109 protein-coding genes and 1 riboswitch (2 of these 110 running past the window's edge) are annotated in these 115343 nt (G+C 30.9%); of the genes, 86 read left to right on the top strand and 23 right to left on the bottom strand.

The window, feature by feature from the left end; translation table 11 throughout:
• Together BN1865_RS14710 and BN1865_RS14715 are read right to left on the bottom strand one after the other, a co-directional pair.
• Positions 1–437 carry the start of an MATE family efflux transporter gene (locus tag BN1865_RS14710; RefSeq protein WP_050638017.1) on the bottom strand. The gene continues 904 nt to the left of window position 1, outside the view, so the window shows 437 of its 1341 coding nt (coding positions 1–437); the start codon lies at positions 435–437; the stop codon falls past the left edge of the window.
• Positions 437–1021 carry a cytidylate kinase-like family protein gene (locus BN1865_RS14715; RefSeq protein ID WP_050638018.1) on the bottom strand — a complete coding sequence of 195 codons (585 nt, stop codon included), beginning with the start codon at positions 1019–1021 and terminating at the stop codon, positions 437–439. Before BN1865_RS14715 ends, BN1865_RS14710 begins: the two co-directional genes overlap by 1 nt.
• Positions 1022–1147: 126 nt before the next feature.
• Between BN1865_RS14715 and BN1865_RS14720 the strand changes: the two genes are divergently transcribed.
• The 5 genes from BN1865_RS14720 (at position 1148) to BN1865_RS14745 (ending at position 5185) form a co-directional block, all read left to right on the top strand.
• Positions 1148–1894, top strand: coding sequence for an MBL fold metallo-hydrolase (locus BN1865_RS14720; protein ID WP_050638019.1), 747 nt, complete (start codon positions 1148–1150; stop codon positions 1892–1894).
• Positions 1884–2363, top strand: coding sequence for a 23S rRNA (pseudouridine(1915)-N(3))-methyltransferase RlmH (gene rlmH, locus BN1865_RS14725; RefSeq protein WP_050638020.1), 480 nt, complete (start codon positions 1884–1886; stop codon positions 2361–2363). The genes BN1865_RS14720 and rlmH overlap by 11 nt, the downstream gene beginning before the upstream one ends.
• Before the next feature lie 148 nt (positions 2364–2511).
• Complete coding sequence (locus BN1865_RS14735) at positions 2512–3546, top strand: helix-turn-helix domain-containing protein (protein ID WP_082190004.1); 1035 nt, start codon at positions 2512–2514, stop codon at positions 3544–3546.
• A gap of 65 nt (positions 3547–3611) precedes the next feature.
• Positions 3612–4358, top strand: coding sequence for an AAA family ATPase (locus BN1865_RS14740; protein WP_050638021.1), 747 nt, complete (start codon positions 3612–3614; stop codon positions 4356–4358).
• Positions 4355–5185 carry a formamidopyrimidine-DNA glycosylase gene (locus BN1865_RS14745; RefSeq protein WP_050638022.1) on the top strand — a complete coding sequence of 277 codons (831 nt, stop codon included), beginning with the start codon at positions 4355–4357 and terminating at the stop codon, positions 5183–5185. Before BN1865_RS14740 ends, BN1865_RS14745 begins: the two co-directional genes overlap by 4 nt.
• A 52-nt stretch (positions 5186–5237) precedes the next feature.
• Here the strand turns inward: BN1865_RS14745 and BN1865_RS14750 are convergent, their stop codons facing one another.
• On the bottom strand, positions 5238–5729 hold the full coding sequence (locus tag BN1865_RS14750) for an MGMT family protein (protein ID WP_050638023.1): 492 nt from the start codon (positions 5727–5729) through the stop codon (positions 5238–5240).
• Between the two features lie 274 nt (positions 5730–6003).
• Here BN1865_RS14750 and BN1865_RS14755 point away from each other — a divergent pair, with 274 nt between their 5' ends.
• A complete protein-coding gene (locus BN1865_RS14755) occupies positions 6004–6918 on the top strand; it encodes a DHH family phosphoesterase (protein ID WP_050638024.1) in 915 nt (304 codons plus the stop codon).
• A gap of 480 nt (positions 6919–7398) precedes the next feature.
• Here BN1865_RS14755 and BN1865_RS14760 read toward each other — a convergent pair whose 3' ends face one another.
• A complete protein-coding gene (locus BN1865_RS14760; protein ID WP_232780411.1) occupies positions 7399–8763 on the bottom strand; it encodes a C40 family peptidase in 1365 nt (454 codons plus the stop codon).
• Positions 8764–8881: 118 nt separating this feature from the next.
• Entirely contained in the window at positions 8882–10951 is a 2070-nt protein-coding gene (locus BN1865_RS14765) for an elongation factor G (RefSeq protein WP_050638026.1), read from the bottom strand.
• 133 nt (positions 10952–11084) lie between these two features.
• On the opposite strand from BN1865_RS14765, the gene BN1865_RS14770 reads away from it, so the two are divergent.
• The 13 genes from BN1865_RS14770 to BN1865_RS14830 all read left to right on the top strand — a co-directional run bounded on the left by BN1865_RS14770 (position 11085) and on the right by BN1865_RS14830 (position 21607).
• Positions 11085–11375, top strand: a complete 291-nt coding sequence (locus tag BN1865_RS14770) for a hypothetical protein (protein WP_050638027.1) — start codon at positions 11085–11087, stop codon at positions 11373–11375.
• On the top strand, positions 11375–11857 hold the full coding sequence (locus BN1865_RS14775; RefSeq protein ID WP_050638028.1) for a peptidylprolyl isomerase: 483 nt from the start codon (positions 11375–11377) through the stop codon (positions 11855–11857). The genes BN1865_RS14770 and BN1865_RS14775 overlap by 1 nt, the downstream gene beginning before the upstream one ends.
• A 1-nt stretch (position 11858) precedes the next feature.
• Positions 11859–12122: a glutaredoxin family protein gene (locus tag BN1865_RS14780; RefSeq protein WP_050638029.1), complete on the top strand. Its 264-nt coding sequence runs from the start codon at positions 11859–11861 to the stop codon at positions 12120–12122.
• Positions 12119–13117 (top strand): UDP-glucose 4-epimerase GalE, encoded by a 999-nt coding sequence (gene galE / locus BN1865_RS14785; RefSeq protein WP_050638030.1) that lies wholly within the window; start codon positions 12119–12121, stop codon positions 13115–13117. The genes BN1865_RS14780 and galE overlap by 4 nt, the downstream gene beginning before the upstream one ends.
• Positions 13118–13196: 79 nt before the next feature.
• On the top strand, positions 13197–13469 hold the full coding sequence (locus tag BN1865_RS14790) for an acylphosphatase (RefSeq protein WP_050638031.1): 273 nt from the start codon (positions 13197–13199) through the stop codon (positions 13467–13469).
• Positions 13470–13725: 256 nt separating this feature from the next.
• Positions 13726–15906, top strand: coding sequence for an anaerobic ribonucleoside-triphosphate reductase (gene nrdD / locus BN1865_RS14795; protein ID WP_050638032.1), 2181 nt, complete (start codon positions 13726–13728; stop codon positions 15904–15906).
• Between the two features lie 2 nt (positions 15907–15908).
• Positions 15909–16430: an anaerobic ribonucleoside-triphosphate reductase activating protein gene (gene nrdG / locus BN1865_RS14800; RefSeq protein WP_050638033.1), complete on the top strand. Its 522-nt coding sequence runs from the start codon at positions 15909–15911 to the stop codon at positions 16428–16430.
• 159 nt (positions 16431–16589) lie between these two features.
• Positions 16590–17204, top strand: a complete 615-nt coding sequence (locus BN1865_RS14805) for a GyrI-like domain-containing protein (RefSeq protein ID WP_050638034.1) — start codon at positions 16590–16592, stop codon at positions 17202–17204.
• Positions 17205–17236: 32 nt separating this feature from the next.
• Positions 17237–17995, top strand: coding sequence for an exodeoxyribonuclease III (locus tag BN1865_RS14810; RefSeq protein ID WP_050638035.1), 759 nt, complete (start codon positions 17237–17239; stop codon positions 17993–17995).
• The gene (yfcE, locus tag BN1865_RS14815) at positions 17992–18540 is read left to right on the top strand and encodes a phosphodiesterase (RefSeq protein ID WP_050638036.1); all 549 of its coding nucleotides are present in this window, start codon (positions 17992–17994) and stop codon (positions 18538–18540) included. Before BN1865_RS14810 ends, yfcE begins: the two co-directional genes overlap by 4 nt.
• A gap of 68 nt (positions 18541–18608) precedes the next feature.
• A complete protein-coding gene (locus BN1865_RS14820) occupies positions 18609–19319 on the top strand; it encodes a GntR family transcriptional regulator (RefSeq protein ID WP_050638037.1) in 711 nt (236 codons plus the stop codon).
• Positions 19320–19504: 185 nt separating this feature from the next.
• Positions 19505–20938, top strand: a complete 1434-nt coding sequence (locus BN1865_RS14825; protein WP_050638038.1) for a PTS sugar transporter subunit IIC — start codon at positions 19505–19507, stop codon at positions 20936–20938.
• Between the two features lie 150 nt (positions 20939–21088).
• On the top strand, positions 21089–21607 hold the full coding sequence (locus tag BN1865_RS14830) for a hypothetical protein (RefSeq protein WP_232780412.1): 519 nt from the start codon (positions 21089–21091) through the stop codon (positions 21605–21607).
• A 40-nt stretch (positions 21608–21647) separates the two neighbouring features.
• On the opposite strand, the gene BN1865_RS14835 is transcribed toward BN1865_RS14830, so the two are convergent.
• Positions 21648–22328, bottom strand: coding sequence for a response regulator transcription factor (locus BN1865_RS14835; protein WP_050638039.1), 681 nt, complete (start codon positions 22326–22328; stop codon positions 21648–21650).
• A gap of 224 nt (positions 22329–22552) precedes the next feature.
• On the opposite strand from BN1865_RS14835, the gene BN1865_RS14840 reads away from it, so the two are divergent.
• The 3 genes from BN1865_RS14840 to BN1865_RS14850 all read left to right on the top strand — a co-directional run bounded on the left by BN1865_RS14840 (position 22553) and on the right by BN1865_RS14850 (position 25913).
• Positions 22553–24631, top strand: a complete 2079-nt coding sequence (locus BN1865_RS14840) for a glutamine synthetase III family protein (protein ID WP_050638040.1) — start codon at positions 22553–22555, stop codon at positions 24629–24631.
• Positions 24632–24703: 72 nt separating this feature from the next.
• Complete coding sequence (locus BN1865_RS14845; protein WP_050638041.1) at positions 24704–25165, top strand: GNAT family N-acetyltransferase; 462 nt, start codon at positions 24704–24706, stop codon at positions 25163–25165.
• 100 nt (positions 25166–25265) lie between these two features.
• Positions 25266–25913: a YczE/YyaS/YitT family protein gene (locus BN1865_RS14850; RefSeq protein ID WP_050638042.1), complete on the top strand. Its 648-nt coding sequence runs from the start codon at positions 25266–25268 to the stop codon at positions 25911–25913.
• Positions 25914–25921: 8 nt separating this feature from the next.
• On the opposite strand, the gene BN1865_RS14855 is transcribed toward BN1865_RS14850, so the two are convergent.
• Both BN1865_RS14855 and BN1865_RS14860 read right to left on the bottom strand, forming a co-directional pair.
• Positions 25922–26359, bottom strand: coding sequence for a VanZ family protein (locus BN1865_RS14855; RefSeq protein WP_050638043.1), 438 nt, complete (start codon positions 26357–26359; stop codon positions 25922–25924).
• A gap of 56 nt (positions 26360–26415) precedes the next feature.
• The gene (locus BN1865_RS14860; protein ID WP_050638044.1) at positions 26416–27831 is read right to left on the bottom strand and encodes a glycoside hydrolase family 1 protein; all 1416 of its coding nucleotides are present in this window, start codon (positions 27829–27831) and stop codon (positions 26416–26418) included.
• Between the two features lie 171 nt (positions 27832–28002).
• Between BN1865_RS14860 and BN1865_RS14865 the strand changes: the two genes are divergently transcribed.
• Positions 28003–28518 (top strand): HD domain-containing protein, encoded by a 516-nt coding sequence (locus tag BN1865_RS14865; protein ID WP_050638045.1) that lies wholly within the window; start codon positions 28003–28005, stop codon positions 28516–28518.
• Positions 28519–28522: 4 nt separating this feature from the next.
• On the opposite strand, the gene abc-f is transcribed toward BN1865_RS14865, so the two are convergent.
• On the bottom strand, positions 28523–30385 hold the full coding sequence (gene abc-f, locus BN1865_RS14870; RefSeq protein ID WP_050638046.1) for a ribosomal protection-like ABC-F family protein: 1863 nt from the start codon (positions 30383–30385) through the stop codon (positions 28523–28525).
• 231 nt (positions 30386–30616) lie between these two features.
• Positions 30617–30708, top strand: a riboswitch (NiCo riboswitch).
• Between the two features lie 109 nt (positions 30709–30817).
• On the opposite strand from abc-f, the gene BN1865_RS14875 reads away from it, so the two are divergent.
• From BN1865_RS14875 to BN1865_RS14890, 4 genes are all read left to right on the top strand, one after another.
• Entirely contained in the window at positions 30818–31735 is a 918-nt protein-coding gene (locus BN1865_RS14875) for a cation diffusion facilitator family transporter (RefSeq protein WP_050638047.1), read from the top strand.
• A 174-nt stretch (positions 31736–31909) separates the two neighbouring features.
• Complete coding sequence (locus tag BN1865_RS14880) at positions 31910–33829, top strand: aconitate hydratase (RefSeq protein WP_050638048.1); 1920 nt, start codon at positions 31910–31912, stop codon at positions 33827–33829.
• Positions 33829–34821 (top strand): isocitrate/isopropylmalate dehydrogenase family protein, encoded by a 993-nt coding sequence (locus BN1865_RS14885; protein ID WP_050638049.1) that lies wholly within the window; start codon positions 33829–33831, stop codon positions 34819–34821. The genes BN1865_RS14880 and BN1865_RS14885 overlap by 1 nt, the downstream gene beginning before the upstream one ends.
• A gap of 12 nt (positions 34822–34833) precedes the next feature.
• The gene (locus tag BN1865_RS14890) at positions 34834–35514 is read left to right on the top strand and encodes a GntR family transcriptional regulator (RefSeq protein WP_050638050.1); all 681 of its coding nucleotides are present in this window, start codon (positions 34834–34836) and stop codon (positions 35512–35514) included.
• A gap of 80 nt (positions 35515–35594) precedes the next feature.
• Here the strand turns inward: BN1865_RS14890 and BN1865_RS14895 are convergent, their stop codons facing one another.
• Positions 35595–36296: a GntR family transcriptional regulator gene (locus BN1865_RS14895; RefSeq protein ID WP_050638051.1), complete on the bottom strand. Its 702-nt coding sequence runs from the start codon at positions 36294–36296 to the stop codon at positions 35595–35597.
• Between the two features lie 153 nt (positions 36297–36449).
• Here BN1865_RS14895 and BN1865_RS14900 point away from each other — a divergent pair, with 153 nt between their 5' ends.
• The 16 genes from BN1865_RS14900 (at position 36450) to BN1865_RS14965 (ending at position 55162) form a co-directional block, all read left to right on the top strand.
• The gene (locus BN1865_RS14900) at positions 36450–37748 is read left to right on the top strand and encodes a PTS sugar transporter subunit IIC (protein ID WP_050638052.1); all 1299 of its coding nucleotides are present in this window, start codon (positions 36450–36452) and stop codon (positions 37746–37748) included.
• Between the two features lie 32 nt (positions 37749–37780).
• Entirely contained in the window at positions 37781–38047 is a 267-nt protein-coding gene (locus tag BN1865_RS14905) for a hypothetical protein (RefSeq protein ID WP_050638053.1), read from the top strand.
• Entirely contained in the window at positions 38044–39132 is a 1089-nt protein-coding gene (locus tag BN1865_RS14910) for a DUF871 domain-containing protein (RefSeq protein ID WP_050638054.1), read from the top strand. The genes BN1865_RS14905 and BN1865_RS14910 overlap by 4 nt, the downstream gene beginning before the upstream one ends.
• A 5-nt stretch (positions 39133–39137) precedes the next feature.
• Positions 39138–40241 carry an amidohydrolase/deacetylase family metallohydrolase gene (locus BN1865_RS14915; protein WP_102134080.1) on the top strand — a complete coding sequence of 368 codons (1104 nt, stop codon included), beginning with the start codon at positions 39138–39140 and terminating at the stop codon, positions 40239–40241.
• On the top strand, positions 40241–41332 hold the full coding sequence (locus BN1865_RS14920) for a DgaE family pyridoxal phosphate-dependent ammonia lyase (RefSeq protein ID WP_050638056.1): 1092 nt from the start codon (positions 40241–40243) through the stop codon (positions 41330–41332). Before BN1865_RS14915 ends, BN1865_RS14920 begins: the two co-directional genes overlap by 1 nt.
• 1 nt (position 41333) lies before the next feature.
• Positions 41334–42074, top strand: a complete 741-nt coding sequence (dagF, locus tag BN1865_RS14925) for a 2-dehydro-3-deoxy-phosphogluconate aldolase (RefSeq protein ID WP_050638057.1) — start codon at positions 41334–41336, stop codon at positions 42072–42074.
• Between the two features lie 8 nt (positions 42075–42082).
• Positions 42083–43078, top strand: coding sequence for a sugar kinase (locus BN1865_RS14930; RefSeq protein WP_050638058.1), 996 nt, complete (start codon positions 42083–42085; stop codon positions 43076–43078).
• A gap of 291 nt (positions 43079–43369) precedes the next feature.
• Complete coding sequence (locus BN1865_RS14935) at positions 43370–44770, top strand: 6-phospho-beta-glucosidase (protein ID WP_050638059.1); 1401 nt, start codon at positions 43370–43372, stop codon at positions 44768–44770.
• 167 nt (positions 44771–44937) lie between these two features.
• Positions 44938–45705, top strand: a complete 768-nt coding sequence (locus tag BN1865_RS14940) for a MurR/RpiR family transcriptional regulator (protein ID WP_050638060.1) — start codon at positions 44938–44940, stop codon at positions 45703–45705.
• 256 nt (positions 45706–45961) lie between these two features.
• Positions 45962–50755, top strand: coding sequence for a fibronectin type III domain-containing protein (locus tag BN1865_RS14945; RefSeq protein ID WP_050638061.1), 4794 nt, complete (start codon positions 45962–45964; stop codon positions 50753–50755).
• Positions 50756–50761: 6 nt separating this feature from the next.
• Positions 50762–52564 carry a glycosyl hydrolase gene (locus BN1865_RS14950; RefSeq protein ID WP_157844138.1) on the top strand — a complete coding sequence of 601 codons (1803 nt, stop codon included), beginning with the start codon at positions 50762–50764 and terminating at the stop codon, positions 52562–52564.
• Between the two features lie 264 nt (positions 52565–52828).
• A complete protein-coding gene (locus BN1865_RS14955; protein WP_050638063.1) occupies positions 52829–53449 on the top strand; it encodes a hypothetical protein in 621 nt (206 codons plus the stop codon).
• Between the two features lie 33 nt (positions 53450–53482).
• Positions 53483–53629, top strand: coding sequence for a hypothetical protein (locus BN1865_RS18465; protein ID WP_157844139.1), 147 nt, complete (start codon positions 53483–53485; stop codon positions 53627–53629).
• Positions 53630–53896: 267 nt separating this feature from the next.
• Positions 53897–54496 (top strand): helix-turn-helix domain-containing protein, encoded by a 600-nt coding sequence (locus BN1865_RS14960; RefSeq protein WP_157844140.1) that lies wholly within the window; start codon positions 53897–53899, stop codon positions 54494–54496.
• Positions 54453–54656, top strand: a complete 204-nt coding sequence (locus BN1865_RS19115) for a zinc ribbon domain-containing protein (RefSeq protein WP_082190008.1) — start codon at positions 54453–54455, stop codon at positions 54654–54656. The genes BN1865_RS14960 and BN1865_RS19115 overlap by 44 nt, the downstream gene beginning before the upstream one ends.
• A 107-nt stretch (positions 54657–54763) precedes the next feature.
• Positions 54764–55162: a hypothetical protein gene (locus BN1865_RS14965; RefSeq protein ID WP_050638065.1), complete on the top strand. Its 399-nt coding sequence runs from the start codon at positions 54764–54766 to the stop codon at positions 55160–55162.
• A gap of 6 nt (positions 55163–55168) precedes the next feature.
• Here the strand turns inward: BN1865_RS14965 and BN1865_RS14970 are convergent, their stop codons facing one another.
• The gene (locus tag BN1865_RS14970) at positions 55169–55753 is read right to left on the bottom strand and encodes a TetR/AcrR family transcriptional regulator (RefSeq protein ID WP_050638066.1); all 585 of its coding nucleotides are present in this window, start codon (positions 55751–55753) and stop codon (positions 55169–55171) included.
• Between the two features lie 176 nt (positions 55754–55929).
• On the opposite strand from BN1865_RS14970, the gene BN1865_RS14975 reads away from it, so the two are divergent.
• The 6 genes from BN1865_RS14975 (at position 55930) to BN1865_RS15000 (ending at position 61305) form a co-directional block, all read left to right on the top strand.
• Positions 55930–57279, top strand: coding sequence for a radical SAM/SPASM domain-containing protein (locus tag BN1865_RS14975; protein WP_050638067.1), 1350 nt, complete (start codon positions 55930–55932; stop codon positions 57277–57279).
• Between the two features lie 62 nt (positions 57280–57341).
• Positions 57342–58448: a metallophosphoesterase gene (locus BN1865_RS14980; protein WP_050638068.1), complete on the top strand. Its 1107-nt coding sequence runs from the start codon at positions 57342–57344 to the stop codon at positions 58446–58448.
• Between the two features lie 23 nt (positions 58449–58471).
• On the top strand, positions 58472–58879 hold the full coding sequence (locus BN1865_RS14985; protein ID WP_232780414.1) for a hypothetical protein: 408 nt from the start codon (positions 58472–58474) through the stop codon (positions 58877–58879).
• 130 nt (positions 58880–59009) lie between these two features.
• Positions 59010–59630: a TetR/AcrR family transcriptional regulator gene (locus BN1865_RS14990; protein WP_050638070.1), complete on the top strand. Its 621-nt coding sequence runs from the start codon at positions 59010–59012 to the stop codon at positions 59628–59630.
• Complete coding sequence (locus tag BN1865_RS14995) at positions 59627–60508, top strand: ABC transporter ATP-binding protein (protein WP_050638071.1); 882 nt, start codon at positions 59627–59629, stop codon at positions 60506–60508. Before BN1865_RS14990 ends, BN1865_RS14995 begins: the two co-directional genes overlap by 4 nt.
• Positions 60508–61305 (top strand): ABC transporter permease subunit, encoded by a 798-nt coding sequence (locus tag BN1865_RS15000; RefSeq protein WP_050638072.1) that lies wholly within the window; start codon positions 60508–60510, stop codon positions 61303–61305. Before BN1865_RS14995 ends, BN1865_RS15000 begins: the two co-directional genes overlap by 1 nt.
• A 28-nt stretch (positions 61306–61333) precedes the next feature.
• On the opposite strand, the gene BN1865_RS15005 is transcribed toward BN1865_RS15000, so the two are convergent.
• Positions 61334–62746 carry a GntR family transcriptional regulator gene (locus tag BN1865_RS15005; RefSeq protein WP_050638073.1) on the bottom strand — a complete coding sequence of 471 codons (1413 nt, stop codon included), beginning with the start codon at positions 62744–62746 and terminating at the stop codon, positions 61334–61336.
• A 177-nt stretch (positions 62747–62923) separates the two neighbouring features.
• Between BN1865_RS15005 and BN1865_RS15010 the strand changes: the two genes are divergently transcribed.
• Positions 62924–65638 carry a PAS domain-containing hybrid sensor histidine kinase/response regulator gene (locus BN1865_RS15010; RefSeq protein ID WP_050638074.1) on the top strand — a complete coding sequence of 905 codons (2715 nt, stop codon included), beginning with the start codon at positions 62924–62926 and terminating at the stop codon, positions 65636–65638.
• A 64-nt stretch (positions 65639–65702) separates the two neighbouring features.
• Here BN1865_RS15010 and BN1865_RS15015 read toward each other — a convergent pair whose 3' ends face one another.
• Complete coding sequence (locus BN1865_RS15015) at positions 65703–66515, bottom strand: purine-nucleoside phosphorylase (protein ID WP_050638075.1); 813 nt, start codon at positions 66513–66515, stop codon at positions 65703–65705.
• A 62-nt stretch (positions 66516–66577) separates the two neighbouring features.
• Positions 66578–67096, bottom strand: coding sequence for a ferritin (locus BN1865_RS15020; RefSeq protein ID WP_050638076.1), 519 nt, complete (start codon positions 67094–67096; stop codon positions 66578–66580).
• Positions 67097–67245: 149 nt separating this feature from the next.
• Here BN1865_RS15020 and BN1865_RS15025 point away from each other — a divergent pair, with 149 nt between their 5' ends.
• The 4 genes from BN1865_RS15025 (at position 67246) to BN1865_RS15040 (ending at position 71005) form a co-directional block, all read left to right on the top strand.
• Positions 67246–68502 (top strand): HD domain-containing protein, encoded by a 1257-nt coding sequence (locus BN1865_RS15025; protein WP_050638077.1) that lies wholly within the window; start codon positions 67246–67248, stop codon positions 68500–68502.
• On the top strand, positions 68492–68902 hold the full coding sequence (locus tag BN1865_RS15030) for a GNAT family N-acetyltransferase (RefSeq protein ID WP_050638078.1): 411 nt from the start codon (positions 68492–68494) through the stop codon (positions 68900–68902). The genes BN1865_RS15025 and BN1865_RS15030 overlap by 11 nt, the downstream gene beginning before the upstream one ends.
• A 551-nt stretch (positions 68903–69453) precedes the next feature.
• Entirely contained in the window at positions 69454–69657 is a 204-nt protein-coding gene (locus BN1865_RS18810) for a DUF2461 domain-containing protein (protein ID WP_050638079.1), read from the top strand.
• A 253-nt stretch (positions 69658–69910) separates the two neighbouring features.
• Positions 69911–71005 carry a putative glycoside hydrolase gene (locus BN1865_RS15040; RefSeq protein ID WP_050638080.1) on the top strand — a complete coding sequence of 365 codons (1095 nt, stop codon included), beginning with the start codon at positions 69911–69913 and terminating at the stop codon, positions 71003–71005.
• A 52-nt stretch (positions 71006–71057) separates the two neighbouring features.
• Here the strand turns inward: BN1865_RS15040 and BN1865_RS15045 are convergent, their stop codons facing one another.
• The gene (locus BN1865_RS15045; RefSeq protein WP_050638081.1) at positions 71058–73631 is read right to left on the bottom strand and encodes a cation-translocating P-type ATPase; all 2574 of its coding nucleotides are present in this window, start codon (positions 73629–73631) and stop codon (positions 71058–71060) included.
• A 272-nt stretch (positions 73632–73903) separates the two neighbouring features.
• Between BN1865_RS15045 and BN1865_RS15050 the strand changes: the two genes are divergently transcribed.
• The 3 genes from BN1865_RS15050 (at position 73904) to BN1865_RS15060 (ending at position 75759) form a co-directional block, all read left to right on the top strand.
• Positions 73904–74515, top strand: coding sequence for a DedA family protein (locus tag BN1865_RS15050; RefSeq protein WP_050638082.1), 612 nt, complete (start codon positions 73904–73906; stop codon positions 74513–74515).
• A 63-nt stretch (positions 74516–74578) separates the two neighbouring features.
• Entirely contained in the window at positions 74579–74929 is a 351-nt protein-coding gene (locus BN1865_RS15055; RefSeq protein WP_050638083.1) for a hypothetical protein, read from the top strand.
• A 155-nt stretch (positions 74930–75084) separates the two neighbouring features.
• The gene (locus BN1865_RS15060; RefSeq protein ID WP_050638084.1) at positions 75085–75759 is read left to right on the top strand and encodes a hypothetical protein; all 675 of its coding nucleotides are present in this window, start codon (positions 75085–75087) and stop codon (positions 75757–75759) included.
• A 208-nt stretch (positions 75760–75967) separates the two neighbouring features.
• Here BN1865_RS15060 and BN1865_RS15065 read toward each other — a convergent pair whose 3' ends face one another.
• Positions 75968–77836, bottom strand: coding sequence for a transglycosylase domain-containing protein (locus BN1865_RS15065; protein WP_050638607.1), 1869 nt, complete (start codon positions 77834–77836; stop codon positions 75968–75970).
• A 61-nt stretch (positions 77837–77897) separates the two neighbouring features.
• On the opposite strand from BN1865_RS15065, the gene BN1865_RS15070 reads away from it, so the two are divergent.
• The 9 genes from BN1865_RS15070 to BN1865_RS15110 all read left to right on the top strand — a co-directional run bounded on the left by BN1865_RS15070 (position 77898) and on the right by BN1865_RS15110 (position 86060).
• A complete protein-coding gene (locus tag BN1865_RS15070) occupies positions 77898–78293 on the top strand; it encodes a DUF1934 family protein (protein ID WP_050638085.1) in 396 nt (131 codons plus the stop codon).
• Positions 78290–79792 (top strand): cardiolipin synthase, encoded by a 1503-nt coding sequence (gene cls, locus BN1865_RS15075; protein ID WP_050638086.1) that lies wholly within the window; start codon positions 78290–78292, stop codon positions 79790–79792. The genes BN1865_RS15070 and cls overlap by 4 nt, the downstream gene beginning before the upstream one ends.
• A 71-nt stretch (positions 79793–79863) precedes the next feature.
• Entirely contained in the window at positions 79864–81525 is a 1662-nt protein-coding gene (argS, locus tag BN1865_RS15080; RefSeq protein ID WP_050638087.1) for an arginine--tRNA ligase, read from the top strand.
• A 9-nt stretch (positions 81526–81534) separates the two neighbouring features.
• Complete coding sequence (gene rpoE / locus BN1865_RS15085; RefSeq protein WP_050638088.1) at positions 81535–81867, top strand: DNA-directed RNA polymerase subunit delta; 333 nt, start codon at positions 81535–81537, stop codon at positions 81865–81867.
• 89 nt (positions 81868–81956) lie between these two features.
• On the top strand, positions 81957–83291 hold the full coding sequence (locus BN1865_RS15090) for an APC family permease (protein ID WP_050638608.1): 1335 nt from the start codon (positions 81957–81959) through the stop codon (positions 83289–83291).
• Between the two features lie 53 nt (positions 83292–83344).
• On the top strand, positions 83345–84052 hold the full coding sequence (locus BN1865_RS15095; protein WP_050638089.1) for an alpha/beta fold hydrolase: 708 nt from the start codon (positions 83345–83347) through the stop codon (positions 84050–84052).
• Complete coding sequence (gene aroD, locus BN1865_RS15100) at positions 84033–84785, top strand: type I 3-dehydroquinate dehydratase (protein WP_050638090.1); 753 nt, start codon at positions 84033–84035, stop codon at positions 84783–84785. The genes BN1865_RS15095 and aroD overlap by 20 nt, the downstream gene beginning before the upstream one ends.
• A complete protein-coding gene (locus BN1865_RS15105) occupies positions 84778–85539 on the top strand; it encodes an HD domain-containing protein (RefSeq protein ID WP_050638091.1) in 762 nt (253 codons plus the stop codon). The genes aroD and BN1865_RS15105 overlap by 8 nt, the downstream gene beginning before the upstream one ends.
• An 11-nt stretch (positions 85540–85550) precedes the next feature.
• Positions 85551–86060 carry a Gx transporter family protein gene (locus BN1865_RS15110; RefSeq protein WP_050638092.1) on the top strand — a complete coding sequence of 170 codons (510 nt, stop codon included), beginning with the start codon at positions 85551–85553 and terminating at the stop codon, positions 86058–86060.
• 243 nt (positions 86061–86303) lie between these two features.
• On the opposite strand, the gene BN1865_RS15115 is transcribed toward BN1865_RS15110, so the two are convergent.
• On the bottom strand, positions 86304–86630 hold the full coding sequence (locus BN1865_RS15115) for a hypothetical protein (RefSeq protein WP_050638093.1): 327 nt from the start codon (positions 86628–86630) through the stop codon (positions 86304–86306).
• A gap of 233 nt (positions 86631–86863) precedes the next feature.
• On the opposite strand from BN1865_RS15115, the gene BN1865_RS18995 reads away from it, so the two are divergent.
• From BN1865_RS18995 to BN1865_RS15145, 7 genes are all read left to right on the top strand, one after another.
• Positions 86864–86989: a hypothetical protein gene (locus BN1865_RS18995; RefSeq protein WP_255351771.1), complete on the top strand. Its 126-nt coding sequence runs from the start codon at positions 86864–86866 to the stop codon at positions 86987–86989.
• A gap of 218 nt (positions 86990–87207) precedes the next feature.
• A complete protein-coding gene (locus tag BN1865_RS15120) occupies positions 87208–87873 on the top strand; it encodes a response regulator transcription factor (RefSeq protein WP_050638094.1) in 666 nt (221 codons plus the stop codon).
• A complete protein-coding gene (locus BN1865_RS15125) occupies positions 87860–89278 on the top strand; it encodes a sensor histidine kinase (RefSeq protein WP_050638095.1) in 1419 nt (472 codons plus the stop codon). The genes BN1865_RS15120 and BN1865_RS15125 overlap by 14 nt, the downstream gene beginning before the upstream one ends.
• A complete protein-coding gene (locus tag BN1865_RS15130) occupies positions 89271–90014 on the top strand; it encodes a hypothetical protein (protein WP_050638096.1) in 744 nt (247 codons plus the stop codon). Before BN1865_RS15125 ends, BN1865_RS15130 begins: the two co-directional genes overlap by 8 nt.
• Before the next feature lie 58 nt (positions 90015–90072).
• Positions 90073–91353, top strand: a complete 1281-nt coding sequence (locus BN1865_RS15135) for a hypothetical protein (protein ID WP_050638097.1) — start codon at positions 90073–90075, stop codon at positions 91351–91353.
• Positions 91353–92075 (top strand): ABC transporter ATP-binding protein, encoded by a 723-nt coding sequence (locus BN1865_RS15140; RefSeq protein WP_050638098.1) that lies wholly within the window; start codon positions 91353–91355, stop codon positions 92073–92075. The genes BN1865_RS15135 and BN1865_RS15140 overlap by 1 nt, the downstream gene beginning before the upstream one ends.
• Positions 92068–94506, top strand: coding sequence for an ABC transporter permease (locus tag BN1865_RS15145; protein ID WP_157844141.1), 2439 nt, complete (start codon positions 92068–92070; stop codon positions 94504–94506). Before BN1865_RS15140 ends, BN1865_RS15145 begins: the two co-directional genes overlap by 8 nt.
• A gap of 29 nt (positions 94507–94535) precedes the next feature.
• On the opposite strand, the gene BN1865_RS15150 is transcribed toward BN1865_RS15145, so the two are convergent.
• Entirely contained in the window at positions 94536–95621 is a 1086-nt protein-coding gene (locus BN1865_RS15150; protein ID WP_050638099.1) for an Rpn family recombination-promoting nuclease/putative transposase, read from the bottom strand.
• A gap of 346 nt (positions 95622–95967) precedes the next feature.
• Here BN1865_RS15150 and BN1865_RS15155 point away from each other — a divergent pair, with 346 nt between their 5' ends.
• The 10 genes from BN1865_RS15155 (at position 95968) to BN1865_RS15200 (ending at position 107675) form a co-directional block, all read left to right on the top strand.
• Positions 95968–97401 (top strand): 6-phospho-beta-glucosidase, encoded by a 1434-nt coding sequence (locus BN1865_RS15155; protein WP_050638100.1) that lies wholly within the window; start codon positions 95968–95970, stop codon positions 97399–97401.
• 202 nt (positions 97402–97603) lie between these two features.
• The gene (locus tag BN1865_RS15160; RefSeq protein WP_050638101.1) at positions 97604–99676 is read left to right on the top strand and encodes a BglG family transcription antiterminator; all 2073 of its coding nucleotides are present in this window, start codon (positions 97604–97606) and stop codon (positions 99674–99676) included.
• Positions 99677–99847: 171 nt separating this feature from the next.
• Complete coding sequence (locus tag BN1865_RS15165) at positions 99848–100315, top strand: PTS sugar transporter subunit IIA (RefSeq protein ID WP_050638102.1); 468 nt, start codon at positions 99848–99850, stop codon at positions 100313–100315.
• Complete coding sequence (gene gatB, locus BN1865_RS15170; protein WP_050638103.1) at positions 100312–100593, top strand: PTS galactitol transporter subunit IIB; 282 nt, start codon at positions 100312–100314, stop codon at positions 100591–100593. The genes BN1865_RS15165 and gatB overlap by 4 nt, the downstream gene beginning before the upstream one ends.
• 16 nt (positions 100594–100609) lie before the next feature.
• Positions 100610–101965, top strand: coding sequence for a PTS galactitol transporter subunit IIC (locus BN1865_RS15175; RefSeq protein WP_050638104.1), 1356 nt, complete (start codon positions 100610–100612; stop codon positions 101963–101965).
• Positions 101966–101977: 12 nt separating this feature from the next.
• Positions 101978–103027: a galactitol-1-phosphate 5-dehydrogenase gene (locus BN1865_RS15180; protein ID WP_050638105.1), complete on the top strand. Its 1050-nt coding sequence runs from the start codon at positions 101978–101980 to the stop codon at positions 103025–103027.
• 9 nt (positions 103028–103036) lie between these two features.
• On the top strand, positions 103037–103990 hold the full coding sequence (pfkB, locus tag BN1865_RS15185) for a 1-phosphofructokinase (RefSeq protein ID WP_050638106.1): 954 nt from the start codon (positions 103037–103039) through the stop codon (positions 103988–103990).
• Entirely contained in the window at positions 103981–104832 is an 852-nt protein-coding gene (gene fba, locus BN1865_RS15190; protein ID WP_050638107.1) for a class II fructose-1,6-bisphosphate aldolase, read from the top strand. Before pfkB ends, fba begins: the two co-directional genes overlap by 10 nt.
• Positions 104833–104843: 11 nt before the next feature.
• Entirely contained in the window at positions 104844–105725 is an 882-nt protein-coding gene (locus BN1865_RS15195; RefSeq protein ID WP_050638108.1) for an aldose 1-epimerase family protein, read from the top strand.
• Positions 105726–105788: 63 nt separating this feature from the next.
• On the top strand, positions 105789–107675 hold the full coding sequence (locus BN1865_RS15200; RefSeq protein WP_050638109.1) for a fructose-bisphosphatase class III: 1887 nt from the start codon (positions 105789–105791) through the stop codon (positions 107673–107675).
• A gap of 55 nt (positions 107676–107730) precedes the next feature.
• Here the strand turns inward: BN1865_RS15200 and BN1865_RS15205 are convergent, their stop codons facing one another.
• The 5 genes from BN1865_RS15205 to BN1865_RS15225 all read right to left on the bottom strand — a co-directional run bounded on the left by BN1865_RS15205 (position 107731) and on the right by BN1865_RS15225 (position 113640).
• On the bottom strand, positions 107731–108759 hold the full coding sequence (locus BN1865_RS15205; RefSeq protein ID WP_255351772.1) for a Gfo/Idh/MocA family oxidoreductase: 1029 nt from the start codon (positions 108757–108759) through the stop codon (positions 107731–107733).
• A complete protein-coding gene (locus BN1865_RS15210) occupies positions 108749–109729 on the bottom strand; it encodes a Gfo/Idh/MocA family protein (protein WP_050638110.1) in 981 nt (326 codons plus the stop codon). Before BN1865_RS15210 ends, BN1865_RS15205 begins: the two co-directional genes overlap by 11 nt.
• Before the next feature lie 141 nt (positions 109730–109870).
• Complete coding sequence (locus BN1865_RS15215; RefSeq protein WP_050638111.1) at positions 109871–110710, bottom strand: MurR/RpiR family transcriptional regulator; 840 nt, start codon at positions 110708–110710, stop codon at positions 109871–109873.
• A gap of 75 nt (positions 110711–110785) precedes the next feature.
• A complete protein-coding gene (locus tag BN1865_RS15220) occupies positions 110786–112273 on the bottom strand; it encodes a carboxypeptidase M32 (RefSeq protein ID WP_050638112.1) in 1488 nt (495 codons plus the stop codon).
• Positions 112270–113640, bottom strand: coding sequence for an MATE family efflux transporter (locus BN1865_RS15225; protein WP_050638113.1), 1371 nt, complete (start codon positions 113638–113640; stop codon positions 112270–112272). Before BN1865_RS15225 ends, BN1865_RS15220 begins: the two co-directional genes overlap by 4 nt.
• A 162-nt stretch (positions 113641–113802) precedes the next feature.
• Here BN1865_RS15225 and BN1865_RS15230 point away from each other — a divergent pair, with 162 nt between their 5' ends.
• The 3 genes from BN1865_RS15230 to BN1865_RS19030 all read left to right on the top strand — a co-directional run.
• Entirely contained in the window at positions 113803–114402 is a 600-nt protein-coding gene (locus BN1865_RS15230) for a TetR/AcrR family transcriptional regulator (protein ID WP_050638114.1), read from the top strand.
• A 15-nt stretch (positions 114403–114417) separates the two neighbouring features.
• On the top strand, positions 114418–115200 hold the full coding sequence (locus BN1865_RS15235) for an SDR family NAD(P)-dependent oxidoreductase (protein WP_050638115.1): 783 nt from the start codon (positions 114418–114420) through the stop codon (positions 115198–115200).
• Between the two features lie 79 nt (positions 115201–115279).
• Positions 115280–115343 carry the start of a GNAT family N-acetyltransferase gene (locus BN1865_RS19030; RefSeq protein ID WP_050638116.1) on the top strand. 773 nt of this gene lie beyond the right edge of the window, so 64 of the gene's 837 nt are visible here — the first part of the coding sequence; its start codon is at positions 115280–115282; its stop codon lies beyond the right edge, outside the window.

Here is a 115343-nt window from a genome sequence, read left to right on the forward strand (position 1 = left end):
AAACCAATTGAACATCCTACGACAATCATAGAATACTGTGTACCAGCCGTTACAATTTCAGTGTTACTTGTCTGGACAGTGAAGAAGAGATGAGAAAGAGTCAGTCCACCAATCATAAAAATCAAAGCAGTCACGAGAAAAATAAAGACTGAATTGGTTGCTGTATGATTGACATGATCTTGATTTTTTTCACCTAAGCTTCTCGATAATAATGCATTAACGCCGACTGCAGTTCCACCTGCAAAAGCAATCATTAGATTTTGCAGTGGAAAGGCCAAAGAGACGGCAGTTAATGCATTCTCACTAATTTGTGCAACAAAGATACTATCAACAACGTTGTACATTGCCTGTACTAACATTGAGATAATCATTGGTAATGACATGGATATAAGAAGTTTGTTAACGGGCATAGTGCCCATTTTATTTTCTTGCGCCATTACTTATCTCCCTGTTGAAACAACTCAACAATAATATCAGCAACTTTTTCAATTCCTAAATCACTATTGATTGTTAAATCAAAATTCTTTAATTGACCCCATTTTTTTGTTGTATAGTAATTGTAATAATTACTTCTTCTTTTATCTTTTTTCATAACATACTTTTTAAAATCATCTTGTTCTTCTTTATAGTCTTCTCGAACACGTCTGATTCGTGATTCTAAAGGTGCGTGAACAAAAATTGTGAAGACATCATCATAATCTTCTAAAATATAATCTGCACATCCATTGACAATAATACAAGAATCATGTTGGGCTAAATGACGAATAATCTTTGATTGCATTGCAAAGACTTGATCGTTTAATGGTAAAGTAAAAGCTGAAGATGACATTGTATACATAAAACTTGATGTTTTTTCTTCAGATGCCTTACGTATTGTATCTACATCTATTCCAAGTTCCTTAGCAGCAATATCAATAACTTCATTATCATAATAAACGAGTCCTAATTTCTCAGCAACTCTTTGAGCGATTAAACGTCCTCCAGATCCATATTCTCTGGCAATCGTCATAATTCTAGGCATAAAACATTCCCCCTTTACAATTCTATTCTAACATAAATCAAAAAATGATGACATTATTTTCACAAGATAAAATTATTGTTTTTATTTAGACAAATTTGTATAATAGAAGAACAAAGGAGAAAAGCAATGGAATTTCATGTTTTAGCAAGTGGATCAAAAGGTAATGCAACGTTTGTTTACGAAGATGGCTGTGGCATCTTAATAGACTGTGGTATTACACGTAAACAGTTATTATTTAAACTTCAAAATTTAGGATTTAAAGAGGAAGATATTACTTATGTTTTTTTAACACATGATCATTATGATCATAACAAGAATATTCATATATTTGATCAAGATAAGTTGTATACAGCCAAAAAAAATGTTGAAAGTATTGATGAATATCATACGCTTATTCCTTATCAACATAGACAGTTTGGGAAATTTGATGTATTGACTTTAAAAACATCGCATGATGCAAGTGATCCTATTGGATTTGTCATTTCAACAAATGAGACTTTGCTTTATATGACAGATACTGGATATGTATCACAAAAGAATCGAAAATATATGAATAATTTAAATTACTATATTATAGAAAGTAATCATGATATTGAAATGTTAATGGCTACAAAACGTCCTATGTTTTTAAAAAATCGTATTTTAAATGATGTAGGTCATCTTAATAATGAATATAGTGCAAGATTAATGAGTGAGATGATTGGTGAAAATACTAAAGAAATTGTATTAGCGCATTTATCTCAAGAAGCCAATACACCTGAAAAAGCATTAGAAACATATCAGTTTATTTTTCAAGAACAAAATATAAAATTTAATCATATTAAAGTCGCAAGCCAAGTTGATGTTGTGTCAGGAGGAAAGTATGAAAATTAAGTTCATAACTGTTGGGAAGTTGAAAGAAAAATATTTAAGTGATGGAATTAAGGAGTATTCAAAAAGAATTTCTGCTTATGCTGATATAGAAATTATTGAGGTTGCTGATGAAAGAATTCCGGATAAAGCATCATTGGCAGAGGAAACGTTAGTCAAGGTGAAAGAAGGACGAAAGATTCTAGATAAGGTCAAGCAAGATGATTATATGATTTTATTAGATGTGAGTGGAAAAGAAATGGATTCTGTTTCTTTTTCTAAACATATTGAAAAATGTATGATTGATGGTAAAAGTACAATTGTTTTTGTAATTGGAGGATCTTTAGGACATGGGGAAGAAGTTTTATCTCGTGCCAATATGAGATTAAGCTTTTCACCAATGACTTTCCCACATCAATTAATGAGACTTATTTTGATTGAGCAAGTCTATCGTGCATTTAAGATTATGAAAAATGAAACTTATCATAAATAAATGGAGTATATAGTCATACTTCATTTTTTTGTTTGAAAAACCTTATAAAATAAGGACTGGCTTAAGAGTCGAGTTGATATTTTGGCTATTTTGTTGACAAAGATAATCATAAACTATATAACTGGAGTAAGATGTTAGGGGGAGTATTATGGAAGAGAAAACGACATTTGGAAAATTTATTGTGAAGAAGCGAAAAGAAAAAAATCTAACACAAAAAGAATTGGCTGAACAATTATATGTTACAGAATCAGCTGTTTCAAAATGGGAAAGAGGTGTTTCTTATCCAGATATATCATTAGTATCATCATTATGTGAAGTTTTAGGTGTAAGTGAACATGAATTGATTACATGTAGTGAAGATTTTAAGCAAAGAGAAACAGAACGACAGGCTAGGTATTTTCGTGGGATTATGAAAACATATTCAGTTTTTTTCTATATTTGTTATGCTGTTTCATTATTTGTTTGTTTAATTGTTAATATTATTCTTGAACAACAGTTATCATGGTTTTTTATTGTATTGACAGGGGAAATGGTAGCATTTACGATAACATCATTACCAAATCTAATTAAGGGTGAAAATAAGCAGTGGATTATTTTAGGGAGTTTTTATATTTCATTGAATTTACTATTGTTGACAAGTTGTCTTTATACAGGTGGAGATTGGTTCTTCGTAACAGCAGTATGTCTATTCTTTGGATTTGCTTTTGTTGTTTTTCCATTTTTACTTAGAGATTTGCCACTACCAAGCCCATTTTATCAGCACAAAACAGTGATTTATTTTACAATTATGACAATTGTCTTATGTATTTTAGTTATGACAACAATGTCTTATAGTGGTTATGGTGATGTGATGATATCAAAAGGTCTACCAGTTACACTGGTATGTGTATTGCCATTATGGTTAATGATGTTGGTTATTCGTTATTTACATATAAATAGTTTGTGGAAAACAGCAATATGTTTATTGATTTCAGGAATTTTTAGTTTTTGTGTGAATAGCATATTGATGATGATTATTCATCATCAGTCATTTGTTTTAGCACCCATAAATTTAAGTGTATGGAATGATTATTATTTAGATGGCAATATAAAAATCATAGTTTTTATTGTCTTATTAAGTCTTGCAATTGCATTTACAATAGGTGGAATTTCATTAGAAACAAAAAAGAAATCTAAAATATAATTTCATAAAATGATTAACCTTTTTCTATTGTTTGATATAATGAGTTTATAGGATAGGTGATAGTTATGAATGATTTATTTGTGAAACAAGTCACGCTTGTGAAAGATGATAATATGAATGATCAATATCCTTTTCATATTGATTTGATTCAGCATTTTGATTCTCTGATTTTTGAAAAGCCTGTTTCTTTTTTTATAGGGGAAAACGGAGTTGGGAAAAGTACGTTTATTGAAGCACTGGCAGTTGCATTGGGATTGAATGCTGAGGGAGGTACTGAAAATTTTTATTTTCATACCGCTCAAACTCATTCGCAACTTTATCGGTATTTAAAGATTTCTAAAGGAGTCTATAAACCACAGACAAAGTTCTTTTTAAGAGCGGAAAGTTTTTATAATGTTGCAACTGAGATAGATCAAATCGCAGATGAAGATTCAAGAATGTATAATGGTTATGGTGGGAAAAGTTTACATGCATGTTCACATGGAGAATCATTTATGCAATTGATGATGAATCGTTTTTCTAAAAAGGGGCTTTATATTTTAGATGAACCAGAAGCAGCTTTGTCACCATCACGCCAATTGGCATTGTTAGTCTTAATAGATGATTTGGTTAAAGAAGGTTCACAGTTTATTATAAGTACCCATTCACCTATTTTATTATCTTATCAAGATGGTATTATTTATGATTTGAATTCTTATTTTCAGAAAGTTAAATTTAAAGAAACTGATATTTACCAAACTTATAAATTAGTATTAGATAACCCAGAAGGAATGCAGCATCATCTTTTTGGTAACCAAGGAGAAAACATATGATAGAATTACCAGAAGCATTATCACGCGCTAAAGAGTTAGATCACTATTTAAAAGGCAAGAAAATTACTAAGGTTTTATTGCCAACCTCACCACATAAGTTTTGTTGGTTTCAAGGAGATGTCGCTCATTATCCTGTTCAATTAGAAGGACATACTATAAATGGGGCAAGAGGATTTGGTATCTTTGTTGAAATAGAATGTGATCAAGGCGTTTATCTATGTGTGAATGATGGCGTAAATATCACTTTACTTACATCGTGTGATGATATTCCTCAAAAATATCAATTGGCTATATTTTTTGAAGACCAAACAAGTTTAATCTTCCAAGTTGCAATGTATGGAAGTATTATCTGTCATCATGGAGATTATGAAAATGAATATTACTTAAAAAGTCTAGAGAAAATATCATCAATTTCAAATCAGTTTACCTATTCTTATTTTATGAGTGTATTAGAAAATGTGAAACCAACTATAAGTGTAAAAGCCTTTTTAGCAACTGAACAACGTTTTCCAGGGATTGGGAATGGTGTGTTGCAAGATATTTTGTGGCAGGCCTTTATCCATCCTAAACGTAAAGTGAATTCATTAACTGAAAAAGAATGTTTATGTCTTTTTGAAACAATAAAATCTGTTTTATGTGAAATGATTGAAAAAGGTGGCCGAGATACAGAAAAGAATATTTTTGGTAACTATGGTGGATATCAAACAAGATTGAGCAAAAAAACACTTCATCAACCTTGTCCAAGATGCCAAACACTTATAGAAAAAACAAATTATTTAGGTGGTGCTATTTATTATTGCACACATTGTCAAAAAGAAAATATATAAATGTAAAAAGCAGTTCTTTTGATAGTGGGAACTGCTTTTGATATATACATATTTAAGTCATATTTTCATTGAGTTCAAAAAGAACATCCTGATAATCTTTGACATAATATTTAATATTCTTTCGACCTTTTTGAATAATCACATGTCCTTCTGCTTCTAGTTTTTCTTTTTGAGCAACTATACCTCCAGGATATTTAGGGTTCAATTCTCCATTTGCCTTTAAAGTTCTCCAATAAGGTGTTTCATCATCAGTGCGTTGATAACTAGCCCATGCAGCAATAGATACAAAAATACCAGCAGTAATTGGTTCAGTAAAATCTGCTCCACTTAATTTCGCAAAATATTCACGTATTTCCCCAACTGTTATGACTTTGCCTTTAGGAATTTGTTTCATGACTCTATCATAATCAATGGGTGGAGCAAAATACATCCTGTTGCCACCATATTTTTCAATACTCTTTTGATCTGTGATGATTTGAAATTTTGGCATATCCTTATTATTATGTAACATAGCATTAAAATCTTTTTCATTTTCATTAGCCATATTATCCACCTCCTACCTCAAGCATAGTACAATTATGTTATATATGCAATGAGACTGTTTACAAAACTTTATCTTTTTTATCAAATATTTTTTTATTAAAATTGTATTCAATTTTGGTGAAAAGTTGAATATTTCCTCTTTTATTGTTTCTCTTTTCTTTTTTTATGATTGAATTGAAAAATGAATGATTTAAATGAGGAATATGTTATAATAAAAAAAGATAATCTTTTTAAAAAAGAATTGGGACAATTAAGAATAAGGAGCGAATATTATTATGAGATTAGTAACACGTTCAGATTTTGATGGTTTGGTTTGTGGGGCATTATTGAAAGAAGCAGGAGTCATTGATTGTTGGAAATTTGCCCATCCTAAGGATTTGCAGGATGGATTAGTAGAAGTTACAGAAAATGACTGTTTGGCTAATGTTCCTTATGTTGAAGGATGTGGATTATGGTTTGATCATCATTCAAGTGAATTTGAAAGAAATCAATTAGCAGGAAAGTATAAAGGGGAAAGTCGTTTGACACCTTCTTGTGCTAGAATTATTTATGATTATTATGGTGGGCATGATCGTTTTGCTCATTTTGATGAAATGATGGATGCTGTTGATAAGGTTGATTCTGGTCAATTGACAATTGATGAAATTCAAAATCCTGAGGGTTGGATTTTGATTGGTTTTTTAATGGATCCTAGAACTGGATTAGGAAGATGGCGTAATTTTACTATTTCTAATTATCAGTTAATGGAAAAATTGATTGATGCATGTCGAACAATGAATACTGAAGAAATTTTAAATCTTCCTGATGTTCAAGAAAGAATAGAAGTTTATTTTGAACAGACAGAAAAATTTAAAAAGATGATAACTGAATATACTCATACTGAAAAAGATGTCATTATTACTGATTTAAGAGGAGTTGATCCTATTTATACAGGTAATCGTTTCATGATTTATAGTATGTATCCAAAACAAAATATTTCTGCATGGATTGTTAGTGGAAAAGGTGGAAAAGGTTGTTCAGTTGCTGTGGGATACAGTATATTGAATCGAACTTCAAATGTGAATGTTGGCAGTTTAATGCTTAAATATGGCGGTGGAGGTCATAAGGCGGTCGGGACTTGTCAATTTAGTGATGAGGATATGGAAGTCAAAATACCTCAATTGCTCAATGAACTGATTCATGCCAAATAGTTAAAGACAGTTTCATAGACTGTTTTTTATAATTATGTAAGAAAAGTGGGAATGAAATGCTTTCTATTCGTTTTGCGTCTTACAGACACAGAAACCTTGTTTTTCCATTTAAATTGTATATATCATTGTTTTGCATAATTTAATGAGATAGATGAGTTATCTGTAAACTATTTCACAAGAGAATATCAGATTCCTCTCTATCCTAATGTGATGCAGAAGGTTCTTCTAAAAAAACGTTTGGCTGTACACGTCTTGTTTGTAATCACTTTTTTGTGATTCAAAAAGAAAACCTGATGAATCAGGAACGCATCTATACAAAAACACAGGTATCTCATATGCTTACATTTATGAAAAAGGATATTCCTTGAGGAAGTGGATGCGATCATTATGTTAATTATTTATAGAAAAAACAGACATAATAAAATGCACCTCCATAATTTGTTTGTCCAAATTATGGGATGCACTTCAAATATGTCTGTTTTAATATAAGCGACGGCAAGTATACCATTCCTTTTGCCAATAATTTGTATTTAAATTAGCTACCTGCACAGGTTGACCAGTTGTTGGAGCATGAACCATTTTATTTCCACCTATATAGATACCAACATGGTGAACACCACTAGATGAACCATTACTACTAAAAAGAATAATATCTCCAGCTTGTAATTGGCTTTTTGATACACTTTTACCAGCACTGATTAATGAACCTGTATAGTGAATTCTTCCTAAATCAACACCACATTGATAATGTGCCCAGTTGACTAAACCAGAACAATCAAATTGTGTCCAATTTGGATCTTTTATACTACTCCATGAATGGGCACCACCCCAAACATACATATAACCTTGACGTGTTAATGCTTTATTAGCAATTTTTAATCCTAATTCTTCATTTGATGTTAAATCATTTGTATTATCATTTGAACTTGAGTTAGATTGATTTGTATTGTCTTCATTAGGTTTGGTTGTTTGACTATTACCTGAAGTATTGTTGTTTGAGTTAGAATTGTTATTGTTTGTATTTGGTTTTGGCTTTGGTTTTTTATCAGTAGTAGCTTGAGTGACATTGGAAACTTTTGATTCATTTGAAGCCTTTTGTAAAGCTGCTAAATTGGCTTGAATCTTTTCCATTGATTCTTGGTTTTTAGAAACTTCAGAAGAATTATTAGCAATTGTTTTATTTTGTTCTAATAATTTTGCCTGATATGTTTTTTGCAGGCTCGCTTGCTTTGATTTATCTTCTTCTAATGATGTTTTGAGAATTTTAAGTGTTGATTCTTGTTTTTGAACTTCTTTCATAGTGTCATTTAATTGTTCAATTAATTCGTTATCATAATTCGTTATTTCTCTAAAATTAATAATACGACTAAAGAAATCACTAAAACTATTTGCACCAAAAATATATGAAGTTAAAATATTTGAATTCATTGTTGTTTGCATACTATACAAACGTTCTTCTAATTGTGTACTTTTATTAGAAATCTGTGTTTCTAACTGACCAATACTTTTTTGAATATATGTTAATTCACTTTGAGCAGAAGATATTTTGGTATCAATTGCTGTAATTTGTTGAGCAATATTTTCAATTGAATCTTTTGTTTCTTCAGCATCTTTTTTAGTGTTTTTTGCTTCAGTAGTTAATTTTTTATTCTTATTATTAAGATATGTATTAAATTCTTTACATGTTTTTTGCTGACTTGATGTTAATTTTGGTGAAGAACATAATTGAATGTATTTATTTTCTTGACCATCGAAATCAACAGCATTAACTGTTGTTAAAGAGGCAGCAAGACCTACACTAAGACATACTGTCATGAGACTTAAGAGTATTGTTTTTTTAGACAAGGTGACATCCCTCCTTAAATATGAGTCTACACCTTTCATTGTAGTATATTTTCAAAAAGTGTCAAATAAAATATACTTTTTTTGAAATATAGTATCGGATTTTTAGAAAAAAAGCTCATTAAGAACTTTTTTCTTTATGAGCTTCAATAACTTTTTTCATCACTAATTCACTAGCAAATTCATAACCTAAGAATGCCATATCAAAGAATCCCTGACCCTGAGTCATTGCTCTTAAATCAACTGCATAATTCATGACTTCTGATTGAGGAGCCTCCGCTGTAATCTTTATCATACCATCTTCTAAAATATCACTACCTATGACACGGGCACGTTTTTTATTAAAATGACCCATAATATCACCAGTATATTCTTCATCAATATAAACATGTAATGTTACAAATGGTTCTAGTAAAACTGGTTTTGCTTTAGGAATTGCTTCTTTAAAACACATTATTGTCGCAGTCTTAAAAGCCATTTCAGAAGAATCTACACTATGATAAGAACCATCAATTAATGTTGCTTTAATACCTAAGGTTGGATAACCGGCTAAAACACCTGTTTTGGTTGCTTCAATTAAGCCTTTTTCAACAGCTGGGAAATAGGCTCTAGGCACAGCTCCACCAAATATTTTCTCTTCAAAAACAAAAGGAACACTATAATCATTTAATGGTTCAAAAGTCATTTCAACATCTCCATATTGACCATGACCACCAGATTGTTTTTTGTATTTATAACGATGTGTAATTTGACCACGAATTGTTTCACGATAAGGAATAATAATATCTTCTAAAGTGACATCGATTTTAAATCTTTCTTTTAACTTAGCAACAACAGTTTCAATATGAATATCACCAATACCATATAAACATTGTTGTTTTGTTTCAGGATTATTTTCAAAAATTAAAGTTTGATCTTCTTCTAATAATTTATGAATTGCATTTGCAATTTTTTCTTCATTAGCTTTACCAACTGGTTTAATTGCCTTACCAAAATAAGGATGAGAAAAAACAATTGGATCATAAAGGATACGATAATCTAAAGTACATAATGTATCATTTGTCTGGCTATGAGATAATTTAGATAAAGCACCAATATCTCCAGCGTTTAATACATCTGTTTCAATAAGATCTTTCCCTTTCATGATATAAAGCTTATTGACTTTTTCAACTTCTTTTTTACGAACATTATATAAAGACATACCTGTTTGAATTGTTCCCGTACAGACTTTAAATAAAGAAATTCTACCTACAAATGGATCAGCAATAGTTTTGAATATAAATAATGAAGCAGGTAATGATTCATCAAAACCAATAAGATCTTCTTCATTTGTTTCTTCATTTTTGACAACCATTGAATTAATCATATCACCAGCAGCACTAAAGAAAGCAACCATTGAATTTAAAACAATTTGAATTCCTATTTGATTTGTCCCACATAAAACAGGAATCAGAGTATGATTCATAACACCTTGACGAAGAGCCCATGATATTTCTTCTTTTGTAAATGGTTCCTCATTAATATATTTTTCTAAAAGTTCATCATTTGTATTTGCAACTGCTTCATCAATCATATTCTTGATTGGTGTGATTTGATCCCACATATCATCTGGAATTGGACATGGATGTGTTTGTTCACCTTCAAAATAGCGTCCTTCCATTTTAGCAACATTGACATAACCCACCATTCGATTTCCTTCCATGATTGGAACCTGAATAGGAGCAATAGCTTTTCCATATGTCAATTTGAGTTCTTCTAACTTTTCCTGATAAGCAGCATTTGGATAATCTAAACCACTTATATAAATGATTTTTGCTTTATCATGTGCTTGATGCATGGCTTGTTTTGTTCCAACACTAATACCTTCTGTAGCTGGAACAACGATTAAGGCACTTTCACAGACTTTTAAGGCTGCTTCAACTTCACCAACAAAATCAAAAGAACCTGGAGTATCAAGAATATTAATTTTGCAATCATTCCATTCTAATGGAATAATAGATAGTCCAATTGAGGTTTGTCTTTTGATTTCTTCAGGAGAATAATCGCTTAATGTGTTACCATCCTGTACTGTTCCAATCCGATTTGTCATACCAGCTCGATAGGCCATAGCTTCTATCACGCTGGTTTTACCACTCCCTGAGTGACCTAACACAATCACGTTTCCAATTTCGTTTGAGTGATAAGTTCTCATAATATCACGCTCCTTTTTTAAGTTTTCTTTCTTTTATTTTAACACACTTTATTTTTGATGAAAACGGTTACAGTATAATTATAGTGAAATTTATTTGAAAAAATGATATGATATTTACACAGGAGGGCAAAATATGGAAGTTGGATTAATTATTATATTATTTTTATCGAATGCTTTAGCATTAGATTGCCTTTATAACCATAGAATAAAGACAACAGGTGCATTGATTATCCTGAATTTGTGCTTAACTGTAGCATTAGCTTATCAGTTTAAACAAATGGAAAAGATATTCTATTTATTATTAGGGTGTGCAGGATTAGTTGCTTTGTTTTTTGGGGTTAAATTATATTTGAAAAAGAAAAAAGAAGCACCAATTATTATTGATGCGGCTGATCGTATTATTGAAGAAAAAGAGGATAAATAATGAAAACAGTGAAATTTGAAATTGAAATGGAAAATGGAAAAGTGATGTCAGGAGAGTTATATCCTGAAATTGCTCCAATAACAGTGAAAAACTTTATAAGTTTAATTGAACAAAACTTTTATGATGGATTGATTTTTCATAGAGTTATTCCTGGCTTTATGATTCAAGGTGGTGGATTTGATGTTAAAATGAATCATAAAGAATGTTCATCAATTAAAGGTGAATTTAGTAGCAATGGCATTCAAAATGATTTATTACACACACGTGGTGTTTTATCAATGGCACGTACAATGGTCAAGGATTCAGCAAGTTCACAATTCTTTATTATGCATAAAGATGCTCCTCATTTAGATGGAGAATATGCAGCATTTGGAAAAATTACAGATGGTTTAGATATCGTAGATGAAATTGCCAATGCAGCAACCAATCGACAAGATTGCCCATTGACACCAATCGTGATGAAAACAATGAGGTTGATATAAAATGAAACTCTTTTATTTAGAAAATTGTCCACATTGCAAAAGAGCAAGAGCATGGATGGAAGAACTTTATCAGGAAAATTCAGCATATCGTCAAATTCCTATAGAAATGATTGAAGAAAGTCAGCAAGCTGAGTTGGCTGATTCATACGATTATTATTATGTCCCATGTTTTTTTGATGGTGATCAAAAACTTCATGAGGGTGTTGCTAGTAAGGAAATTATTCGCAGTCTATTTGATAATTATTTAAGGGGGAATTCAAAATGAGAATTTTAGTCGCAGGTGGAGCAGGTTATATTGGTAGTCATATTTGTGTAGAATTATTAGAAGCTGGACATGAAGTTGTAGTGATTGATGATTTTTCTAATTCACGTCCAGAAGTGCTTGATTATATTAAGGAGATTACAGGGAAAAGTGTTAAATTCTATGAATTTAATATTTTAGATGAAAAAAAGACAGAAACTGTTTTTCAGGAAAATCAGTTAGATGCAATTATTCATTGTGCAGCTTTTAAAGCAGTTGGTGAATCTGTTGTTAAACCTATTGAATATTATACAAATAACTTAACAACAACACTAATTATGACAAAAATGATGAGAGAATATCATGTCAATAGTATTGTCTTTAGCTCAAGTGCTACTGTTTATGGTGATCCTAAGGTTGTTCCATTGACAGAAGATTGTCCATTAGGTGAAACAACAAATCCTTATGGAACAAGTAAAGCAATGATGGAAAGAATTTTAACAGATGTACAACATGCATATCCTGAAATGTCAGTTACATTGTTACGTTATTTTAATCCAATTGGAGCACATGCTTCTGGACTGATAGGTGAAAATCCAAAAGGAATTCCTAATAACTTAATGCCATATATTATGAAAGTAGCAACTGGAGAATTACCTTGCTTAGGTGTTTTCGGTGACGATTATGATACACCAGATGGAACTGGAGTAAGAGATTATATTCATGTTGTTGATTTAGCAAAAGGACATGTTTTAGCTATTGAAAAATATAAGGAACCAGGTGTGCATATTTGTAATTTAGGAACTGGAACAGGATATAGTGTTTTAGACATTGTTCATGCTTTTGAAAGAGTTAACCATATTAAAGTTCCTTATGAAATTAAGGAAAGACGTCCAGGTGATATTGCAACTTGTTATGCGGATCCAACACGTGCTAAAAAAGAATTAGGTTGGGTTGCTGAAAAGACTTTAGATGATATGTGTCGTGACACTTGGAACTTTGCTAAAAAACATTCATAGAAATGAGAAGTCATGGAGTTTTATTCATGGCTTTTTCTTTACTGTTTGTGATAAAATAAGGGAAAGAGGAGATGATTCGATGATAAGAAAACATTATATTTTTCATGGACGTGTTCAAGGCGTTGGGTTTCGTTATACAGTCTATCAAAAAGCAGTTCAATTAGGATTGACAGGATGGGTAAAAAATCTGAATGATGGAAATGTTGAGGCTTGTTTACAAGGTGAAAAAGAATGCATTGATCATTTGATTGATAGTTTACATAATCAGCGTTTTATTCATGTTGAATATATGGATGTTGAAGAAAAGGAAGTCTTAAATAGTGAACATTCTTTTGATATTAAGTATTATTAAAAAAAGACAAGTTCTATTTGGTACATGGTAATTGATTGGGAATAAAAAATTTTTTAACTAGAAAAGTATTGATATATTCAATGCTTTTTAATTTTCTTTGCCAAAAGTAAAAAAATTAAGGATGACCTATGAATCATATTGCTTTATAATAGAGAAAGCGTGTGATATGATGGCATAGCCAAATCATTCATAACATAGAAATATGTTTATATAAAAAATTGCTGTCAATTTTTGAATGTGAACGGGAGGAAAAGACATGAAAATTATTAAACGTAATGGGGCAGAAGTTAAATTTGATGAATTGAAGATTACAGCTGCTATTGAAAAGGCTAACAATGAAGCTGTTGAAACAGAAAGATTATCAACTGAGGATATTGATAATATTACCAACAATGTTAAATATCAATGTGAAAAAATGAAACGTGCTTTAAGTGTGGAAGAAATTCAGAATTTAGTTGAAAATGAAATTATGAAGTTAAATGCTTTTGCAGTTGCAAGAAAGTATATTACATATCGTTATAAAAGAGCATTAGTTCGTAAAGCAAATACAACAGATGAACAAATCTTAAGTTTGATTGAATGCGATAATGAAGAAGTGAAGCAAGAAAATTCTAATAAAAATCCAACTGTGAATAGTGTTCAAAGAGATTATATGGCTGGAGAAGTGAGTAAAGATATTACGAAACGTTTATTATTGCCTGAACATATTGTGAAAGCTCATGAAGAAGGAATTATTCATTTTCATGATTCAGATTATTTTGCTCAACATATGCATAATTGCTGTTTAGTTAATTTAGAGGATATGTTACAAAATGGAACTGTTATTAGTGAAACAATGATTGAAAGACCTAAGAGTTTTTCAACTGCATGTAATATTGCAACACAAATTATTGCACAAGTGGCAAGTTCTCAATATGGTGGGCAAAGTATTAGTTTGTCTCATTTGGCACCTTTTGTTGATGTAAGTCGCCAAAAATTTAGAAAAGAAGTTCGTGAAGAGTTTGCTGAAGAAGAGATTGAAGTTACTGAAAAGCAAATTGAAGAGCTTGCTGAAAAGCGTGTTCGTAATGAAATTAAACGTGGTGTGCAAATGATTCAGTATCAGGTCATTACGTTGATGACAACCAATGGACAAGCACCTTTTGTGACTGTTTTTATGTATTTGAATGAAGTTGAAGAAGGACAGTTAAGAGATGATTTGGCAATGATTATTGAAGAAACATTGAATCAAAGAATTCTTGGTGTTAAAAATGAGCAAGGGATTTATGTTACACCTGCTTTCCCTAAATTAATATATGTTTTAGAAGAAAATAATATTCATGAAGATAGTGAATATTGGTATTTAACAAAGTTAGCTGCAAGATGTACAGCAAAACGTATGGTTCCTGATTATATTTCTGAAAAGAAAATGTTAGAATTAAAAGTTGATACAAATGGTGAAGGACATTGTTATACATGTATGGGATGTCGTAGTTTCTTAACACCATATGTTGATCCTAAGACACAACGTGCTAAATATTATGGTCGTTTCAATCAAGGTGTTGTGACTATTAATTTAGTTGATGTTGCTTGTTCTTCTAAAGGGGATATGAAGGCTTTTTGGCGTATTATGGATGAAAGATTAGACTTATGTAAAGAGGCTTTAATGTGCCGTCATAACCGTTTGAAAGGGACACCAAGTGATGTAGCACCGATTTTATGGCAATATGGTGCACTTGCAAGACTTGAAAAAGGTGAAACTTTGGATAAATTATTATATGGTGGTTATTCAACTATTTCGCTTGGGTATGCTGGGCTTTGTGAATGTGTGAAGTATATGACAGGGAAATCACATACAGATCCAGAAATCACTCCTTTTGCGTTAGAAATTATGCAACATTTAAATGATAGATGTAACGAATGGAAACAGCAAGAAAATATGGACTTTAGTTTATATGGAACACCTATTGAGTCAACAACTTATAAATTTGCAAAATGTTTACAAAAACGTTTTGGTAAGATTCCAGGTGTTACTGATAAGAGTTATATTACAAATAGTTATCATGTTAATGTCACTGAAGAGATTGATGCCTTTACAAAATTAACATTTGAATCACAATTCCAGAAATTATCTCCAGGTGGAGCAATTAGTTATGTAGAAGTACCAAATATGCAAGATAATTTAGATGCTGTTTTGGCAGTTATGAAACATATTTATGAAAATATTATGTATGCTGAATTGAACACAAAGAGTGATTATTGTATGGAATGTGGTTATGATGGTGAAATTCAGATTAAAGAGGACGATGATGGGAAATTGATTTGGGTATGTCCACATTGTGGCAATACAAATCAAGATAAGATGAGTGTAGCAAGACGTACTTGTGGTTATATTGGTACACAATTCTGGAACCAGGGAAGAACACAGGAAATTAAAGAACGTGTTCTCCACTTATAGTTATGTATTACGCATCGATTAAAGAAGTAGATATTGCTAATGGAACAGGAGTGAGAGTCTCACTCTTTGTTTCAGGATGTACACATCATTGTCGAGATTGTTTTAATGAAATAGCCTGGGATTTTCATTATGGTGAAGAGTTTACTAAGCAAACGATTGATTATATTATGGATGCTTTAAAACCTTCTCATATTAAAGGTTTGAGCCTTTTAGGTGGTGAACCAATGGAACCAAGTAATCAGGTGGGACTTTTAGAGTTGCTGAGAACTTTTCATGAAAATTATCCTCAAAAAGATGTTTGGTGTTATACTGGGTATCTTTTGGAAGATTTATTAGAAGGTGGAAAAGTTCATATTAATATTACTGATGAATTATTAAGTTATATTGATATTTTGGTTGATGGACCATTTTTATTGGAACAAAAGGATATTCGTTTGAAATTTAGAGGTTCTACAAATCAAAGAATTATTGATATGAATAAGACAAGAAAATCAAAAAAAGTCGTTTTATGGGATGAAAAATAATCTTTTAGAGAAATCTGAAAGATTTTTTTTGTAATGTTTAATGGTTTTGTGTGAAAAATAAAAATTATTGCAACAAAAAATAAAAAAATCCTAAAATTAGGTGGAAATTTAATCTTAAATTATATATAATGGTATGGCAGTGAAAGGAGGAATTCCTCGATGAAAGAAGGCATTAGAAAAGAATATAAGAAACAATACGACGCTTCCACCAAAAGAATAGATGTTGTAGATGTGCCAGAATTCAATTTCATCATGATTGATGGAATCGGAAATCCGAATGTAGAAGAATTTAAACTTAAGTCTGAAGCTTTGCATATATTATCAAAAGCGATTAAAGATTACTTTAAACAGGAAATGGATCTTTTATATTTGATTTCACCTTTAGAAGGATTATGGGATACATATGATAATAGTCAATTTGATGTCACAAGAAAAAAGATGATTAAGTTTACATTGATGATTGCTCAACCAAAAGTATTAGATGAAAAAACTTTTGAAAGTATTAAAGAAGAAATTGCCATTAGAAAAGACAATCCTTATATTGTAGATGCTTATTTAAAGAAAATGGAAGAAGGACGTTGTGTGCAGATGTTACACAAAGGAGCCTATAATACTGAAATTGATACAACTAAGCAAATCATGGAATATATTACGATTCAAGGAATGAAACTTATTGGCTTACATCATGAAATCTATTTAAATGATCCTGAAAAGGTAACTGAAGATAAATTAAAAACAATTGTAAGATACGCAATTGAAGAGGAAGGGGTATAATCCCCTTTTCTTATACAAAGGAGGAATAAAGAATGTTATGTGTCTCATGGAATGTCAATGGATTACGTGCTTGTTTAACGAAAGGGTTTGCTGATTTTTTTAATCATATTGATGCAGATATTTTTGCAATTCAGGAAACCAAATTACAGCAACATCAAATTGATCTACAATTTGATGGCTATTATTCTTATTATAATGATGCTGTTAAAAAAGGTTATAGTGGAACAGCTATTTATACAAAGAAAAAACCATTACAAGTTAGTTATGGATTAGGGATAAAGGAACATGATCAAGAAGGACGTGTTATTACATTAGAATTTGAAAAATATTATTTTGTAACTGTTTATACACCCAATTCAAAAAGAGGTTTAGAAAGATTGGATTATCGTCAGGTATGGGAAGATGCATTTAGAGAATATCTTCTTAATTTAAAAAAGATAAAACCAGTTATGATTTGTGGTGATTTAAATGTGGCTCATCAGGAAATTGATTTAAAAAATGATAAAACTAATCATAAAAATGCGGGATTTACAGATGAAGAAAGAGCAAAATTTACAGAATTATTAGAAAGTGGATTTGTTGATACTTTTAGATATATGTATCCAGATAAAGAAACGTATTCTTGGTGGTCATATATGTTTAAAGCAAGAGAAAAAAATGCAGGCTGGCGTATTGATTATTTTGTTGTATCAGATGATTTGAAAAAGCAGATTAAAGATGCATATATTTATACGGATGTATTGGGGTCAGATCATTGTCCAGTTGGTGTAGAATTGGAGGGATTAGAATGAAATGTATGATTGTTTCAGATATTCATGGGTCTTTGAATGATTTGAAACGAGTATTAGATATTTATGAAGAAGAAAATATGGATAAGTTAATATTATTAGGGGACTTGTTATATCATGGTCCTAGAAATCCATTGCCAGAAGGATATAATCCTAAAGAAGTTGCGATTTTATTGAATCAGTATAAAGATAAAATTGTGGCAGTTAGAGGTAACTGTGATGCAGAGGTTGATCAAATGGTTTTAGATTTTCCGATGCGAGCAGATTATGCTGAACTTTATATAGATGATCATCGTTTTTTTGTAACTCATGGACATTTATATAATGAGGATTATATGCCTTTATTAAATCAAAGTGATGTTTTGATGTATGGTCATTTTCATAAACCAATTGCTAAGTTAAAAGATGGCATCATTATTTTTAATCCTTCTTCTATTTCTTTGCCAAAAGCAGGTGTGAAGAGTTATGGTGTCTATGAGAATAATGAGTTAAAGATTTTTTCATTAGAAAAAAGCCTCATTGAAAGTATAAAAATTGAAAATTATTAAAAAAAGTATAAAAAAACCGTGAAATTAAAGTAAAAGTATGGTATTTTTAATATGGTGAGGTGAGTAGAATGTCAAAGTATAAAGATATCGCTGATGATATAAGGGCGAAAATTAAAAATAATGAATATACTTTTGGTCAAAAGCTCCCTTATGAGTACGTTCTATGCATGAGTTATCATTGTAATAAAGAAACAATGAAAAAGGCTTTAGAAATTCTTGTTAAAGAAGGGTTGATTATTCGTAGACGTGGAGCCGGAACATTTGTTAAGGATTATGATCCAACAATGGAGAGTGCTACAAATAAATTTGCAAGAGGATTAACAGGAAAATATGCTGGTATTAAAGAAGTAACAAGTGAAGTCCTTGAATTTGAAGTGGTTCCAGCTGATGAAGTTTTATCTAAAAAATTACAGATTGATATTGGAGATTTTGTTTATCATATTATTAGATTACGTTTTTTAGATAAAAAACCACATTTAATTGATATTAGTTATATGCCAATTAGTTTAATACCGAATTTAAAACTTGAACACCTAAAAGGGTCAATTTATGAATATATTGAAAATGTTTTGAAGTTGAAAATCCAAAGTTGTCATTTAACAATTAATGCGGCTTTATCAACGCCTTTAGAACAGCAATATCTAGGTTTAAAAGAATATGAACCATACATTCAAGAAGAACAAATTTCATATTTGAGTAATGGAGCAATATTTGAATATACATTAGCAAGACATCATTTTGCAGATTTTGAGTTCCAAACAATTGTTGTTCAACAGTAAAAAGTCATGATTTTATCATGATTTTTTTCATATTATGAAAAATGTCGAAAAAAATTATAAAAAAAAATCAGCCTAGTATGGTACTTTTTTAAAAAAGTACCATACTTTTAATTTAAAAGCATTGACTTTTTAATAAATAAATCTTATACTATTAGTGTCAAAAATATTTTAAGGGAGGAAAAAATATGGACGCTTTTGCTGATAAGCTGGGACGCGTTGGTGCTTGGTGTGGTCAAAATAAATATTTAGGATCAATCAAGAACGCATTCCAAAACTTCATGCCAGCAACTATCGCTGGTGCAATTGGTGTACTATGGACAAACGTATTAGTTAATGATAACGTTGTCAATGGTAACGCTCAAGGTCTTGGTGGTATCTTTAAGCCTATTATGGCTTTGGCACCAATCAATGACGTATTCGCTGCAATTCAATTTTGTACTATCTCATGTATTTCTATTGGTATCGTAATGCTAGTAGCTCAAGAAATCGGTGAAGCTAATGGTGAAACAGGTGCTTTCCCTGCAGTTTTAGGATTCATGTCTTGGGCAGTTGTTACTCCTACAGCTCATGCTGTAACAGGATTAGCAAGTGGTTTAGTTGATGCTAAAGACGCTGCTATCTCAATTGGTGACATCTTAACTAAAGGTGGAGTAACTGATTTATCTGGTGTTGCTACATTCACTGGTTTTGGTGGAGATTATATGGGTGCAACAGGATTGTTCACTGCATTAATCGTAGGTATCTTAGCTCTTGAAATTTATGGTCTATTCAGAAAAATGGATGCATTAAAAATCAAGATGCCTGAACAAGTACCTCCAGGTGTATCTCGTGCATTCGAAGTTTTAATTCCTACTTTCTTAACATTAGTAGTTGTTGGAACAGTTGGATGGTTAGTACACATGGTAAGTGGACAATACTTCAATGACTTAATTAAAACGACAATTCAACAACCATTGGTAGATATCATTGGTGATAATATCGTAGCAGTTATGTTCATGTATGTATTAATCTCATTATTCTGGTTAGTTGGTATTCATGGTAACAACATGTTATCTGCAGTTAAAGAACCAATCTTCCGTCCAATGTTATATGCAAATACTGCAATTTTCACTGAAGGAAAAACAATCGCTTTAACTCCAGAAATTAAAAATCATGGTTACTACACAATGAACTTAACAATGATGCAAATGTTTGCTGAATGGGGAGGTTCTGGGGTAACTTTAGGTTTAGTTATTGCAATCTTCATCTTCTCTAAACGTGAAGATAACCGTGCAATCGCTACATTATCTATCGTTCCAGGTTTATTCAACATTAATGAAACTGTAACATTCGGTATTCCATTAGTATTAAACCCAATCTTAGGTATTCCATTTATCTTAGCTCCAGTAGCTTGTATCTTCGTTGGATGGTTATTAATTACTATTAACTTCTGTCCACCAGTTGTAATTGAAGTACCTTGGACAATGCCACCATTATTGTTAGGATTCCTAGCAACAGGTGGAAGTATCATGGGAGCTATCTCTCAGATCATTGTAATTGCTTTATCTACAGTAATTTACATTCCATTCTTATTAGCTTACGAAAGATATCAAAACAAACAAGCTGCTGCTGCAGAATAAGATTCTTAAGTATAATTTGAATGATAAAAGGGGACGGTATAACCGTCCTTTTTTTAAAGAAAAAAATGAAAATAATTCCTATCTATTATATATATCAAGATTGTCAAATGTATGAAAATCATGTATAATAGAAAAGAAAGTGAGGCATTTATGGAAAAAGAATTTAAGGTTAAAATGAATACAGCAACTGCTATATTTCTCATTGCTTATGCTATATATATAGTTATTACACTTTTTACACAGAGTGTAACTACAATTGTGACAATTATTATTTTTGGAGTTATTTGCTATGCTTTCTTTTTAGGATGCAGACCATATAAATATACTGTTGACAAAAAAACTTTAACAATACATTATCGTTTATGGAAAAATAGAAAAGTTGAATTAATGGATTGTGATACGATTTGTGATCCAGTTCCTAGAATGGCAGATTTGGTGACAAGACCCCATGCTATTGAAATTTATACAAATACAAAAAAACGTTATTGTTTATTTCCTGTAAAACGTGTTGAATTTGTTGATGCGATTGCAAAAGCAAATAAGAGAATTCATTGTACAGTTAAAGATTATACTGATATACATAGACAATTAGAAAGAAAACAGCGTAAAGAAAGAAGAAAAGCTGAAAAGAGAGAAGCAAGAGAAAAAGCACAAAAGGAATCAGATTAGTTCACTTCTGATTCCTTTTATGCTTTATTTATTTCATATTTTAAAATGCCATTTTATAACTATCTTTTCCAAAACGTTTAATATATTCATCTTCATTATTAGCAATTCTTAATTTCATAATAAGATTACTTAAAAGTGCAGGGATGGAAGTACCATCTTCATATATTGATGACCCCCATACTTGTTCGAATAAATATGAAATTGTAAATGGCTGATATGGATGTGATATAAGTATTGTTAGTAATTTAAATTCGTTTTTAGTAAGATTCAATGGTTTTGCATGACATGAACATGTCCTTGCAGTTGTATCTAAAACAATATCTTTGAATCGATAGATTTGTCTTGGTCTAAGAATACCATTTTTATAGACAGATTGTATTTTAGCATCCAAATCTTTAAGAGTATAAGGAACTGTTAAATAATCATCAGCTCCAGCATTTAATAAAGATTCGAGATAATCTGATGACAAAGTATCACTTAATGCAATAATAATAGGTTGTGATTTTAATTTTGTTTGAACGATAAAATCTTTTGTTTTGATTCTTGGAAAGTTATCTTCGATAATAACACAATCATAATTGTGATTATCATAATAGTTTTGTAGATCAATGTATTGAATAACTTGATTGCAAATATAATCTTTTTGATCAAGATATTCTTTGATTTGATTGTTTATTTGTTTATCACTATGGATAATAAGTGCCTGAAATTGACTAAACATAAAATTCACCTCTTTATAAGTATAGTCTTTCTTACAAAAATTACAATAGAAGAGATATAAAAAAGATGTGATAAAATAATAACACAATAATAAAAAAATATCATTTTGTATTGACAATATGAAAATATGTTTATATAATAGCCTCAGAACCATTGATTAATTTATGTGGACAGATGGAATATAAATTGATACAATGAGTGAAAAGACAAGGGGGAACTGATTCAATGGATATGAATGAATTACTTGAAGATTATGGTTGTTTGACATTTAGTGATGATGTTATGAGAGAACGTATTCCTAAATCTACTTATAAAGCGTTTCATGAGGCTTTAGATAAAGGTGAGCCATTACCTAAAGAAACAGCAACAGCAATTGCTAATGCAATGAAAATTTGGGCTGTTGAACATGGAGCAACACATTTTACACACTGGTTTACACCTATGACTGGATTGACAGCAGAAAAGCATGATGCTTTTTTAGAACCTGATGGAAATAAAGCTGTTTTAGAATTTAGTGGTAAGACTTTAAGAAAAGGTGAACCTGATGCATCGTCTTTTCCTTCTGGGGGATTACGTGCGACTTTTGAAGCAAGAGGTTATACTGCTTGGGATTGTACATCTCCAGCATTTGTAAAGGATGGAAGTTTATATATTCCAACGTTATTTTGTTCATATACTGGTGAAGCATTAGATAAAAAGACACCATTATTGAAATCTGTTGATGCTTTAACAAAAGCATCATGTCATTTATTACCTTTACTTGGAATGGAAGGTATTACACGTGTGACTGCATCAGTGGGGAGTGAACAGGAGTATTTCTTAGTTGCAGATGAGTTTTATCAAAAACGTATGGATTTAAAATTAACTGGTAGAACTTTATTTGGTGCTATGGCTCCAAAAGGGCAAGAATTAGAAGATCATTATTTTGGAAGTTTAAAACGTAAGGTCTCTGCTTTTATGAAAGACTTAGATAAGGAATTATGGAAATATGGAATTCCTTCTAAAACAAAACATAATGAAGTTGCACCAGCTCAGCACGAAGTTGCTTGTGTATATCGCAGAGTTAATATTACAACAGATAATAATCATCTCTTAATGCAATTAATGCAAGACATTGCTAAAAAACATGGATTAAGATGTTTATTACATGAAAAGCCATTTGAAGGTGTGAATGGTTCTGGTAAACATAATAACTGGTCAGTGGTGACAAATACGGGTATTAATCTATTTAATCCTGGAGAAAATCCTGCTAAAAATTTACCTTTCTTAGCAGCATTAGCATGTACTGTTAAAGCAGTTGATGAATATGCAGACTTGTTACGTATGTCTATTGCATCAGCGGGTAATGATCATAGATTAGGTGCAAATGAAGCACCACCAGCAATTATTTCAATGTTCTTGGGGGAAGAACTTGATAAAATTATTGAAGCAATTGTAGAAGGAAAAGAATTAGAAGATATTGGTACAGGAAGATTCCAAACAGGAGTTTCTGTTGTTCCAGATTTTTCTAAAGACAATACAGATCGTAATAGAACATCACCATTTGCGTTTACTGGTAATAAATTTGAATTTAGAGCAGTTGGTTCTGCACAATCAATTGCTGGACCGAATACGATTTTAAATTCTATTTTAGCAGCTGAAATGGAAGAAATGGCTGATGCTATTGAAGCTGGTCAAAAACCTATAGAAGTCATTAAAACTTTCTTGTCTGAACATAAACGTATTATTTTTAATGGTGATGGATATTCTACTGAATGGGAAATAGAAGCTCAAAAAAGGGGTTTAGCTAATCATAAAAATACAGTAGATGCGATGAAATGTTTGAAAGAAGAAAAAAATCTTGAAATGCTAGATCGTCTAGGTGTTTATTCACGAGTAGAATTAGCATCTCGATATGAAATTTTGTTAGATAATTATAATAAAACAATCCAAGTTGAAGCTTTGACAGCTTCTAAAATGGCAAGAAATGAAATTTATCCTGCTGCTGTATCTTATTTGCAGAATATTACCAAAACAGCTTTAGAAGTGAAAGAAACAGGTATTGATAATTCATTTTTACTTGATGATGTTAAAGAACTATCTTGTTTATTAAAAGATATGAAATCACAAATGGATATTTTAGATGAACAAATTACAAAAGCACAATCTTTTGATGGAGAAATTATGGATCAATCTATACTATGGCGTGATGGTGTATTTGCTGCAATGAATAGATTGCGTGAAATTACAGATTTCATTGAAACAAAAGTTGCTGCTAAATATTGGCCAATGCCAACTTATGTAGATTTATTATTTGGAATCTAAATAAAGAAAGGAGACAACTCCTTTCTTATTTTTTTAACTATGATATAATATGTTTCACAGGGGGTGGTGTTGATGAAAACAAGACTTTATATGCCAACAGATTTAAATGATGTGATGCAACTTTTTTATGACAATGTTCATACTGTATGTGTTCATGATTATACAAAGGAACAATTAGATGCTTGGGCACCTGAAAATCCAGATATCTATCATTGGGAAGCTTCAATGAATAAGAATCATACACTTGTTGTAGAAAAAGATGATAAAATCATTGGTTTTGGAAATGTTGGAGAAACAGGATATTTGGATAGACTTTATGTACATGCTGATTATTTACATCAGGGAATAGCAACAATGATTGTCAATCAATTAGAAAAATATGCCAAAGCGAAAGGTATTGCTTTCATGAATACAGCTGCCTCAGTTACGTCGAAACCTTTTTTTGAAGCTAAAGGTTATACTGTTTTAGAAGAACAGACAGTTGAAAGACGAGGGGTAAGATTAAGAAGATATTTGATGGAAAAGAAACTGTAATGAGTTTCTTTTTTTCTATCAAAAATATTTTTCATTTTGTGAAATTATGCAGACAAAATAAAATATCTAGATATAATATTGACACTATGGAGGGAAAGACATGAGTAAAAATGTGAAAAGATATATATTAATTGTCATTGGGTTTATGATTGTTGGAACAGCATGTGCTTTTACTTTGAAAGCCAATATTGGTGTTGGAGCATGGGATTCATTAGCCAAATCAACATCAGAAATCACAGGTTTAGAAGTTGGAACAATGGGTATGATTTTTAATTGTTCATGTGTTGTCGGACAAATTATTATTTTAAGAAAAAAATTTAAAATCATTCAATTATTACAGATTCCTTTGAGTATTTTACTTGGAACTGTTATTAATTTTGTTTTATATGAGTTATTAATTTTCCCATTTGATACATTTGTTGGGGGAATATTCATGTATATTGCGGCAAGTACTGTTTGTGCATTTGGTGTTTCAATTGTTATGTTATTGGATGAAGTCACATTTGCTTTAGAAGGATTCTGTATGGCATTAGTGAGTGTGATTCCTGTTAAATTTCATGTTGTTAGACAGGGTGCTGATGTTTTGAGTATTATTGTTGTTGTGATTTTAACATTGATATTTCAAATCCCATGGTCAATTGGAGTCGGAACAATCATTGGTATGTTAACATTTGGACCAACTTTAGGAATTTTTATGAAATTATTTAAACCTATTTTGAAGAAATATGATTTATTAAATTATGAATAAAATGCAACTCAATCAATATGAGTTGCATTTTTTCTTTTGATTATAAACTGATAAATCAAATAAACACACACAATAGCAATGACACCACCACTTGTATCAATGAAAACATCCCTAAGCTGTCCGGCACGTCCACCAACAAAAAGTTGATGTGCTTCATCAGAGCATGCATAGAAAAATGTAGCCATTAAAGAATATAATAAAACACGTTTGTAAGCAAAACCTGATTTATAAAAAGCATATACAAAACTGAATGTTAAGACAGCATATTCACTCATATGTGCACCTTTTCTAATGATGAACTCTGGAATTGATATATGTAAGTTGTTTTGTATCCATAAAACAATTTGGCTACTTAAACTAGAAGATTCACTACCAGTTTGGCTTGAAAAACTAAATATAATGATCATAAGTAATATAGACGGTATAAAATATTTGATTTTTTTCATTAATAACACCTCTGTTGTATTATAAAAGAACTTGTCGCAAAGGACAAGTTCTTTTTTTAATCAGTTAAATCTTCACCGTTTGTTGCGATGACTTTTTTATACCAGTAGAAAGAATCTTTTTTATATCTATCTAATGTTTTTAAATCAAATTCATCTCTATCTACATAAATGAAACCATAACGTTTAACCATACCTTCATGAGTAGAAATTAAGTCAATTGCAGACCATGGGCAGTATCCCATCATTTCACAACCATCAGAAATAGCTAATTGTACTTGTTTAATATGTTTTCTTAAGTATTCAATTCTATATGGATCATGAACTTTTCCATCTTCTAATTTATCATAAGCACCTAAACCATTTTCAGTAACGATCATTGGTAAACGATATCTAGAATACATTTCACGAATTGTTGCTCTAAATCCCATAGGATCGATTTCCCAACCAAATTCAGTTGTTGGTAAATGAGGATTTTTAAATCCTTTGAACATTCCTTTTTCACCACGAGCAGTTTGTTGATCAGCAGCTGAATTACATTCAACAGTACCATCTTCCCATTCGCAAGTTGCTGTATTGTAATAGTTAAATCCAATGAAATCAGGATGTCCACTCTTTAAAGCTTCTGCGTCACCTTCAGCAAATTCAGGAGTTGCATCATGTTCTTCTAACCAAGCCCATACTAAGTTATTATAAACACCGTATACAGCCATATCTAAGTATAACCAGTTTCTAACTGCATTATAGTTTTGTGCTGCTAAGTTATCTTCTGGTTTACAGCTTGCAGGGTATACTAATGAGATATTTGGAGCTGGTCCAATTTTAGCACCTGGAATCATTTCATGACATAATGCCATTGCTTTTGCTTGAGCAACTAACATATGATGATTTTGTTGATAGATTTCTTTTAGTTCATTTGTACATCCTTCAGGGATAGTTAAAGTACCAATAACTGGTCCAACTAAAGTTAACATATTTTGTTCATTGATTGTTAACCAATATTTGACTCTATCACCAAAGTTTTCATACATAACTTTAGCAAAATTTAAGAACCAATCTACTGATTCTCTATTAGACCAAGAACCACGTTTGTCTAATGCAGCAGGCATATCAAAGTGGAACATTGTTACTAATGGTTCAATTCCATATTTTAAGCATTCATTAATAACATTGTTGTAGTATTCAATACCTTTTGGATTGACTGCACCAGTTCCTTCTGGAATAATTCTTGACCAAGAAATAGAGAAACGATAAGTTTTAAATCCCATTTCAGCCATTAAAGCAATATCTTCTTTATATCTGTGATATTGATCAGCACAAACTGTTAAATCTGATGTTCCTTCTGGAACTTCTTTGACATCTTGACAAGAAGGTCCTTTTCCGTCTTCTAAATTTGCACCTTCTACTTGATAGGCAGAAGTACTTGCTCCCCAAAGAAAGTCTTGAGGAAATGGTTTTAAATTTTTGTGTAACATTTACATTCTCCTTTGCTTTTATATTTACAATGTCATTATACATAAAAAGGTGAACTCATGTGAATTATTTCATTTTGTGAAAAAAGTTTTTATCAAATGAAAACAAATGTCATTTAGTTGCTTTCTTATGCATAAACTTGTAAAATAAATATAAACAAAGGGGTGATTATCATGCATAATAATCATGTTTACTATTTATTAAATCTTCATGGAAATGATATTTTAACTTCTAAAAACATGCAATTGGAAAAAGAATTTATGCAACATGGGCAATTAAGCTGTTATTGTCATTCACTATTCGTAGCTTATATTAGTCTAAAAATTGTCAAGGCTTTACATCTTAACGCCAATGAACGCAGTTTGATTCGGGGCGCACTTTTACATGATTATTTTTTATATGATTGGCATATTCCATCTTCTTATAATAGACGTCATGCTTTTTCACATCCCAGAAGAGCTTATGAAAATGCTATTCAGGATTTTGAACTGAATGAACTAGAAAGAGATATTATTTTAAAACATATGTTTCCATTAACTTTAAAATTACCACGCTATCGAGAAAGTTATATTGTTTTATTGGCTGATAAATATTGTGCTGTTTATGAAACACTAGCGAAAACACGAACACAGTCAAAAGTGGCATTATTAGAAGAATCATTAATAAAAAGGCATCACGTGCATTTGTGATGCCTTAATCAGTTTGTAGGTTTTCCCATATTTCTAATAATTCTTCAAGCTGTTGATTAGCTTCATCTAATTGTTTAATGATCTGATTATATTTTTGATAATCATTAAGAACCTCTTCAAGATGAAGACTTTCATTGTCTTGAGTAATCTGTTTTTCTAAATCTGAAATTTGCTGTTCAATCTTTTTGATTTGATTTTGTTGTTTACGAAGTTCAGATTGATTTTTTTTCTGTTCCAGGTAAGATATATTTTTTTCTTTTTCTACTTTAACCTCATTTTTATGATCAATATAAGTCGAATAGTTTCCTGAATAAGTATGTGCACCACGTGCACTCATTTCAACAACCTTCGTAGATAGTTTATTAATAAAATAACGATCATGGCTAATAAAAAGAATTGTTCCTTCAAAAGACATAAGGGCATCTTCTAAAACTTCTTTTGATTCAATATCTAAATGGTTTGTTGGTTCATCGAGAACAAGAAAATTACATTTTGATAACAGTAATTTCATTAAAACAACACGACCACGTTCTCCACCTGATAAAACATCAATTGTTTTAAAAGCATCATCACCTTTGAATTGAAATGATGCACATGCATTTCTAATTTCAGTATTATTCATTTGGGGATATGTATCACTAATTTCTTGAAAGATTGTTTTGTTGAACGAAAGAGAAGTATGTTCCTGATCATAATAACCAATCATGACTTTACTGCCAAGTTTAATTTTACCACTTTTAGGTAACAGACGTCCTAAAATAATTTGGAATAAAGTTGTTTTCCCAATACCATTAGGACCAATCAAAGCAACTCGTTCTTGCTTTTTGACTTCAAAGTTAATATTTTCAAATAAAGGCTGATCAAAAGCCATCGTTAAATCTTTCACTTTTAAAACATCATAACCTGATTCAACAATTGGTTGAAATTGAATTTTCATAGATTGTGGTAAAGTATCTGGTTTTTCTACTTTTTCCATTTTTTCTAAAGCTTTTTCTTTACTCTCAGCACGTTTGACTTGTTTTTCACGATTATAAGATTTTAAACGATTAATACTTTCCTGCATTCTTTTGATTTCTTTTTGATTATCAATATAATGTTTTAAATCAACTTCACGATTATGTTTTTTAATAATAGCATATTCTTGATAAGAACATTTATATAATGTTGATTTTCCATTTTCAATTTCAATAATTTGATTAGTCACCTGATCAATGAAATAACGATCATGAGACACCATAATAATGGCATGTGGATAACTTTTGAGATAACCTTCTAACCATTCAATAGACTCAACATCTAAATGATTGGTTGGTTCATCCAATAATAACAAACTTGGTTTTAACAACAATAATCTTCCTAGTGCAATTCGTGTTTTTTGTCCACCTGATAAAATATTCATAGTCATATTCCATGTGTCTTCTTCAAACCCTAATCCTTTTAAGACACCTTTAATTTGACTCTGGTATGTATACCCACCATCTCTATCAAATTCATATGAGAGTTGATCATATTCTTTCATAACAGCATCCAGTTTTTCAGATGTAGACATCAATTGTTCTAAATCACGGAGACGTTTTTCTTTTTTGATGAGTGGTTCAAAAACATTTAATAACGCATCATAGATTGTCAATTGAGGATCAATTGTATTATGTTGAGATAAATAACCTATAGTTGTTTCTTTAGACTTAAAAATATCTCCACTATCATAAGATTCTTCTTCACAAAGGATTCGTAAAAGAGTGGTTTTACCAGCCCCATTGACACCAATAATGGCTAATTTATCATGTTCTTCAATTTTAAATGTAATATCTTTTAATAAATCAATACCTTGAAATGATTTTTTTAAAGATGAGCAAGCTAATATCATTTTTATCACCGCACCTATTGTAACATAAACTTATTGTTTATCAAAATAAATTAAGAAAATGATATATAGATTTTATAATGATTTAAATAATATTGATGAATTTCATTATTGAAAAAAGCATTATTTAAAAATATTATTTAACATTTTTGAAAATTCTTGACATATACTTTATGAGATAGTAATATAAAATTACTCTTTGCACTGCATTACATTTTATCGAATGCGAGATCAACAGTACAAACTGAGCAGACAATGGCTAACAAGTCATGTAGTCGGGCTGCATCGCAGCAACAGATTGTGGGTAACACATCTGTGGGACAGTTATATGTTCCATAGGTGTGTTTTTATATTTTTTTGGAACAAACTATCTCTATGAGTGCCTATAAGAGAAATCAAAACTTCCATTTATATGGAAATCAGGAGGGTTCTTTTATGACAAACAACAAAGAAAATCAAATGAATAATGTTTATTCAGTGAGTGAAGAAACAAAAATTATTCGAAAATTATCATTAATGAGCATTTTTGGAAATGCACTTCTTTCCGCTTTTAAAATTGTAGCTGGAATATTTGGGCATTCTGGTGCCATGATTTCTGATGCAGTTCATTCATTTTCAGATGTACTCACAACTGTTATTGCTTATTTTGGAGTGAAAATTTCAAAAAAAGAAGCTGATAAATCACATCCATATGGACACGAAAGAATAGAATGTGTTGCTTCATTATTTTTAGGGTTAATGCTTCTTTTTACGGGAGTAGGTGTAGGAGCGGTTGGATTCAAAAATATTTTATCTGGAAATTATAATGACTTGGCTGTTCCAGGGGTTATTGCTTTAATAGCTGCCATTGTTTCCATTATAGGAAAAGAGGCTATGTTTTTGTATACAATGTATTATGCAAAACGTATTCATTCTACTGCTTTTATGGCAGATGCCTGGCACCATCGTTCTGATGCATTGTCTTCTATAGGATCGTTAGTTGGAATTGGTGGAGCAATGCTTGGTTTTCCAGTTTTAGATAGTGTGGCTAGTGTTGTTATTTGTATTTTTATTTTGAAAGTGTCTTATGATATATTAAAAGATGCGATATCAAAAATGTTGGATACTGCTTGTGATGAAGAGTATGAACTTCATTTAAAACAATTTATTGAAGATCAACCAGGTGTCATATGTGTTGATATACTGCATACAAGAATATTTGGGAGTAAAATATATGTTGATTTAGAAATTCAAGTAGATGGAAATAAACTGTTAAGTGAAAGTCATGCGATTTCACAACAAGTACATGATAGTGTGGAGATGCAATTTCCTAATATTAAACATATTATGATTCATGTCAATCCAGCTCTTTAAAATTGAATAGTCTATAAATAAGAACAATATTAAGATAGATAAAGATTGAAGCTGCCTAAAAGTAGCTTTTTTCTTTTTTATAGCTATGAAGATTTTTGAAAAAATGAAATATATTATTGATTGTATATACGACATAATGTATAATTGTATACAATAAAAGAAAGGTGGGGTTATATGAACTTAGCATATAAGATTTTAAATTCACATTTAAAAGAGGGGGAACTTGTTCCAGGTGAACAAATATGTATTCAGATTGATCAAACTTTAACACAGGATTCAACAGGAACAATGGCATATTTACAGTTGGAAGCGATGGAAGTTGGACATGTTGCTGTGGAAAAAGCAGTTGCTTATATAGATCATAATATGTTGCAAACAGGTTTTGAAAACATGGATGATCATGAGTTTATTAGAAGTGTTGCTAAAAAGCATGGCATTACTTTTTCTAAGCCAGGGAATGGTGTTTGTCATCAATTACAGTTAGAAAACTTTTCTAAACCAGGGCAAACATTAGTTGGAAGTGATTCACATACACCAACTTGTGGTGCTATGGGGATGATCGCTATTGGAGCTGGGGGATTAGATGTTGCAGTTGCGATGGCAACTGGAAAATATTATCTACAATGTCCATCAGTTATTCAGGTGAATTTAACAGGTAAAAAGGCACCATGGGTGAGTGCTAAAGATATTATTTTAAAAGTTTTACAAGAATTAAGCGTTAAGGGTGGCGTGAATAAGATTGTTGAATATACTGGTGAAGGAATTGCTTCATTGTCACTAACTGATCGTGCTACAATTTGTAATATGGGGGCAGAACTTGGAGCAACAACTTCTGTATTTCCTACGGATGAAAGAACGATAGAATATTTAAAACAACAGGGACGTGAAGCAGATTATGTTGAAATGAAAGCAGATATTGATGCAACATATGATCAAAGATTAGATATTGATATGTCAACTTTAGAACCAATGGTTGCAAAACCTCATAGTCCTGATGCTGTTGTTGCAGCTAAAGAATTAGAAGGAATGCATGTGAATCAGGTTGTGATTGGGTCATGTACGAATTCATCATTCGCAGATATGATGAGAGCTGCTAAAATATTAAAGGGAAGAAAAGTGGCAGAGCATGTATCACTTGTTATTGCACCAGGTTCATCAAGTATTTTGGCAATGTTATCGGCTAATGGTGCTTTAACTGATATGATTCATGCAGGAGCAAGAATTCTTGAATGTGGTTGTGGACCATGTATTGGAATGGGGCAGGCACCATTATCAAAAGGAATTTCTTTAAGAACAATTAATCGTAATTTTAAGGGACGTTCTGGAACAAATGATGCAGGTGTTTATTTAGTATCACCTGAAATTGCAGCTTTGTCAGCTATTAAAGGATATTTATCTTCTGAATTTGATGATGATATGTATTTAGCTGATGTTCCTAATACACCATTTATAAAAAATGAAAATTTCTTTATTAATGAATATGATCCAAATACTGAAGTTTATATGGGACCAAATATTAAACCTGTTCCTAGAGGAGATAAACTTTCTCAAGATATTAGTGGGAAAATGGTTTTAAAGGTAGGAGATAATATTTCTACTGATCATATTGTTCCATCTGATTCTAAATTATTACCATATCGTTCAAATGTCCCTCATTTAGCAAAATTCTCTTTCTGTAAAGTCGATGATCAGTTCTATAATAGAGCTATTGAAAATCATGGTGGATTTATTGTTGGGGGAGATAATTATGGACAAGGGTCTTCTAGAGAACATGCTGCTTTGGTTCCTAATTATTTAAAAATTAAAGCTATTTTTGCTTTATCTTTTGCAAGAATTCATCGTTCTAATTTAATTAATAATGGGATATTACCATTAGTTATTGATAAGACAGGATATGATTTTTTCAATGATCAAGATGAATATGTTTTATTAGATGTTAAAGAGGCTGTTGAAAATGGTAAAGATGTAACAGTTCAAAATACAAATACAAAAGAAACAATTGTTGCAAAATTAACATTAGCACCTAGAGAAAAAGTTATGATTTTACAAGGCGGATTATTAAATGCAATTAAAGAGTTAGGGGGAGATTTTTAATGAAGGCTGTATTAATACCAGGAGATGGCATTGGACCAGAAATTGCTAAGAGTGTTGAAGATATAACTAAGGCTATGCAATTAGATATTGAATGGGTAACATATCGTGCAGGAGCAGAATATGCGGCTGAAACAAAAGAGGTTTTTGAACCAGGGTTAGTAGATGCCATTAAAGAATACAAATGGGCATTAAAAGGGCCAACTGCTACACCTATTGGAACAGGATTTAGAAGTGTCAATGTGGCTTTAAGACAACAATTTGCAACTTATGCCAATGTGAGACCGATTCGTTCATTTAAAGGTATTGATTCTAAATATGAAGATATTGATTTGGTTATGATTCGTGAAAATACTGAAGATTTATATAAAGGTATTGAATATATGGTTAATGAGAATATGGCAAATGGAATCAAATTAATTACACGTGAAGCGAGTGAAAAGATTTGCCGTTATGCCTTTGAATATGCTAAAATAAATAACAGACACAAAGTGACAGCAATTCATAAAGCCAATATTATGAAATTAACAGATGGTTTATTTTTAGAAGCTTTTAGAGATGTTGCTAAGAATTACCCAGATATTGAAGCACAAGAAGTCATCGTTGATAATATGTGTATGCAATTGGTATTAAGACCAGAAACTTTTGATGTTTTGGTTGCTCCTAACTTGTATGGAGATATTGTTTCAGATTTATGTGCGGGATTGATTGGTGGATTAGGATTTGCACCAAGTGGGAATATTGGTGATGAATATCAAATTTATGAGGCTGTTCATGGAAGTGCACCAGATATTGCTGGGAAAAATATTGCAAATCCAAGTGCATTATTATTAGCCTTTGCACTTATGCTAGAAGCATTAGGAAAATTAGATCAAGCAAATCGTTTAAGAGATGCTTTATCAGCAGTTGTTGAAGAAGGGAAAGTCGTAACACCTGATATTGGTGGAAAGGCTTCTACAACTGAATTTACTCAAGCTATTATTGAGAAATTATAGGAGGGAAATCATATGCCATCACACAGTTTATTTGAACAAGTATCGCATGGCTCTTTAGGAAATAAAATATTTGATATTTTACGAGATCGTATTTTAAATGAAAAATATGAGAATGGTCAAAAATTAAATGAATTATCTTTGGCAAGTGAATTAAAGATTAGTCGAACACCTATTCGCGAAGCTTTAAAACAACTTGAATTAGAAGGTCTTGTTGAAAGTATTCCTAATAAAGGTGTCTATGTTAAAGGTTTTTCACCAAGAGATATTGATGATATGTTTGAAATTCGTTTAGCATTAGAAGGTTTAGCTATTCAACTTGCTATTGATAGAATGGATGAAGTTCATTTAGCCAAAATCAAAGATGTATTTGAATTAATGGAGTTTTATACTGCTAAAAAAGAACAGGAAAAAATTAATGATTTAAATATTCTTTATCATGAAACAATTTATCAGGCCACACAATCTCAATACTTTGAACAATTATTAAAAGATGTCCATTATTATGTTTCTGTGACAAGTCGTCATTCAATTACTCAACCTGAAAGATTAGAAACAGCTTTAAAAGAACATCGTGCGATTTTAGAAGCTATTATTGCTAATGATAAAGAATTAGCTAAAGAAACAATTCAAAAACATATTAGAAAGACTCAAGTCTTAGTAAGAAACTATTATGCTCATAAAAACAAAAAATAGATAGGAATTATTATCTATGCCTAATCTTCGGATTAGGTTTTTTGTTACAAAAAAACCTCACAAAATATTGTGAGGCCTCTTTATAATTTGTATTGAATTTGATAATTATGAATACGTGTATTATATCTAGCATGAGATACTTCAATCACTTTACCATAAATATCATGCGAAACTCTTTTTCGACCAAGTACAGGACCGGTTTCTAAGTTTAAAGCTTGTAGAATTTCTAATGGTGGAAATTCTACATAAAAATCATCATTAAAATCAGCTACAGAATGATTATGTTGATATAAATACATATATAAAGAAAAATCATTTAATCTTTGTTGGTCAGGAATCGCAATATCACCTGGTAAATAATGTGTAAAATGGATATAAGGCTGACCATCTAAATAATAACAACGACTGATTTTTAAGCATTGTCTACCATAATGCTGAAATAATTCATGTTGTGGGTCTATTATCATATATTCAAATTGAGTATTTTCTTTTGTGACCTGATAACCTTGCTGATTCAAGATAGAAGAAAAAGATTGACCATTTGATAATTTATTAAATATACTATTACTAATAACAGTGGTTCCTTTACCACTTTTTTTAGTTACATAACCATCATTTTCTAATAATTCAATGGCTTTACGAATAGTAATTTTACTCACTTTGAATTGTTCTTCTAATTCTGTTTCAGTAGGGAGAAATGTTCCAATAGGATAGATTCCATTAATGATAGAATCTTTAATCACTTCCATAATTGAATAATACAAAGGGACTTTTTCGTTCATAAAATGCATCTTCCTTTCAATAGATAGACTTATTATAACATAGAAAACTAAGAAAATGGTAAAAATTATAAAAAATATAACATTATAATCTTTACAAATAAACATTATAATGTTATAGTGCAAGCGTAAACAAAATAGGTGAGGAGAAAATGTATGGAAAAGTTTATGAAAATGATTGAAGAAAAGTTAATGCCAGTGGCGCTTAAAATTAGTGGTCAGCGTCATATGCAGGCGGTAAGACAAGGGGTTGTAGCAACTTTACCGTTGACGATTGTAGGGTCGTTCTTTTGTATTTTATTGAATATACCAATTGATGGGTATTCTGAGTTTATTGCACCCTATTTAAATATTATTGATGTCCCATTTCGTTTCACAGTTGGAATTTTAGCATTATATGCTGCTTATGGAATTGGATCATCACTTGCTAGATATTACAAGCTTGATGAATTAGGATGTGGGATGCTTGCAACTGTAGCATTCTTAGTTTCAACAGTTGTGCCAGTGAAAGTGACTGCTGGTATGCCTGAAGTCATTGCTGATGGAAGATATTTATCAATTGGTGCATTGAGTGCAAGTTCATTATTTGGAGCTATTGTGGCAGCATTAATTTCTGTTGAAATTTATCGTTTCTGTAAAGAAAAGAATATTGTAATCAAGATGCCTGATGGTGTACCTCCAGAAGTTGCGAATTCATTTAGTGCTTTGATTCCAGCAGCAGTTGTTATCTTGTTATTCTGGATTGTTCGTTATGTTTTCAATTTTGATATTAGTGCAACATTAAGTAATTTATTAATGCCTCTAAAAGATACTTTAGCAGGAAATAGTTTATTGGGTGGATTATTAACAGTAACATTAATTACGTTTTTCTGGGTACTTGGTATTCATGGACCAGCAATTATGTCACCAGTCATTAGACCAATTTGGGATATGACTATTGCTGAAAATATGGAAATATTTGCTGCTGGAACAGCTGCTTCACAATTACCAAATATTTTTACAGAACAATTTTTACAATGGTTTATCTGGATTGGTGGAGCAGGAGCAACACTTGCATTGGTTTGTTTGTTCTTAAGATCAAAATCACAGTATATTAAAAGTTTAGGAAAATTATGTATTATTCCAGGTATCTTTAATATTAATGAACCAGTTATCTTTGGTGCTCCTATTGTTATGAATCCAATTCTAGCTATCCCATTTGTAGTAGCACCCATTATTATGACTATTGTTTCTTATTTATTTACAATTTCTGGTTTGGTGCCAATGATGATGGCAAAATTACCATTTACTTTACCAGCTCCACTAGCAGCGGTTATGTCAACAGATTGGTCTATTATGGCAGGAGTTTTGGTTATTATTAATTTTATTATTGCTTTAGTGATTTATTATCCATTCTTCAAAATGTTTGAAAAACAACAATTAGAAAAAGAATTAGCTGCAAAAACAGAAGCATAGAAAGGAAAGACAGACGTCTTTGGTGAATAAAAATGATTCAAGTCTCAACATTTATTGGAATATTGCTTAGTTTCTTTATAACAACAGTATTGGCTGAAAAGTATTATCAAAAAAATTCTATTAAAACAAGATTGCGTACAATGATTCTTTATATTATGGCATATATGTTTGTTCTTTTAACTTTTGTGGTACTTGTTCCACAAGCTTTTCCAATTTTAATTTTTGGAAGTGTTGTCATGGCAAGTTTCTTTAATGTCTATAATCGTCATCGTAGAATTCCTGGTGAGGTAGAGGTATGAAAAGAGCATTAGGAATATCTATTTATCCTGAACATAGTACACCTGATAAAGATAAAGCATATTTAAAACTTGCTAGTGAATATGGTTTTACAAGAGTCTTCACATGCTTGTTATCAGTTAATAAACCTAAAAATGAAATCATTGCAGAATTTAAAGATATTATTCAATATGCTACAAGTTTAAACTATGAAGTCATATTGGATGTTGCTCCAGCTGTTTTTGATCAATTAGGAATTTCATATGATGATTTGAGTTTCTTTTATGAAATGGGAGCAACAGGTATTCGTCTAGATATGGGATTTGATGGAGCTAAAGAAGCAATGCTTACATTTAATCCTTATCATTTAGCAATTGAAATTAATATGTCAAATAATGTTGCTTATCTTGACAATATTATGACATATCAACCTAATGCACCATTCCTTTATGGTTGTCATAACTTCTATCCTCAAAAAGGAACGGGGTTAGACTATGATTTCTTTGTGAAATGTTCTCAACGTTTTAAACAGCAGGGAATAAGAACAGCAGCCTTTATTAATTCACATGATGCAACAATTGGACCATGGTCAATTAATGATGGATTATGTACATTAGAGATGCATCGTGATTTACCAATTGATGTTCAGGCAAAACATCTTTTTGCAACAAACTTAATTGATGATGTCATTATTGGTAATGCCTATGCAAGTTGTGAGGAATTAGCTGCTTTGTCAAAAATTAATCGTTATCAGTTAGAATTAAATGTTGAAGTATTCAATCAGACAACAGATATTGAAAAGGATATAATGTTTAATGAACAGCATTATCGTCGTGGAGATATAACGAAACAAGCAGTACGTTCTACTGAAGTCAGAAAAAAACAAGTTGATAAAGATATTTCAAGTCATGATAATTTGGCATCATTACAATTAGGGGATGTTGTTATTGGGAATAATCTTTTTGGAAAATATAAAGGTGAACTTCAAATTATCTTAGAAGAGTGTTATGATGAACGTAAGAATAAAGTTGGAAGAGTTGTTACTGAAGAATTATTTTTAATAAATTATATAGACGCATGGACAAAATTTAAATTGAAAGAGAAATGATGAGAGTGGAAAATTATGTAATCAAGCAAGCAAGACTTATAAATGAAGAGCGAGTAGATATACTTGTTGAGAATGGTATTATTCAAAAAATTGCCCCATGTATTGAGACTTCATATGAAACATTGAATTTTCAAGATTGTTATGTGAGTGCTGGATGGATTGATATTCATACACATTGTTTTGATAAATTTGAAATCTATGGTGACCAGGCTGATTTCATTGGTTATCCTCATGGTGTATGTACTGTTGTAGATGCAGGGACAGCAGGGAGTGATACAATTGATGAATTTTATCAGCAAGTCAAAAATGCAAAGACAAGAGTTTATTCTTTATTAAATATATCCAGTCCAGGAATTTTTGCTCAAGATGAATTAGCTGATTTAAAACGTTTAAATCAAGAAGCTATTGTTCAGGCATGTCAAAAATATCCTCAATTTATTGTTGGATTAAAAGCCAGAATGTCAAAGAGCGTATTAGGAGATTCAGGGAATCAGCCATTAATATTTGCTAAGGAAATGCAAAAGTTTGTTAATTTACCAATTATGGTACATATTGGAACAGCTCCAAGTGTATTAGAAAATATTGTGGATATGTTAGATGAATATGATATTATAACACATGTTTTTAATCCTAAACAAAATGGTATTCTTGATAAGGGATACATCAAGGATTGTGTTTATCAGGCAATTGAAAAAGGTATTATTTTAGATTTAGGTCATGGAACTGATAGTTTTTCATTTGAAACTGCTAAAATAGCATTTCAAAATGGAATAAAAGTGAATACTATTAGTAGTGATATTTATTTTAAAAATCGAATAAATGGACCAGTTTATGATCTTGCTACAACCATGAATAAGATGTTATATATTGGCTATTCATTAGCCGAAGTGATTCGCTGTGTAACAGTGAATGCATCTAAAGCTTTACACCTTGATCATCTAGGTAGTATAGAAGTTGGGAAAACTGCCGATTTTACAGTTTTTCATATTTGTCCACAAGACATTGAATTGACAGATTCATTACACCAAAAAGTGACGATGTGTCATTATTTAAAGCCAGATTATACAATTGTGAAAAATCATCTTTATCAAATAGAGGAGGATAAATAATGGATGTTTATGAAAAATATCATGTGAGTCGAGTTATTAATGCATCAGGGAAAATGACCATTCTTGGGGGTTCAAGAGTGAATGAGCAGATTATTGACCAATGTGCAATTGGGGCTGGAAATTTCTTTGAAGTGAAAAACTTGCTTGATAAGACGGGGGAATATATAGCTCATCTTTTAAATGTTGAGAGTGCCTATATTGTCAATAGTGCATCGGGTGGAATTGCCCAGGCAATAGGTGCGGCTATTTGCCAAGATGATTATCATAAAATCATGAATCTTTATGACCCATCACTTTTAAAAAGAGAAGTCATTATTTGTAAAGGGCATAATGTTAATTATGGTACAGCAATTGAAGTGACAATGCGTTTGGGTGGAGCAAAGGTTGTAGAGGCAGGATATGCTAATGAATGTACTTTAGAAAGCGTTAAAGCTTGTATTCATGAAAATACAGCAGCTCTACTTTATGTTAAATCACATCACTGTGTACAAAAGGGAATGCCGACACCAGAAGAATTTATTGATTTAGCACACCAGTATCATTTACCAGTTATTGTAGATGCGGCTGCTGAAAGTGATTTGATAAAATATTATCAAATGGGAGCGGAATGCGTGATTTATTCAGGAACAAAAGCATTAGGTGGACCAACTTCTGGGTTGGTTATTGGTAAGAAAAATTATATTGATCTTATTAAGATGCAATATGCTGGAATTGGACGAATTATGAAAGTCGGAAAAGAAAACATAATTGGTTTAACTTATGCAATTGAAGAATATGTGCGTAAGCCACAAATGACAATAGAACAGCAAACTGCACGTTTCAAACAATTTAATGATTTATTAAATCAATTAAATGGTATATCAGCAAAATGTATTCAAGATGGTGCTGGACGTCCAATTGTACGTAGTGAAATTACATTGAAGACACATGATGCTAAAGAAGTCAGTCGCTTGTTAAAAACTGGTGATGTGCATATTTATACTCGTGATTATAAAGCAAATTTAGGACAAATTGAAATAGATATACGTGATGTCAATGATGAAGAATTGATGATGATTTATCAACGTATTAAAGAAATAGTGGAGGAATAAGATGGAAAAGAAACCAAATTACTTAAATGATCGAATTTGTTTAAATGTCTTAACAAATTCATTAGCAAATGCCAAGGCATTATATGATATTACTAAAGGACATATTTTATTAGGATTATTATCTAAAAATTATCCAGATAATGCTTCAGCAATTGAAGATATGTTAAAATATGCAGCCATTACTGATAATTGTATATCAGTTGGTTTAGGGGCAGGAGATCCCAAACAATCTCAAATGGTCAGTGAAATTTCACAATATATTCAACCTAGACATGTTAATCAGGTTTTTACTGGTGTGGGAACAACACGCGCTTTACTTGGACAAAATGATACAGTTGTTAATGGGCTTATTTCTCCTACAGGAACAGTGGGAATGGTCAAAATTTCTACCGGTCCATTAAGTAGTCAAGGAAAAGATGCCATTGTGCCAGTTGATACAGCAATTATGATGTTAAAAGATATGGGATGTTCATCAGTCAAATTCTTTCCTATGAAAGGGTTATCTACAAAAGATGAATATGAAGAAGTTTGTCATGCTTGTGTCCGCAATGATTTTATGTTAGAACCAACAGGTGGCATTGATTTAGATAACTTTAAAGAAATATGTCAAATTGCATTAGATGCAGGAGTCAAAAAAGTGATTCCTCATGTCTATTCATCAATTATTGATCAAGAAACAAAGTTAACACGTGAAGAAGATGTTCAAAAATTATATGAAATGATGAAAGATTTAACAAAGTAGGTGAATGTATGAAAATATTAGCATTTGGAGAAGTTATGATGCGTATGATGCCATCTGACTATAAAACATTAACACAAGTCAATGAATTAGAGTTTTTATTTACAGGAACAGGTATCAATATATTATCTGGATTATATCAGATGGGAGAACAGGTTTCATTTGTGACTAAACTGCCAGATAATGCAATTGGAAAAGCGGCCAGTGCTAATATTAGAAAACTTGGTATTGATGATCGTCATATTGTTTATGGTGGATATCATATGGGGATATATTTTTTAGAAAAAGGTATAGGTAATCGTGCCAGTCAAGTGACATACTTAAACCGTAAAGATAGCTCTTTTGGACAAAGTCAGTTATCTGATTATGATTTTTCTTGTTTAGATGGCCAAGATGCTTTGCATATTTGTGGGATATCTTTAGCAATGAATGAAAATGTGAGAGAAGTTGCATTTGCTTTTGTGAAGGAAGCAAAACAAAGAGGTTTAAAAGTTATTTTTGATTGTAATTTTAGACCAAGTCTTTGGAGCGATGATGAACGACCTTATGTCAAAACAATTTATGAAGATATGTTGAATCTAGCTGACATTGTTTTTGCAGGTTATAAAGATGCAACACTTTTATTAGAAATGACTGTTGATAATACCCTCCCTTTCAAACAACAGTTAGAATATTTGCTTAAACAAATGTGTCAACAATATCATATAGAAACAATATTTGGAACAATCCGCAATGAAGATAGTATAACGGGTTATATGATGAATTGTGGTCAGCTTGTAAAGAGTAAAGAATATGTGCTGACAGTTTATGATCGTGTTGGTGGTGGAGATGGTTTTGCCGCAGGAGCTATTTATGGATATTTACACCAAATGAATCCTAATGACCTTATCAATTATGCGACAGTAAGTGGTGTTTTAGCACATACGACTTATGGAGATAGTCCAATTGTTACAAAAGAACAAATTAATGATTTTATAAAATATGGAAAAGAAGATATCAAAAGATAATTTGATTGATTCTTAGCTGTTGACGAATTTGCTTTGTCATACAGCTTTTTATTTTTATATGGTATGAAAGGAAATTGAAGAGAATTATTTTTTAATAATGTGTTACTCTTTCAAAAACACTTTGGGATAGTTAATAACAGTATTCTTCTATTAAAAACAACATGTTTTTTTAAAATGGTTTAAAAAAACGAAAGAGAATACAGATAGCAAATTTATTTTCAAGAGATGAAAATATTGTGCAAAGTTTCTAAATATGATTATACTGTAAGTATAGAACAAGGAGGATGAATAATGGAAAAGAAACCTGTTAAAATTGTTACAATCGGTGGAGGAAGTAGTTATACTCCAGAATTAATGGAAGGATTTATCAAAAGATACGATGAACTTCCTATCAGAGAAATTTGGTTAGTTGATATTGAAGATGGTAAGGAAAAAATGGAAATCGTTGGTGCTATGGCTCAACGTATGTGGGATGCATCTCCTTATGATGTCAAAGTGCACATGACTTTGGATCGTAGAGAAGCATTACCAGGTGCTGACTTTGTTACAACTCAATTTAGAGTTGGTTTATTGAATGCTCGTATCAAAGATGAAAGAATTCCTTTCTCTTATGGAATGCTAGGACAAGAAACAAATGGTGCTGGAGGAATCTTCAAAGCCTTTAGAACAATTCCAGTCATCTTAGGTATTGTAGAAGACATGAAAGAATTATGTCCTGATGCTTGGTTAATTAACTTCACAAATCCAAGTGGAATGGTGACAGAAGCAGTCATGAAATATGGTCAATGGGACAAAGTTATTGGATTATGTAATGTACCAGTAGGTGCAATGATGAAAGAACCAGAAACAATTGGAAAAACATTAGATCAATTAACTTATAAGTTCGCTGGATTAAATCATTTCCACTGGCATAAAGTTTATGATGAAAATGGAAAAGAAGTGACTCAAGATATTATTGATGCAATGTATGAAGGTAAAGATGGTGGATTACCAGCAAACATTCATGACATTCCATTCTTCAAAGAACAATTAGATACTATGAAAATGATTCCTTGTGGATATCATAGATATTACTATCGTCAACAAGAAATGTTGGCACATGGATTAGAAGAATATAGTGATCCAAAAGTAGGAACACGTGGACAACAAGTGAAACAAACAGAAGCAGAATTGTTTGAATTATACAAAGATCCTAACTTAGATCATAAACCAGAACAATTAGCGAAACGTGGAGGAGCACATTATAGTGATGCAGCATGTGAAACAATTGCATCAATCTATTCAAATGCCAATAGACACATTGTTGTGACAACAAGAAATAATGGAGCAGTGCCTGATTTACCAGCAGACTGTGCAGTAGAAGTTTCAGCATACATTGGAGCAACAGGAGCAAAAGCAATTGCGTTTGGAGAATTGCAACCAGCAGAAAAAGGATGGTTACAATGCATGAAAAACATGGAACACTGTGTAGAAGCAGCAGCAGTAACAGGAGATTATGGAATGGCATTACAGGCATTCATCTTAAATCCACAAATTCCATCAGGAGAAAAAGCAAAACAAGTATTAGATGAATTATTATTAGCACATAAGAAATACTTACCACAATTTGCAGAAAAGATTGCAGAATTAGAAGCAGCAGGAGTCACAATTAAAGATGATGTTGCTAGAGAATTAACTGAAAAAGGATTATAAAAAATCTGGAAAGATACTTCAAATGAGGTATCTTTTTTCTGATTATAAATATAAATAATTATTTAAATGTATAAAATTATATCTATATAGAAAAGCTTAAGTTATATATTTTTTTTCTTTGAAATCTTATCATGAATAAATTATAATAAAAAAAGAGGTGATAAATCATGTTATTCACATATCGACAAATAGCTGAATTAAATGAAACAGAAACATTTATTTATCAATATGTTATTAAAAATATTTCAGCAGTAGCTAAGATGAGTATTAGAAAGTTAGCTGATGAAACACATGTTTCAACAGCTACTATTGTTAGATTTTGTCAAAAACTAGACTGTTTAGGGTATGCTGAATTTAAAACAAAATTAAGATTGTTCCAAAAAGGTTTAACACTTCCTGCTGTTGATGATGAAATAGATACTATTCAGGATTTTTTCGAATATGCTAAAAGTGATAATTTCAAGAAAAAGATAAATCAGTTTGTCGATTATGTAGAACATGCAGATCAAATATTTTTTTTAGGAATTGGAACAAGTGGTTTATTAGGAAGATTTGGTGCTAGATATTTTTCTAATGTTGGATACTTTAGTCAAGGAATTGATGATCCTTATTATCCACCACCATGTAATGAAAGTCAGAATAATCTTTTGATTGTATTAAGTGAGAGTGGTGAAACAAGAGAGGTCATTGATCAATTAAAAATGTATCAAACAACCAAAATGAAGATTGTTACAATCACTAATAAAAAAGGAACAACAATAGATCGTATGGCTGATCTTAGCATACATTATTATATAGAAGATATAATTTTACCTCAAACATATAATGTATCTACACAAATTCCTGTCATGTATATCCTTGAACGTGTTACAAGGGAATTACAAAATCGTAAAGTGAAATTTCTTCCATTAAAGTCTACAAGCAGAAATTTATAATTTTTGCTTTTTATTTTAGTTTTCTTGTTACAAAAAATGTAACGGTTTACATATTTGATGTAAGCCCTTTTTCTTTTCTCTTGTTTATGATAATTTAACAGTGTGATGAAAAGGCATTCGCTATTTAAGCGTTGTTATAAAGCGCATATAATTACACTTAAATAAGTTTGTGATGGAATACTTAAAAGTTGGCCCCTTTTAAGTATTCCTCAAAATGTATTTCATGATATTGAGAGAAAGGGAGAACAAAGAAGATATGTTAAAAAAAGTAAAGTCGATAAATTACAAAGCTTTATTGCTAGTTTTTGGTATGATTGTTACGCTTATAAAACCAGTGCCAATTGCTGCTGCCAGTGCTACAGTACCTGAATTTAGCACAGATAAAACATATGCAATTGTATTAAAGTCAACAAATAAAGCTGTGCAAGTTAGAGATGTGTCATGGCAAGAAGCAGGAGCGGTACATGTTGATGGAATAGTGAGTGATGGAAAAACAAACAGTAAAAGTGGCTTTGAAATAAAAAAAGATAATGATGGGAAGTATTTTTTTAATTCAGTTGCTAATAGTGTACAGTTAAAATGTGAGGGTGTTTTAGGTGAAGGTATCTCATTTGTGTTCAATTTAGAAAAAGATTCAAATAATCATAAATTTTCAATTGAAGCAACAGATGAAGGATTAAAGCTAAAGTCTAATGCTGGAGCTTATCTTGGAGTAGATTCAGATGATATGCTCATTAAAGTATCTGATGATAAAGCAGCATTGTTTGATATTCAAGAAGTGATAGTTGCAGATGATTCAGTAACTATTGAAAATGTAGATACTAAAAAATTAGTCACTTTTAAAGATCAAACAGAACTGGAAGCAATTAAAGTGACAGGAGAAAAAAATAATGTGACAAATGATGAAAAATTTACAACTGTCTATACATCAAACGATAATCATGTTATTGAAGATATGAAAGATAAGACGATAGACACAGTAGGTTTTAAATCGAAATCTCATCCAAATATGGTTATTATTTCAGCATATTGGAATGATGGTGCTGATAGTCAAATCGTAGCTAAAGCTTCTAACCCTGGTGGTTGGGAATCTGTGGTTGTAAGTCCTAATGGTGATGGTACAGTTTCATTAAGAAGTTCATATACTTATCAGTATATCACGGTTAATGACAAAAACGAATTAGAACTATGTGATAAAAAAACTGAGGAATTAACAGATAGAGAAAAGTATATTATTCATACGGATGCTCCTGCTGAATTAAGTCTTGCAACTGATTTTAAAGTTAGGGACAAAGGAGAAACTGCAACCAGTATTGATTTATCATGGACGAATCCAACAAAATGTATCTATACAGGGTTAGAATTATTACAGGCAAATCAAGAGGGAAGATTTGAAAAAATAGCGGATGTATCAAATCGGTCTTCATATAAAGTAGAAGGATTAAATTCGTCAACAACCTATCAATTTAAATTACGTACAGTGAATGCAAATGGTGAAACTGAATCGGTTAGGTTTTTGTCTAAAGATACTGAAGCGATAAGTGCAACAACGCTTTCTGGTGTAAGACCTGGAATACCTACAAATGTCAATTGTCAAAGTCGTGATGATGGTAAAATTGATATTACTTGGAAAAAATCAGAAAATGCGACAAATTATGTAATTCAAAGAGCTGAAAGTTTATACAGTCAATATGAAGAAGTAGCAAAAGTAGATGGAGATGCTACAACTTATACATATGAATATACTAATGGAAAATATGAAAATTATTTTAGAGTTGTTGCTGATAATAACAGAGTTCAATCTAAAGAGTCAAATACTACATCATTAGAAACTCAATTATTTGGAAAGAATGTCTTAATATTTTCAGAAAAAGACGATATAGCAATGGTTAATAAATTAATTAGAGATATCTATAATGAACAAAGTGATTTTAAAGCTAATGCACAGTTTAATCAAAAAAGATATGCTATTTATTTTAAACCAGGTGATTATACTGGATTAAATACAATTCCAGTTGGGTTCTATACTCAAGTTGCTGGGTTAGGTGAAACACCAAATGATGTTTCTGTTAATAATATTACAGTACCAGCATATTTAGATGATAATAATGCAACTTGTAATTTCTGGAGATCAATTGAAAACTTAGCTGTAAAAAAAGTTGATCCAGTTGAAGGTGATGATGTATTTGGTGCTTATGGAAATGGCGATTCCCCAGATAAGGGACGTGACCGTTATTTAAACTGGTCAGTTGCCCAAGCTGCACCAATGAGAAGAATTGATTCTGAAAGAGCAGTTGCTTATGACTGGAATTTTGGATGGGCTAGTGGTGGATACAATGCTGATAGTAATATATCTGGTTTTGTAGATGATAATGGAACTGCTATTAGCGCAGGAACTTTTTCAGGACAACAGTTCTATACAAGAAATACAAATATAGCAAAAAATGTTTATGGATGTACATTAAATCATTTCTTCCAAGGGGTAAAAGGGGGTAATCTTCCTACTGATGATCCACTGTTAGGTGGAAATGGTTATAGTAATTGGAAAAAACCTAATGATAAAGGAGAACAACAAATTGTAACCAATATAGCAACTACTCCTATTATTAGAGAAAAACCATTCTTGTTTATGCAAAATGGTGAATATAAAGTATTTGTTCCATCTATTAGAAAAGATGCTACAGGTACAAGCTGGTCAGCTGGTAATATGGGTGAAGGAAAAGTTGTTTCTTTAGATGAATTCTATATTGCAAAAGAAGGCGATACTGCTGAAAAAATTAATGAACAATTAGATAATCAGAAAAATGTTTTCTTTACACCAGGAATATATCATGCTGAAGAAACTATTAATGTTAATAAAAAGGATACAGTTGTATTAGGAACAGGAATGGCTTCTATTGTTCCAGAAAACAAAGATGCAGCAATGAAAGTTGCTGATGAAGATGGTATAACAATTGCTGGATTGATTTTTGATGCTGGAACTTATAATTCTGAATATATGTTACAAGTAGGAACAAGTAGCGCATCAAAAGATCACAGTGCTAATCCAACATTATTAGCTGATTTATTCTTCCGCATTGGTGGAACAACAAATGAAGCTACATCTGCTAAAAATGCATTAGAAATAAATAGCAATAATGTTATTGGCGATCATTTCTGGATTTGGCGTGCTGATCATGGTGCTGGGGTAAGCTGGCATGGTAATGCAGCACAAAATGGTTTAATTGTAAATGGTGATAATGTAACATGCTATGCATTATTCAATGAACATTTTGAAGATTATACAACATTATGGAATGGTGAAAATGGGAGAACATATTTCTATCAAAATGAAACTGCATATGATGCAATTTCTCAGGATCCATCAAATGAAGATGCATGGTTATCTCATAATGGAACAGTAAAAGGATATGCTTCATATAAGGTATCTAATAATGTTAATAGTCATTATGCTGTAGGATTAGGAATTTATAATGTATTTATTTATACAGGTGGAGGAGAATTTGGTAAAAAGTATTATGATGGGGGAGTACAAATTGAGTTAGATAATGCCATTGAAGTACCAAATAAAGAAAATGTTATTGTAGAAAATGCTTGTTTACAAACATTTGCTAAATCTGGTGTAGAAGGTGGTTTATACCAAAGTACAAATCACATTATTAATGGAGTTGGTACTGGTGTATCTGCAGGGTATTTAAGAGAAGAAACAAGAGCTGCTGATGGGTCGCTAAATGGTAGACTTTTAGATAAAGATGGAAATCCTTTGCCGACTAAGATTTATACTATTAAATCTAAAAATGAGTTTGACGCTGATGTATTTAAGTATGTCATTAGAGAAGTAGATGATAAAGGCAATGAAATAGTTTTAAATGGTAATGATGATGAATATGATTTAGATGCATTAGTAAAGAAAGGTTTCACTTATAACATAAATAAAGATTCTGGTGCATTAGAAGTTTATAATAATGGAAATTGGATTAATCCAGGGGATTTCCAATATATTATACCTCTCCGTGATACTCCTATTTCAAAAGCTGTCAAAGGTAATGGATGGGCAAGAACATTCTTAGCAAGTTATCAAAATGGTACGGCCATCTATGGAAAGGCACCTACATCAAAATCTGAATTTAATAAATTTATTGGTTTAGAAACTAAAGAAAATGTTGCTCAACCAATGAATGAAAAGGGTGATGTTAATGTGACTGCATTGCAAAATGCATATAATGAAGCATTAAAATTAAAAGCAGAAAATTATTCTAAGACTTCATGGAATGTATTTAATAAAGCTTTAGAAATTGCTAAAAAACAAATTATAAATCCATATACTGTTGAAGGAATGAAAGATGATAAATCTTGTATTGAACTTTGGGGAAAACAAGCAGATGTACAACCTGCAGTTGATGCATTAAATGCTGCTATTAAACAATTAACAGTTGATAAAACTGAATTAAATAATCTTATAAAAACTCAAATTGAAGATAAATCTCAATATACAGAAAAATCATATAATGATTATATGAAAGCGTTAGAAGTGGCTAAGGGGATTATTGATAAGAAAGATGCAACGCAAAAAGAAATTGATGATGCATATAAGACATTACAAACATCAATAAACGGTTTAACTATAGATAAATCAAAATTAGAAGAATTAGTAAAAACTGAAGTTGATAAATCTAAGTATACAGAAGAATCATACCTTGCTTATACAAAAGCATTAGAAACAGCTAAAAAAGCTATTGATAATGAAAAAGCAACATCAAAAGAAATCAATGCTGCTTATAATGATTTAGCTCAAGCAATTAAAGAATTAAGAGTTATTGATTCTCAAACAGAAGAACCTAATAAGGATACAACTCCTGATCAATCTGGTCATAATCAATCAGATAATAAAAAAACTGATGGAACAAATCAAGCAAAACCAACAACAAAAATACATGCATCAAAAAATGCAAAAACTGAAGATGAAACACCATTAACAGTATATGCATTCTTAGGTTTATGTGCGATTTCAGGAGCATATGTGGTTTGCAAAAGAAAAAGAGAAAATTAGGTGAATATGATGATAAGCAAATATATTAAGAAAACAGGTCTGGCACTTTTAAGTGCTGGACTACTTCTTTCACCGATTTCAGTTTTTGCCGCAACTTCACAGGATTATTCAAGCTGGAAAAGCGAAGCTTTACAATATCCACAAAAAGGACAATTGGTGCCAGCTGGCCCAATTCAAATTACATGGGATGCTCTGAGTTTAAATGATACAAATGTAAAACAGTATAATGTTTATCTAGATGATGATCAGCCTATTACTGTTGCTCATAATGAAGAAAAAGAACAAAATATAGAAATTTATACAACGGAGGTGAAAAGCCACCAATTACATATTTCTGCTATATTGGATGATGGTAGTGAAATTAATACCAATCAAAGAACTTTCTATGTCTCTAAAAAGGGAGTTGCATATGAAAATGTTGACGATGTTGAAAATTTAGATGCCTCATGGTATTACAACTGGGGGACTCAACCAACTGCGAAAAAGTCAAATTTAGATTTTGTACCAATGATTTGGGGTCATTCACAAAATGAACTTAATAATCTACAAAATATAAAAACTGATGGATATACGACTGTTCTTGGTTTTAATGAACCAGAGGGAACATTGGGAGGTCAATCGAATGTTTCAGTTAATGATGCTATCACAAGTCTAGAAGATTTTCGTAACAGTGGTTTAAGAGTTGGTTCTCCTGCTGTTGAACATATCAGTGAAATAGCTGATGATGGTTCATGGATGAATCAGTATATGCAACAAGTTGCTCATGATGATATTGATTTTATTGCTGCACATGAATATTTCTATGATATATGTGGTGAAAATACGAAGAAAGAAGCTATTCAATTTTTAGATAGTTTACAGACTGTTTATGAATTATATCAAAAACCAATATGGATTACTGAAATAGGTGTTGTTAATTGGGATGAAAATTGGCCACATTATTCATATACGAATGAAGAAGGAAAAGCAGAAGTCCAGGAATTTATGGATTATATTGTGAATGGGGTAGATGGCTATAAAGGATTAGATGATCTTGAATATGTTGAAAGATACGCCTGGTTTCCATTTGATACAACCAGTACAGCTGCTGGTGCTTCCGGACTTTTCTTTACGGGAAGTGATATTAAACAAAATGCTCAGTTAAGTTTAGGAGCGTTGACGCAATTAGGTCAACAATATAAAAACTATAGCCTTGCTGATGATTATCAATCTGATATTATGCCTGATGATGTTTATATGGATGATAATATTGTGGAGATAGAAAAGAAAGTGACTGTTTATATTGATGAAAATAATTATGAGATAGAAATGGGAAGTATCTTTGCTCAACCTAAAGATCCATCTAAAGAAGGTTATAAGTTCGTTGGATGGTATAGTGATGATAAATTCATAAACTTATATGATTTCTCTCAACCCGTTTGTGATGATTTATCACTCTATGCAAAGTTTGAAAAATTAGATGAGCCAGTAGAATACTGGATTGTTAAAGTTGGTGAAACAACTTATCAAGTTGAAAAAGGAACAACACTTTCAAAAATCAGTGATCCAGTCAAAGATGGATATGTATTTAAAGGCTGGTATACTGATGCTGATTTCTTACATGCATTTGATTTTGATAAGGCTATTGATAGCGATATTGAACTCTATGCAAAGTGGGAAAAAGCAACAGAAAATATTTCTGATGAAGATAATACAGTAACTGAAAAGAAAACAACAGTAACAACAAGTGATGCAACACAAATATATGTTTTTGTTATGATGATGGTTATTTCAGGAGGAATGTTATTTATTACAAAAAGAAATTCTTAAAGAATAGTTCATAGTTATTTCACACATATAAAAAATACTATCTTAATCAAAAGATAGTATTTTTTAGTGCTTAAACAGAAATCTGTTACTTTTTTATTTTCATATTCTGAAATCGTTTGGAACCCCTTTCATTATTCCTCGCATGTGCTATACTAAAGTAAAGGATTACTTTGTGTCACAAAGTAATGAAAAATATAGTGAATTATTACTATATTGGGTCTCATTTATTTTTAATTTATTTAAATACATTAAAAAGAATGATTCATGAAAAAATATAATGTATTTAGTAAGTTCTGCTCTGTGTTTTTATCATTAGCATTTGTTTTAGCAATGATGTTGAATGTTGTTGAAGCAAAAGATTCTATACAGTATGATAATCATACTGCAGGAACTGAGGAATTCAGTATTTTAGATGGTGAGGTTAAACAAACTGTTAAAACAGATGATGGCACTTGGACTTTTACAATTGAGGATGTTGAACCTAAAAATCCAACAATCACTCCTTATTACGAACAGAATTGGGTAATAGGAAGCTTTAATAAAAAAGTATCTGCGATTTTAGAAGATATAGAAGGTATTGAAACGAGTCTTCTAGCAAAAATGAGTGCTAGATTTGCTGGGTCAATCAATCCTTCTGTCGCTAGAATAACTAAAGTTTCAGATGGAGATTTTAATGCTACAATTATTAATCCAATTCCTAATACAGAAAAATATGAAATATTACAATCTAGTGCAACTCCTAATGATTATCCAGCTCAGGCAAGATTTCGTCAGAAATATTCAATTAGTACACCTTTTGGAGTGTATGGACAGCATGATATGTGTCTATATCTTTGTGTAACAACTACTGGATACGCTAGAATTTATATGGAAGGAATATGGTAGTTAATAAGTTTTTGAAAAGAGGGTGATTAAATTATGTTAATACCAATTATGAGTTATGTTGTTCTTTTCATGTTACCATTTTTCATGTATTCTACAGGAAAAAAACTTACAGAAATTAGAGATATTTTAAAAGAATTAAACGAAAGACAAAAGAGTACAACAGAAAAGGATTCAGAGTAATTTTTATGAAAGGGAATCTATGAATCTATTTCAAGATTCCCTTTTCTCCTAATTGGATTTTAACTCATAATTATACATATTTACATTAAACTTATGGAATTTGCCTGGGACTTGACGGAACTATATTACCCATTCTGGATATTATCAAACATGCAGAACAGATATAATATTATTAATACATCTATAAGAAAAGAAATTATTGAACAAAACTCTAATCTTATAATTATTTATTGAAATAAGCATGAATACCACATCTTTGAGGTGAGTGTGTTGTCTGTAAACTATGTCACAAGAGGATATCAGGTTCCTCTTTATCCTAATGCAATGCAAAAGGTTCTTCTGAAAAAGACTTTTGGCTGTACTCGCCTTGTCATTAATCACTTTCTTGCGATTCAAAAAGAAAGCCTAATGAATCAGGGACATATCTATACAAAAATTCAGATATCCCATATGCTGACGCTTATGAAAAAGGATGAACAGTTTTCATTCCTTGGAGAAGTGGATTCTGTTGCTCTGCAGTCATCATGTGAAAATCTTGACTTGGCTTTCACTAAGTTCTTTAAGGAGCATAAGGGATTTCCGCATTTCAAGAAGAAGGGATACTACAGCAGCTATACAGCCAAGAACAATAACGAATGCATACGTACTGGTCATAACTGCATAAGACTTCCTAAGATTGGCTGGGTGAAAACCAAGCTCCACCAGTCCATAGAAGGTCATATTCAGAGAGTCAGTGTTATTGATCATGGAGATGGAAGCTATTCCCTTTCCATATGTGCCTCATGTGTTCTAGTAGAGACACTGGATATCCAATCAATGATGAATGGAATGGTATGGAAAGAAGTTCATCAGGATCGATCAGTATGAACCCAGCTCACAGAGATGTCATGTCTGTGGATACATCAATAAGAAAGTCAGGGACTTAGGCATAAGGGAATGGGAATGTCCAGAATGTCAAACAAAGCATAATCGGGACATCAATGCAGCAATCAACATCAAAAAAGCTGCCAATAGAATAGCAGCATAAAATAACAATAGGCTAGGTACAGTCTAGGAAACAAAGTGCGAGTAATACTTGGCACCGAAACGAGACCACATGTTTTACATGTGGAGTGTCATATTCTGGAGGTTATTATGAAAAATAAAAAAATAAGAAAACTCCTCATTGGAATTCTAGTCAGTATTGTATTCATTATTGGTATTAGCGTATTTGATAATATTATAAATCATGCTAGCTATGCATATATCAAAGATGTTTATACTAAAAACGATAATATTATTATTTCTGTAGATGGAGGAAACGGTGATTCTAAGTATCATCATTATGAATTTAATGAGATTGGTAATGGTATTTATGAATTTCAGCTGTATGTTTCAGCTGTAAGTGGAAAAGTTTTTCCAGTTGAAATTGAACTAAATAACAAATCTGATAAGATTAAAGAGATTAGACAAAAACCAAATAATGGGGATGAATCAGGTAAGGAATATGAGATTATATATCCTATTAAAAATACTATCTTAATCAAAAGATAGTATTTTTTAGTGCTTATCAGTGATAAATCCTTTAATCCCTAGAAGAACCAAAACACTGGTTTGTTTTGATATATCTTCTAAAGATTCTTTTTGATGATTTTGAAACCATTCCTGATATATACCAATCATTCCTGATACAGCATAATTAATCATGATATTTAATTGCTGTTCATTCATATCAGTTTTATCTTTTAAGGCTTCTTTAAGTTTAGCTTTAATGCTATTACTCATTTTTGTCATTAGATTAGAATTGTGTTCCATTGTTAAAAAATGACTATAAAAGTTAATATCATTATTAATAATCAAAGTTAATTTTTCTAAAAATAAAGAAGGAGAATCCATAAAGTTATCAAAATCAAACTCTTCAATCGCCTGTTCAAAATTATGAATTGTGTCATTTTCTATTTCATTTAATAATTCATATATATTATTGTAATAGTTATAGAATGTTTTTCTATTAATATCTGCTTTTTGGGCTATTTCTTTAATTGTAATATCATTCATATCTTTTTGTGAAAGAAGTTCTGTAAAAGCATTATGAATTGCTTTTTTTGTTTTGATAATTCTTCTATCTATTTTTTGATTAGTCATATTTATACCTCGATTTCTTTTAATAATGTGGTATATTTCCGTATTGAATAAGAAATGTAGATTATGCATCAGATATCAAAAAGGATGTCCATTGTAAAATGCCACATATGTATTATAATACACATATGTGGTATATTTCAACAAAGATGAAAATATTTCACTAAGGAGGTTACATAATGAACTTATCACAACATTTAAAAGAAAATATAATTAATAAATTATATGATTATCTTGAACATAATCCTGAAAAGCATATGCCGCAAATTATGGAACTGGTTGATAGACTTGATATTCATCAAACCCTTCAGATTCAAAGAGATTTTGTTAGAGAAATTATTCAAGATCCTCAAAATATCTGGTATCAGTATATCTGTGATATCTTAAAAAGTATTGATCGAGAAGTTGGGAAAACGATATTTAGAAATTTTATTATTAATGCTGGTGTAGAAGGATATGCTAAACAGATTCAACTCAAAAATCAATATGGATGTAATATTCCATGGACGATTTTATTAGATCCAACATCTTCATGTAATTTAAAATGTACGGGCTGCTGGGCAGCGGAATATGGTCATCAATTAAATTTATCATATGAAACAATAGATAATATTATTTGTCAAGGGAAAGAATTAGGTGTGTATTTTTATATTTATACTGGTGGGGAACCTTTGGTAAGAAAAAAAGACTTAATACGTATATGTGAAAAACATAATGATTGTATCTTTTTATCATTTACCAATGCAACATTGATTGATGAAGCTTTTGCTGAGGAAATGTTAAGAGTGAAAAACTTTATTCCTGCTATAAGTGTAGAAGGTTTTCAAAAAGCAACGGATTCAAGAAGAGGTCAAGGAACATATCAGAGTGTTATCAAAGCAATGAGTTTATTAAAAGAGAAGAAATTGCCTTTTGGTATTTCATGTTGTTATACGAGTCAAAATGTTGATGAAATTGGCAGTGCTGCTTATTTTGATCAAATGATAGAATGGGGAGCAAAATTCTGTTGGTTTTTCCACTATATGCCAGTTGGTATGGCAGCTGTAAAAGAACTGATGACAACCCCACTTCAAAGAGAATTTATGTATCATCAGATTCGTCATTTTAGATCTACAAAACCAATATTTACAATTGATTTTCAAAATGATGGAGAATATGTTGGAGGATGTGTTGCGGGTGGACGACGTTATTTACATATTAATGCTAAAGGTGATGTTGAACCATGTGTTTTCATTCATTATTCAAATGTGAATATCCATGATTGTAATTTATTAGAAGCTTTGCAGAGTCCACTATTTATTGCTTACCATGATAACCAACCATTTAATGAGAATCATTTAAGACCATGTCCAATGTTAGAAAATCCTCAACGTTTAAGAGAACTGATTAAACAAAGCAAGGCTGTAAGTACTGATTATGAAAGTTTTGAAACAGTTGATCATTTATGCGAAAAATGTGATGAATATGCTAAGGCATGGGCACCAGTTGCTGAATATCTATGGCAAAAAGAAGATTATGAAAATGAATAATCTTCTTTTTTTTACAAAATAAAGAATAATCGTGTATACTATGAATAAAGGGAAGTGATGTCATGATAACACCAAAACATTTAAAGAAAACAATTAAAGGAAATTATCGTCTCATTGCGATTAGTGATATTCATGGTCATCTTGATCGATTCATTGCATTATTGCAAAAGGTTCATTATACACCAGAAGATTATTTGGTGATTATTGGTGATTTTGTTGAAAAAGGTGATCAAGTGATTGAAACAATTCATTATATAAAAAAATTAAGTCAAAATAAACGCGTTTTTGTTTTAGCAGGAAATTGTGAATGGGCATTGGATGCATTATTGACAGTACCTGAATTAGCCCCACAAATCCCTCAATATCTCAAGCGAGTATCGACTAATGGATGTATTAGAGAGGTTTATCATCTTTTACATTTGGATGATGGACATGAAACCACATTAGGTGTTCAAAAGAAAATTTTGGAATATCTTAAAGAGGAAATTGATTTTATTTCTCATTTACCAGTGACTTTAAAAATAAACCAATTTCTTTTTGTTCATGCAGGAGTAGAGAAAAGAAAAGATTATCAAAATTCTTCCTTATCATCATTACTTGAAATGCAGCATTTCTATGATCAAGGACATATTTTAAAAGAAATGGTGGTTGTTGGGCATTTGCCTACTTCTAATTATTATTTAGACCATATATGTAATGATGTTATTATTAATGAAAAGAAAAAAATAATCAGTATTGATGGAGGAACAGGTGTTAAAGCAGTTTCACAATTAAATGCATTGATTATTGAATGTTGTGATGACAAAGTGCAATTTCATCAAGAGGCTGTTCAACCATTGCCAATCTATTGGATTATTGAGGATGTTTATGAAAAATCTCAGTTAGCGCACAAAATAGGTTATCCCTATTTTGAAGTGAAAGTTCTTCAGACAGGAGAACAATTCACAGAATGTATTCAAGAAGAAACACATCAAAGACTGATGATAAAAAATGAATTTTTGTATCAAAAAAATGGTAAAACATTTTGCTTAGATGATTATACAGATTATATGATTTCTGCTAAAGCAGGTGAATATGTGAAGCTTTTAGGAATTTATGGTGAATATGCATATGTGATTTATCAAAATCAAGTTGGTTGGATAAAATATGAATATTTAAAAGCATTATAGCCATACTATAAATGGTGATGAAAATGAATGAAGAGACATGTATAGAAGAATTATTAAATGGATTAAATATGGGTATGATTGCGATTGATCATCTTATGGATAAGATAGAAGATGTAAAATTAAGAGATATCGTTATCCATCAGAGAAAACATTATGGCGATTTAAAAGAAAAGGTTGTTGATACTTATCCCCATGCTGAAGATGAAGTTAAAAATAAATTTATGCTAGAATCAATGATTGAAATGAAAACTTTACTGACTGATGATGCAAAAATTGCCAAAATGTTAACAGAAGGAAGCAATCAAGCAATTATGACCATGACACATCTTTTAAATAAAGAAATACAAATTGATCAGACATTGAAAAGCTATTGTGATGATTTTGAAGATATTTCAAAAAAATATATTGAAGAATTGAAAGAGTTTTTATAATCAAAAAACGAGTGTCAACTCGTTTTTTTGCATTCATTAATAATATATTGTTATCGGGGGTTGTAAAAAATAGTCAATGAAGTACAATGATAATATGAATATTGACTGAGTGGGTCAGATGGGGTGGATTATGAATGAGAAATTCTTAGAATTACCTAAAGAAAAGCAATTAAAGATTATTAATGCTGGGATGGAATATTTTGGCAAGTATGGTTATAAGAATGCAAAAACTGATGATATTGCCACAAAAGCAGGAATTTCTAAAGGTTTATTGTTTTATTATTTTAAAAATAAAAAAAGTTTTTTCTTATATTTGTATCATTTTTGTGAAGATGTTTTGGTTGATTATATCAATAATCAGAAGTTACAGGAAATGACTGATTTTTTTGATATTATTGATTATGGAGCAATTCAAAAAATAGAAATGATAACAAAGTATCCTTATATGTTAAGTTATATTATGAAAGCTTTTTATTCTCAAAAAGAAGATGTCAGTGGTGATTTAAATGATTTAATACAACAAACAATGACTCAATCTTATGATCAATATTTTCAGAATATTGATATGAGTAAGTTCAAGGAAGATATTGATTTAAAAGAAATCTATCAAATGCTTGTTTGGATGATGGAAGGTTATCTTTTAGAAAAACAGCGTTATGGTGCTGAATTAGATATAGATGAAATGATGAAAGAATTTGAAAGATGGAAAATGATATTTAAGAAACTGTGTTATAGGGAGGAATATTTATGAGTGTTATAGAAATTAATCATATCACAAAAGATTATGGGAATCATAAAGGGGTTTTTGATGTTTCTTTTGAGGTGGAAAAAGGGGAAGTTCTGGGATTCTTAGGACCAAATGGAAGTGGTAAGACAACAACAATTCGACAACTTATGGGTTTTATGAAACCCGATCAAGGTGAAGTGAATATTTTAGGCATGAATTGTTTTGAAGATGCTAAGCAAGTTCAGTCTCAATTAGGATATCTTCCTGGAGAAATTGCTTTTATGGAGGATATGACAGGTCTAGAGTTTATTCGTTTTATGGGTCAAATGAAAAATATGAAGAATATGGATAAGGCAGATGAACTGATTCGTTTTTTAGAATTAGATGCACGTGGAAAAATGAAACGTATGTCTAAAGGAATGAAACAAAAAATAGGAATTGTGATTGCTTTTATGCAGGATACTCCAATTCTAATACTAGATGAACCCACTAGTGGACTAGATCCTTTGATGCAAAATAAATTCATTGATTTAATCCGAAAAGCAAAACAAGAAGGAAAAACGATTTTAATGTCTTCGCATATTTTTGAGGAAGTTGAAAACACATGTGATCGTGTTGTAATGATAAAAGAGGGACAGATTGTTGCGACTGAGACGATGGAAAACTTAAGGAAAAATCGTATGAAACATTATGAAATTCATTTTTATGATGAAATGGAAGCCCAAGATTTTATAACAAGATATCCACAAGCTCATAAAAATATGAAGGTTGTGAGTTTAATGCTGAAAGGACATACAAATCAGTTATTACAGGATTTAAGTCAATATGATATTGATGATTTTAATGCAAGACCTCAATCATTAGAAGAATTGTTTTTACATTATTATGGAGGTGCAAAATAATGTCTATTGTTTTATTTAAAAGAGAGTGGAAATCAAATTATAAAATTATTTTCATATTTATTGCTATTTTAACACTTTATGAATCATTAATAGTTGCTATGTATGATCCAAAATTAGGAGAAAGTCTTAATATGATGGCTGAAACAATGCCACAGTTATTTGCTGCATTTGGTATGACTGATCCAGGCTTAACATTATTAGATTTTATTACAAATTATCTGTATGGATTTATTTTAACAATAATTCCTTTGATTTATACAATGATTATGTGTCATCGTTTAATGGCGAGATATATTGATAAAGGGTCAATGGCATATCTTTTAGCAACGCCTCATACGCGTACACAAATTATGTTTACACAATTGTTCGTTTTACTAAGTGGAGTGTTCTTATTGCTTATTTATTCAATCATTTTAATTCTCGGTTGTAGTATGATGATGTTCACTGATTCAATTGAGATGAATAAATTTCTGATCATGAATGTTGGTTTAGTAGGTATTCATACATTATTTGCATGTATCTGCTATTTAACAGCATGTACATTTAATGAAACAAAATTATCAATTGGGATTGGTGCTGGAATAGGCATTGCTTCTATTTTGATTCAAATGTTATCACAAGTCAGTGATAAAATAGATTTTTTGAAATATATAACACCATTAACTTTATTTGATCCTAAAGGATTACAGGCTTATGACCAACAAGCTCTAATCAATACAGGAATATTATTTGTACTAGCAATACTTTGTATCTTGGCTACACAAATCATATTTAAAAAGCGCGATTTACCATTATAAAAAGTCAGGAATTTTCCTGACTTTTGACTTATATAGGAAGTACAATTCCTAACTGTTTAAGATCTAAATAAGCGGCTCTTAAATCATCGGTTAATATATTTTCTACCTTTTTGGCAAATTGTGAAAAATTTTGCTGATTTAAATATATAAGTAACTCATCCGTATCCTTAATTGATAATAAACGTTCATTATCACTTTTATGAAGTGGATATCCCCAAAGAAACTGTTGAAATAAATGTGAATAGATAGTATGAATAGATTGATAAGGAGAATAGTGCATAATATATTCAATTGTAGCATAAGCACTTAACTCGCAATGATTATTCTTTTTTAGCTGTACTAATAATGAAACAAATTGATTCATTTGTTCATCAGGTAAATGCTTGAAAGTCACTTTTATGATATTTTGACATGTTAAAGTACAAATATATAAACTTTGAACAAAATCAGAGAGTCGATGATGAATGATATGTTGTGTAAAATCACAATGATCACTAGACTCACTATGAGAGAGAATAAGCGTTCCGACACCATTGATAGATTGAACAGCTCCAAGTTTATTCAGAAGTGTAATTGTTCTACGAATAGTGCTAAGAGAAACTTTTTTTTCTTTAGATAATTCAGCCAGCGATGGTAAATAAGTTCCTTCTAAATAATATCCTTTTTGTATATCTTGAATTAATTCTAATCCTACAGAATAACATTTTTGTTCATTCTTTTTATAAATATTCCATGTAAAATAATGACTTTGATCTAATTGTATTTGAATTTTATGTTCATAAAATTCACTAATAGATAAATACATCCAATCATAGGATTGATCAATAATACTTTGTAGCTTATCCCATTGCTTTTGACGACTCAAATGAATCGTTTCAATAAGCAATAATCCTTTTTCTTCTAAAAGCGGAATATCTTTCAAGATATCTAAAAAAGGTATTTGAAAGAATAAAAAGATTTGCCAAATCAGTCTTACCATTACATCACTTTCTAATAATTGATAAAGTTCAAGAAAGAATTGAATGGCTCGATAAGATATTTTGATGTTTCTATTTTTAATCAATAATTCTAATTCATCGAGTAATTGAGGAGAGGCTTTTTTTAAACTCATCAATTGTGCGTGATTAAAGAGATATTTCATAGATTGACTTAAATCTAAAAGAGCATCTTTTCTGGCTGCAAAAAAGACTTGAATATGATGATCAACTTCTTCCTGCGTGTAATTCACAATAACATGTGAACCTACATTTTTAGAGATAGTAATATATTGTTCTTTTTTTAATTTATTATATGCTGCTCGAACAGTTTCAACAGATACATGAAGATATTGGCTCATCTCTTTGATAAATGGTAATTTATCATGATAATGATAGACACCTAGTTCTATTTGCGTTAATAACATTTGATAAATCATATTTTGTAAATCATTGTCTTTTTTCAATCTTCTTCATCCTCACTTGTTGTAGCTTTTATATTTATTTTAGCATGTTATTGGATGAACATCTAGAAAAGCTTAATAGATTTTGGAGAAAAGAAAAGTGATTGTTCTTTTTTTTATGTATGTTATAATAAATCTGTATATGAACAAGGTACTTAATTTATGATGGAGGCTTTAAGAATGAATAATGTATTACAACAAAATAATATTTCTCAATTTAATGGTGAAGATATTGGTATTGCGATGAGTCAGCACCGATTAGATGAGATGTTGACAATGATTGGAGGAAACTCACTTTTTTATCAGTTGTTTCCTTTTGCAAGCGAATCTGATAATAATCTTAAAACATTATTAGCATCTTCACCGCAAGCGTTTGAAACATTAAAAAATACTTTTCTTAAGGTATCTCAAAAAGCAACTTGTGATATTTGTCTATTGTCAGATGAAAATGTTCATCTTAGAGTGACTGGAAATATTGAAGGAGATATCCTTTATTTGACTTATTTAGATATTTCCGATTTTGTGATTGAAAATAAGAATTTATTGAGTCAAAAGAGTCAACAGATACATCATTTTGAATGGATGTTATCAGAGTATCCAAATAATGTTTATGTCAGTGATATGGACAACTATGAATTATTGTATCTTAATGAAAATTCTTGTAATACATTACAGGATCGATTCGAGAATCTGGTTGGTAGAAAATGCTATGAGGTTATTCAGGGAAGAACATCACCATGTCCTTTCTGTACAAATAAGTATTTAAAAGATAATGAAACTTATGAATGGGAATTTTATAATCCTATTTTAGAACGTACATTTATGATTAAAAACAGAATGTTGGATTGGCATGGGCATCGTGCACGAATTGAATTATCTTATGATATGTACAGTACTGAATATAAATTGGCTAAAAAAGATTTAGAAAGAAATGCAATCTTGAGTACAATACCTGGTGGATTGGCACGTGTTGATGCACGTGATTTGTCTACTGTATTATGGTATGGTGGAGAGTTTTTAACAATGATTGGATATACTAAAGAACAATTTGAAAATGAAATCCAATCGCAATGTGCTTCTTATGTTCATGCTGATGATTTAGATCATGCTATTGAAGTGATGCAGGAATCAAGAACGACAGGCCAACCAACGATTTGTGAATCGAGAATTGTAACACGAGATGGACAAATAAAAATTTTAACAATGACTTTTAGTTATGTTAGTGGTGAAGAAAGTTGGGATGGGATTGCATCTTTTTATAGTGTTGGAATTGATATAACAAAAGAACGACAGGAACAGGAAAGACAGAATCAAGCATTAAAAGATGCTTATCAGGCTGTTCAAGTGGCTAGTTCTGCTAAAACGAACTTTTTATCTTCAATGTCACATGATATTAGAACACCAATGAATGCAATTATTGGTATGACAGCTATTGCACAAGCACATATTGATTCACCAGAAAAGATTAATAACTGTTTAAATAAGATTAATGTTTCTAGTCGTCATCTTTTAAGTCTTGTTAATGAGGTTTTAGATATCTCTAAAATTGAAAGTGGGAAAATAGATTTAAATTTAGAAACGGTTGATCTCTCAAAACTTGTAGAGACAATTTATGATATGAGCAAATCACTAACAAGTCGTAAAAATCAGGAATTTAAGATTTTTATTGAAGGTGTTCAACATGAAAAGATTATTACTGATGGAGATCGTTTAAAACAAATATTTATGAATTTAATTTCCAATGCAGTCAAATATACTCCTGAAGGAGGACATATTATTTTACAAATTAAGGAATATGATTCGTTAATTCAAGGTAAAGGTTTTTTTGAATTTTCATTTAGTGATGATGGAATAGGAATAGATGAAAGTTTTATACCAAATCTTTTTAAACCGTTTGCAAGAGCAGAAGATAGTCGGATTAGTAAGATTCAGGGAACGGGACTAGGACTTGCTATTACTGATAATATTGTAAAGATGATGAATGGAACAATTGAGGTTTATACTCAAGTTGGAGAAGGAAGCCAATTTATTGTTTCACTTCCTTTGGAATATGTAGATGAAAAAGAACAAACAGATGAAGAATTAGTGGGACAATCTGTTTTGGTTGTTGATGATGATCAGATTGTATGTGAAAATGCCGCATTATTATTGAATGAATTGGGTATGAAGAGTGAATGGGTATTAAATGGATACGATGCAATTGATCGTATTAAAGAAGCTCATTATAAAAAAGATGATTATTTTGCTATTATATTAGATTGGAAAATGCCTGATTTGAATGGATTGGAGACAATTCGTATTATTAAAAATCAATTATGGAAAGAGATTCCAGTTATTGTGATATCAGCATATGATTTATCTGATATTGAAGAAGATTTTATTGAAGCAGGTGCCGATGCTTTTATTACAAAGCCATTATTCAAATCAAAAATGTTACATGTTTTAGAACTTTTTTGTTCATCGCATTGTTTAGATCATTGCCATGAACAAGTGAAAGAAGTTGATAAACAAATATGTGGTCAACGTATTTTAGTTGTTGAGGATAATGAATTAAATCGTGAAATCGCAATGGAACTATTATCAATGAGAGGATTATTGGTTGAATCTGCAGTGAATGGTGAAGAAGCAGTAGAAATGTTTCAAAGTTCCAAACCAGGATATTATTCAGCCATTTTAATGGATATTCAAATGCCAGTTATGGATGGATACCAAGCTACATCAATCATTCGTCATTTAAAGAGAAGTGATGCTCAGTCAGTACCAATACTTGCATTAAGTGCAAATGTATTTGTATCTGATATCAAAGATGCTCAATCGGTAGGGATGAATGATTATATTTCTAAACCTATTGATGCTGATGAACTTATAAAAATATTACAAAAATATATTGGTTAAGAGAGTTATATCTAAAAAAATAATGTATGATATATAAAAAACTGTAACTTTGTTGTTACAGTTTTTACATATCAGTAATAATTTGTTTAACTAATTTGACTAAATTTTCTTCAGCATGGTCAGCAGCTTCCATGACTTCTTTATGATCGAGTTCACTGTTTCCAAGACCAGCAGCTTTATTTGTTACTAAAGAGATGCCTAATGTTGTCATACCAGAATGACGTGCTACAATAGCTTCTGGCACTGTTGACATACCAACCATGTCAGCACCCATAACTTTTAAAGCTCTAATTTCAGCTGGTGTTTCAAACATAGGACCTTTAAAGAAACAATATACACCTTCTTTGATATTGACATTGACTTTATCAGCAGCCTTTTTTGCAATGGCTTGTAAATCTTTCGAATAAACTTCTGTCATATCTTTAAAACGAGGACCAAATTCATCTAGATTTGGACCACGAAGTGCACTTGGTGCCATAAATCCAATATGATCAGATATTAAAGTTATTTGTCCAGGATTTAAATCTTCTCTAATACCACCACATGCATTGGTTACAAATAAATATTGTATTCCTAGTTTTGCAAAAACACGCACAGGTAAAGTAACAACATCCATATCATGTCCTTCATAATAGTGGAAACGTCCTTTCATAGCACAAACTGTTTTTCCCGCAATTGTTCCAATATATAATTTTCCTTCATGTCCAGGAATTGTTGATTGTGGAAAAAAAGGAATGTCCTTATAATCAATAATAACAGGATTTTCAATTTCATTAGCAAGTGGTCCTAAACCGGAACCTAAGATAATTGCAATATCAATAGGTTGACTATATTGTTCATAAATATATTTATAAGCTTCATTAATTTTGTTGTACATATTCATCCTCCTTGTTATTTATTATATCAAACTCTTTTATCAAAAGAAAAGACCTTTCGGTCTTATTCTGTTACTAAAATAGATGCCTGAGTATAAACTCTTGCTAATAATTCATTATTTAATGAATATAAAGATTTTGGATCATGACCAAAAAGCTCAAACTGTGTTAATAAGTCAGTCGCATTCTTTTCTTCTTCACCTTGTTCACTCACATACCAATCTAAAAATTTCATAGTACGATAATCTTTAACTTGATGAGCAGCATCATAAATATTATGGATAAGGCTTGTCACATATCTTTCGTGTTCTAATCCATATTTTAAAGGATCATCCAACTTATCTAAGACTTTATCAGGTTTATCAATAGCAGATAATGTGACTTCATAATCATTATCTTGTAAGTAATTAAGAATTCCAATCGCATGATCCATTTCTTCTTTGGCCTGAATATTATACCAGTTTGCATAACCATTTAAACCTTTATGTGTATAAAAGTTTGCAAAATCTAAATACAAATAAGCAGAATACATTTCTTTATTGATTTGATCATTTAACAAATCAGCAACTTTTGAATCTAACATTTCTTTTACCTCCATTTATTTTATATCTTTATTATACGCTTATTATGGTCCTATCACAAATTATTTAACTCCCATATTTTACCAAAAGATAAGAAAAGATAGACTTTCTTAAGATAATTTTGGTAAAATATAATAAAAGAGGTGAGTTTATGAACTTTAAAGATACGTTTACTTTATCAAGTATTGAAATGAATGAAAAAAGAGTTTTAAGAGATGCAATTCATGATTATATTCATGTTGATCACCTTGTCATTTGGAAACTTATTAACTCTAAAGAAATGCAAAGATTACGTCGTGTCAAGCAGTTAGGAGGAACATATCAGGTTTTTCAAAGTGCTGAACATTCTCGCTTTGTCCATTCATTAGGTGTTTATCAGGTTGTCAGAAGAATGTTAGAAACAGAATGCCTGGATGATGCTTTAAGTGATTATGATAAGTTATGTGTTATGTGTGCAGGACTGTTACATGATATAGGACATGGACCTTTTTCACATTCTTTTGAAGGTGTTTTTGAAGAAAGTCATGAAGACATTACAGTGAGAATGATTTTAGAAGATAGTGAAGTTCATGATATATTACTTTCAGTAGATTCAAAGTTACCTCATGATGTAGCAAGTATAATACAGCATACTCATCCTAATCAAATTCTTATTCAAATGGTTTCAAGCCAATTAGATGCTGATCGTATGGATTATTTGTTAAGAGATTCTTATATGACAGGAACAACATATGGACAATTTGATATGTCTCGTATTTTACGAACAATGCGTATTTGTCATCATAAGATTGTTTATAAAGAATCTGGTGTTCAGGCTATTGAAAACTATATTTTGGCTCGTTATCATATGTATTGGCAGGTTTATTATCATCCTACTGCGAGAAGTTATGAACATTTATTACAAAGTATTTTTAAAAGAGTCAAAGATTTATATTATTATGGTTTTGAATTTAAAACGGACTTAAAATATCTCATTCCTTTTTTAGAACACCATATGACAGTAGCAGATTTTACGAATTTAGATGAAGCGGTTATCTTGTATTATTTTAAAGAATTTATGAATGAAGATGATTTTATTTTAAGTGATTTATCATCACGATTTTTAAATCGACGTTTGTTTAAATATAAACAACTTTCTAGTCAGATAGAATTAGAAAGAATCAGAGGTATCTGTGAACAACGTGGATATCATCCAGATTATTATATTATCAGTGATAATCAAAAACAGATTCCTTATCTTCATTATGGAGAGAGTGGTGAATTAAGTGAAATAGAAATACTTGATTTAGATGGACATCTTTCACCTTTACCAAGCAAATCAGAAATTGTTTCTGCAATCTTAAATTCAAAGAAGTTTAAATCTGATAAAAAAGTATTTTTCCCAAAGGAGATTAAAGATGATATTTAAGTTTTATAATCAGTTGCATGAAGATGCTAAAATGATTAGACAAAAAGTTTTTGTTGAAGAACAAGGTTTTGAAAATGAGTTTGATGATATTGATGAAAGAAGTTTTCATTTGGTCGTTTATCAAAATAATAAAGCGATTGGGTGTGCAAGAATGTATTCTGATGGACAAGATATGATTTTAGGAAGAATAGCAGTTTTAAAAGAATACAGAGCATTGCACATTGGAAGCCATATTTTGGATGCATTAGAAAAAAAGGCAAGAGAATTAGGGTATAATCATGTTTGTTTATCTGCTCAAGTCAGAGCAAAAGAATTTTATCATAAAAATGGATATAAAGACTTTGGCAAAGAATATCTTGATGAGTACTGTCCTCATGTTCAAATGAAAAAAGTACTTTAACAGGATAATATGAGTTCAGAAGTCTGCGAGGATAAAATGAAGATACATGTTATATGTATCTTTGTTTTGTCCTCTTTTCTTTTATGAAAGGAGGAGGGTTATACCAAAGATAACGATTTCATCTACTAGAGTCTACTATTATGAATTATCTTATGATACTTAACTCATTATTCAAAATGATATATCACTCTATCAGTCCATGTTTCATAAATCCTACAGAGAACTCTATAATAACAATGGAATTAACTCCAAATATCTATCATATCAATGACTACTTTCCTTTAAGTGCAATCAGTGAGGCTAAAGAAATACTGAAGTCACAAAAGACATGGCACCATTAGTCTGTATCATTGAAAAAGAAAAAGCGAAAGCAACTCATAAATAAGAATGACTAGAAGTTATTTGAAAATTTGAAAATTTTTTGCAGGATTTTATTTTTGGAATAGAAAAATATGATGAATGTATTTTACATAATTATCCTCAAGATATCACTTTTAAAATGATGAGAGATATACGTTTTTTTAACTAATGAATCATCATATAAACCAGTTATGAGAGCACATATATTTGTAAAAGGAAAATTACCAATATCCATTGGTTATTATACTTCTATTCAACCTCATGATGGGGCTATGCTAGGTGGTGGATTGTCTGCTGGTATGTTTAAAGTGGCAACAAGTATGATAAAGGATTATATTTTAGAAACTAGTGAAGAACTTGAAAAAATAATTAATCATCCAAATCTTTGTTCATGATTTTTACTTTACTGATGAACAATTATATAATTATCAATCTTTTGTGAAGTTAACATCAAAAAAATTTTACTAAATGAAATCATTCAGTGTTTTTTTAAATAAAACTTTTATTGATTTTCAAATGCCAAAAAGATAGAACAGCATGACTATTATTTTAATGAAATAATATTTTTTGTCACTATTATGAAAAAATAGCACTTATATTTGTTTTGTTGTATACTATCTATAGAAAGTAGAGGAGGACATTATAAATATGGGACACACTTACACACTACAACTTCATACAGGCAGTTTTGTTCATCAAATGCACACATTTGATGAAATAAAAGAAAAAGCTGAACGCATTGTCAAGAAAATAAAAATCAGTGATATTATATTAGGGTGGAATACTGATAAAAACTTGAATAAACAATTGGTTTCTTATTTTCATGAGAAAGGTATTCGTGTTTTATTGTGGCTACCTGTTTTATCTGAAACAGAACAAGTGCGAGATACAACTATGATAACAACAGTCAATGGAAAACAAGGAGAAAGGGTGAATGTGATTGAGCATGAGAGTTTTTCTTTTTCTTGTCCAGGGACTCAACAAAATATTAAGCATGTTATTGATATATACGAAGAGTATTTTTCTGATATTCCTTTTGATGGTGTTTTTATTGATAAAATTCGTTTTCCTTCTTTTGCGAATGGATATGAAGAAGGGTTTGGATGTTTTTGTAAGGCATGCCAAGAGAAACTTACTGGTATTGATTTAGATGAATTAAAGTTATTGATTCATAATCATGATCATTCATTGTTAGAGGGTGAATATGATGAATACGGAATCTATCATTTCAGTCATTTCAATGTTGATAACTTTTATAAGAAACGTGCTCATATCATTACGGATTATATAACTGCTCTTGCAAATTATTTTTCATCACATCATTTGATTGTTGGAGCAGATATCTATGCACCATTCTTAGCTTATCATGTTGGTCAAGATACAAGAAAGATAAGTGAAGTTGTTGATTTTATCAAACCAATGATGTATCGATATACAGAGGCACCAGCAGGTATGCGATATGAATATAATGCTTATATTAAAAACTTTACTGATACTTCATGTTTTGCTGAATATTGGGATCATGACCCTGCTAGTGATGAAAGTATAAAAAAACAATTAGCATTTTTATCTGATTTACCAGCTCATGTATTTCCTGGTATTGAGATGAATCCAATTGAAGGAATCTGTTCAACTGATCAATCCAAACTGAAACAAAATCTAGAACTTTTTAAAGATTATCCAATTATTTCATTATGTTGGGATCTTATGCAAATGGATGAAACATTTTTAAATATATTATAAAAGAAAGCACATCAATAAACCAGATAAGGTTATGATGTGCCTTTTATTATCATTATTTGACAAGCATTTTTCTTGCTTGAATGATGAGTGTAGGAATGAGTGCAAAACCATAAATACATAGTAATTGAATCACTGAGATTGAATGAATCATAAATAAACTATGCAAAGCAGGTATAAATAAAATCAAATGTAACAATGTAAAACCAATAATAAATGCACCAACGCTTGAACGATTTGAGAAGACTCCAATCTTTGTTAGTGGTTGGTCACTACGACAATTGAAACCATGTAATAAACGTGCTAAACAAATCGTTGCAAATGCCATTGTAGAAGCTGTTAAAGGATCTCCTTTAAGTCCCATTAAATAAGAACACATTGTACATAATGCAATGACAATTCCTTCAAAACCAATTTGTAAGAATGTTGGTTTATTTAAAATAGAATCATTAGCATTTCTTGGTTTTTCTTTTAAAACATCATTTCGACTGGCTTCCATTCCAATCGCAATAGCTGGCAAAGAATCTGTAATGAGATTCATAAAAAGTAAGTGAACAGGAAAGAAAGGTGTTGGTAATAAAAGTAATGAAGCAATAAATACACATAAAATTCCTGCAAAGTTACCAGATAATAAATAATTAATAGAATTCTTAATGTTTCGATATACATTACGACCAGTGATAACAGCTTTCACAATTGTTGAGAAATTATCATCTGTTAAAATCATACTGGCAGCATCTTTCGATACTTCTGTTCCAGTAATACCCATAGCCACACCAATATCACTTTGTTTTAAGGCTGGAGCATCATTCACACCGTCACCAGTCATTGCAACAATATCACCACGTTTTTGCCAAGCTTTAACAATACGGATTTTGTGTTCAGGAGCAACTCTGGCATATACACTAATAGAAGTTAATTTTTGATCTAATTCTTGATCACTCATTGCATTTAATTGTTGACCATCAATAGATAAATCCCCATCTTCATAAATACCAATTTTTTTAGCAATACTTCTTGCTGTGACAACATGGTCACCAGTAATCATAATTGGTTTAATACCAGCCATTTTACATTTTGCAACAGCTGATTCACTTTCTTCTCTAGGCGGATCCATTAATGAGACAAGACCAATAAAAGTTAGATTATTTTCATCTTCTAAGCGAACTTGTGAACCCTGAAAATCTTTATATGCAAAACCTAAAACACGTAATCCTTCATTGGCATATTCCTGATTTCTTTGTAAAATTATATCTTTATGTCTTGGTGATAAGATTTCTTTACGACCATTAATAAGAATGGTTTGACATCTTTGTAAGATGACATCAGGAGCACCTTTGGTATAAATATGATTCAATGATGAAATACTCATTAATTTACGATCAGAATCAAAAGGTAATTCACTTTTACGAATGGCTGTATTGTGGAATTGTGAATCATTTTGAGTATGAGCATTAACCAAATCAATAAGTGCTAATTCAGTAGGATCACCAATTCTTTGTTCACCATTAATAACAGCATTGTTACATAATAGACAAGCTTTCAATAAAACATTATGATCATGATTTTGACTATCAAGATCATCTATTTTTAAGAGTTGATTATAAAAGTAGATTGTTTGTGGTGTCATTTTATTTTGCGTTAATGTTCCCGTTTTATCACTACAAATAACAGAGACACAACCTAAACTTTCTACAGAATTTAAATTTTTAATAATGGCATTTTCTTTTACCATTTTTTGAGTACTCATAGATAAAACAATTGTGACAATTGAACTTAAAGCTTCAGGTATAGCAGCAACAGCCAAAGCCACAGCAATCATCATCGCATCTAGTAAAGATTGTTTTGCTAAAAAGATATTTAAAGCCAAAACAATGGCACAGATAAACATGATGGCAATAGATAACTTTCCACTGAATTCATCAAGACTTTTTTGAAGTGGTGTTTTTCTTTCTTGGGCTTCATTAAGCATAGAAGCAATTTTACCGATTTCTGTATGCATACCAATACTTGTGACAATGTAGCGTCCTGTTCCATTCGTTACTAAACTACCAGAAAAAGCCATGTTTTTCTGATCACCAACAACCACTTCTTCATGAATAGCATCAGTTATCTTATTGACGCTATCGACTTCACCTGTTAAGGCACTTTCATTAATTTGTAGAGAAGATGACTCAAAGATTCGTCCATCACCACTGACAATATCACCAGCTTCAATCTGAACAATATCACCAATTGTTAATTCTGTTGAATCAATTTCCTGTAATTTTCCCTCGCGTATCACTTTAACTTGAGGAATAGAAAGTTTTTTTAAACTTTCCAATGACTTCTCAGCTTTTAATGTTTGTACTGTTCCTAAAATAGCATTCACAATAATAACAACAACAATAACCAAAGCACTTTCAAATTGACCGCTTATACTAGAAATAATGGCTGCAATGATAAGAATAATCACTAGTAAATCCTGAAATTGTTTGAAAAAGATAATCAAAGGACTTTCTTTCTTTTTTTCATCAAGAACATTATAACCATATTCCTGATGACGCTTTTTCACTTCTTCTTGTGTTAAACCATTTTTTGATGTTTGACACGCCTGTAATGTTTCTTCGATTTGTTTTTGATAATACATTTTTCTCCTCCTTCTCTCTAGCAAACAAAAAAGACAAGCTCGCTAAAGATTTCATTCTTTAACGAGTCTTGTCTTTAAGATGCACCAGAATAGTTAACTATCCGCGTTTGTTGATGACATCACACATGTTGTGAGACTACTCCCTCATTGCAATTATATTAACATACTCGATTAAATATGTAAATAGCGAATATTTTATTTTGTTTTGCCTATATAGTATTAAAGCATATTTTTATAAAAAAGAATGTCATTTTATGAAGGAGGAATAAAAAATGCAGGAATGGATTATGATGTTAATTGAAAATTATGGTTATATAAGTCTTTTTGTTCTGATGATTGTAGAAAATATTTTTCCACCAATTCCCTCAGAAGTTATTTTAACTTTTGCCGGGTTCATGACATCTATGACATATTTAACTGTTTTTGGTGTGATTGTGGTTGGCTCATGTGGTTCTTTTATAGGTGGGTTGGTTCTTTATTATCTAGGTCGATTATTAACACCTCAAAGATTGGAAAAATTGTTAGAGGGTTCACTTGCCAAAAGACTACATTTTCATAAAGAAGATGTTCAAAAGACACAAGATTGGTTTTTTAAACATGGTAAAAAAGCTGTCTTTTTTGGTAGGCTTGTTCCTATGATTAGAAGTTTTATTTCTATTCCTGCAGGAATGGCTCAAATGTCACTTGTTTCTTATTCATTATATACATTATTAGGAACATTGTTATGGGATAGTATTTTGGTTTTATTAGGAACATATTTAGGAAATCAATGGGATTATATTTCGACAATTATGAGTCAATATGATTTCATTTGGAAGATACTGATTGGTTTTATTATCATTTATTGGCTTTTTAAGAAAATTTCACGTAAAGATAAGCGCTAAACACATATTTATCACATAATTACATTGTAGAATACAATTCATCATGTTTAAGGAGGAAATATCATGAAATTGAAAAGTAAGAAATTATCAAAAATGAGCATTCTTTTTTATATTATTGCAGCAATAATGATGATTGGTTTTGCATTAACAGTTTATAATGTCACAATCTATATTATGGGACTATTCATGGCGGAACAGGTTACTTTCGCAGCCAATTGGGCAGATATTATTTTATATTATGTCAATAATACATTTGTATTTTTAGGAATGAGTGTTATCATTTTTGGAATTGGATATGGTATTCAATTGTTAAAGGATATGACAGTTCAGGAAACTGTAGAAGAAGTCATTGAAGACAATGAAAAAGATGTCAATGATATCTTAGAAGAAATAAAAGTAGAAGAAAGTTTATAAATTGAAAGAGCATCCTAGTGATGCTTTTTTTGTTTGAATATCAAATTTATGTTATGATAATAAAGAAAGAGATAACCACATTATCTATTGTATATGAAGTTATATAAGGATGTATTTCAATTAAAATTTATAAAAAATAAGGATGAGAGATTAAAATGGGATATTTGAAAAAAACAAGGGATTTCTTTAAATATTCTGTTACTCCTTTTTTACAAAATTTTAAGCGTCTTCAGATTATTGTTTTAGGATATAATCTTTGTATTTGTTTTGTTTATTTTGTTTTAAGGAATTGTGAGTTTTCATTGGATGTATTCATAAGAATGTATATGTTGTTTATGGCATTCTATATTGTTTGGGGAATATCGACAGTTATCATGTATGCACAATACGTAGAACGACCAGAGAGTATTTTCAAAGGGAAACATTGGTTAAAACCAGGAAGATATATTTTTTGGGATTTTGGGGGAATAGTATTAGGTAGAGAAATGAGAACGTCTCCTGTTGATGATTATTATTATGTTGTAATGGTTATGTTATTGTTAGTGTTTCCGATGTCATTTATACAGTTACTTATACATAGACAAGTGGATACTTTATCTTTTATTCATATTATAAATGCAGGGTGTCTAGGGATATTAAGAGAGGCACAAAGACTAGAAGATGATTATGTAAAAAACATGGAGAAAGCAAAAGTTATTTATTTTAAAAATCAGGGATGTGAAGATATTCTTAAATATGATGAAGACTATCAACGATATCAGGTTTCATTAGCTTATGAAAAAGCATGGAAGAAAGAACTTGAGGAAAGTTCTTCTCAAAATGATCTTTAGTTGTTTTCTTGGTATTTAAAAACTTTATGAATATATTTATGTGAAAGACTAACTATTTTATATGTTTATAAAATGCATTGATATAGATGAGTGAACTGATGGTATAAGGCAACAAGGAAGCGTATGACAACAAAAGGATTTGTTTGCATGTGAATATATTATTAAGTAAAAAAATCATAGAAACAAAATAAATTTGTTTTATGATTTTTTAATTGCTTTTAAACCAATAAACGAGTCCATTTTCTTGGAAATCACCAGTAATTGGATTAATTGGTATTTGTTGAAGTTTATCAGTTGGCTGATACCAGACATCTTCTTCCTGTAAAAAATTAGCCATTGTCTGAAAAATGACTTTTGGGATTTTTGTATCTGATGACATGTTCATTTCACGATTATCATCATAGCCAGTCCAGCTTAATATTGTGTAATTAGGATTGTATCCAGCACACAGAGAATCATATGATGTTGATCCTGTTTTCACTGCAAATGTTGCTTTGGTTTGATAACCTGTCATAGTGGCTGAAGCGTAAGTACTAAACTGTGAATGAAAAGGAGCAGTTAATAATTGGCTTAATATGAGTGAAGATTCTTTATTTAATAATTGTTGATCTTTTGCCTTATATTCATATAAAACATCACCATCATCATTTGTGATTTTTGTGATTGTGTGAACATCGTTATATATTCCTGTATTTGCAAATGTTACATAAATAGAGGACAATTGATATATATTGGTATTAAGTGTACCTAATGCCAATGATGGATGGGGAGAGACATGTTGAAATCCAAATTGAGAAAGTGCATTAACTAATGTTTGTTCACCTAAAAACATATGTGTTTTGACTGCATATATATTATCACTCACAGCAATCGCTTGAGCGAGTGTTATATCTTTATATGCATATTTTTGATTAAAATTTGTAGGTGAATATTCTTTACCGTTATCCATTTTGAATTGGGTTGGTTCACTTTTAAATTTGGTTGTTGGGGTAAATCCATTTTCTAAAGCTGTATAATAAAGAAGTGGCTTCATTGTTGAGCCAATTTGACGTGTTGCACTCGTTGCACGGTTGAATTGAGACAATGCATAATCTTTTCCTCCAACGATTGCTAAAACTGATGATTGATGACTATCTAAGATCATACTAGAAACTTCTAGTTCTTCTCTTTCTTTCATTTGTTTTGTAACTGTTTGGTTTAAGTGATCTTGGATAGAGGAATCAAGTGTTGTCTGGATATTTAATCCCTGATTGATATAATTTTCTTGATAGAATCCTAATTCTTTTAATTCTTGAATGACAGTATCTTTATAATAAGGATAAGCACATATAAGTGTTGATGAACGATTTTGATTTAAGACAAATGGTGTTTGATTGACTTGATTTGCTTTTTGCTGGGTAATATATTTTTCTTTAACAAGTTGGTCTAAGACTAGTTTTTGTCTTGCTTTCGCACCTTTCATATCTTTAAAAGGAGAATAATATTCTGGTCCATTGACAACACCTGCTAACATTGTTGATTCATTTAAATCTAAATCTTTTGGCTCTTTATTAAAATAATAGCGTGAGGCATTCTTAATACCATAAATACCATGACCAAAATAAACTGTATTAATATATCCTTGTAAAATCGTATCTTTATCATAATGTGCTTCTAAACGAGTTGTTAAAAAAGCTTCATTAATCTTTCGAGACCATGTTTTTTCATTTGTTAAAAACATTAAGCGGGCATATTGCTGCGTAATTGTACTTGCTCCTTCAGACTTTCCACCATCTACAATATTTGCTTTAATCGCTCTTAAAATACCAATGGGATCAAATCCACGATGTTTATAAAAACGATGATCTTCAATTGCGACAATACTTTTTATAAAATCCTTTGATACATCTTTTAAAGAGACATCATTACTTTGTTGATTTGATTGATAATAAAGTTTTTGTTGCTGATCATACATTTTAATATAATGTCCCTGACCAAGATCAGGAGCTTCAATTATAAAACTCACTCCATAAATAACAATCATAAAAACAAACCCACTAATAATTATTCTTCTTAACCATTTAATAAAAGTTTTCAAGTCCATCACCTCATCTCTCATTTTTACCGAAAGTATGCTATAATATTCAAAGGTGATGAAAATGTATCAAACAAAAAAAATTCATTATAAAGCAATTTTTAAACAAAATGAAGAAACAGAAACAATTGAATACAAAGCAAAAGGAATATTATATAAAGATAAACAGACACAAGTAAGTTTTGAAACAAAAGAGGGAACCATCTGTATGACATATAGTCAAGAAGAAGTTCTTCTTAGTCATGGGCATTCACAACTACAGTTTCATTTTGATAAATCAACATGGAATGATTATCAGCTTCCTTATGGAAGTGTTCCGCTCAAAACCAATTTATTAAAATTTGAAGCAAATGATGAACGCATTAAAATGAAATATGAGTTACATGATCAAGGTGGTTTGATTTCAACTGTTTATTTGATGATGACTCTTATATCTGATAGTTTTCAGGAGGAAATATGAAACTACTCAAAATCTTTTTAAGTCGTATTTTTATATTTGGATTACTTATTTTTTTACAAATTGTCTGGATTATTTTAATAACAAGATCTGTCTTATCTAACTTTCATTGGTTAAATCCTGCTCTGAAAATATTAAGTATGCTGGTGGTTTTATGGTTAGTCAATAAAGATGAAAATTCTTCTTATAAGATTTCATGGATTATCCTCATTTTGGTTTTTCCTGTTTTTGGAGGACTTTTATATTTAATGATTGGAAATAAGCAGCCATCACATCGTATTCGTAGAAAATTACAGCCTGTATTAGATGATATTGAAAAGGTTACGTTGATGCCTCAAGTTGATATGCAAAATGATAATCAGGATGATGGTGTAACATATTTAAAAGATATAGGCTATGGGCTATATCCTTATACGACTTCCCGTTATTATTCATTGGGTGATTATTGTTATGCAGATTTATTAAGAGATATTAGAAATGCAAAGCATTATATTTTTATGGAATATTTTATTGTAGCTAGAGGATTAATGTTTGAAACAATACTAAAGCTTTTAAAACAAAAAGTAGATGAAGGTGTTGAAGTCAGATTTATTTATGATGATGTTGGTAGTTTAACAACTGTTCCTTATCATTTTGAAAAAAAACTTGCTGAATTAGGAATTAAATGTGTTGTCTTTAATCCATTTGTTCCACTTGTATCAATTGCAATGAATCACCGTGATCATCGTAAAATTTGTATTATTGATGGATATATTGGTTATAGTGGTGGTTTTAATTTGGCAGATGAATATTTAAATGCGAAAATGCGTTTTGGACATTGGAAGGATACAGGCATTCGTTTAATGGGTGATGGCGTTTGGAATTTAACAACAATGTTTTTATCAATATGGAATGCCTATTGCCCAACAGATGATGATTATACAAAGTTTTATCCTCAATTTGAAAGAATGAATGAAGTACCAGATGGATTTGTGATTGCCTATGGAGATTCACCATTAGATGAAGAGAGAACAGGTGAAAATATCTATTTAAATATGATTCATCGTGCCCAACATGAAATCTTAATTATGACACCTTATTTTATTATTGATGAAACAATGATGAAAGCTTTAATCTTAGCTCGAAAAAAAGGGGTTGTTGTGAAAATTATTACACCTGGTGTTCCTGATAAAAAGAATGTCTATCGTGTGACACGCTCCTATTACTATTCGCTGATTCAAGAAGGGATTGAATTTTATGAATATCAGCCAGGTTTCTTGCACGCTAAAATGGTACTTTGTGATCAACGTATTGCTACAGTAGGGACAATCAATTTTGATTATCGAAGTCTGTATTTACATTTTGAATGTAATGTTCTTTTAACCCAAAAAGAAACGATTTTAGCGATATCTCAGGATTTTAAGGAAACACTAGCATTAAGTCAAAAAATAGATCAAAAACATAGTCGTAGATTTAGAGGATTATATGAAGCTATTTTGCGATTATTTGCACCTTTGATGTAAGAAAAATGTTGACTATATCGCTAAATATGATATTGTATTAAAAGTATGATAAATGATAAAAGGAGGATACTATGGCTGTTAATAAAATAGAACTTTCTTTAAAGAAGGTCTTACAAAAGGCAATTATAGATTTAAAATATGTAGAAGATTATAATCTTGAACAAATAGTCATTGAAATCCCAAAAGATAAAGCTCATGGTGATTATTCAAGTAATATTGCAATGCAATTAACAAAAATTCTGAAAAGAAATCCAAGAGAAATTGCAACACAAATTATTGAAGCTATTGATAAAGAAGCGGGAAATATTGATCATGTAGAGATTGCGGGACCAGGATTTATTAATTTGTTTTTGAAAAAAGATGCAATGACATCTATTTTAAAAGAGGTTTTAGAAGAACAGGATCATTATGGTGAAAGTGATTTTGGTCAGGGAATCAAATATAACATTGAATTTGTTTCAGCAAATCCAACTGGTGATCTACACTTAGGACATGCAAAAGGGGCTGCTGTTGGTGATAGTATATGTCGTATTATGAGTGCAGCTGGTTATGATGTCACAAAAGAATATTATATTAATGATGCTGGAAATCAAATTACGAATTTAGCATTATCATTGTATGCGAGATATTTACAGGCGTTAGGACAAGATAAAGAACTTCCTGAAGATGGTTATTATGGAAAAGATATTATTGAAATTGCGCAAAATATTAAGCAGGAATTTGGTGATCGATTTGCTAATGTATCAGAAAAAGAAGCCATTGCTTATTTTAGAAAAATTGGAACAGAACATGAACTTCAAAAAATTAAAGATATTTTAAAAGAATTTAGAGTTGTTCATGATGTTTGGTTTAGTGAAACATCTTTATATGATGAAAATAAGATTGAACCAACAATTCAAAGATTAAAAGATCAAGGTTATACTTATGAGGCTGAAGGAGCTTTATGGTTTAAATCAACTGAATTTGGTGATGATAAAGATCGTGTTCTCATTAAATCTGATGGAAGTTATACATATTTAACACCTGATATTGCATATCATTTAAATAAGTTAGATCGTGGATATGAATATTTGGTTGATTTACTTGGTGCTGATCATCATGGATATATTAATCGTATGAAAGCTGCTATTCAAGCTTTAGGATATAATGCAGATCAATTAAATATTGATATTATGCAAATGGTCAGAATGGTGGAAAATGGCGAAGTTGTCAAGATGAGTAAGCGTACGGGAAATGCTGTTACGATTAAAGATTTAATTGATGATATTGGAGTAGATGCATCACGTTATTTCTTTGTTTCAAAAGCAGCAAGTTCACCATTTGATTTTGATTTAGGATTAGCAAAATCTAAGTCTAACGATAATCCTGTCTATTATGCACAATATGCGCATGCCAGAATGTGTTCAATTGAAAAACAGGCAGCCAATGCAGGTATTTCTATGGTGGATCATTTTGAATTATTGGTGCATAATAAAGAAATTGAATTGGTTAAGCATATTAATGAGTTCAGAAATGAAATTATTGAATGTGCAAAACAAAGAGCACCTCATAAAATTGCTAATTATATTCAAAGACTTGCTCAATTATTCCATTCGTTCTATAATGATTGTTATGTTATAGATGAAAACAATAAAGAATTATCTTCACAAAGATTAGCTTTAGTCAAAGCCAGTCAAATAACTTTAAAAAATGCATTAAATTTAATTGGTGTGAGTGCACCTGAAAAAATGTAGGAGGAAATTATGATTGATTATAAACAAAGTTCAATGGTAGATATTGCATTTGATTTAATGAAGAAAAAGAAAAAACCTGTTGATTTCTATAAATTATGGCAGGAAGTTTCAGAAATCAAAGGATTTACAAATGAGGAAAAAGATGATAACGAATCATTATTTTATACAAATATTACTTTAGATGGTCGTTTAATTACAGTTGGTGAAAATCGCTGGGATTTAAGAAGTCGTCATAAGTTTGATGAAGTTCATATTGATATGAATGATATTTATGCTGATGAAGAGGAAGAAGCTCCTGAAGAAGAGGAAGATGACGGATTAGTAGAAGATGATTACAATTAGAGATGGAGACATCTCTTTTTTTGCATTTATGTTGTACTGATAAGTCAGACATGTTAGAATTGGTTCACTATGATGTAAAGGAAGATTTGATGAAGAAAAATAAGCATGAAAAGTATAGTTTACTAACAGCTATAACGATGATTGTTGGAACATGTATTGGCTCGGGTATCTTTTTTAAGAGTGATAATATTTTAATGGCTACTCAAGGGAGTATTCTCTTGGGTGTTTTGTTGTTTATTTTGGCAGCTATAGCCATTATTTTTGGGAGTTTAACGATTGGTGAATTAGCCGCAAGAACACAAAAAGCTGGGGGACTTGTCACATATGCCCAAGAATTTGTGAATGATCAAACAGCTTGTGGTTTTGGTTGGTTTTTAACATTGATTTATTATCCTACCATTACGGTGGTTGTTTCTTGGGTGATAGGAATATATGTTGATATTTTATTTCATATGCAGGCGACTTTAGAAGAACAATTATTTATTGGATTGATTTTTTTGACTATTTGTTTTTTCTATAATATTTTCTTGCCTCGTTTTGGAGCTATTTTTCAAGATATATCAACATTTGTAAAAATGTTGCCATTATTAATGTTAGGTATTTTAGGGATTTTATTTGGTGATCCAGTGGCTGGACTTAATGATGTTTCACCTGTTGCTATCATGAGTTCTGGCTGGTTAATGGCTTTAGGACCAATTGCTTATTCTTATGATGGCTGGATTGTTGCGACATCGATTGCCCACGAAGTGAAAGATTCTTCTTCGACAATGCCAAAAGCACTAACGATTGCCCCATTGTTGATTTTAAGTATCTATATTCTTTATTTTGTTGGAATATCAAGTTATGTTGGTGTTGAACAGGTTATTTTGTTAGGTGATGCACATGTAGGCTACGGGGCAAGTCATCTTTTAGGAAATACGTTTGCTAAGTTGATTATTGTCTTTGTGATTATTTCAGTTATGGGAACAGTGAATGGCTTGGTTACAGGATATATGCGTATGCCATATTCTTTAGCTTTAAGAAAAGGGATGATTCCTTTTTCAGATATTTTAAAAAAGGTTCATTCCCAATTAGATATTCCTATTTATTCTGCTTTAGTTGCATTTTTGATATGTCTTTTTTGGTTAGTTGTACACTACATTTGTACAAAATTTTCATTATTAACTAATAGTGATGTTTCAGAAATTGCTATTTCTATTGCTTATGTTTTATATATTGTTTTATATTATCAGGTTTTTAAATTATATCTAAAGGGAGAAATAAAAAGCATTTTTAAGGGTGTAATTTGTCCTGCTTTTGCAACCCTTGGTTCGTTTATTATTTTATCTGGTGGATTACAGAATAAATATATTATATATTATGTTTTCTTTTGTGGAGGGATTTATGGATTATCTCAGGTGTATATGAAGAGACATCAAAAGTAATGATTTATTTCAATTCATGAAAAGTGTATAATAAAGCAAGGAGGTGTCAAAAGATGGATATTTATTATGAAAGTATTGGGGAAGGATTTCCAATCATTTGTTTACATGGCAATAGTGAAGATCATCATATTTTTGATGACGCTGTAAAAATACTGTCAAAGAAGTATCAATGTCTTTTGATTGATTCTCGTTATCATGGGCGCTCTGTTCATCAAGGAGAACTTTCTTATGAACAAATGGCAAAAGATGTCCAAAAGATTATTAGTGATTTGCATATAAATGCATATGGTGTTATAGGTTTTAGTGATGGTGCCATTGTCTCTTTAATGTTAGGTATGAATGATTTAAGAGTCAAATATATTGTGAGCATTGGAGCCAATACAAAACCTCAAATGTTAAAACCAATTTGTCGTTTAGGTATGTATTTGACTTATTTTTGTTTATTGCCTTTTTGTATTTATAATCCTAAAGCAAGAACAATGCGTAAATTATATCAATTGATGTTACATCAACCACAAATTGAATACAGTGACCTGCATAAGATTCATATCCCTGTATTGGTGATGGCTGGGGAATATGATATGATTAAACAAGAAGATACACAAAAAATTGGCGAGACTTTACCTTATAGTGCTGTTAAGATTATCAAACAAGGAAATCATTTTTTGTTAAGAGATTATTTTCAACAGACAATGAAAGAAATAGAATTATTTTTAAAAGCGTGTCATCAGGAGGAATCAAATGAAAGTATGTCAGATTAAAGATATTTGTATTGGTGAGGGAAAACCTAAAGTTTGTTTGCCGGTTGTTGGAGTTAATGAAGAGGAAATTCTTCAACAAATAGAATCTTTTAAATCATTTCAATATGATCTTATTGAATTAAGAATAGATTTTTATAAAGATATTCATGATGATCAAAAAGTTAATGATTTATTATATAAAATAAATAAAAAAACCAATAAACCTCTTTTATTCACTTATCGCTCTTTAAGAGAAGGTGGTCAAATTCAATTAACAGATGAAAACTATTTAAAATTAATACAAACAGCATGTGTTAGTCAATGTATTGATCTCGTTGATATTGAATTAATGAGTGGATCTGTATTGGTTTATCAACTTGTTGAAATAGCTCATCAAAATGGGGTTAAAGTCATTATGTCTAATCATGATTTTGAAAAAACACCAACAAGCGATGAAATGATGAATCGATTAGAAAAGATGGAAGTCTTAGGTGCTGATATTGCGAAAATGGCTGTGATGCCCTGCAATAAGAAAGATGTGATTTCATTATTAAATATAACAATGGAAACGTCACATAAACTGACAATTCCTCTTGTGACAATGTCAATGGGACAATTAGGTGTGATTTCAAGAATAACTGGAGAATTAACAGGTTCAGCAATGACTTTTGCGAGTGTTCAAAAAGCTTCAGCACCAGGACAAATCAATGTTTCTGATATGCAGATGCTTTTGGAGGCGATTCATCATGATTGATTTTCAAAAAGCACGACAGGCGTTTCAGAGATATGTTTCACAATATGATGCCAATATCCCATCTATTCGAATGAAAATCATTCATACATATGAAGTGATGAAATGTAGTGATTATCTATGTGAACAATTAGGATTAAATCAAGAAGATAAGGATTTAGCATCACTTATTGCATTATTACATGATATTGGTCGTTTTGAACAATGGATGAAATATGAAAGTTTTGCTGATTATAAAACAGTTGATCATGCTTTGTTTTCAAGTCATTTATTGTTTGATGATGGATTGATTAGAGAATTTATTGATGATAGTCAATATGATCAAATCATTAAAGTCGCTATTGAACAACACAATAAGTATCAAATTGATCAAGGTTTTGATGAGCGAACTTTATTATTTATCCATCTCATTAGAGATGCTGATAAATTAGATAATTTTAGAGTTAAAGATGAAGAAGATATTGAAACAACATTATATGTTTCATTAACACAAGTAAATCAGGAAACCATCTCACCAGCAATATATGATCAGTTTTATCATCAAAAATTAATCTATGGTCCAACGAGACAAACACATTTAGATATGTGGTTATCATATATTGCTTTTATTTTTGATTTGCATTTTTCAGTTAGCTTAAAATATATAAGAGAGCATGATTGGGTCAATCGTTCTTTTGATAGATTAAATCCTCAAGATGAAAAAACCCATCAGCAATATGAGATATTAAGACAAAAAGCAATAGATTATATTCATTAGAGAGGATTATTATGGGACATAAAAAGACAAAAAAAATGGTATATTTGGCATTATTAAGTGCCATTGCAATTGTTTTACATATGATTGAAGGTTCAATTCCATTACCTTTACCACCAGGTGTAAAATTAGGGTTAGCTAATATTATTTCAATGGTTGTGATTGAAATGTATGGAGCTAAAGAAATGTTTATTGTGAATTTTTTTAGAGTCATGATTGGCTCTTTATTGAGTGGAACGTTTTTATGGAATCCATTCTATATGAGTTGTGGAGGAGTTCTATTAAGTAGTATTGTTTTAGCACTAATTAAAAGATGGACAACCCTTCCGATTGTTTCTTGTTCAATTATTGCAGCTGTTTTTCATAATATTGGACAAATTATTGTGATTTCATTGATTATATCATCAATGGCTGTTGCACCTTATATCTTTGTTATGCTAGCTTCTTCTATTCCTACAGGAATATTTGTAGGGTTTGTAGCTATTGAAATTTTAAAACGCTTAAAGAAGGAACAGTTTCAATAAGAGACTATAAGTCATTTTAGAATTGTAAAAAAGCCTCTCTTGATTTTATATTTAGCCTAATAGATAAGTATAAAATCAAGAGAGGCAGTTTAATGAAAAAGACAAAGAGTCTATTACACACATTATATAGATGTAAATATCATATTATAACAGTTTTAAAGTATAGAAGATTAATCATATAAATAGATCAAAACATGTGAAAAGTCAGTATAGATTATATAGCATTTATTAAATAACTTTTCATTATTTTTTTGTTTTCTTATAAAATTTATATCCAAAATAACATAGTAGAAATAGTGATATAAAACTATCAAACAAATAAGCAATCCAATTTTGTGAACGATTGAACATGGCAACAATTACAGAACTAAAAATAACGATTCCAGTAAAAATTCCCCATCCATAATAAAACCAACTATCAATAAAATAAGTTAATGCTACAAACAAAATACAAAGTGATAATAATGCAGGAATTCCCATAAAAGAAAAATGGTAATAACTAAAACTTTCAAACATTGCGAGCGTACCTAAAATACATATTGCTAATCTATTCATCTTAGGACTTTTCATGATTTCCTCCTTTTTAGTAATGCTATGGTATCATCTTTTGATAATATTTTATCATGAATATAAGTATTAGTAAATTCCAAACAATGTTTGGGTAGTCATAAATATTTAAATTGAAATGTAAATTCTGTTAAGTTTGAAAGTTTTTTATTTTATGTTTTTTAGAATAATAATGGATAGATACTATATTATTTAATCTAGATGTTAAAGAAGTTGTTTAAATCATTTAGCAATAGATGGGGAGAGATATTGCTAATGAATTTTTAATACAGTTTCAAAACGATATGTTAAATATACCTATTGTTTGTCCTAATGTTAAAGAAACAACTGTTAACTTAGGTGGATTAGCAGTAGGATTTTAACAGGATAAAGAGAAGATTCAATAATGCATTCGATTATCAAAACCTATCAACTCACTTTGTCTGATGACAAAAGACAACTTTACTATGAGGGTTGGAAAAAGCAATCGAAGCAACAAGCGTCTTTAAATAAAGAAAGGGGAACCTTTCTTTTTTGTTTTGAGGTTCTATGATACAATGAGGATACAACTTCTTTATATGATGAATATGGGGTGATGAGTATGAAAATTTTAGTAGTTGAAGATGAACAGGCAATTGCTGATTTAATGATAATGAATTTAACAAGATGTGGCTATCAATGTGATTATGCAGAAAATGGGAAAATAGGAGCAGATAAAATTGAAAAAAATCAATATGATTTAATCTTATTAGATATCATGTTGCCACTTATCAATGGATATGAATTAATGGAATATATTGAACCAGAAAATATTCCTGTTATTTTTATAACTGCTAAAGGCAGTGTCAAAGATCGTGTGAAAGGTTTGCATATGGGTGCTGATGATTATTTAGTCAAGCCCTTTTCTATAGATGAGTTGCTTGCAAGGGTAGAAAGTGTTTTAAGACGATATCATAAAGGAATGGAAGAAATTCATATTTTAGATATTGTGATTGATATTAAAAAAAGATGTGTTTATCAAAATAATCAAATAGTTGAATTAACCAATATGGAATACGAACTTTTGCTATTTTTAGTTAGAAATAAGAATATGGCATTATACAGAGATGTTTTATATCAAAAAGTATGGCAGGAAGATATTTATGAACAAACAAGAACATTAGATTTACATATACAAAGGTTGCGTAAAAAGTTAGGCTGGCATGATTTCATTAAAACAGTTTATAAAATTGGCTATATGTTAGAGGTCCCTGATGAAATTCGCTGAGAAAATCATTTGGTCATGTTTACTCACTTTAGCAGTCCTTTTCTCAATTGGATCAGCAGCACTTATCTATCAAAATCATCACAATCTTTTACAAACAACCATTCAGCATAATTTATCTACACATGATATTGAATTGTATTCTTTAGAAACAAGGCTTTTTAAAGATTCGGTAGATTATGGAACGGATTTTGGTGAGAATCAAACCCAATTGATGAATAAAGCAATCTATTATTTAGAACAATTTAGATATACTTCTCAATCGCAAAAAAGTTATGGCTTATCGCTACCAGATAAGAGTATTTTTTACAGTAATATTGATGAACAATATCGTCAATACATATCATCAGATTATGATCAGAAATATTTCATTAAACACAAAGCACATCAATATAAAATGTTAGTGACATCAAAAGTCAATGCTGGAAAATGTATTTATTATTTAACATCCTGTTATGATATGACATCTGTTTATCAAGATAGAGATAGACAGATTGGCAATTTTTTAATCATAAGTGTGATTCTTTTTGGTGTTGCTTATGCAATACTGAAATTCCTTTCATCTTATCTTACACAATCTATTCATAAATTAAATGCTGTGAGTCAACGTATTGCAGCAGGTGATTATAGCGAACGTACTCATATTGTCAGTGAGGATGAAATTGGTGAGTTATCCCGTAGTTTTGATGAGATGGCTGAATTGAATGAAAAAAAGATTCATCAGTTAGAAGAGAGTGTTATTCAAAAAGAAGAATTTATGGGAAGTTTCTCGCATGAAGTCAAAACACCTATGACAGCGATTTTAGGCTTTGCTGATTTATTAAGAACTTGTGATTGTGATGAAGAAACAAGACAAAAAGCAGCCCAATATATTTATACTGAAGGAAAACGATTAGAAAAACTCTCTTATACATTAATGGATTTATTAGCTCTTGGTGATCAGCAAATCAAATTGCAGAGCGTTTCTTTAAAAAAGATAATGAAACAATTAGAGGATTATTATCAGGGAAAATATGTTCATTATATATTAAAGTTTGAAGAGACAAATCAATCGGTATATTCTCAACCAGATCTATTGTTTACATTGCTTAGAAATTTGATTGATAATGCAATGAAAGCCAGTCAGGAAGGTCAGACAATTCTCGTTCAAGCATGTTCAAAAGGAAAGAACGTTGTTATATCAGTAACTGATGAAGGGATTGGGATGAGTGAAGAAGATGTAAAAAAAGCAACGGAAGCTTTTTATATGGCTGATAAGTCACGCTCACGTTCTATGGGTGGAGCAGGATTAGGGCTAACCATTGTCAAACGCATCTGTGATGCACATCAAAGTGAACTTCACTTTCACTCTGTACTGCATCAGGGAACAACGGTTAGTTTTGAATTGGAGGCAGTGAATCATGAATAAGAAGAAATTACGTTTTATTGGAATTTTTATTCTCATTTTATCACTCAGCTTTCCGATGATCATTGTAGGATTACAAGATTTTCGAGATATCAACAAAGAAATGACTTTAGAAAATAGTCAAACAGAAGATATTTTAAAAAAGCATCCTATTATTGAAAGCATCTATCAGCTTTATCAAAATATCCCAGAGAAAAGTGAAGAATATGTGATTAAACGCATAGGTGAATACAGTGAGGATAAACAAGCAAAGTTAAAAGAATTTCAATCTTATTTTAGTGAGGAGATTCAACAATTAATCAATCATAAAGTTTTAAGTCAAGAATTATTGGAAAATTTTGATGATGAATATGTTGCTGATTATGGAACAATTGTGACTTATGAAAATACTTATTATTTAAGACAGGTTTTAAGAATGTGGGAAGAGTCATTTAAATCATTGGATTTTCAAATGGATCCATTAACTCATAAAATTATTGATTTTTCAATGAGTGATGCGAAAGATATTGTTTTTAATGATGAAGAATTAAAAACAATATCATGGCATATGATCAAATATTTAGAATTAGATGATATTGATGATTGGGTATATAATCAATATGGATATGAATCAAATCAAGCTAAATTAAGAATATCTTGTGAATTTCAAAAAAGAGTTGGGACGAACCAATTTCATATATCAGTAGATTTATTAGGAGTGCTTTCACCTTATACATTTAGAAGAATAGTTCAGCAATGAGCTATTTTTTTTACAATTCTGATACATGCGTTGTTTACAATAGATAAGGGTGATAAAAATGAAAAAATTATGTCTTATTTTATTGAGTTTATTTTTAGTAGGCTGTCAAAGTTCAAATCAACAATCTTCAAAAGATGAGAGACAACATGAAAAAGAAAATTTAACTTTAAAAGAATGGAAATATCTTTTTTGGAAAGGAGATACTTCCAAGGATGGTTATTACTTTATAAAAAGTGGAGATGAAGAGTCACATATCAGTTACTATGACTATGCCAGTAAAAAAGAACTTTATTTATGTAATAAGCCAGAATGTCAGCATAAAGATGAGACATGCACAGCTTATCTTTATGGTCCTGCGATGATGGGTGAGTTGTTTACTTATGGTGATCATTTATACAGAATTGAAACAATCAGCTTTTCTATGAATGCATTAGGAGAAAGAGAAGCAAAAGGACCAGGCATTATTCAAATGGATTTGGATGGTCAAAATCGTAAAGAATTATATCGCTTAGAAAATGGTTATCAATTTGAACATAGTAGTTTTGTTTTAGCTGATAATAAATTGTATATTCCAATTACAAAGACACAGGATATTGAAGTGAAATCAAATGAAGTTATGCAAGTGACAACCCAAAGTCATCTGTGTTCTATTGATTTAACCAATGGTGAAATGAAGGAAGTTTTTGATATGATGGATAAAGCCATTATAGGAGTAGACAAACGTCAGCTTATCATGCGAACAATGAGTTATAGTGAGAACCCTCAAAAATATCTTGATGAAAAGAATTATCAAAAATATGATCAGTTAATGATGAATGCGAAAGTCAATTATGAAATTTATGATATGGATACAAAAGAGTGTAAAAAAATAGAAGTCAAACAAGATGAAGAAGGCACATATTATCAACATAAAATCTATTATACACAAAAATCAGCATTATATGTTTTAGATTTAGACACTCAGAAAGTTGAAAAAATGATTGATTTACCAAAGCAATCTACATTTTATTTATCAGCAATTATAGATGACTATGTGATTATTGATCAATGGAAAGATAACTATATAGGAAGCTTTAAAATCTCATTAAAAAAACCACAACTTGAAACATTAGAACAATATACAAGAGCACCTAAAGAACCAGTTCAAATCATTGCTCAAACACAAGATCAATTATTGGTCATCTATGATCGTGAAGGAAAAGAAGAAAAGACATGGGCAGGGACAATGCAATATGAAACATCAAAAGAATATATAGGTCTTATTTCTATAAAAGATTTTTTAAATAATCAAAAGAATTATCAAACAATTGAGACATTAACGAAAACGAGGCAGTCATGATGTTAGAGGTCAAAGATTTATCAAAAACATATAAAGATGTACAAGCATTGAATCATGTGCATTTAACTTTAAAAGAAGGTGTTTATGCTTTATTAGGTCCTAATGGTTCTGGAAAATCAACATTAATGAATTTGATTTGTCAACAATTAAAACCAACTACAGGTAAGATATTATGGAATCAACAAGAAATTTCAAAACTAGGTCACGATTATTATAAGATTTTAGGTTATGCTCCCCAATTACAAGGTTTATATGAAGAAATGAGTGGTTTAAGATTTTTAACTTATATGGCACTTCTTAAAGATATTCCTAAAAAAGACATTGATGCTGAAGTTCAAAGGGTTGCCAAACTTGTGAATATGCAAGAACATCTGACAAAGAAATGTCGAGCTTATTCTGGTGGTATGAAACAACGATTATTGGTAGCACAAGCATTACTTGGAAATCCTCAGTTACTTTTGTTTGATGAGCCAACTGCAGGTTTAGATCCTAAAGAACGTGTTTCTTTAAGAAAAGTCTTTGCTAAGTTGTCAAAGCATCACATTTTGTTAATCGCAACTCATGTCGTTTCAGATGTAGAAACGATTGCTGAAGAGATTATTTTTCTAAAAAAAGGGGAAGTGGTGAATATAGGGTGTGTCAATGCACTTTTTGAAGAGTATCATCAATCTTCTTTGGAAGATGTTTATTTGGAATTGTTTGGAGATGATGAAGATGTTTAATCTTATTCGTTATGAATTCATCAAACTTTTTCAAAAACGTAAACTTATTATTTTCTTATTGTTTTTATGTATTATCAATGTAGGTGTTTTTGCTTATGTTCAAAATTTAAATACCAATATTCCTCCTTCAGCTTATCATCAATTACAAAATGATTTACAACAAATCAATAATAATGAAAGATATACATTTATTAAAAATCAATATGAAACTTATCATGCTTATCTCATTATTGAAGAATTAATGAATTTACGTCTTCATGAAAAAGATAATCAATATATGATTGATTCAATATTGACTGATTATCCAAATATTGAAGAAAAATATGGAAAAAGATATCAAGAAAATCATACACCTTATTACACGTCTGATTTAGAAAGTGAGGTTTCGTTTTTTAAAGAAGTTCTTCAAGAATTTCAGCTGTTAAATGATTATCCAGCTTATATTCGCGATATTCAGGAAAAAGCAGAGACGATTTCACAAATTTCTATATTTCAAACATCTGATAGTCTTGAACAGAAAAACATTCAAAAGACAGCACAGGATTATCAAAGTCTTATCAATACACCGATTGTTTATGAGAGTGAAAAAGGAATTTTTACAGCACTTTCTTTTCCTGCTACAAGTTTTTTCATTATGTTATCAATGATGGTATTGGTTTCATCACTGATTTTAGAAGAAAAGGAAAAGAAGCTCTTTTCCATTATCAAAATAACACCACAGGGACAATATCCAACGATGATTGCAAAATGTTTTGTTATGTTTGTAGTGATTGGAATCATAACAAGTCTGATGATATTTGGACAATTTATATATGCATCTATAATTTATGGATTAGGTGATTTATCAAGAAGTGTACAGTCTTTATCACATTATTATCAATGTCCATTTGCAATTGATGTCCAGCAGTTTATTGGATTGTTTATTCTTATCAAATGGTTAGCAGCAAGTCTCATAGGTTTGATAATGTTACTTATTGCGACATTATCAAAGAATAAAGTTCTTGCGGTTATTATGAGTTTTGCAGTCATTATGATTGAATATATTTTATATCTTTTTATTCCTTCCTTAGATTCCTTATATTTACTAAAGTATTTCAATATTATTGCGATTTTACAAACTGATGCCTTTTTTCAGATTTATCGTAATGTTTATCTGTTTGGAAATCTTATGTCTTTACAAATGTTTATATTGGTAGGATTATTGTGCTTGTTAATGTTCTTTGTTCTCATCAATATTCTGGTTTATCATTATAAACGAAATATGGCTTTAGAAATGATAGAATTCCCACATTTTTTCTATCCAAAACATGTATCTTTATCATTATTTTTCCAAGAATGTTATAAAATATTTTCAATTCAAAAAGTCTTCATATTGTGTATTTTATGTATAGGTATTCAATGTTATCAATATCAGCATATCTCTATTTATGTAGATAATGAGGAAAGAACGTATCAACAATATATGCAGAAATTATCAGGTGCTTTAACGAAAGAAAAGGAACAGTGGATTCTGGATGTTCAAAAACATTATCAGGATTTAAATCAGCAATTAGCTGATATTTCTAATAAAAGGCAAGCTGGACTTATCACTCAGATACAAGCGAATATGATGCAAACACAGATAGAAGAACAATTAAGAGGTGAACAAGTTTTTCAAAAAGTTTTAGAACAGTTTCATGATATACAAGTCCATCCACAAAAGCAATTTGTATATCCAACTGCTTATCAACAATATTTTATTGAAACCCATTGGACTTTTATGCCTATTCTTCTTTGTTGTTTATTTGTGATTATAGGACTTTGTCAAGTGACAACTTATGAATATCAAAATCAAATGAATCAAATCACTCAAATGACATCAAAAGGCAATCACAATCTTCTTCGTATCAAATGTTATTTAGCCATTATGATTGGAATTTTATTTTTGCTTATTGTTTCTTTACCTCCACTTTTTTTGATTCACAAGACATATGGATTTTCATCACTATTTGCGCCAGCTTTTTCTCTTGCAGATTTATCCATATTTCCGTCATGGATAAGTGTAGGAATGTTATGTTTAATCAATTTTTTATTAAAAATAGAAGCAATCATTGTCATTGTCATAGGAATGGTGAGTATTGGGGTTAAAGTGAGAAATCATTTATTGACACTTTTTATAAGTTTATGCATTTTCTTATTACCTTTGTTATTTGCCTATGGAGGATATCATTTTTTAGATTCTCTGAGTCTATATCCTTTGTTTTTTAGTGGGCAGTTTGTTTCTACTTATGATGGTTTGTTACAAATATTATTTTCATTTGTAGGATATAGTGTTTTTGCTTTATTTGGATTAAGATATCTTTATAAAAATTATCAAAGATCAGAAGAATTTCATTTGAGATATCCAATCAAAAAAGTTGAGATTATAGATAAAATCAAATCATCAAAATAAAAGAAAGACGGATGAGATTTTCTCATCCGTTATGCTATGATATGTAATATATCTTCTTCGTTTTTGATAGAAAATAAACAATGAGTTAATGTATCTAACTGTTTATTATCACTTCTTTCAATCTTATTGATGACTTCATCAGATAAAACACCTAATTTGACTTGAAGTAAATTCATTAATAATTCTTTTTTCTCTTTCTTGGCACCATCTTCTCTTGCTTTATTAAGTGCCATGGTTACGCTTGTACACATATCAACTTCCTTGCCTTCTTCTATCCTTTTGATATCTTCATTAAATAAAACACCCAATTTAGATTGAAGTAAATGCATTAATAATTCTTTTTTCTCTTCCTTAGCTCCATCTTCTCTTGCCTTATTAAGTGCCATTGTTACACTTGTACACATATCAATCTCCTCACTTTCTTCTTGTTTGATGGTCTTTAAGATTTCTTCTTCACCAATAATGGTTGCGACAACTATAGCTGCTTCTTTTGACATAGTCAGACTTCCTAAATGACTGATATCTCCATTCCAATGATAGAATTGACTGACTGCATTGACAACATTCTGATTGTCCTGACAGTGAAGTTTTTCTAGCATCTGTGTATCCTTGATATCATATACATTCAAGTTCCAGTTATTGATCTTATCTCTGATACTTTCTGGTATATGCATCATATCAATTAGCATTCTTGGCTGTCTCCACCATCTTTGACCTGTATACAATACAAAAGTAATGACAGGTATTGGATGAAAGAATCTCTTTTCTGTTTTCTCCAGTTGATTGTACTGCTGATTGTAATTGATTGCATCATACATCAGGACACGAAAGGGCATGGAATAGTCAATTGTCTGTTGATGTTCAATCGCAATCAGGACATCCAGATCATCAATTCTTGCCAGCATGATACACTCTCTGCGCCTGCCAATAGAAGCAATCTTTTCTTCCTGATAGAAAACAGTAGAGCTGTCACTGTCATAGGCATATAGATGGCTAGGCAGGATAACCTGTCTGCCATCAAAAAGAAACAGATTGACAAAATCAGCAAAGCGAGATTTGTCTTTGAGGAAATCAGCCATGACATCAGCAGGTTTCGTTTGTAATTGTAAAGTCATGATAAACACACCTCCTTTTTATAGTTGAAAAGGTTTTAAATAACTGAGGTATGTCTATAAGGATATTCTACAATATTTGCTATAAGAAAACAATATCTTCTTATGAAAATATCCCTATACTTATATATACGCAAAAAAATTCGATTTTTCTTCTTTTTTTTGAAAAAAGTTTAAAAAGTTATAAATTCTGACATTTTGTCAAACAATCGAGAAAAAAAGATCTGATATAAAGAGGGTGTTGGCTGATTATTGAGAATCAAAGAAAAATTGATATAAATATCAGGAATAGATTTTCATCAAAAATAAAATTGTGTATAATAAAAGTATAAAGTAAAGGAGGAATTATATGGCATTAAGTAAAGATTTTTTATGGGGTGGCGCTTTAGCTGCTCATCAGTTTGAAGGTGGTGTCTTGAATACTTCTAAAGGATTAAGTGTTGCTGATGTGATGACTGCTGGGGCTCATGGTGTCCCACGTGTGATTACTGATGGTGTTGTTGAGGGAAACTATTATCCAAATCATATTGGTATTGATTTTTATGGACATTATAAAGAAGATATCGCAATGTTTGCAGATATGGGCTTTAAATGTTTTAGAACATCAATTGCCTGGACACGTATTTTCCCTAATGGTGATGAAGACCAGCCAAATGAAGAAGGATTGAAGTTCTATGATGATGTCTTTGATGAATTATTGAAATATGGAATTGAACCTGTTATTACTTTATCACATTTTGAAATGCCTTATCATCTGGCTAAAGAATATGGTGGATTTATGAATCGAAAGACAGTTGATTTCTTTGTGAAGTTTGCTGAGGTATGCTTTAGAAGATATAAAGATAAAGTGAAATATTGGATGACATTTAATGAAATCAATAATCAAATGAACTTCAAAAATGATATTTTTGGCTGGACAAATAGTGGAGCACATTTTGGAGACTATGAGAATCCAGAAGAAGCGATGTATATATGTGGACATCATACATTATTAGCCAGTGCAAAAGCAGTGAAGATTGGTAAAGAAATCAATCCTGATTTTTTAATTGGAAATATGATAGCAATGGTACCAATCTATCCATTTAGTTGTAGACCTGCTGATATGGTTTTATCAAATCAAATGATGCATGATCGCTGGTTCTTCTGTGATGTGCAATGTCGTGGACACTATCCAGCATATGCATTAAAGATGTTTGAAAGAAAAGGATTCAATATTGATATTACTGAAGAAGACAAGAAAGTCTTAGCTGAAGGAACCGTGGACTACATAGGATTCTCTTATTATATGACAAACACAGTTGATTCTACAGCTCATAAGGATGTTTCAAAAGCAACTGATGGATCTAGTGAACATTCTGTTAAAAACCCATTTATTAAAGAATCAGACTGGGGTTGGGCAATTGATCCTGAAGGTTTAAGATATGCTTTAAATATCTTCTATGAAAGATATGAAAAACCATTATTCATCGTAGAAAATGGATTTGGAGCTATTGATCAAAAAGAAGCAGACGGAACATGTCATGATCCATATCGTATTGATTATTTAAGAGCCCACATTCAGGAAATGAAGAAAGCAGTTGAAGAAGATGGGGTAGACTTAATGGGATATACACCATGGGGATGTATTGACTGTGTATCATTTACAACAGGAGAAATGAAGAAACGTTATGGCTTCATCTATGTAGATAGAGATAATGAAGGAAATGGAACATTAGAAAGAAGCAAGAAAGATTCATATGACTGGTATAAAAAAGTCATTGCATCTAATGGTGAAGATTTATAAAAAATTAAGAATAATTTATTGCAAGAATATTGCAGTGAGTTATTCTTTTTTTTATTACATTGTTATGGTATATATAAAAGAGAAACTTAAAAACTGATAACAGAACAAAAGATATGCTTATTTTCACTAAAAAAGAATGAAAGAAATGACTTTCATTGTTATAATAAAAAAGAGATGTCAGAAAATAGAGGTGATTATCACAATGAATAATAGAATCATATCAATTATTAAAGACTTATGTGAAATAGAAAAAAATATAACGATTGAAGATTTGGCTCAAAAATATACAGTATCCCAAAGAACAATCCGTAATGATTTATCAACAATTAATGATATGTTAAAAGAAAACGAATTAGACGAAATAGAATTAATTGCAGGTGGCAGTATTCAAAGAAAACAAAGCTTTACAAATATGAATTATTTTTTAACAGAACAGGATCTCTATTCTTATAAGCTTTCTAAAGAAGAAAGAATTGCGGTTGCTTCAGTATTGCTTATTAACAGTTCTAAGTATATTACTTTATCAACGATTGCAGATAATTTATTTGTCAGTCGAGCAACAATTATTAATGATCTTGATGAAATTAAAAATTATATTCATTGCTTTGGATTAGAAGTGACATCACATCCTAATAAAGGGTTGCGTGTAGAAGGAAAAGAAAGTGATAAAAGACTTTTTTTAATGCGTTTAGCGAATTCTAAAAAAGAGAATACGATGGTTTCACGACATATTAGTATTCAAGCTGGCAATAGAATTACCATTCAAAAAGTATTAAGTGAGCAGGAACATTTACATAAAAGTTATCTGACTGATGAGTCATTTCAAAAGATTATTCTTTATTTAGGGATTATGGTTAATCGTAATTTAATGGGAGAATATCTAGAAGATTGTGAAATGAAAAATAATGATTATTATCTCATGGCACAAGATATTTTAAGATATGTTTCACAATATTGTCATATCAATACAACAGAAAATGAAATCCAATTTTTAAGTGAACTTTTAACAGATTCACAATATATGAAACAAGTGGCAAAAGAAAATAGAATTATCAAAATACAATTAATTACAAGACAATTTATAGAACGCATTTCTTATGATTTAGGAATCAATTTAAATGATGATTATGATTTCTTTGAAAATTTATCTAATCATTTAGAATCTGTTTTAAAACCAACACCTCCTGATTATCCAGAAAGTTCAATTATTGATGAAGTATTAGAAGAAAATCAGGATGTTTTAGAAGCTGTTAATCAAAATTTATCAATCATTAAACAATATGTGAGTAGAGATATACATAAGATTGAAATCGGATATATTGCAGTTCATATTTGTGCAGCACTAGAAAGGAAAAAGAATAAGGAAGTTGCTTTCCATGTGATTGTTGCTTGTCATGCAGGGATAGGAACATCACAATTGCTGATAGAAAAATTAAAGAAGCATTTTAACTTTCAGATAATTGATGTTATTTCAGCTCATGAAGCTGAAAATGTGGATCCCCAAAATGTTGATGTGATTATCTCAACTGTTCCACTTTTACATTGTCAAGTGGACTATGTAATTGTTTCACCATTATTGAATGATGAAGATTATATTCGGGTTGGAAATAAAATTGATGCTTTACGAAATAGTCGCCATTTACCATCACGAATTGGGGAAACAGAGTTATCAGCGAAAGGATTGCTGGATCAACTCAATCCAATCGTTTATGAACTTGCTCCCAAGAATCATCCTGAATTAATGAAAGCCATAAGAAAAGTGGTGAGAGATTATTTTCATCAGCCAGTTGAGGCAGATGCTGAAATTTTTTCTCCCTACTTACATCATTTATTGCCTGCGACTCATATTCAACTTGATGTTGAATGTGAAACTTGGCAAGAAGCAGTTCGTCTGTCAGCATTGCCACTATTAGAATATGGTTATATTGAAGAACGTTATATTGATGCAATGATACATAATATTGAAGAAAATGGTCCTTATGTTGTATTATCAGAAGGTTTTGCTGTTCCTCATGAAGGATTAGAACAAGGAAGTGTTCAGGTCGGAATGAATTTAATCCGCTTGAAACATCCTGTAAACTTTGGTTCAGAAGATTTTGATCCAGTTGAATTTGTGTGTTGTTTAAGTGCTATTGATCATAAAATGCATCTTAAAGCTTTTTTCAATTTAGTGAATATGTTGAAGCATCAGGAGTTTAAGGAAGCATTGAGAGTTTCTCAAACACCACAAGAAGCGGCAGCTATTATTGAAAAATATGAATATTCATTGATTTAAAGGAGATGGTTGAATTATTTTCACAACAATGTGAAATGCTTTCAACCATTTTATTTTTTTGCAAAATATTTGAAATATCTTTGACTGTTTTTCTTTATAAAGGAATGATACGATATGTATGTAAAGAAAAACACTAGTGAAAATCTTTAAGTTTTGAAAGGAGGAAAAGATATGATTTGGGAAGAACTTGATAAAGCAATTATCTTTAATGACATTGATGTTAAAGATTGGAAAGATGTCATGAATCAGGTAGGTGGGACATTGATTCAGGAAAATTATGCAAAAGAGAGTTATGTTGATGCATTAATTGCCAGAGAAACAGAATTTCCGACTGGTTTAGATGTGAATGGAATTGGGGTTGCTATTCCACATACAGATGTTAGTCATGTGAAAAAGCCAGGTATTGCGATTGCCGTTTTAAAAAAGCCAGTTGATTTTGTTCAAATGGGATCAGATGATGACATTGTGAAAGTACAATTGATTTTTATGTTAGCGGTGGTTGATCCGAGTGCTCATTTAGAGAGATTACAAAGAATTTTAGCGATTATTCAAGATACTGCCGTGTTAAATGAATTATTAAGTGTTCATGAAAAAGAAGATATTATAGAAATTATTAAAAAGAAGGAGAACGAACTATGAAAAAAAAGATTATTGTTGCTTGTGGAGGTGCCGTTGCAACTTCAACAATTGCTGCAAATAAAGTTGTTGAATTATGTAAAGAAAATGGTATTGATGTTGAGATTTGTCAAATTAGAATTTCAGAAATTGCTTCTAATTTACCAGCTGATTTAATTATCACAACATCAAAAGTGAAAAAAGATTATGGAGTGCCATTGATTACAGGGATGCCATTTATTTCAGGTGTGAATGTAGAAAAAACAGAGCAAGCTATCTTAGATGTTTTAAAATCAGTATAGAGAGAGGGGATTATACATGTTAGGAATATTTGGTGATGCAATTAACTATATCATCGATATGGGAGCATCTGTTATGCTGCCAATTGTGATTGCAGTTATTAGTATATGTTTAGGGATAAAGGTTGGGAAAGCGATTCGTGCTGGACTGATGATTGGGGTTGGATTTGTTGGATTAAGTTTAATTGTTGACATGATGAATGCACAGTTGGGACCAGCGGCACAAGCCATGTCACAAAGATTTGGATTAACATTAAGTGTTGTTGATATAGGATGGCCAGGAGCTTCTCCAATGACTTGGGCTTCAAATATTGCAACAGTGGCTATACCTATTGCGATTTTAGTAAATGTGATTATGTTGTTATTAAAATGGACAAAGACAGTGAATATTGATATATGGAATATTTGGCATATGACTTTTACAGGAGCCATTGCTTATGCAGTTACAGGTCAATTTTGGATTGGAATTGTTGGGGTTATTGTTCATGCGATGATTGCTTATAAGCTTGGTGATTTATGGGCACCTTTAATGCAGGATTATTTTGAATTAGATGGTTTAACAGTACCTCATGGAACAGCAGCATATATGGGACCAATTGCTTGTGTTGTTGATGCTATTATTGAAAAAATTCCAGGGTTAAGAGATATTGATTTAACGGCTGATACTTTGCAGGATAAAGTTGGTGTTTTTGCTGAACCGATTGTCATTGGTGGAATTTTAGGAGCAGGAATTGGTTTCTTAGCAGGGTATGATGTGCAAACAGCTTTACCTTTAGGCATTAAGATGTCTGCTGTTATGGTTTTAATGCCAAAGATTGTTAAATGTATTATGGATGGTTTATTGCCTTTAACAGAACGTGCTAAAGTTTTATTAACAAAACATTTTGGAAATTCTGAATTCTTTATTGGAATGGATCCAGCTGTTTTATTAGGAGATCCACAAGTTGTCACTGTTGGTTTATTATTTATTCCATTAACATTATTAATTGCTGTATTGGTACCAGGCAATAGAGTCTTGCCATTTGGTGATTTAGCAACAATCGGATTCTTTATTGCCATTGCGGTTGCAGTCCATAAGGGGAATTTGTTTAGATCATTAATTTCTGGCACAGCCATTATGACGATGACAATTTGGATTGCTAACCAGACGATTCCATGGTTAACTGCATTAGCACAATCAACTGGTTCTACAAGTGGTTCTAATTTAGTGGCTGCACTAGATCAAGGTGGAAGTCCAATTACTTACATTTTTACTCAAGCATTTACATTAGAAAATATCACTGGTTTAGTGGTCATTGCAGTGATTTATGCTATATGCTGGTTATTTACAATACGTTGTTCAAAGAAAAGAGCACAAGAATTAGAAAATCAATAGGGGGATAAGAAAATGAAAGCAGGAGTTGTACACGCAAAAGAAGATATACGTTATGAAGATATCGCTACACCAGAACCTCAAGCAGGGGAAGTCTTAATTCAAGTTAAATATACAGGAATATGTGGTTCTGATATTCCTCGTGTGAATGAAGGGGCATGTCATGATTTTCCAATTGTTTTAGGGCATGAATTTTCAGGAGTCATTGCTAAAGTTGGTGAAAATGTAACATCTTTAAAAGTGGGGGATAGAGTTGCAGGTGTTCCACTTGTGCCATGCATGGAATGTGAAGACTGCCAAAAAGGAAACTACTCACTTTGTAAACATTATAGCTTTATTGGCTCAAGACAAAATGGAAGTTTTGCCCAATATGTTGTTGTGCCAGAAAAGAATGCAGTCAAATTTGATAAAGAAGTGACTTTTGAACAGGGGGCTTTCTTTGAACCTGCTACTGTTGCATTGCATGGGGTACAAAGAGTCAATTATAGGGGCGGTAAAACGGTTGCTATTCTTGGTGGTGGCACAATTGGAATGTTTGTTATGCAATGGGCTAAAATATTTGGGGCAAAAGATGTTATTGTTTTCGATATTTCTGATGAACGATTAAAGTTAGGGACACGTTTGGGGGCAACTGGTGGTATCAATACATTACAGCAGGATTATATGGAACAGGCCATGGCATTAACTGATGGTAGAGGGTATGATTATGTTTTTGAAACTGCTGGCAATACAATCACAATGAAAATGGCTTTTGAACTTGCAGCAAATAAAGCAGAAGTATGCTTTGTTGGAACACCAACCAAAGAATTATCATTCTCAGTTAAAGAATGGGAAAATATGAATCGAAAAGAGTTTGTTTTGACTGGCTCATGGATGTCTTATAGTGCTCCATTTCCAGGAGTAGAATGGGAAATGGTTGCTCATTATTTTAAAACAGGGGCATTACAATTTGATGATTCATTTGTTTTTGAAAAATTACCTTTAAGTCAAATTGCTGAAGCATTTAAGAAATTCAAGACACCTGGATTAGTAAAAGGTAAAATTTTAATTGATAGTGAAAAATAGGAGAAGCTTATGATTACAACAGTGACACTTAACGCATCGATTGATAAAGCTTATTATATGGAAAAGGCCATTAAAAATGGTGAAGTGATGAGAGTTTCTCGATGTCGAAATTCAGCAGGTGGTAAAGGTTTAAATGTTGCTCGTGTCGTTCAATTATGTCATGAAGAAGTCTTGGCGACAGGATTAGTAGGTGGATATAATGGGCAATATCTAGAATCGTTATTAAAAGCAGAAGGTATATCATTTGAATTTGGACATGTTTTAGGAGAAACGAGAAGCTGCATTAATATTCTTGATCCTCAATATGGTTCAACTGAATATCTAGAACCAGGTTGTTGTGTGACAAAAGATGAGGAGAAAGAATATATCAAATTGTTTCAGGAGATTGTTAAAAAAAGTGATATTGTCACTCTTTCAGGCAGTGTACCACAAGGATTATCAGCTGACATTTATCAAAAGATGATTGAAATCGTTAAAAATGAAAATAAAGAAGTAATTTTAGATACGAGTGGGGTTTATTTAAAAGAAGGTTTATTAGCCAAACCAACAATGGTTAAACCTAATAAAGAAGAGATGGAAATGTTATTTGACACGGAGATCAATACGATTGAAGAAGTCATTCATTATGCACAAAAAATTGCTCAAATGGGTATTCAATATGTTGTTGTTTCATTAGGTGCAGATGGGGCCATCTTAGTTATGGAAAATCAGGTTTTACATGCCAGACCACCAGTTATTCAGCCCGTTAATACAGTAGGTTGTGGTGATTCGATGGTTGCAGCATTTGCAGTTGCATTACAAAGAAAATATCCACCTAAAGAGGCATTAACATTTAGTGTCGCTGTTGCGACAGCAAATGCACTCTCACCAGAAACTGGAAGTTTTGAAATGCAACAATGTGAATCTATTTTCAATCAAGTGAAAATCAAAGAAATAGAAGAGGGGGAATATATATGTCATTAGTGACAACAAAACAATTATTATTAGATGCTCAAAAGGGTGGTTATGCAATAGGAGCATTTAATGTAGAAAATATGGAAATGGTACAGGCGGTTGTAGCGGCTGCTGAAGAATTAAAGTCACCAGTTATTTTACAGACAACACCATCAACTGTTAAGTATGCAGATTTAGATTACTTTTATGCAAATGTGAAAACAGCTGCTCAAAAAGCAAATGTTCCAGTTGTTATGCATTTAGATCATGGCAATAGTTTTGAATTAGCTATGCAGGCATTAAGAAGTGGCTATACATCAATTATGATTGATGGATCACATGAAACATTTGAAGAGAATATAAAAGTGAGTAAAGCAGTTGTAGATGCTTGTCACCCATCAGGCGTTTGTGTTGAAGCCGAACTTGGAAAAGTGGGTGGAAAAGAAGATGATTTAGATGGCGGAGATAATAACCCATATACAGATCCTCAAGAAGCAGCTAAATTTGTTAAGGAAACGGGTGTTGATTCATTAGCCGTTGCGATTGGAACAGCTCATGGTGTTTATAAAGGAGTTCCTAAGGTTGATGTTGAAAGATTAAGTGAAATTAAAAAAGTTGTTTCTATTCCACTTGTTTTGCATGGAACATCAGGAGTGCCTGATGAAGTTGTGAAAGAATGTATTCAACGTGGTATTTGTAAAGTGAATTATGCCACAGATTTACGTATTGCATTCTCTAAAGGCGTCAATGAAATTTTACATTCAGCACCAGATACAATTGATCCTAAAAAGTATAATGCTCAAGGACGTGAAGAAGTTAAGAAATATGTTATGAATAAGATTAAGGTTTGTGGTAGTGAAGGAAAGGCCTAAAAGGTGATCTTATGGAATACTATTTAGAAAATGAATTTCTATCACTGACTTTTAATTCAGTAGGTGGCACATTGACATCAATCAAGAACCCTTTAGGGATTGAATATCTTTGGCAAGGTGATTCTCGTTATTGGAGTGGGCAAGCACCAGTTCTCTTCCCAATATGTGGTAGTTTAAGAAATGATCAGGCAATCACTAAAGATGGAAAGGTATTAAAAATGCCACGCCATGGCCTGGTTAGAAAATTAGATTTTCAATACGTTGGCCAAGAATGGAATCGCATTGTCTTTTCAATCATGACAAATGCTGAATTATTCAAAGCCTTTCCATATCATTTTAAATTGTTAATTGAATATAAATTAACTGGAAAAACAATTCAAGTCAACTATATCATTGAAAACTTTGGAAATGAAGATATGCCATTCTTTATTGGTGGACATCCTGGATTTAACTGTCCTTTACAAGAAGATGAAACTTATAATGATTACTATATAGAATTTGAAAAAGAAGAAAATTGTTCTGTTCCACTACCTATAACAGAAACAGGACTCATTGATACTCAGCAGCGTACTCCCTTATTACATCAACAAAAAATTCTTCCTTTAACGCATGCTCTCTTTGAAAAAGATGCAATCATCTTTGATGAAATTCAATCTCGTCAAGTCACTTTAGCATCACATAAATCTTCTCATAAAGTCACAGTTCAATATCATGATTTTCCTTATCTTATTCTATGGTCTTCACCAAATCATGGTCCATTCATTGCGATTGAACCATGGTTAGGATTATCTACTTGTTTAAATGAAAGTGATATATTTGAAGAAAAAAGAAATGTTCAAATAGTGAAAGCTTTACGAACAAACACGTATTCATATTCAATACAAATTGATTAAATGAGAGAAGAAGATGGAAGTGAAAAACAGAAATCTTCTTTTTTCTTTGAGAGGAGTGCTTGTATGGATTATCAAGAAGAAATCAAACATGTTCAATTTGATGAAAGAGATATGGAATATTATGAACTTTTATCAAAACAGTTTCCAACTATAAAAGATGTTGGTACAGAAATTATTAATTTAGAGTCGATACTCAATTTACCTAAAGGAACTGAACACTTTATGTCAGATTTACATGGTGAATATGATGCGTTTTTGCATATTATGAATAATTGCTCTGGGGTTATTAAGGAAAAAATTAAATTCTGTTTTGACAAAGAACTTTCAAAGTATGAAATGGAAGAACTCGCAACCTTAGTTTATTATCCATATGAAAAAATCAAAAAGGTCAAGACTGAAGGTTTGCTTAATAAACAATGGTATCAAACCAATATTTATCATTTAATTTTTTTAATGAAGAAACTATCTTTAAAGTATACACGTTCAAAAGTCAGAAAAGCTATTCCAGAGGAGTATTTATATATTATTGAGGAACTCATTAATGAAAGAGATCATGATAGTATTTGTCAAAAGAATTATCAGCAACAGATTATTGAGACGATTATTTCTGTTCATATGGCAGATGATTTTATTGTTGTTATGACGGATGTGATTAAACGATTGGCGGTTGATACTTTACACATTATTGGAGATATTTATGATCGTGGATCAAGACCTGATAAAATTATAGAATTATTGATGAAACATCATAATGTAGATATTCAATGGGGAAATCATGATATTCTTTGGATGGGTGCGGTATGTGGCAATGAAGCATGTATTGCAAGGGTTGTCAGGAATTGTTTAAATTATCATAATGAAGAACTCTTAGAAAATAGTTATGCTATTTCTTTAAGAGCATTAGAGAGATATGCAGTAGAAAAATATCCACATCTTGATTGTTATGATGCCATGCTTTTATGTATATCAGTGATTTTATTAAAGAGCGAAGGTGCATTGATTTTAAAGCATCCTGAATATCAGATGGATGAGCAATTAAAACTTCATTTGATAAAGGATAATCAGATATTATTAGGAGATCAAAAATACACTTTAGAAAATATTTCTCAAGCAGATTGCTGTTACAAATGCAATGAACAAGAAGAGATGATAATGACAAAATTGAAATCAGAATTTATGCATAGTGAGAAACTTCATCAACATGTTTCGTTTCTTTATCAAAAGGGAAGTATGTATTTATGTACCAATAATACATTGCTTTATCATGGCTGTGTTCCATTGGATCAAGAAGGTCATTTTATTGGTATTGAGATTAATGGTTATCATTACAAGGGAAAGGAACTTTTTGATTTTTGTGATCAGCAAGCAAGAAAGGCATACTTTCATAAAGAAAGCAATGCAATTGATTTTATGTTCTATTTATGGTGTGGTATTAATTCACCGCTTTCTGGCAGAATCTTAAAAACATTTGAAAGATTTTTTATCAATGATGAAAAGACATGGGAAGAACAGCGTAATCCTTATTATTATTTTTATAATCAGGAGAAATATTGCCTAAAGATTTTAAAAGAGTTTCATATGAATGAAAAAACATCTCATATTATCAATGGACATACACCAGTCAAATGTAATGAAAAACCATTACGAGCAAATGGAAAAGTGATTATTATTGATGGTGGTTTTTGTAAAACATATCAAAAAGAAACAGGAATTGCTGGATATACTTTAATATCTCATTCACAGGGATTGAAATTAAAATCACATACTCCTTTTAAAGGAATTCAAAGAGTGTTAAGGATAAATAGTGATATTCATTCTCAATCTCAAGATATTGAAGATTATGATCATAGAATGTTAGTTAAAGATACAGATATTGGAAAAGAATTGTTTCAGCAAATGCTTCATTTAAGAGTCTTATTATATGCTTATGAAAGAGGCATTATCAGTTAAATTGATTAAAAAAAGATCATATTCTTATAACGGAGTATGATCTTTCTTTTTGGTTTTATTTTAAATTGGCAATTCCTTTTTCGAGTATCTCAATTTGTAAAAGTGTTTGTTCAGGTTTGACAAGTGGTTCTTTTCCATTGATAATTGTTTCGTATAAAGCATCATAGTAACGTCCATAATCACCATTCACTGAAACAACCTTTTCTTCATGATAACCTTTCTCATCATAATATGTCAGTGTTCCATATTCACCTGGCAAGTCTACACCAAAGTCATCATGAGAAGGCATATAGAATAATTTCAAGTGTTCTTCCTGTTTATCTTTTTTCTCCTTCACAAACATTCCCTTTTTCCCATAAATTACAAAGCTAGGTCTTTCCTTCACTCTAAAGTAACTTGATTTCACTGAAACTTTTAATGTCCCATAGTACAAATCCAAATCAAAGTAGTCATTCATGCGTCCTTCACCTAACAATTGTCTGACATCATAATGAATATGATCTGGTTTTCCAAAATAAGAAATCACTTGATCAAGGGTATGACAGCCATGTCCATAAAGATAGGAATTGATGGAACTGAATTCATGAACTGATTCAGGAATGTAAGGACGATAGTAATCAAAATGCATTTCCAGTTCTAATAAATCACCGAGTTTACCTGATTCAATGACTTTTTGAACAGTGAGGAAATCACTGTCAAATCGACGATTTTGATAGCATTGAACAATCAGCCCTTTTTCCTTAGCCAAATCAAAGATTTCCTGAGCCTGCTGATAAGTATCAGCGAAAGGTTTCTCGACAACACAATGTTTACCAGAGAGAAGAACCTTCTTAGCATAATCATAATGAAAAGCAGAAGGAGTAGAGATAACAATGACCTGAACATCAGGATCATTCAAAAGATCATCAAGACTCTCAGTATAGATGACACCAGGGATTTCATCCCAAATATCCTTAGAATGATCTAAAGTAAAGATTTTCTTAATTTTTATTTTATCAGTTCTCTGTATTACAAAAGGCATATGGTAGCGATTGGCGCTCTTTCCATTTCCAATATATCCAATAGTTAAAATTTTATTTGTCATTATCAAACACGATCCCTTCTTGAAGTCTAGCTTCTTGCATGATTTCACTGACAATAAGACTGATATTGAGCATGTCATTGACTTTCTTTTGATCATGTTCATCAATCATGCGAATAAATTCTTTGAATTCATAATATAAACGATGTTTTTGTTCATCCTTATTGATCTTTATTTCTTCTTTTTGATTGTTAATGAATGTCAATTCTTTCAATTGATTAATTGGCGTATTGATTTGAATAACACCCTGATCACCTTGCAATGTTAACATCACAGGGGCCTGACAATCTTTAGCACCAATACTGATAGCTTTAAAATGACCATAGTCCAGTGTTAGAATACCACTCGTATCAATACCTTTTTCCATATTTGCTAAATAATGGATAGAGAGAGGTTTCCCAAACAAACCGACAATTCCGTGAATGTTATAGACATTTAAATCCATCAATGCTCCACCTGCTTTATGATAATCAAAGGCGGGTAAGATATTTCCTTCTTGAAAAGCATGATAACGTGAAGAGTATTGACTATAGTTGAAGCTGATAATTTTTGGATTTCCAATTTTGGTGATATTTTCCTTGAGTGCCTGATAAGCCGGCAAATAGTGGATATTCATTGCTTCCATTATAAACAGTTGTTTTTCTTTTGCGATTGTGATCAGTTCTTTTAATTCATTGAGATTCGCTGTTATAGGCTTTTCAATAATCACATGTTTGCCATTTTCCAAAGCTTTTTTTGCAAAATGATAATGCAAAAAATTTGGCAAAGCCACATAGATTGTATCAATATCATCTTGCAGCATGTTTTCATAATCCAATTCATAACCATCTAAATGATACTGTTCACATAAATGAATTGTTTCTTGTAATGTTTCTTTTGTTCCTAAAAGTTTAATTCGTTCAATCTTCAATTGATCTATCATTGGCAGCAAATCTTTAACAATCATGCCAGTACCTAAAATACCGAGTTTCATTTCATTCCCTCCTTTGTTTCTTTATCAATATCTATTTTACATCCTTTTCTCAAGAAAAAAAGAGTTATGAATAACTCTGTAAAAATGGTACAAATATTTTATAAAGAAAGTCTCAATTCTTGTACTTTTGGTACAAAATGATTATCGTGAAGAGGCATCAATCATCTTTTTATGATGGTGATGCTGGGTATAATCTTCTTTATAGATAAGAGAATAAAGAATTGTTAAAATAAACTGAAAGGAAATCTGTGAATAAAAAGTGCCAATTTTATGATCGTTTTCCATATTTGGAATCGTAATAGAAATAAAACTTTGCTTTAATAATGGACTGCTTTCATTGGCAGTTAAAGTGATGATAGGAATCTTTTTTTGATTAAGAATTTTTTGAATAGAGAGAAAACGTTCATTCATACCTGTATAGGAAATAAAAAGGGCACAATCTTGAGTAGTCATATTATAAGCCATTGCAATTTCTTCATAATTATCAGTTGCTAAAATAGGGTAAATGTTGATTTTCATTAATTTGTTGATAAAATTCATGGCAGTAATACGTGAGTCACCAAAAGCAAAGATAAAAATTCTTTGACTGTTGATCATAGTATGGCTGATTTTTTCAATATCTGATATATTCAAATGACTTTGAATCAGTTGGATGGTTTCACGATAGAGGGAAGAAAGATCATTGATAATATCTTGTGTTGTTTCAGACTGATAAAAAGGAGTGCTAAAATTAATGGAACGATTGATAAATTTAGAAGATTCTAATTCTCTGACTAACGCAAGTTTAAAATCTTTATAGCCACGATAACCTAACTTTTTACAAATTCGAATGATGGCAGCATTTGAAGAATGTGTGACAAGTGCCAGCTGTTGAATTGTCATATCAGAAATCAAATGAACATTTTCCAAAAGATATTGGATAATGCTATGTTCTGTTGGCGTAAAGTTTTCATTTTTATAAAGTTTTTCTAAGATTGTCATGTTTGTCACATCCTTTGTTTATTTATTATATCAAAAATAAGCGTGATAATAAAGATAAGACCAGATGAGCTGGTCTTATAAGTGATAGAGTTGTGTATATTTATTTTTAAGATAATCAATGTAATATTGAGGGTTAAATGTTTCTTGAGTCAATTGTAATAAGAGTTCATTGGTGTTGTAAATAGCACCATACTGATGAAGATGATCACGCAAGTAGTTTTTGAGTGCTTCAAAGTTTCCTGTTTCAATCCATTCATCAATAGCAGTATGTTTTTGCATGTAAGCATAGATTTGGGCAGCAACAGCACTTCCAATTGCGTAACTTGGGAAATATCCAAAATCTCCACCAGCCCAATGAATATCCTGTAAAATACCTTCACTATCATTTGGTGGAGTCACACCTAAATATTCTTGATAGAGTTGATTCCAAAGTTCAGGTAATTTTTGAAAATCAATATCTTCTTCAAACATTTTCTTTTCAAGTTCATAACGGACCATAATATGGAGAGCATAAGTTAATTCATCTGCTTCAGTACGAATCAAACTGGTTTCAACCCGATTAATCCCTTCGATAAATTTTTCAAAGGAAATTTCATTAAGTTGTTGTGGGAATGTTTCTTGTAATTTTGGATAAATCGATTTCCAAAACTGTGGACTACGCCCAATCACATTTTCATAAAAACGCGATTGTGATTCATGCATTCCCATAGATGCACCTGTACCAATCGGAGTCATTGTAATCTCATCAGCAATATTCATTTCATAAATGGCATGACCACTTTCATGAATTGTTGAAAAAATAGCACTCTCTAAATTGTTTTCATAATAATGGGTTGTAATGCGGACATCCTTGTTATGAAAATTGGTTGTAAATGGATGTTCGCTTTCCTTAATGACACCTTTATGAAAATCAAAACCAACATATTGGGCCAGCCAACGGTTAAATTGTTTTTGTTTTGCGATATCAAAAGATTGTGTATTGAATGAATTGTCAACTGTATATTGAGCATTTTGAATACGTTGCAATAATGGCACAATCTCTTGCTTTAATTGTTGAAAAAATTCATCTAGATGAGAACTTAAGAAACCAGGCTCAAAATCATTTAGTAAAATATCATATAGTTTTTCATTGTCTTTTTGACGATAAGTTGCAAATTCTTTTTCGTTTTCAACAATCTGTTGTAAATAGGGCATAAATAATTCATAATTGTTTTCTTTTTTGGCCTTTTGCCAAATATTCTGAGCACGCATAAGGAGCTCCTGATGCGCTTGATATTTCTCGGCTGGAATTTTTTCAAGACGTTGAATATCTTTGAGCCATTCTCTGACAACTGCTTTTTGATGGACTGGTAATTCCTGCTGGCTTAAATCAGTTAAGAGTGTGCGGACTTGAGGATTGGTAATCAGTTGAAAGAGTTCATTTGATAATATACCAACATAGGTTGTTGTTTGTTCCATTGAATCTTCAGGTGCCTCTGTTTCCTGATCCCATGAAAATAATGTTAATGCTTGACTAAGTGCTTGACGTTTTAAAATGAATGTTTCTAAATCTTGATAGTTCATATGTTTTCTCCTTCCATTATTTTATTCTTCTCAATTTGTTGTGTTTGAAACCATTTTTCTTTTTTGATGCCATAAAGAATACCTGTGATATCTGCTAGAAACCAGCCAATAGGAATAGCCCACCAAATCACAAGAGTTCCAAGTGTTGGTGCAAAAAGATAGGCGAGTAAAACCCTTGTTCCTAAAGAAATCACTGTTAAAATAACAGAAATACCAGGTTTTCCAACTCCACGATAATAACCATATAATAAAAATAAACAACCAATCCCTAAATAACATATGCCTTCAATTTGTAAATACTGGATACCCTGTTGAATAATTTGGACTTCTTGTGGATGAATAAAAATCATCATCAGTTCTTTTGCAAAAACAAACACGCCACATGAAATCATGAGACAAAAAATTGTGGAAATGACAATAGCTGATTTGAGTCCTTTTTGAATTCTATCTTCTAGATGGGCACCTTTATTTTGGGCAATAAATGTTGAAAAGGCATTACCAAAATCTTGAACAGGCATATAAGCAAAAGAATCTATTTTCACAGCAGCTGCGAATGCTGACATTGTAATCACGCCAAAACTATTGACTAAACCTTGAATCATTAAAATTCCAAAGTTCATAACTGATTGCTGAATACATGTTAAAAGTGAATAATCTCTTATTTTCATAAAAATATCACGATCAAAATAACAATGATGTTTTTGGGGAAGAAGTTCTTTTTGGGTTAAGCAGACATATAACATTATTCCAGTCCCACTCATTGCCTGGGCAATAATTGTCGCAATGGCTGCACCACTGACACCTAGGTGCATCTGAACAATGAAGAAAATATCTAAAACAATATTAATAAGTGTTGCAATCGCAAGAAATAACAAGGGAATTCTTGAATTACCTAAAGCTCGCAGTACAGATGAAAAGTAATTATAAAGAAAACTAAAGAAGAAGCCCCAAAAGATAATGAATAAATAATCATAGGTTTGTTGATAAATATCTGAAGGGATATTGAGAAATGATAAGATAGGATGAATAAACAGTAAGCATAATAATTGGAGAATAATAGCCATGATTGCAATACCAATAAAAGAAACAAAAAAGGCTGTTTTCATTTTATCATGTTGTTTTGCTCCAAAAAGCATAGAAAATAAAATTCCACTTCCCATACATAATCCTAAAATAATAGAAGTTAAGAAAGTCATGATTGTAAACGAGGAACCCACGGCAGCTAAAGCATTTGAACCAAGGTATTGTCCAACAATAAATGTATCAGCTATATTATAAAATTGTTGTAACAAATTTCCTAATATCATTGGTAAAGAAAACAATAATAGTGATTTTGTAATAGATCCTTTTGTTAACTGATTATTCATGATTTCACCCCATATAGTTATGATAAATGAAAAGTAAAAATTGTCAATTCATTTATCATTTGTTTTTATGTTTGAAGTGTAATCATATGCAATTGACAATTGAGAGAAGAAGTCATATAATTTGAATGAATATTTATTCATTCAAAAAAAGGAGGAGTGTCTATGCCTAAGTCTCCTGAAAAATGTCAGGAAATTCGTGAGGAAATGCGTTCTAGAATTTTACATGATTCAATGTTGTATTTTGCTAAGAATGGTTTTTCTGGTACAAAAATAAGTGATTTATCAAAATATATTGGAATAGCTCAAGGAACAATTTATGTTTATTTTCAATCAAAAGAAGAATTGTTTCATGAGATTTTTTCATTGATTCATAATAAGCAGGATATTCAGGAATTAAAAGTTCTGACTTTATTGCCAATATCAGCAAAACAGAAAATACATCAGTTATCAAAATCGATATGGAAAAAATTAGAAGAAGATGAAAGTTATGCAGCAAAAGTTGCATTGAATACACAAGCGATGTTTGAGGAAAATAATTATATTTCACAAAAGACAACTTATCAGTCTGATTTGTATAAGTATGTTGCTAAAATGATACAGCAAGGACAAAAGGAAAAGACTGTCGTTGAAGGGTCACCAATGAAATTGGCAGATTATTATTGGGGAGTTGTTTATCTTTATGCATTAAAAAAGTTATTTACAACGAAATATGAAATGATTACGGTTAAGGATCTTGAACGTATATTGTTAAAAGATGAGTAAAAGAAGGAGAAAAAGATGAATGAAGATGTTGGTAAAAAAATTGCTATAGTGACAGGGGCAAGCGGTGGAATTGGGAGAACTTTTGTTGATGAACTTATGAAAGAAGAACTTGATGAGATTTGGGTGATTGGCAGAAATAAAGAACGTTTAGCTGCTATTTTACAACAATATGGTCAAAAGATAGTGTGTATTTGTATGGATTTAACGAATTCACAGGATTTGTTGTCTTTAAAAGATCAACTGAATCAACGTAAGGTTTGGGTTGCATATCTCATTAATAATGCAGGAATTGCACAAATGAAGCCATCTCTTCATTTTAGTGATGAGGAAATAGAACAAACAATTCAATTGAATTGCCAAGTTCCTGTTATATTAAGTCATTATTGTATTCCGTTTATGAAAAAAGGCAGTAAAATATTGAATATTTCTTCTGCTTCAGCGTTTCAACCTGTTCCATATATCAATCTCTATGCTTCTACTAAAGCTTTTGAAAAAAGTTATTCCTTAGCACTGAGTGAAGAATTAAAGTCAACAGGAATCACTGTCACTGCTGTTTGTCCAAGTTGGGTTGATACAAAAATGCTAATGCGAGAAATTAATGGCAAACCAGTGAAATTTCCTGGTCTTGTGAGTCCTCTTCAAGTTGTTCAAAAGGCGATGAAAGATGCTAAGAAGGGAAAAGATTTATCAATTTGTTCCTTATATGTCCACTGTCTTTATTATATTGTTAAGTTTTTGCCAAGACATTGGATTATCAAGCAGTGGATGTATTCACTGCGTAAGTTTAAAGAGGATTAAAAGTAGAGTGTCGATAAGTGAGATGATTGATTTTTCTCTATTATATTGTATAATGAACTCTTGAAAAGAGGGTTTAAGAATGAGAAAAGAATTAGAATTCATACAGGCAGAAAATGATGATCTTTATGAAGTTGGGATGATTT

The sequence above is a fragment of the Candidatus Stoquefichus sp. SB1 genome, from assembly GCF_001244545.1.
Lineage (GTDB): Bacteria > Bacillota_I > Bacilli_A > Erysipelotrichales > Coprobacillaceae > Stoquefichus.

Excerpts from the sequence above, each read along its gene's own strand:
- BN1865_RS15010 (WP_050638074.1), top strand. The coding sequence starts at position 62,924 with ATGAATAATGTATTACAACAAAATAATATTTCTCAATTTAATGGTGAA.
- BN1865_RS14805 (WP_050638034.1), top strand. The coding sequence starts at position 16,590 with ATGAAAGAAGGCATTAGAAAAGAATATAAGAAACAATACGACGCTTCC.
- BN1865_RS14720 (WP_050638019.1), top strand. The coding sequence starts at position 1,148 with ATGGAATTTCATGTTTTAGCAAGTGGATCAAAAGGTAATGCAACGTTT.
- BN1865_RS14940 (WP_050638060.1), top strand. The coding sequence starts at position 44,938 with ATGTTATTCACATATCGACAAATAGCTGAATTAAATGAAACAGAAACA.
- BN1865_RS15195 (WP_050638108.1), top strand. The coding sequence starts at position 104,844 with ATGGAATACTATTTAGAAAATGAATTTCTATCACTGACTTTTAATTCA.
- BN1865_RS14935 (WP_050638059.1), top strand. The coding sequence starts at position 43,370 with ATGGAAAAGAAACCTGTTAAAATTGTTACAATCGGTGGAGGAAGTAGT.
- BN1865_RS15135 (WP_050638097.1), top strand. The coding sequence starts at position 90,073 with ATGAAAAAATTATGTCTTATTTTATTGAGTTTATTTTTAGTAGGCTGT.
- BN1865_RS15145 (WP_157844141.1), top strand. The coding sequence starts at position 92,068 with ATGTTTAATCTTATTCGTTATGAATTCATCAAACTTTTTCAAAAACGT.
- BN1865_RS15055 (WP_050638083.1), top strand. The coding sequence starts at position 74,579 with ATGAAATTGAAAAGTAAGAAATTATCAAAAATGAGCATTCTTTTTTAT.
- cls (WP_050638086.1), top strand. The coding sequence starts at position 78,290 with ATGAAACTACTCAAAATCTTTTTAAGTCGTATTTTTATATTTGGATTA.
- BN1865_RS15120 (WP_050638094.1), top strand. The coding sequence starts at position 87,208 with ATGAAAATTTTAGTAGTTGAAGATGAACAGGCAATTGCTGATTTAATG.
- BN1865_RS15200 (WP_050638109.1), top strand. The coding sequence starts at position 105,789 with ATGGATTATCAAGAAGAAATCAAACATGTTCAATTTGATGAAAGAGAT.
- BN1865_RS18810 (WP_050638079.1), top strand. The coding sequence starts at position 69,454 with ATGAGAGCACATATATTTGTAAAAGGAAAATTACCAATATCCATTGGT.
- BN1865_RS14860 (WP_050638044.1), bottom strand. The coding sequence starts at position 27,831 with ATGTTACACAAAAATTTAAAACCATTTCCTCAAGACTTTCTTTGGGGA.
- BN1865_RS15110 (WP_050638092.1), top strand. The coding sequence starts at position 85,551 with ATGGGACATAAAAAGACAAAAAAAATGGTATATTTGGCATTATTAAGT.
- BN1865_RS15210 (WP_050638110.1), bottom strand. The coding sequence starts at position 109,729 with ATGAAACTCGGTATTTTAGGTACTGGCATGATTGTTAAAGATTTGCTG.
- BN1865_RS14980 (WP_050638068.1), top strand. The coding sequence starts at position 57,342 with ATGATAACACCAAAACATTTAAAGAAAACAATTAAAGGAAATTATCGT.
- BN1865_RS14880 (WP_050638048.1), top strand. The coding sequence starts at position 31,910 with ATGAACTTAGCATATAAGATTTTAAATTCACATTTAAAAGAGGGGGAA.
- BN1865_RS14820 (WP_050638037.1), top strand. The coding sequence starts at position 18,609 with ATGTCAAAGTATAAAGATATCGCTGATGATATAAGGGCGAAAATTAAA.
- fba (WP_050638107.1), top strand. The coding sequence starts at position 103,981 with ATGTCATTAGTGACAACAAAACAATTATTATTAGATGCTCAAAAGGGT.
- BN1865_RS15020 (WP_050638076.1), bottom strand. The coding sequence starts at position 67,096 with ATGTTAGATTCAAAAGTTGCTGATTTGTTAAATGATCAAATCAATAAA.
- BN1865_RS14745 (WP_050638022.1), top strand. The coding sequence starts at position 4,355 with ATGATAGAATTACCAGAAGCATTATCACGCGCTAAAGAGTTAGATCAC.
- BN1865_RS15090 (WP_050638608.1), top strand. The coding sequence starts at position 81,957 with ATGAAGAAAAATAAGCATGAAAAGTATAGTTTACTAACAGCTATAACG.
- BN1865_RS14875 (WP_050638047.1), top strand. The coding sequence starts at position 30,818 with ATGACAAACAACAAAGAAAATCAAATGAATAATGTTTATTCAGTGAGT.
- argS (WP_050638087.1), top strand. The coding sequence starts at position 79,864 with ATGGCTGTTAATAAAATAGAACTTTCTTTAAAGAAGGTCTTACAAAAG.
- aroD (WP_050638090.1), top strand. The coding sequence starts at position 84,033 with ATGAAAGTATGTCAGATTAAAGATATTTGTATTGGTGAGGGAAAACCT.
- BN1865_RS14780 (WP_050638029.1), top strand. The coding sequence starts at position 11,859 with ATGAAACTCTTTTATTTAGAAAATTGTCCACATTGCAAAAGAGCAAGA.
- BN1865_RS15140 (WP_050638098.1), top strand. The coding sequence starts at position 91,353 with ATGTTAGAGGTCAAAGATTTATCAAAAACATATAAAGATGTACAAGCA.
- BN1865_RS14955 (WP_050638063.1), top strand. The coding sequence starts at position 52,829 with ATGAAAAAATATAATGTATTTAGTAAGTTCTGCTCTGTGTTTTTATCA.
- BN1865_RS14835 (WP_050638039.1), bottom strand. The coding sequence starts at position 22,328 with ATGTTTAGTCAATTTCAGGCACTTATTATCCATAGTGATAAACAAATA.
- BN1865_RS14840 (WP_050638040.1), top strand. The coding sequence starts at position 22,553 with ATGGATATGAATGAATTACTTGAAGATTATGGTTGTTTGACATTTAGT.
- BN1865_RS15050 (WP_050638082.1), top strand. The coding sequence starts at position 73,904 with ATGCAGGAATGGATTATGATGTTAATTGAAAATTATGGTTATATAAGT.
- BN1865_RS15025 (WP_050638077.1), top strand. The coding sequence starts at position 67,246 with ATGAACTTTAAAGATACGTTTACTTTATCAAGTATTGAAATGAATGAA.
- BN1865_RS14740 (WP_050638021.1), top strand. The coding sequence starts at position 3,612 with ATGAATGATTTATTTGTGAAACAAGTCACGCTTGTGAAAGATGATAAT.
- BN1865_RS15225 (WP_050638113.1), bottom strand. The coding sequence starts at position 113,640 with ATGAATAATCAGTTAACAAAAGGATCTATTACAAAATCACTATTATTG.
- gatB (WP_050638103.1), top strand. The coding sequence starts at position 100,312 with ATGAAAAAAAAGATTATTGTTGCTTGTGGAGGTGCCGTTGCAACTTCA.
- BN1865_RS14810 (WP_050638035.1), top strand. The coding sequence starts at position 17,237 with ATGTTATGTGTCTCATGGAATGTCAATGGATTACGTGCTTGTTTAACG.
- nrdG (WP_050638033.1), top strand. The coding sequence starts at position 15,909 with ATGTATTACGCATCGATTAAAGAAGTAGATATTGCTAATGGAACAGGA.
- BN1865_RS15230 (WP_050638114.1), top strand. The coding sequence starts at position 113,803 with ATGCCTAAGTCTCCTGAAAAATGTCAGGAAATTCGTGAGGAAATGCGT.
- BN1865_RS14735 (WP_082190004.1), top strand. The coding sequence starts at position 2,512 with ATGGAAGAGAAAACGACATTTGGAAAATTTATTGTGAAGAAGCGAAAA.
- yfcE (WP_050638036.1), top strand. The coding sequence starts at position 17,992 with ATGAAATGTATGATTGTTTCAGATATTCATGGGTCTTTGAATGATTTG.
- BN1865_RS15205 (WP_255351772.1), bottom strand. The coding sequence starts at position 108,759 with ATGACAAATAAAATTTTAACTATTGGATATATTGGAAATGGAAAGAGC.
- BN1865_RS14865 (WP_050638045.1), top strand. The coding sequence starts at position 28,003 with ATGCATAATAATCATGTTTACTATTTATTAAATCTTCATGGAAATGAT.
- BN1865_RS14850 (WP_050638042.1), top strand. The coding sequence starts at position 25,266 with ATGAGTAAAAATGTGAAAAGATATATATTAATTGTCATTGGGTTTATG.
- BN1865_RS14825 (WP_050638038.1), top strand. The coding sequence starts at position 19,505 with ATGGACGCTTTTGCTGATAAGCTGGGACGCGTTGGTGCTTGGTGTGGT.
- BN1865_RS14845 (WP_050638041.1), top strand. The coding sequence starts at position 24,704 with ATGAAAACAAGACTTTATATGCCAACAGATTTAAATGATGTGATGCAA.
- BN1865_RS15070 (WP_050638085.1), top strand. The coding sequence starts at position 77,898 with ATGTATCAAACAAAAAAAATTCATTATAAAGCAATTTTTAAACAAAAT.
- BN1865_RS14750 (WP_050638023.1), bottom strand. The coding sequence starts at position 5,729 with ATGGCTAATGAAAATGAAAAAGATTTTAATGCTATGTTACATAATAAT.
- BN1865_RS14945 (WP_050638061.1), top strand. The coding sequence starts at position 45,962 with ATGTTAAAAAAAGTAAAGTCGATAAATTACAAAGCTTTATTGCTAGTT.
- BN1865_RS15180 (WP_050638105.1), top strand. The coding sequence starts at position 101,978 with ATGAAAGCAGGAGTTGTACACGCAAAAGAAGATATACGTTATGAAGAT.
- BN1865_RS15030 (WP_050638078.1), top strand. The coding sequence starts at position 68,492 with ATGATATTTAAGTTTTATAATCAGTTGCATGAAGATGCTAAAATGATT.
- BN1865_RS14905 (WP_050638053.1), top strand. The coding sequence starts at position 37,781 with ATGATTCAAGTCTCAACATTTATTGGAATATTGCTTAGTTTCTTTATA.
- BN1865_RS14920 (WP_050638056.1), top strand. The coding sequence starts at position 40,241 with ATGGATGTTTATGAAAAATATCATGTGAGTCGAGTTATTAATGCATCA.
- BN1865_RS15155 (WP_050638100.1), top strand. The coding sequence starts at position 95,968 with ATGGCATTAAGTAAAGATTTTTTATGGGGTGGCGCTTTAGCTGCTCAT.
- BN1865_RS14765 (WP_050638026.1), bottom strand. The coding sequence starts at position 10,951 with ATGAGAACTTATCACTCAAACGAAATTGGAAACGTGATTGTGTTAGGT.
- BN1865_RS18995 (WP_255351771.1), top strand. The coding sequence starts at position 86,864 with ATGGGGAGAGATATTGCTAATGAATTTTTAATACAGTTTCAAAACGAT.
- BN1865_RS15150 (WP_050638099.1), bottom strand. The coding sequence starts at position 95,621 with ATGACTTTACAATTACAAACGAAACCTGCTGATGTCATGGCTGATTTC.
- BN1865_RS14890 (WP_050638050.1), top strand. The coding sequence starts at position 34,834 with ATGCCATCACACAGTTTATTTGAACAAGTATCGCATGGCTCTTTAGGA.
- BN1865_RS14990 (WP_050638070.1), top strand. The coding sequence starts at position 59,010 with ATGAATGAGAAATTCTTAGAATTACCTAAAGAAAAGCAATTAAAGATT.
- BN1865_RS14985 (WP_232780414.1), top strand. The coding sequence starts at position 58,472 with ATGAATGAAGAGACATGTATAGAAGAATTATTAAATGGATTAAATATG.
- BN1865_RS14965 (WP_050638065.1), top strand. The coding sequence starts at position 54,764 with ATGAAAAATAAAAAAATAAGAAAACTCCTCATTGGAATTCTAGTCAGT.
- BN1865_RS14930 (WP_050638058.1), top strand. The coding sequence starts at position 42,083 with ATGAAAATATTAGCATTTGGAGAAGTTATGATGCGTATGATGCCATCT.
- BN1865_RS15000 (WP_050638072.1), top strand. The coding sequence starts at position 60,508 with ATGTCTATTGTTTTATTTAAAAGAGAGTGGAAATCAAATTATAAAATT.
- BN1865_RS15215 (WP_050638111.1), bottom strand. The coding sequence starts at position 110,710 with ATGACAATCTTAGAAAAACTTTATAAAAATGAAAACTTTACGCCAACA.
- BN1865_RS14830 (WP_232780412.1), top strand. The coding sequence starts at position 21,089 with ATGGAAAAAGAATTTAAGGTTAAAATGAATACAGCAACTGCTATATTT.
- BN1865_RS14855 (WP_050638043.1), bottom strand. The coding sequence starts at position 26,359 with ATGAAAAAAATCAAATATTTTATACCGTCTATATTACTTATGATCATT.
- BN1865_RS15095 (WP_050638089.1), top strand. The coding sequence starts at position 83,345 with ATGGATATTTATTATGAAAGTATTGGGGAAGGATTTCCAATCATTTGT.
- BN1865_RS19115 (WP_082190008.1), top strand. The coding sequence starts at position 54,453 with ATGGAATGGTATGGAAAGAAGTTCATCAGGATCGATCAGTATGAACCC.
- BN1865_RS15015 (WP_050638075.1), bottom strand. The coding sequence starts at position 66,515 with ATGTACAACAAAATTAATGAAGCTTATAAATATATTTATGAACAATAT.
- BN1865_RS14950 (WP_157844138.1), top strand. The coding sequence starts at position 50,762 with ATGATGATAAGCAAATATATTAAGAAAACAGGTCTGGCACTTTTAAGT.
- BN1865_RS18465 (WP_157844139.1), top strand. The coding sequence starts at position 53,483 with ATGTTAATACCAATTATGAGTTATGTTGTTCTTTTCATGTTACCATTT.
- BN1865_RS15115 (WP_050638093.1), bottom strand. The coding sequence starts at position 86,630 with ATGAAAAGTCCTAAGATGAATAGATTAGCAATATGTATTTTAGGTACG.
- BN1865_RS15040 (WP_050638080.1), top strand. The coding sequence starts at position 69,911 with ATGGGACACACTTACACACTACAACTTCATACAGGCAGTTTTGTTCAT.
- BN1865_RS15165 (WP_050638102.1), top strand. The coding sequence starts at position 99,848 with ATGATTTGGGAAGAACTTGATAAAGCAATTATCTTTAATGACATTGAT.
- BN1865_RS15175 (WP_050638104.1), top strand. The coding sequence starts at position 100,610 with ATGTTAGGAATATTTGGTGATGCAATTAACTATATCATCGATATGGGA.
- nrdD (WP_050638032.1), top strand. The coding sequence starts at position 13,726 with ATGAAAATTATTAAACGTAATGGGGCAGAAGTTAAATTTGATGAATTG.
- BN1865_RS15130 (WP_050638096.1), top strand. The coding sequence starts at position 89,271 with ATGAATAAGAAGAAATTACGTTTTATTGGAATTTTTATTCTCATTTTA.
- BN1865_RS14975 (WP_050638067.1), top strand. The coding sequence starts at position 55,930 with ATGAACTTATCACAACATTTAAAAGAAAATATAATTAATAAATTATAT.
- BN1865_RS15220 (WP_050638112.1), bottom strand. The coding sequence starts at position 112,273 with ATGAACTATCAAGATTTAGAAACATTCATTTTAAAACGTCAAGCACTT.
- pfkB (WP_050638106.1), top strand. The coding sequence starts at position 103,037 with ATGATTACAACAGTGACACTTAACGCATCGATTGATAAAGCTTATTAT.
- rpoE (WP_050638088.1), top strand. The coding sequence starts at position 81,535 with ATGATTGATTATAAACAAAGTTCAATGGTAGATATTGCATTTGATTTA.
- BN1865_RS15060 (WP_050638084.1), top strand. The coding sequence starts at position 75,085 with ATGGGATATTTGAAAAAAACAAGGGATTTCTTTAAATATTCTGTTACT.
- BN1865_RS14770 (WP_050638027.1), top strand. The coding sequence starts at position 11,085 with ATGGAAGTTGGATTAATTATTATATTATTTTTATCGAATGCTTTAGCA.
- BN1865_RS14885 (WP_050638049.1), top strand. The coding sequence starts at position 33,829 with ATGAAGGCTGTATTAATACCAGGAGATGGCATTGGACCAGAAATTGCT.
- BN1865_RS15125 (WP_050638095.1), top strand. The coding sequence starts at position 87,860 with ATGAAATTCGCTGAGAAAATCATTTGGTCATGTTTACTCACTTTAGCA.
- BN1865_RS15160 (WP_050638101.1), top strand. The coding sequence starts at position 97,604 with ATGAATAATAGAATCATATCAATTATTAAAGACTTATGTGAAATAGAA.
- BN1865_RS14895 (WP_050638051.1), bottom strand. The coding sequence starts at position 36,296 with ATGAACGAAAAAGTCCCTTTGTATTATTCAATTATGGAAGTGATTAAA.
- BN1865_RS14970 (WP_050638066.1), bottom strand. The coding sequence starts at position 55,753 with ATGACTAATCAAAAAATAGATAGAAGAATTATCAAAACAAAAAAAGCA.
- BN1865_RS14715 (WP_050638018.1), bottom strand. The coding sequence starts at position 1,021 with ATGCCTAGAATTATGACGATTGCCAGAGAATATGGATCTGGAGGACGT.
- BN1865_RS14755 (WP_050638024.1), top strand. The coding sequence starts at position 6,004 with ATGAGATTAGTAACACGTTCAGATTTTGATGGTTTGGTTTGTGGGGCA.
- BN1865_RS15105 (WP_050638091.1), top strand. The coding sequence starts at position 84,778 with ATGATTGATTTTCAAAAAGCACGACAGGCGTTTCAGAGATATGTTTCA.
- BN1865_RS14910 (WP_050638054.1), top strand. The coding sequence starts at position 38,044 with ATGAAAAGAGCATTAGGAATATCTATTTATCCTGAACATAGTACACCT.
- BN1865_RS15235 (WP_050638115.1), top strand. The coding sequence starts at position 114,418 with ATGAATGAAGATGTTGGTAAAAAAATTGCTATAGTGACAGGGGCAAGC.
- galE (WP_050638030.1), top strand. The coding sequence starts at position 12,119 with ATGAGAATTTTAGTCGCAGGTGGAGCAGGTTATATTGGTAGTCATATT.
- BN1865_RS14900 (WP_050638052.1), top strand. The coding sequence starts at position 36,450 with ATGGAAAAGTTTATGAAAATGATTGAAGAAAAGTTAATGCCAGTGGCG.
- rlmH (WP_050638020.1), top strand. The coding sequence starts at position 1,884 with ATGAAAATTAAGTTCATAACTGTTGGGAAGTTGAAAGAAAAATATTTA.
- dagF (WP_050638057.1), top strand. The coding sequence starts at position 41,334 with ATGGAAAAGAAACCAAATTACTTAAATGATCGAATTTGTTTAAATGTC.
- BN1865_RS15045 (WP_050638081.1), bottom strand. The coding sequence starts at position 73,631 with ATGTATTATCAAAAACAAATCGAAGAAACATTACAGGCGTGTCAAACA.
- BN1865_RS14790 (WP_050638031.1), top strand. The coding sequence starts at position 13,197 with ATGATAAGAAAACATTATATTTTTCATGGACGTGTTCAAGGCGTTGGG.
- BN1865_RS14775 (WP_050638028.1), top strand. The coding sequence starts at position 11,375 with ATGAAAACAGTGAAATTTGAAATTGAAATGGAAAATGGAAAAGTGATG.
- abc-f (WP_050638046.1), bottom strand. The coding sequence starts at position 30,385 with ATGATATTAGCTTGCTCATCTTTAAAAAAATCATTTCAAGGTATTGAT.
- BN1865_RS14995 (WP_050638071.1), top strand. The coding sequence starts at position 59,627 with ATGAGTGTTATAGAAATTAATCATATCACAAAAGATTATGGGAATCAT.